The organism is Paraburkholderia sp. AV2 (assembly GCF_054968425.1).
In genome coordinates, this window is sequence record NZ_JBANLK010000003.1 from 1 (window position 1) to 115343 (window position 115343).

Annotated in this window: 100 protein-coding genes and 3 pseudogenes (1 of these 103 running past the window's edge); 70 read left to right on the forward strand and 33 right to left on the reverse strand. The window is 64.1% G+C overall.

What is annotated here, in order from left to right; genetic code table 11:
- Positions 1-216 precede the first annotated feature (216 nt).
- A complete protein-coding gene (locus V8683_RS02940; RefSeq protein WP_411192357.1) occupies positions 217-1227 on the reverse strand; it encodes a LysR family transcriptional regulator in 1011 nt (336 codons plus the stop codon).
- Between the two features lie 161 nt (positions 1228-1388).
- On the opposite strand from V8683_RS02940, the gene V8683_RS02945 reads away from it, so the two are divergent.
- The 3 genes from V8683_RS02945 (at position 1389) to V8683_RS02955 (ending at position 5528) form a co-directional block, all read left to right on the forward strand.
- Positions 1389-3614, forward strand: a complete 2226-nt coding sequence (locus V8683_RS02945; RefSeq protein WP_411192358.1) for an FUSC family protein — start codon at positions 1389-1391, stop codon at positions 3612-3614.
- Positions 3615-3766: 152 nt separating this feature from the next.
- The gene (locus tag V8683_RS02950) at positions 3767-3970 is read left to right on the forward strand and encodes a hypothetical protein (RefSeq protein WP_411192359.1); all 204 of its coding nucleotides are present in this window, start codon (positions 3767-3769) and stop codon (positions 3968-3970) included.
- Positions 3971-4001: 31 nt separating this feature from the next.
- Positions 4002-5528, forward strand: a complete 1527-nt coding sequence (locus tag V8683_RS02955) for an acetyl-CoA hydrolase/transferase family protein (protein ID WP_411192360.1) — start codon at positions 4002-4004, stop codon at positions 5526-5528.
- 75 nt (positions 5529-5603) lie between these two features.
- Here V8683_RS02955 and V8683_RS02960 read toward each other — a convergent pair whose 3' ends face one another.
- Both V8683_RS02960 and V8683_RS02965 read right to left on the reverse strand, forming a co-directional pair.
- Positions 5604-5855 (reverse strand): GlsB/YeaQ/YmgE family stress response membrane protein, encoded by a 252-nt coding sequence (locus tag V8683_RS02960; protein ID WP_411192361.1) that lies wholly within the window; start codon positions 5853-5855, stop codon positions 5604-5606.
- 176 nt (positions 5856-6031) lie between these two features.
- The gene (locus V8683_RS02965) at positions 6032-6739 is read right to left on the reverse strand and encodes an MgtC/SapB family protein (RefSeq protein WP_411192362.1); all 708 of its coding nucleotides are present in this window, start codon (positions 6737-6739) and stop codon (positions 6032-6034) included.
- Positions 6740-6959: 220 nt separating this feature from the next.
- On the opposite strand from V8683_RS02965, the gene V8683_RS02970 reads away from it, so the two are divergent.
- The 6 genes from V8683_RS02970 to V8683_RS02995 all read left to right on the forward strand — a co-directional run bounded on the left by V8683_RS02970 (position 6960) and on the right by V8683_RS02995 (position 16436).
- Positions 6960-7967 (forward strand): LysR family transcriptional regulator, encoded by a 1008-nt coding sequence (locus V8683_RS02970; protein WP_411192363.1) that lies wholly within the window; start codon positions 6960-6962, stop codon positions 7965-7967.
- A gap of 296 nt (positions 7968-8263) precedes the next feature.
- Positions 8264-11455 carry an efflux RND transporter permease subunit gene (locus V8683_RS02975; protein WP_411192364.1) on the forward strand — a complete coding sequence of 1064 codons (3192 nt, stop codon included), beginning with the start codon at positions 8264-8266 and terminating at the stop codon, positions 11453-11455.
- Between the two features lie 44 nt (positions 11456-11499).
- Positions 11500-12759: an efflux RND transporter periplasmic adaptor subunit gene (locus tag V8683_RS02980; protein WP_411192365.1), complete on the forward strand. Its 1260-nt coding sequence runs from the start codon at positions 11500-11502 to the stop codon at positions 12757-12759.
- Between the two features lie 2 nt (positions 12760-12761).
- Positions 12762-14267 (forward strand): efflux transporter outer membrane subunit, encoded by a 1506-nt coding sequence (locus tag V8683_RS02985; RefSeq protein WP_411192548.1) that lies wholly within the window; start codon positions 12762-12764, stop codon positions 14265-14267.
- Positions 14268-14310: 43 nt separating this feature from the next.
- Positions 14311-15000 (forward strand): heavy metal response regulator transcription factor, encoded by a 690-nt coding sequence (locus V8683_RS02990; RefSeq protein WP_411192366.1) that lies wholly within the window; start codon positions 14311-14313, stop codon positions 14998-15000.
- Positions 14997-16436, forward strand: coding sequence for a heavy metal sensor histidine kinase (locus tag V8683_RS02995; protein WP_411192367.1), 1440 nt, complete (start codon positions 14997-14999; stop codon positions 16434-16436). The genes V8683_RS02990 and V8683_RS02995 overlap by 4 nt, the downstream gene beginning before the upstream one ends.
- On the opposite strand, the gene V8683_RS03000 is transcribed toward V8683_RS02995, so the two are convergent.
- Together V8683_RS03000 and V8683_RS03005 are read right to left on the reverse strand one after the other, a co-directional pair.
- Positions 16431-17528: an AI-2E family transporter gene (locus tag V8683_RS03000; protein WP_411192368.1), complete on the reverse strand. Its 1098-nt coding sequence runs from the start codon at positions 17526-17528 to the stop codon at positions 16431-16433. The genes V8683_RS02995 and V8683_RS03000 overlap by 6 nt on opposite strands.
- A gap of 6 nt (positions 17529-17534) precedes the next feature.
- Positions 17535-18692 (reverse strand): metallophosphoesterase, encoded by a 1158-nt coding sequence (locus V8683_RS03005; protein ID WP_411192369.1) that lies wholly within the window; start codon positions 18690-18692, stop codon positions 17535-17537.
- Positions 18693-19005: 313 nt separating this feature from the next.
- Here V8683_RS03005 and V8683_RS03010 point away from each other — a divergent pair, with 313 nt between their 5' ends.
- From V8683_RS03010 to V8683_RS03025, 4 genes are all read left to right on the forward strand, one after another.
- Positions 19006-20556, forward strand: a complete 1551-nt coding sequence (locus tag V8683_RS03010) for a sensor domain-containing diguanylate cyclase (RefSeq protein WP_411192370.1) — start codon at positions 19006-19008, stop codon at positions 20554-20556.
- Positions 20557-20768: 212 nt separating this feature from the next.
- Positions 20769-21791 (forward strand): tryptophan--tRNA ligase, encoded by a 1023-nt coding sequence (gene trpS / locus V8683_RS03015; RefSeq protein WP_411192371.1) that lies wholly within the window; start codon positions 20769-20771, stop codon positions 21789-21791.
- Between the two features lie 55 nt (positions 21792-21846).
- Positions 21847-22452, forward strand: a complete 606-nt coding sequence (locus V8683_RS03020) for a DUF1007 family protein (RefSeq protein WP_411192372.1) — start codon at positions 21847-21849, stop codon at positions 22450-22452.
- Positions 22446-23615, forward strand: coding sequence for a nickel/cobalt transporter (locus tag V8683_RS03025; RefSeq protein ID WP_411192373.1), 1170 nt, complete (start codon positions 22446-22448; stop codon positions 23613-23615). Before V8683_RS03020 ends, V8683_RS03025 begins: the two co-directional genes overlap by 7 nt.
- A gap of 81 nt (positions 23616-23696) precedes the next feature.
- Here the strand turns inward: V8683_RS03025 and V8683_RS03030 are convergent, their stop codons facing one another.
- The 3 genes from V8683_RS03030 to V8683_RS03040 all read right to left on the reverse strand — a co-directional run bounded on the left by V8683_RS03030 (position 23697) and on the right by V8683_RS03040 (position 26689).
- Positions 23697-24692 (reverse strand): sugar-binding protein, encoded by a 996-nt coding sequence (locus tag V8683_RS03030; protein ID WP_411192374.1) that lies wholly within the window; start codon positions 24690-24692, stop codon positions 23697-23699.
- Positions 24693-24897: 205 nt separating this feature from the next.
- Positions 24898-25923, reverse strand: coding sequence for an ABC transporter permease (locus tag V8683_RS03035; protein WP_411192375.1), 1026 nt, complete (start codon positions 25921-25923; stop codon positions 24898-24900).
- A 25-nt stretch (positions 25924-25948) separates the two neighbouring features.
- Positions 25949-26689: an ATP-binding cassette domain-containing protein gene (locus tag V8683_RS03040; RefSeq protein WP_411192376.1), complete on the reverse strand. Its 741-nt coding sequence runs from the start codon at positions 26687-26689 to the stop codon at positions 25949-25951.
- Between the two features lie 307 nt (positions 26690-26996).
- On the opposite strand from V8683_RS03040, the gene V8683_RS03045 reads away from it, so the two are divergent.
- Positions 26997-27452 carry a MarR family winged helix-turn-helix transcriptional regulator gene (locus tag V8683_RS03045; RefSeq protein WP_411192549.1) on the forward strand — a complete coding sequence of 152 codons (456 nt, stop codon included), beginning with the start codon at positions 26997-26999 and terminating at the stop codon, positions 27450-27452.
- 9 nt (positions 27453-27461) lie between these two features.
- On the opposite strand, the gene pal is transcribed toward V8683_RS03045, so the two are convergent.
- Complete coding sequence (pal, locus tag V8683_RS03050) at positions 27462-27983, reverse strand: peptidoglycan-associated lipoprotein Pal (RefSeq protein WP_411192377.1); 522 nt, start codon at positions 27981-27983, stop codon at positions 27462-27464.
- Between the two features lie 323 nt (positions 27984-28306).
- Here pal and V8683_RS03055 point away from each other — a divergent pair, with 323 nt between their 5' ends.
- Positions 28307-28996, forward strand: a complete 690-nt coding sequence (locus V8683_RS03055) for a hypothetical protein (protein ID WP_462847651.1) — start codon at positions 28307-28309, stop codon at positions 28994-28996.
- Between the two features lies 1 nt (position 28997).
- Here the strand turns inward: V8683_RS03055 and V8683_RS03060 are convergent, their stop codons facing one another.
- Together V8683_RS03060 and V8683_RS03065 are read right to left on the reverse strand one after the other, a co-directional pair.
- Positions 28998-30092, reverse strand: a complete 1095-nt coding sequence (locus V8683_RS03060) for an adenosine deaminase family protein (protein WP_411192379.1) — start codon at positions 30090-30092, stop codon at positions 28998-29000.
- 55 nt (positions 30093-30147) lie between these two features.
- Entirely contained in the window at positions 30148-31575 is a 1428-nt protein-coding gene (locus V8683_RS03065; RefSeq protein ID WP_411192380.1) for an NCS2 family permease, read from the reverse strand.
- Between the two features lie 67 nt (positions 31576-31642).
- On the opposite strand from V8683_RS03065, the gene V8683_RS03070 reads away from it, so the two are divergent.
- From V8683_RS03070 to V8683_RS03100, 7 genes are all read left to right on the forward strand, one after another.
- On the forward strand, positions 31643-32557 hold the full coding sequence (locus V8683_RS03070) for a LysR family transcriptional regulator (RefSeq protein WP_411192381.1): 915 nt from the start codon (positions 31643-31645) through the stop codon (positions 32555-32557).
- Between the two features lie 471 nt (positions 32558-33028).
- Complete coding sequence (locus tag V8683_RS03075) at positions 33029-34204, forward strand: porin (RefSeq protein WP_411192382.1); 1176 nt, start codon at positions 33029-33031, stop codon at positions 34202-34204.
- A gap of 292 nt (positions 34205-34496) precedes the next feature.
- The gene (locus tag V8683_RS03080) at positions 34497-35684 is read left to right on the forward strand and encodes a substrate-binding domain-containing protein (protein WP_411192383.1); all 1188 of its coding nucleotides are present in this window, start codon (positions 34497-34499) and stop codon (positions 35682-35684) included.
- On the forward strand, positions 35681-36454 hold the full coding sequence (locus V8683_RS03085; RefSeq protein WP_411192384.1) for an ABC transporter ATP-binding protein: 774 nt from the start codon (positions 35681-35683) through the stop codon (positions 36452-36454). Before V8683_RS03080 ends, V8683_RS03085 begins: the two co-directional genes overlap by 4 nt.
- A 14-nt stretch (positions 36455-36468) precedes the next feature.
- On the forward strand, positions 36469-37197 hold the full coding sequence (locus V8683_RS03090; RefSeq protein ID WP_411192385.1) for an ABC transporter ATP-binding protein: 729 nt from the start codon (positions 36469-36471) through the stop codon (positions 37195-37197).
- Between the two features lie 46 nt (positions 37198-37243).
- Entirely contained in the window at positions 37244-38281 is a 1038-nt protein-coding gene (locus tag V8683_RS03095) for a branched-chain amino acid ABC transporter permease (RefSeq protein ID WP_411192386.1), read from the forward strand.
- Between the two features lie 18 nt (positions 38282-38299).
- Positions 38300-39373, forward strand: a complete 1074-nt coding sequence (locus V8683_RS03100) for a branched-chain amino acid ABC transporter permease (protein ID WP_411192387.1) — start codon at positions 38300-38302, stop codon at positions 39371-39373.
- Positions 39374-39925: 552 nt separating this feature from the next.
- On the opposite strand, the gene V8683_RS03105 is transcribed toward V8683_RS03100, so the two are convergent.
- From V8683_RS03105 to V8683_RS03125, 5 genes are read right to left on the reverse strand one after another with little or no spacing between them, the layout of a single operon-like run.
- On the reverse strand, positions 39926-41506 hold the full coding sequence (locus V8683_RS03105; RefSeq protein ID WP_411192388.1) for a carboxylesterase/lipase family protein: 1581 nt from the start codon (positions 41504-41506) through the stop codon (positions 39926-39928).
- 18 nt (positions 41507-41524) lie between these two features.
- The gene (locus V8683_RS03110; RefSeq protein ID WP_411192389.1) at positions 41525-43063 is read right to left on the reverse strand and encodes a carboxylesterase/lipase family protein; all 1539 of its coding nucleotides are present in this window, start codon (positions 43061-43063) and stop codon (positions 41525-41527) included.
- Complete coding sequence (locus tag V8683_RS03115) at positions 43060-43767, reverse strand: MmgE/PrpD family protein (protein ID WP_411192390.1); 708 nt, start codon at positions 43765-43767, stop codon at positions 43060-43062. Before V8683_RS03115 ends, V8683_RS03110 begins: the two co-directional genes overlap by 4 nt.
- Complete coding sequence (locus V8683_RS03120) at positions 43760-45115, reverse strand: MmgE/PrpD family protein (protein WP_411192391.1); 1356 nt, start codon at positions 45113-45115, stop codon at positions 43760-43762. The genes V8683_RS03115 and V8683_RS03120 overlap by 8 nt, the downstream gene beginning before the upstream one ends.
- The gene (locus V8683_RS03125; protein ID WP_411192392.1) at positions 45112-46524 is read right to left on the reverse strand and encodes an MFS transporter; all 1413 of its coding nucleotides are present in this window, start codon (positions 46522-46524) and stop codon (positions 45112-45114) included. The genes V8683_RS03120 and V8683_RS03125 overlap by 4 nt, the downstream gene beginning before the upstream one ends.
- A gap of 178 nt (positions 46525-46702) precedes the next feature.
- Between V8683_RS03125 and V8683_RS03130 the strand changes: the two genes are divergently transcribed.
- The gene (locus tag V8683_RS03130; protein ID WP_411192393.1) at positions 46703-47398 is read left to right on the forward strand and encodes a GntR family transcriptional regulator; all 696 of its coding nucleotides are present in this window, start codon (positions 46703-46705) and stop codon (positions 47396-47398) included.
- Between the two features lie 441 nt (positions 47399-47839).
- Here the strand turns inward: V8683_RS03130 and V8683_RS03135 are convergent, their stop codons facing one another.
- Positions 47840-48103 carry a hypothetical protein gene (locus V8683_RS03135; protein ID WP_411192394.1) on the reverse strand — a complete coding sequence of 88 codons (264 nt, stop codon included), beginning with the start codon at positions 48101-48103 and terminating at the stop codon, positions 47840-47842.
- Between V8683_RS03135 and V8683_RS03140 the strand changes: the two are divergent.
- The 28 genes and pseudogenes from V8683_RS03140 to V8683_RS03275 form a co-directional block, all read left to right on the forward strand.
- Positions 48000-48272 (forward strand): annotated as a pseudogene (locus V8683_RS03140) (ESPR-type extended signal peptide-containing protein); the annotation flags it as partial. The gene V8683_RS03135 and the pseudogene V8683_RS03140 overlap by 104 nt on opposite strands.
- 186 nt (positions 48273-48458) lie before the next feature.
- A pseudogene (locus V8683_RS03145) lies at positions 48459-53447 on the forward strand (YadA-like family protein); the annotation flags it as partial.
- Between the two features lie 57 nt (positions 53448-53504).
- Complete coding sequence (locus V8683_RS03150; protein WP_411192395.1) at positions 53505-54665, forward strand: DUF2827 domain-containing protein; 1161 nt, start codon at positions 53505-53507, stop codon at positions 54663-54665.
- Positions 54662-55810: a DUF2827 domain-containing protein gene (locus tag V8683_RS03155; protein ID WP_411192396.1), complete on the forward strand. Its 1149-nt coding sequence runs from the start codon at positions 54662-54664 to the stop codon at positions 55808-55810. Before V8683_RS03150 ends, V8683_RS03155 begins: the two co-directional genes overlap by 4 nt.
- Before the next feature lie 23 nt (positions 55811-55833).
- On the forward strand, positions 55834-56385 hold the full coding sequence (locus V8683_RS03160; protein ID WP_411192397.1) for a hypothetical protein: 552 nt from the start codon (positions 55834-55836) through the stop codon (positions 56383-56385).
- A 93-nt stretch (positions 56386-56478) separates the two neighbouring features.
- Positions 56479-57606 carry a DUF2827 domain-containing protein gene (locus V8683_RS03165; RefSeq protein ID WP_411192398.1) on the forward strand — a complete coding sequence of 376 codons (1128 nt, stop codon included), beginning with the start codon at positions 56479-56481 and terminating at the stop codon, positions 57604-57606.
- Between the two features lie 3 nt (positions 57607-57609).
- A complete protein-coding gene (locus V8683_RS03170) occupies positions 57610-59397 on the forward strand; it encodes a tetratricopeptide repeat protein (protein WP_462880605.1) in 1788 nt (595 codons plus the stop codon).
- A gap of 16 nt (positions 59398-59413) precedes the next feature.
- On the forward strand, positions 59414-60733 hold the full coding sequence (locus V8683_RS03175) for a galactosyl transferase GMA12/MNN10 domain protein (RefSeq protein WP_411192400.1): 1320 nt from the start codon (positions 59414-59416) through the stop codon (positions 60731-60733).
- 45 nt (positions 60734-60778) lie between these two features.
- On the forward strand, positions 60779-62164 hold the full coding sequence (locus tag V8683_RS03180; RefSeq protein WP_411192401.1) for a sigma-54 dependent transcriptional regulator: 1386 nt from the start codon (positions 60779-60781) through the stop codon (positions 62162-62164).
- A gap of 277 nt (positions 62165-62441) precedes the next feature.
- Positions 62442-63656, forward strand: a complete 1215-nt coding sequence (locus tag V8683_RS03185) for an ABC transporter substrate-binding protein (protein WP_411192551.1) — start codon at positions 62442-62444, stop codon at positions 63654-63656.
- Between the two features lie 56 nt (positions 63657-63712).
- Positions 63713-64591, forward strand: a complete 879-nt coding sequence (locus V8683_RS03190) for a carbohydrate ABC transporter permease (protein ID WP_411192402.1) — start codon at positions 63713-63715, stop codon at positions 64589-64591.
- Entirely contained in the window at positions 64579-65391 is an 813-nt protein-coding gene (locus tag V8683_RS03195) for a carbohydrate ABC transporter permease (protein WP_411192403.1), read from the forward strand. The genes V8683_RS03190 and V8683_RS03195 overlap by 13 nt, the downstream gene beginning before the upstream one ends.
- A gap of 10 nt (positions 65392-65401) precedes the next feature.
- Positions 65402-66436, forward strand: coding sequence for an NAD(P)-dependent alcohol dehydrogenase (locus V8683_RS03200; protein ID WP_411192404.1), 1035 nt, complete (start codon positions 65402-65404; stop codon positions 66434-66436).
- Between the two features lie 3 nt (positions 66437-66439).
- A complete protein-coding gene (locus V8683_RS03205) occupies positions 66440-67612 on the forward strand; it encodes an ABC transporter ATP-binding protein (RefSeq protein WP_411192405.1) in 1173 nt (390 codons plus the stop codon).
- Between the two features lie 49 nt (positions 67613-67661).
- Positions 67662-68555, forward strand: coding sequence for an AraC family transcriptional regulator (locus V8683_RS03210; protein ID WP_411192406.1), 894 nt, complete (start codon positions 67662-67664; stop codon positions 68553-68555).
- Between the two features lie 47 nt (positions 68556-68602).
- A complete protein-coding gene (xylB, locus tag V8683_RS03215; protein WP_411192407.1) occupies positions 68603-70063 on the forward strand; it encodes a xylulokinase in 1461 nt (486 codons plus the stop codon).
- A 594-nt stretch (positions 70064-70657) separates the two neighbouring features.
- Positions 70658-71803 carry a porin gene (locus tag V8683_RS03220; protein ID WP_411192408.1) on the forward strand — a complete coding sequence of 382 codons (1146 nt, stop codon included), beginning with the start codon at positions 70658-70660 and terminating at the stop codon, positions 71801-71803.
- A gap of 164 nt (positions 71804-71967) precedes the next feature.
- Complete coding sequence (locus tag V8683_RS03225) at positions 71968-72654, forward strand: GntR family transcriptional regulator (protein WP_411192409.1); 687 nt, start codon at positions 71968-71970, stop codon at positions 72652-72654.
- A 431-nt stretch (positions 72655-73085) separates the two neighbouring features.
- Positions 73086-73967: an alpha/beta fold hydrolase gene (locus V8683_RS03230; RefSeq protein ID WP_411192410.1), complete on the forward strand. Its 882-nt coding sequence runs from the start codon at positions 73086-73088 to the stop codon at positions 73965-73967.
- A complete protein-coding gene (locus V8683_RS03235) occupies positions 73960-74916 on the forward strand; it encodes a flavin reductase family protein (RefSeq protein ID WP_411192411.1) in 957 nt (318 codons plus the stop codon). Before V8683_RS03230 ends, V8683_RS03235 begins: the two co-directional genes overlap by 8 nt.
- Positions 74917-74961: 45 nt before the next feature.
- Complete coding sequence (locus V8683_RS03240; RefSeq protein ID WP_411192412.1) at positions 74962-75276, forward strand: NIPSNAP family protein; 315 nt, start codon at positions 74962-74964, stop codon at positions 75274-75276.
- A gap of 75 nt (positions 75277-75351) precedes the next feature.
- Positions 75352-76383 (forward strand): ABC transporter substrate-binding protein, encoded by a 1032-nt coding sequence (locus V8683_RS03245; RefSeq protein ID WP_411192413.1) that lies wholly within the window; start codon positions 75352-75354, stop codon positions 76381-76383.
- Positions 76384-76464: 81 nt separating this feature from the next.
- Positions 76465-77349, forward strand: coding sequence for an ABC transporter permease (locus tag V8683_RS03250; RefSeq protein ID WP_411192414.1), 885 nt, complete (start codon positions 76465-76467; stop codon positions 77347-77349).
- Between the two features lies 1 nt (position 77350).
- The gene (locus V8683_RS03255) at positions 77351-78145 is read left to right on the forward strand and encodes an ABC transporter permease (protein ID WP_411192415.1); all 795 of its coding nucleotides are present in this window, start codon (positions 77351-77353) and stop codon (positions 78143-78145) included.
- A gap of 15 nt (positions 78146-78160) precedes the next feature.
- Positions 78161-79249, forward strand: a complete 1089-nt coding sequence (locus tag V8683_RS03260) for an ABC transporter ATP-binding protein (protein ID WP_411192416.1) — start codon at positions 78161-78163, stop codon at positions 79247-79249.
- A gap of 11 nt (positions 79250-79260) precedes the next feature.
- On the forward strand, positions 79261-79968 hold the full coding sequence (locus V8683_RS03265; protein ID WP_411192417.1) for a GntR family transcriptional regulator: 708 nt from the start codon (positions 79261-79263) through the stop codon (positions 79966-79968).
- Between the two features lie 82 nt (positions 79969-80050).
- Positions 80051-81511, forward strand: coding sequence for an NAD-dependent succinate-semialdehyde dehydrogenase (locus V8683_RS03270; RefSeq protein ID WP_411192418.1), 1461 nt, complete (start codon positions 80051-80053; stop codon positions 81509-81511).
- 43 nt (positions 81512-81554) lie between these two features.
- Positions 81555-83138 (forward strand): methyl-accepting chemotaxis protein, encoded by a 1584-nt coding sequence (locus V8683_RS03275; RefSeq protein ID WP_411192419.1) that lies wholly within the window; start codon positions 81555-81557, stop codon positions 83136-83138.
- Between the two features lie 54 nt (positions 83139-83192).
- Here the strand turns inward: V8683_RS03275 and V8683_RS03280 are convergent, their stop codons facing one another.
- The 6 genes from V8683_RS03280 to V8683_RS03305 all read right to left on the reverse strand — a co-directional run bounded on the left by V8683_RS03280 (position 83193) and on the right by V8683_RS03305 (position 89553).
- Positions 83193-84608 carry a purine-cytosine permease family protein gene (locus V8683_RS03280; protein WP_411192420.1) on the reverse strand — a complete coding sequence of 472 codons (1416 nt, stop codon included), beginning with the start codon at positions 84606-84608 and terminating at the stop codon, positions 83193-83195.
- 102 nt (positions 84609-84710) lie between these two features.
- Positions 84711-86180 carry an aldehyde dehydrogenase gene (locus V8683_RS03285; protein ID WP_411192421.1) on the reverse strand — a complete coding sequence of 490 codons (1470 nt, stop codon included), beginning with the start codon at positions 86178-86180 and terminating at the stop codon, positions 84711-84713.
- Between the two features lie 12 nt (positions 86181-86192).
- Entirely contained in the window at positions 86193-87230 is a 1038-nt protein-coding gene (locus V8683_RS03290) for an LLM class flavin-dependent oxidoreductase (protein WP_411192422.1), read from the reverse strand.
- Between the two features lie 11 nt (positions 87231-87241).
- Entirely contained in the window at positions 87242-88162 is a 921-nt protein-coding gene (locus tag V8683_RS03295) for a flavin reductase (protein ID WP_411192423.1), read from the reverse strand.
- A 1-nt stretch (position 88163) separates the two neighbouring features.
- Positions 88164-88982: an alpha/beta fold hydrolase gene (locus V8683_RS03300; RefSeq protein WP_411192424.1), complete on the reverse strand. Its 819-nt coding sequence runs from the start codon at positions 88980-88982 to the stop codon at positions 88164-88166.
- Entirely contained in the window at positions 88951-89553 is a 603-nt protein-coding gene (locus V8683_RS03305; protein ID WP_411192425.1) for an amino acid synthesis family protein, read from the reverse strand. Before V8683_RS03305 ends, V8683_RS03300 begins: the two co-directional genes overlap by 32 nt.
- Before the next feature lie 206 nt (positions 89554-89759).
- Between V8683_RS03305 and V8683_RS03310 the strand changes: the two genes are divergently transcribed.
- Positions 89760-90515: a glutamine amidotransferase gene (locus V8683_RS03310; protein ID WP_411192426.1), complete on the forward strand. Its 756-nt coding sequence runs from the start codon at positions 89760-89762 to the stop codon at positions 90513-90515.
- A gap of 65 nt (positions 90516-90580) precedes the next feature.
- On the opposite strand, the gene V8683_RS03315 is transcribed toward V8683_RS03310, so the two are convergent.
- From V8683_RS03315 to V8683_RS03335, 5 genes and pseudogenes are all read right to left on the reverse strand, one after another.
- The gene (locus tag V8683_RS03315; RefSeq protein WP_411192427.1) at positions 90581-90760 is read right to left on the reverse strand and encodes a hypothetical protein; all 180 of its coding nucleotides are present in this window, start codon (positions 90758-90760) and stop codon (positions 90581-90583) included.
- A 49-nt stretch (positions 90761-90809) separates the two neighbouring features.
- The gene (locus V8683_RS03320; protein WP_411192428.1) at positions 90810-91358 is read right to left on the reverse strand and encodes a carboxymuconolactone decarboxylase family protein; all 549 of its coding nucleotides are present in this window, start codon (positions 91356-91358) and stop codon (positions 90810-90812) included.
- A gap of 110 nt (positions 91359-91468) precedes the next feature.
- Positions 91469-91638, reverse strand: a pseudogene (locus V8683_RS03325) (transcriptional regulator); the annotation flags it as partial.
- A 31-nt stretch (positions 91639-91669) separates the two neighbouring features.
- Entirely contained in the window at positions 91670-93520 is a 1851-nt protein-coding gene (locus V8683_RS03330) for a sensor histidine kinase (protein ID WP_411192429.1), read from the reverse strand.
- Complete coding sequence (locus tag V8683_RS03335; protein WP_411192430.1) at positions 93517-94638, reverse strand: ABC transporter substrate-binding protein; 1122 nt, start codon at positions 94636-94638, stop codon at positions 93517-93519. The genes V8683_RS03330 and V8683_RS03335 overlap by 4 nt, the downstream gene beginning before the upstream one ends.
- Before the next feature lie 393 nt (positions 94639-95031).
- Between V8683_RS03335 and V8683_RS03340 the strand changes: the two genes are divergently transcribed.
- From V8683_RS03340 to V8683_RS03375, 8 genes are all read left to right on the forward strand, one after another.
- Positions 95032-95346, forward strand: coding sequence for a hypothetical protein (locus tag V8683_RS03340; RefSeq protein WP_411192431.1), 315 nt, complete (start codon positions 95032-95034; stop codon positions 95344-95346).
- Between the two features lie 102 nt (positions 95347-95448).
- Positions 95449-96081, forward strand: coding sequence for a response regulator (locus V8683_RS03345; RefSeq protein ID WP_411192432.1), 633 nt, complete (start codon positions 95449-95451; stop codon positions 96079-96081).
- Positions 96082-96242: 161 nt separating this feature from the next.
- Positions 96243-96464, forward strand: coding sequence for a hypothetical protein (locus V8683_RS03350; protein ID WP_411192433.1), 222 nt, complete (start codon positions 96243-96245; stop codon positions 96462-96464).
- Between the two features lie 48 nt (positions 96465-96512).
- A complete protein-coding gene (locus V8683_RS03355; protein ID WP_411192564.1) occupies positions 96513-96725 on the forward strand; it encodes a hypothetical protein in 213 nt (70 codons plus the stop codon).
- A gap of 219 nt (positions 96726-96944) precedes the next feature.
- Complete coding sequence (locus tag V8683_RS03360; protein ID WP_411192434.1) at positions 96945-97712, forward strand: coniferyl-alcohol dehydrogenase; 768 nt, start codon at positions 96945-96947, stop codon at positions 97710-97712.
- 35 nt (positions 97713-97747) lie between these two features.
- Positions 97748-99220 carry a benzaldehyde dehydrogenase gene (locus V8683_RS03365; RefSeq protein ID WP_411192435.1) on the forward strand — a complete coding sequence of 491 codons (1473 nt, stop codon included), beginning with the start codon at positions 97748-97750 and terminating at the stop codon, positions 99218-99220.
- Between the two features lie 69 nt (positions 99221-99289).
- Positions 99290-100126, forward strand: coding sequence for a p-hydroxycinnamoyl CoA hydratase/lyase (locus tag V8683_RS03370; RefSeq protein WP_411192436.1), 837 nt, complete (start codon positions 99290-99292; stop codon positions 100124-100126).
- Positions 100127-100144: 18 nt separating this feature from the next.
- Entirely contained in the window at positions 100145-102322 is a 2178-nt protein-coding gene (locus tag V8683_RS03375) for an acetate--CoA ligase family protein (RefSeq protein WP_411192437.1), read from the forward strand.
- A gap of 44 nt (positions 102323-102366) precedes the next feature.
- Here the strand turns inward: V8683_RS03375 and V8683_RS03380 are convergent, their stop codons facing one another.
- A complete protein-coding gene (locus V8683_RS03380) occupies positions 102367-102840 on the reverse strand; it encodes a MarR family winged helix-turn-helix transcriptional regulator (RefSeq protein ID WP_411192438.1) in 474 nt (157 codons plus the stop codon).
- 246 nt (positions 102841-103086) lie between these two features.
- Here V8683_RS03380 and V8683_RS03385 point away from each other — a divergent pair, with 246 nt between their 5' ends.
- The 4 genes from V8683_RS03385 to V8683_RS03400 all read left to right on the forward strand — a co-directional run bounded on the left by V8683_RS03385 (position 103087) and on the right by V8683_RS03400 (position 108135).
- A complete protein-coding gene (locus V8683_RS03385) occupies positions 103087-104373 on the forward strand; it encodes an MFS transporter (RefSeq protein WP_411192439.1) in 1287 nt (428 codons plus the stop codon).
- 199 nt (positions 104374-104572) lie between these two features.
- Complete coding sequence (locus V8683_RS03390; RefSeq protein WP_411192440.1) at positions 104573-105643, forward strand: porin; 1071 nt, start codon at positions 104573-104575, stop codon at positions 105641-105643.
- A 77-nt stretch (positions 105644-105720) separates the two neighbouring features.
- Complete coding sequence (locus V8683_RS03395) at positions 105721-106686, forward strand: alpha/beta hydrolase (protein WP_411192441.1); 966 nt, start codon at positions 105721-105723, stop codon at positions 106684-106686.
- Positions 106687-106848: 162 nt separating this feature from the next.
- Positions 106849-108135 (forward strand): type 1 periplasmic-binding domain-containing protein, encoded by a 1287-nt coding sequence (locus V8683_RS03400; RefSeq protein ID WP_411192442.1) that lies wholly within the window; start codon positions 106849-106851, stop codon positions 108133-108135.
- A gap of 177 nt (positions 108136-108312) precedes the next feature.
- Here the strand turns inward: V8683_RS03400 and V8683_RS03405 are convergent, their stop codons facing one another.
- On the reverse strand, positions 108313-108711 hold the full coding sequence (locus V8683_RS03405; protein WP_411192443.1) for a hypothetical protein: 399 nt from the start codon (positions 108709-108711) through the stop codon (positions 108313-108315).
- Positions 108712-109158: 447 nt separating this feature from the next.
- On the opposite strand from V8683_RS03405, the gene V8683_RS03410 reads away from it, so the two are divergent.
- Positions 109159-109602, forward strand: a complete 444-nt coding sequence (locus V8683_RS03410) for a hypothetical protein (protein ID WP_411192444.1) — start codon at positions 109159-109161, stop codon at positions 109600-109602.
- Positions 109603-109679: 77 nt separating this feature from the next.
- Here V8683_RS03410 and V8683_RS03415 read toward each other — a convergent pair whose 3' ends face one another.
- Positions 109680-110399, reverse strand: a complete 720-nt coding sequence (locus tag V8683_RS03415; protein ID WP_411192445.1) for a hypothetical protein — start codon at positions 110397-110399, stop codon at positions 109680-109682.
- Positions 110400-110626: 227 nt separating this feature from the next.
- Here V8683_RS03415 and V8683_RS03420 point away from each other — a divergent pair, with 227 nt between their 5' ends.
- The gene (locus V8683_RS03420) at positions 110627-110773 is read left to right on the forward strand and encodes a hexameric tyrosine-coordinated heme protein (protein WP_411192446.1); all 147 of its coding nucleotides are present in this window, start codon (positions 110627-110629) and stop codon (positions 110771-110773) included.
- On the opposite strand, the gene V8683_RS03425 is transcribed toward V8683_RS03420, so the two are convergent.
- A complete protein-coding gene (locus V8683_RS03425) occupies positions 110770-111660 on the reverse strand; it encodes an alpha/beta fold hydrolase (RefSeq protein WP_411192447.1) in 891 nt (296 codons plus the stop codon). The genes V8683_RS03420 and V8683_RS03425 overlap by 4 nt on opposite strands.
- A gap of 166 nt (positions 111661-111826) precedes the next feature.
- Between V8683_RS03425 and V8683_RS03430 the strand changes: the two genes are divergently transcribed.
- From V8683_RS03430 to V8683_RS03440, 3 genes are all read left to right on the forward strand, one after another.
- Positions 111827-112249 (forward strand): DUF485 domain-containing protein, encoded by a 423-nt coding sequence (locus V8683_RS03430; RefSeq protein ID WP_411192552.1) that lies wholly within the window; start codon positions 111827-111829, stop codon positions 112247-112249.
- 143 nt (positions 112250-112392) lie between these two features.
- Complete coding sequence (locus V8683_RS03435) at positions 112393-112947, forward strand: cytochrome b (RefSeq protein WP_411192448.1); 555 nt, start codon at positions 112393-112395, stop codon at positions 112945-112947.
- A gap of 4 nt (positions 112948-112951) precedes the next feature.
- A complete protein-coding gene (locus V8683_RS03440) occupies positions 112952-114022 on the forward strand; it encodes an NAD(P)H-dependent flavin oxidoreductase (RefSeq protein WP_411192449.1) in 1071 nt (356 codons plus the stop codon).
- A gap of 11 nt (positions 114023-114033) precedes the next feature.
- Here V8683_RS03440 and V8683_RS03445 read toward each other — a convergent pair whose 3' ends face one another.
- Positions 114034-114993 carry a LysR family transcriptional regulator gene (locus V8683_RS03445; protein WP_411192450.1) on the reverse strand — a complete coding sequence of 320 codons (960 nt, stop codon included), beginning with the start codon at positions 114991-114993 and terminating at the stop codon, positions 114034-114036.
- A gap of 112 nt (positions 114994-115105) precedes the next feature.
- On the opposite strand from V8683_RS03445, the gene V8683_RS03450 reads away from it, so the two are divergent.
- Positions 115106-115343: the 5' end (the start) of an MOSC domain-containing protein gene (locus V8683_RS03450; RefSeq protein ID WP_411192451.1), read on the forward strand. The gene runs 440 nt beyond the window's last position; 238 of the gene's 678 nt are visible here — the first part of the coding sequence; the start codon lies at positions 115106-115108; its stop codon lies beyond the right edge, outside the window.

Sequence of the window (115343 nt, forward strand, 5' to 3'; positions counted from 1 at the left end):
CACGCCGATGATAGTGCGGATTGCCCGTGTGAAAGTAGGTAATCGTCAGGCTCCTCATGCTGTAACCCGGAACCCCGGCCTCTCCCACAGAGCGCCGGGGTTTCGGCGTTTACGGCCCGCATCCCGCATCCGGGACCCCGGCGTCCGGTGCAAATCCCGCGCACAAAAAAACCGCCCCGAAGGACGGCTTCGTCATCCTGGCTGGCGCGAAACGATTCAATGCGCGCTGTTCTGCAACCGGCCAGCCGCCGCCGGCACCATCGCCGCGTCGGCCAGCGCTTCTTCGGCGAGTTGTTCCTGCGTCAGCTCTTCAAGTAGCGCCATGTCGCGGGCAATGACTTCGGGAAGATGCGCGCGCAGGAACTCGACCCACGTCTTCGTCTTGGCGTCGACGAATTTGCGCGACGGATACAGCGCGTAGACATTCGTCTTCTGCAACTTGTGCTGCGGCAGCACGCGCACGAGCGTCCCGTTGCGCAGTCCTTCGATTGCCGTATAGACCGGCAGCACGCCTATCCCCATGCCTTCGCGTATCGCCACGGCCAGCGACTCCGCAATATTGACCTGCACCGGCCCGTCGACATGCATCTCGATGCTGCCCTCGGGGCCTTCGAGCGTCCATTCTTGCGCCGGCAGCGCGGGCGTCTTCAGGATCAGGCATTCGTGATGCGACAGGTCGGCAGGCGTACGCGGTGATCCATGCATATGCACATAAGCCGGCGACGCACACAGGATGCTGTAGGTCGTCCCAAGCTGGTGCGAAACGAGGTCCGAATTCGGCAGCGACGACGCCGTGACCACCGATACATCGCTGCTGCCTTCGAACAGATCGGGCATGCGCTGCGAGAGCGTCAGCTCGACCGTGACCTCGGGATGCAGCGCCCGATAGCGCGAGATCGCCGGCAGTACGTATTGTTGCCCGATACTCGCGAAGCTATGCATGCGCAGTGCGCCCGCGGGCCGCTCGTGCGCGCAGCTCGCTTCTTCTTCGGCGCTATCGACGTCGGCGAGGATCTGCATGCAACGTTTCAGATAAAGCTCGCCCGCCGGCGTCAGCGCGAGACGGCGCGTCGAACGGTTGAGCAGCCGGGTGCGCAGATGCGCCTCCAGCTCCGACACGGCGCGCGACATGGCGCCCGTTGTCGAATCGAGCGACTGGGCCGCCGCGGTAAAACTGCCCGCTTCTACGACGCGGACAAATACCCGCATATTTTGTAACGTATCCATCTAATCTTCTTGTTCGGCACGGAAACGATATTGTCCGCCTCGCAAGCCTCGTGATTGTTGAGTGATCTGGAACGGACGTTCCCCGTCCGTCCCGTTAATCCGCTGCGGTGACGCTCCTACAATCGGCGGCCTGGTAACAGACCGAGCGTAGTGCCATTCCCATGACCCGCCAGCACGCGATTCATCGAGCGTTCGACTCGCGTCGGCGCAAGGAAGCGCTTGGGCGTGCGAAAAAGCAGGCGACCCGGCGCGCGCTGCGCGACTGGTCCGCCACCGACGGCGCGATCTGGCTGCATCTCTTCAAGACGGTCGCGGCAGGCCTGCTCGCGATGGGCATGGCGATGCTGCTCGATCTGCCGCAGCCACGCATTGCGATGACCACCGTGTTCGTGCTGATGCAGCCGCTCTCGGGCATGGTTTTCGCGAAGAGCGTGTACCGGATCGTCGGGACGGTTGTCGGCATGATCGCCGCGGTTGTGCTGGGTGGCGTGTTCATCCAGCAACCCGAACTCTACATCGCCGGGATAGCGGGGTGGATGGCCGCCTGTACGGCGGCTGCCATGAGGAATCGGCATTTTCGCTGGTATGCATTCGTGCTGGCCGGCTACACCGCTGCGCTGATCGGCATTCCGCTCGTGCAGCAACCCAACGGACTCTTCCTCGCCGCACTCGGGCGCGGTGCCGAAGTAGCGGTTGGCATACTCTGTTCGGGCATGGTGAGCGCCGTAATCGTGCCCCGGCAGACCGGCTTGCTGCTAGAGCAGACCTTACGCACACGCTTCGTCGATTTTACTGCGTTCGCCTCCGATGTGCTGTCAGGCCGGCTGGAGCGGGGCGCGTTCGAGGGCCGCTTTGCGCATCTTGTCGACGATGTGGTGGGTTTCGAGACGACGCGCGCCTTTGCCTTCTTCGAAGATCCGGCGATGCGTTCGCGCAGTCCTCTGCTAGCGCGCCTGAACAGCGAATTCATGGACGTTTGCGCGCGTCTGCACGCACTGCGTCAACTGCTCAAGCGCCTGCGCGGGAGCGATTCGGCGATCGCCCCCCTGGCACCGTATTTCAGCGAGCTTGCCGCACGGCTCGCGCAACGGCCGCGGCGCGGCGAATCCGATCGCGAATACGCGCTGCGTCTCGCCGATGCCCTGGAGGCGTGGCAGCGCACGCTGCCGCGCCACGTGCGCGAGACCCGGCGACCGCTCGAAGCCGCCACACCGGATTGGCTTCAGGACTTCGATACGTCCGCCGAACTCGTCTGGCGCTTCACATCGGAGATCGTTCGATACAGCCGTACCTATGCGTCCGTGACGCAGCCGCAGCTCGCACAGGCGCGGCGTACGGCGCGCTACGAGCCACGCACGAGCGGGTATGTCGTGGCTTTCACGTTCGTGCGCACGGCAGTCGTGGTGTCGGCGCTGGGCGCGTTCTGGATCGAAACCGACTGGCCGAGCGGCGGCATGGCGGTGATTGCGGCGGCGCTGACCTGTGCGCTGACATCGTCGACGCCGGGCGCCACGCGCATGGCGGCCCAGATGGCTGCCGGCGCGGCGTGCGCTGCGCTCGCGGGCTATCTCTTCACGTGCTACGTCTACCCGAACGTCGACGGGTTCCCGCTGCTCTGCGCCGTTCTCGCGCCGGTGCTGGCGCTGGGCGCCTTTCTCGCGACGCGTCCGCGCATTTCGGGTGTGGGCGTGGGCTTTTCGGTGTTCTTCTGCCTGCTGGCCGGCCCCGACAACGTGATCGCCTATGCGCCCGACCTCCTGATCAACAACGGCATCGCAGTCGTCGCGACGCTGCTGGTCGCCGCGCTCGCCTTCGCGGTGGTGTTCCCCCCGCGCATGAAATGGCTCATCGCACATCTGTGCGCCGCGTTGCGCTACCAGGTCGCGATTGCGTGCCGCGGCGAACTGGCGGGACTGGGCGAACGCTTCCAGTCCGGCACGCACGATTTGATGCATCAGTTGCGCCTGCTGCTCAACGGGGACGCGCGGGCGCACCGGCGCGCACTACGCTGGATGCTCGTCACACTCGAAGTGGGCCATGCGGTCGTGGATCTGCGTCACGAGGCGCAGGCGGCCGCCTGGCTGGCCGATCTCGACGCACGCTGGCGACCGTCGCTCGCTCGCGTGCAGGCCGACATTGCGCGGCTATTCGAGCGGCCCGACGCGCAGAGGCTTGAACGGGCGCTCGCCTCGGTGCGCGCGGCCACCTGGGTGGCGCAGGCGGCGCGCGATGCGGTTCACGAGGTGCGCGAGCGCCGCCACGAGGTCCAGCGGCTCCTTTCCCATCTGCATTTCATCCGCAGCGCACTGCTGGATCGCGACGCGCCGCTCGGCACGTTTGCGCGCCGCCGGGCGCGCGGTTCGGCGCGCTCTTCCGGCGCCCGCTGAAAAGCACGCGCTGCCGGGGCCACGGCAGACCGGAAGGGCGATCTTGCCGCGCGCTGGAAAGATGCCTTCTACCGGACCGCATTAATCAAATCGGGCCCGAGCCCTATAGTGAGGTCACTGCCCGGCAGTACCCGTTAGCCATGGAGAGTGAAATGAAAGCCGTGAAGATCGCTGTTGTTGCCTGCTCGCTGTTTGCTGCCGCCGCTGCCTGGGCGCAGAGCGAGGCACCGGCCGTGACCGTCTCGCAGGTCTCCCAGGCTGCCGGGGCGAACGCTCAACAGCCCGCTGCGAAGCCGGGAGCGCCGGTCGAATGCGTCGGTCCCGTCAGCTTCTGCAACATCTACTTCGGTAGCTGAGCCACGACAGAATATTTCTGGAGACGTTGTGATGTACGAAGACCGTATTCGTTGTGCCGCCCTGCGCGGCAAGATCACCACGGCCGCCGAGGCGGCGCAGCTCGTGCGCAACGGCATGCGTGTCGGCGCGAGCGGCTTCACGCGAGCGGGCGACACGAAGGCCGTGCCGATCGCGCTGGCCCGCCGCGCACGCGAGGAGAAGGAGCCGCTGCGCATCACGCTGATGACGGGAGCTTCGCTCGGTCACGACGTCGATCGCGCGCTGACCGAAGCGGGCGTGCTCGAACGCCGCCTGCCGTTCCAGGTCGATACCACGTTGCGCCGTGCCATCAACCGCGGCGAGGTGATGTTCGTCGACCAGCATCTCTCCGAAACCGTCGAGATGCTGCGCGCCAACCTGCTCGGCAAGCTGGACCTCGCGATCATCGAGGCGGCCGCGATCACGGAGACGGGCGGCATCGTGCCCACCACGTCGGTCGGCAACTCCGCGAGCTTCGCGATCCTCGCCGAGAAGGTGATCGTCGAAATCAATCTCGCGCAGCCGCTCGCGCTCGAAGGCCTGCACGACGTCTGGATTCCGGGCCGCCGTCCGCATCGCGATCCGCTGCCTGTCGTGCGCCCGCAGGATCGCGTCGGCACGACGATCATCGACATTGCGCCCGAGAAGATCGCGGCCATCGTGATCACCAACGAAGCGGACAGCCCATCCACCGTCCTGCCCGCCGACGACGAAACCGCGCGCATTGCCGGCCACCTGATCGAGTTCCTCCAGCACGAAGTCGCGCATGGCCGCATGAGCGCGCAACTGCCGCCGCTGCAGGCCGGCATTGGCACGATTGCGAACGCGGTGCTTTCGGGTTTCGTGAACTCGCCGTTCGAGGCGCTGACGATGTACTCCGAAGTCCTCCAGGACTCGACCTTCGATCTCATCGACGCGGGCAAGATGGTGTTCGCGTCGGGCGCTTCGATGACGCTCTCCGCGCAGCGCCAGGCCCAGGTGCTGGCCGAACTCGACCGCTACCGCGACAAGCTCGTGCTGCGCCCGCAGGAGGTGAGCAACCACCCGGAAGTGATCCGGCGCCTCGGTCTGATTGCGCTGAACACGGCGCTCGAATGCGATATCTACGGCAACGTGAATTCGACCCACGTGGGCGGCACGCACATGATGAACGGCATTGGCGGATCGGGCGATTTCGCGCGCAACGCCGCGTGCGCGATCTTCGCGACGAAGGCCATCGCGAAGGATGGCTGCATTTCGAGCATCGTGCCGATGGTGCCGCACGTGGACCATAACGAGCATGACGTGGACGTGATCGTGACGGAGCAGGGTCTCGCCGATCTGCGCGGCCTCGCGCCTCGCGAGCGCGCCACGCTCGTCATCGAACGCTGCGCGCATCCGCTCTATCGCGACCTGCTGCGCGACTACTACCAGGACGCGCTGAAGCACGGCGGCCAGACGCCGCACGATCTCGCGAAGGCGTATGCGATGCATCTGCGTTTCAGCGAGACCGGTTCGATGCTGCCCGAAGGCACGGGGGGCCTCGTCGCCAACGCTTGACCTACCCGCGGACATGAAAAAACGGGAGTGCCGGTCACGGCACTCCCGTTTTGTTCGTGTGGGACGCTCAGCCGGCTACGCGCGTTTGAATAGCCGGATGACGAATAGCAGGATGACTGCGCCCACGACGGCCGTAATGATCGAGCTGATCCAGCCGCCGCCCACCGAGATGTGGAGGATCCCGGCCAGCCAGCCGCCGATGAACGCGCCCACGATCCCGACGATGATATCGACGATCAACCCGAAGCCGCCGCCCTTGACGAGCACGCCGGCAAGCCAGCCCGCGACTGCGCCGATGATGAGCCAGGCGATGATGCCGTGTTCCATATTGAGCACTCCCCTTGTTGGTGTGAAAAATCCACGGTGATGTGCAGCTTAGACCAAGGGCGGGATCGCGTCCATGTTGCGTGGCCAGAATTGACACTTATTAAAAAGTGTCAGGCATCGTTTGAAATTACGCAACAAAATTGAAATGAAAATGAAAGACTGAGCGTTGCGGCGCGTCATTCAGGGGCGACCTCGGTATCCACGGCCGTCCAGCTCACGCTCGAAACACCTTTTTCCATGCTGAGGCGGCTCGCCATCAGTTCGAGCTTGGACTGGAATTTCGGGTGCGTGCGCAGCGTGGCCGTGACCCGCAGGCGCTGGGGCTGGTCGGGAACGTCTTCGCTCGTGAGGCTCTGGAACGAGAGCGGCGTCGAGTACATGGAATTGGAGAGCACGGTGCGAATGTGGATCTCGTCCTCTTCGCGGCAGACCACCGTGAGCACGTATTCGCGCACGAGATCGGCGGCTCCCACCGGCGTGGCGTTGATGATGCGGCTCACCTCGCGCAGCACGGTATTGATGAGCAGCACGGCCACCGTGCCCGCCGCCGCCGGGCCATAGTGGCCCGCGCCCGAGAGCACCCCGACGGCCGCCGAGCACCAGAGCGTCGCCGCCGTGTTGATGCCCTGGATGGAGCCCTTGTCCCGCATGATCACGCCGCCGCCCAGGAAGCCGACGCCCGAGACCACATACGCCGCGATCTGCGTGATGCCGGACGTGCCGTTGCCGGTCAGCACGCCGAGCGTGACGAAGAGGCACGCGCCGGTCGCGACGAGGACGATTGTGCGCAGGCCAGCCGTGCGTTGACGAATCTGGCGTTCCAGCCCGATGGCGACACCGCAGGAAAACGCCATGAGAAGGCGCAGAACGAATTCGAGAGTCATCGTTTTGTCATGTAAGCGCCGTGGCCGATGCCAGAAGCGTCGCGCGGCAATGCAATGCGCGACGCCGGCAGCGCCCTGGATCATACGCGGCGCGGCATGCCTCGCCAAGCTGTCCGCGCCGTCATTTGCAGGTCAGCATCGGGCCACGGCCTCTCCTGCACACTGGCGCCATTGGCGTTTTTGCAATCGGGCAGGACGGCAGGACGAACAGGAGTCTGGGATGGATACGCTGCGCAATATGCGGATCTTCGTAAGGGTCGTGGAGTCGGGTAGCTTCACACGAGCGGCCGCGAGCGAAGCGATGACGACGGCGCAGGTCTCGCGCGCCGTCACCGACCTCGAAGCGCGCCTGCGCGCGCGGCTTTTGAACCGCACCACGCGGCGCATGGCGTTGACCGAGGCCGGAGAGCGCTACCTCGAGAACTGCAAGCGCATTCTCGCCGATATCGAGCAGGCCGAAGCCGAGGCCGCCGCGGCCCAGGCGAACCCGTCGGGCAAGCTGCGCGTCTACGGCGGCACGAGCTTCGGCCAGCACTACGTGATGCCGCTGATCGCGCGCTACCAGCAGCATCAGCCCGAGGTCGCGGTCGATCTGACCATCGCCCAGCAGATGCCCGACATCATCGAGGAGGGCTTCGACGTGGCCGTGGTGGTGGCCGCCGAGCTCGAGGACTCCGCGCTGATTTCCCAGCATCTCGGCAGCACGGTGGCGATCCTGTGCGCCTCGCCCGAGTATCTTCATGCGCGCGGCGTGCCGCAGTCGCTCGACGAACTCGAAGGCCACACCTGCCTGCATCTCACCGATGCGAGCCTGCCGGCGGGCCAGTGGGCTTCCGTGGGGTCGCACGGCGCGACGCCGCTCCAGGTGAACAATCCCGAGGCGCTCGCCCTCGCGATCCGCGAGGGCATGGGCATCGGTCCGCTGCCGGTGCCGGTGGCGCTGCCGGGCCTCGCCGACGGGTCGCTCGTGCGCGTGCTGCCCAAGCACTGGCTGGAGGGCTTGAACATCTACGCCCTTTACGCCTCGCGCCGCTATCTGGACGCCAAGATCCGGACCTTCGTCGACTTCCTGCGCGAAAAGGTGCCGCGTATGCTCGCCGAGCAGGAAGCCGCGCTCGCGGCCTACGGCGGGCTGCGGCCGCGCCGTGGCGCATCGCCGCCGCTGCGTGCCCACGACCGCGACCCGGCGCTCGCTCGCGACGCCGACCGGCTGCGGCTTGTCAACTGAGGCAGCGAGGTAGCGAAGTAGCGGCCAGACCTGGTTCGATCGATGCGCCAGGGGTTTCCGCCGCGCGGAGCCCGGAAGATCGCCTGTTTGCTGCGGTGCAACTTTGGACCGTGCGCAGGGCGATTCTTGCGTGTTCCGAAAACCGTTGCCGCGGATTATTTCCAGCCTGACAATTTCGCCATTTTGGCGCCAGCAAAGCGCCACCGCCGTTGCCTATCATGCGGCACCGTCCCAAAAATGCGTTTCGGGTAAGCCACGCCTGCCCGTCAGCCCTAATGCCTGCCTGAAACAGTCACATGTGGATTGTCAATCTCGCACTGAAGCGGCCTTACACGTTCATCGTGATGGCCATCCTGATCGTGCTGGCCACGCCGTTCGCCCTCATGAGGATGGCGACCGACGTGCTGCCGAACATCAATATCCCCGTGATCAGCATCATCTGGTCGTACACGGGGCTTTCCGCCAAGGACGTGGCTGACCGCATCACGTCGGTCAACGAGCGCGGCCTGACCACGACCGTCAGCAACATCGAACATATCGAGTCGCAGTCGCTGCCGGGCATCGCCGTCATCAAGCTGTTCCTGCAGCCGGGCGCGAACCAGCAGTCGGCGATCGCGCAGGCCGTGGCCTTCGAACAGGCCACGCTCAAGCAGATGCCGCCCGGCGCCACGCCGCCCCTCGTCATCAGCTACTCGGCATCGAGCATCCCGGTGATTCAGCTCGGCCTGTCGAGCAACACGATGAGCGAGCAGTCGATCGCGGACATCGCGATGAACTTCCTGCGCCCGCAGATCATCACGATTCCGGGCGCCCAGGTTCCGTATCCGTACGGCGGCAAGACGCGCGTGATCGCCGTCGACATCGACACGCGCGCGATCATCGCGAAGGGCCTCACGCCCTCCGACATCGTCAACGCCGTCAATGCGCAGAACCTGATCTTGCCGACCGGCACCGCGAAGCTGGGGCAGACCGAGTACGAGGTGGACACCAATGCCTCGCCCGAGACGATCGCGGGCCTGAACCACATTCCCGTGCAGACGGTCAACGGCGCGACGACCTACCTCGGCGACGTGGCCCACGTGCGCGACGGCTTTTCGCCGCAAACCAACGTCGTGCGCCAGGACGGCGTGCGCGGCGTGCTGGTTTCGGTGCTCAAGAATGGCGACGCCTCCACGCTGCAGGTGGTGAGCAGCCTGAAGGCGCTGCTGCCGCAGGTGCGCGAGACGCTTCCCCCCGCGCTCGTCGTCAAGCCGCTGTTCGACCAGTCGATCTTCGTGTCGGCGGCGGTGCAGGGCGTGTTGCGCGAGGCGCTGATCGCCGCCGCGCTCACGGCCGTGATGATCCTGGTCTTTCTCGGCAACTGGCGCAGCACGCTGATCATCGCGGTGTCGATTCCGCTGTCGATTCTCGCGTCGATCCTCGCGCTCTTCGCGCTCGGCGAGACCATCAACATCATGACGCTCGGCGGCCTCGCGCTGGCGGTGGGGATTCTCGTCGACGACGCGACCGTGACGATCGAGAACATCGAGCGTCACCTGCATCTCGGCGCGGACCTTCACGATGGCATCCTGGAGGGCGCGGGCGAGATCGCGGTGCCGGCGCTCGTCTCCACGATGTGTATCTGCATCGTGTTCGTGCCGATGTTTTTCCTCACCGGCGTGGCGCGCTTCCTGTTCGTGCCGCTCGCGGAGGCGGTGGTGTTCGCGATGATCGCGTCGTATATCCTCTCGCGTACGCTGGTGCCGACGCTCGCAATGCTGCTCTTCACGCACGGCGGCCCCGATGCGGGCCACGCGCACGCGGGCGCCTCGCGCTCGTGGTTCGCGCGCTTTCATGAGCGCTTCAATTACGGCTTCGAGCGCGTGCGCGCCAACTACATCGCACTGCTGAGCTTGCTGCTCGCGAGGCGGCGCGTGTTCGGCACGACGTTTCTCGCGTTCTGCCTCGTTTCGCTCGGTCTGGTGTTCTTCCTCGGCCGCGACTTTTTCCCCAGCGTCGATGCGGGCAACATCCGCCTGCACATGCGTGCGCCGACGGGGTACCGGATCGAGGAGACGGCGCGTCTCGCGGACGAAGTGGAGAAGACCATCCGCGAGGTCGTGCCGCCGGACCAGCTCGAAACGATCGTCGATAATCTCGGCCTGCCGTACAGCGGCATCAACCTCTCGTACAGCAATGCGGGGACCATGGGCACGCTCGACGGCGAAATCCAGATTGCGCTCAAGCCCGACCACGACCCCTCGCGCCTCTATATCGACAAGCTGCGCCAGTTGCTGCCGCAGCGCTTTCCGGGCGTGGAATTCTTCTTTCAGCCCGCGGACATCATCACGCAGATCCTGAACTTCGGTCAGCCCGCGGCGATCGACGTGCAGGTGGTGGGCACGAATCTCGGCCAGAACATGGCGCTCGCGAGCGAACTGCTCAAAGCGGTGCGCCAGATGCCGGGCGCCGTCGACTCGCGCATCGAGCAGCGCAACGACGAGCCGGCGCTCACGCTCGCGATGGACCGCACGCGCATGCAGCAGTTGAGCCTGAGCCCGCAGAACGTCGCGCAGGACGTGCTGGTCGCGCTGGCCGGCAGCACGCAAACGGCGCCGGCGTTCTGGGTGAGCCCGCAGAACGGTGTGGAGTATCCGCTTACCGTGCAGACGCCGCAGTATCGCGAAGCATCGGTGAATGAACTGATGGGCACGCCGGTCTCGGTGCGCCCGGGCGAGCCGCTGCAGCTCGTGAGCAACCTCGTGCGGTTGCAGCCGCACGTCGGTCCCGCCATCGTCACGCACTACAACATCCGCCCCGTGATCGACCTGCTCGTGAGCGTGGAAGGCAGCGACCTCGGCAGCGTGGGCTCGCATATCGACGATCTCATCAAGACCGTGCAGGCGCACGCGCCGCGCGGCACGACCATCACGATGCGCGGCCAGATCACCACCATGCGTACCTCGTACGTGGGGTTGGGCGTAGGCATTGCGATGGCCATCGTGCTCGTCTATCTGCTGATCGTCGTGAATTTCCAGTCGTGGGCCGACCCGCTCATCATCATCAGCGCGCTGCCGGCGGCTCTCGCGGGCATTGCCTGGATGCTGTTCATCACCGGTACGCACCTGAGCGTGCCGGCGCTCACCGGGGCTATCATGACCGTGGGCGTGGCGACGGCCAACAGTATTCTCGTCGTGGCGTTCGCGCGTCAGCGGCTCGCCGCGGGCGTGACGCCGCTCGCGGCCGCGCTCGAAGCCGGCGCGACGCGGATTCGCCCCGTGCTGATGACGGCGTTCGCGATGATGATCGGCATGGTGCCGATGGCGCTCGGTCTCGGCGAAGGCGCGGAGCAGAACGCGCCGCTGGGCCGCGCCGTGATCGGCGGCCTGCTCTTTGCTACGGTATCCACATTACTGTTCGTGCCGCTGATGTTTGCGACGGTGCATGGCCGGCTTGCGCAGCGCGCAGAGCAAAAGCGCGAACGTGAAGCACGGCGCGGCAGACATTGATTCGGACAACATGCAATCCGGTTACGCTCAATCTGGTCGATGACATGAACGAACCCCATCATCACTCATCCCTCGACATTGCCGTCGGCGGCGCCCAGCACGGCATGGATCTGCCCGCGCGCCATCAGGCGGGCCGGCGGGCGCGGCTCGCCGCGATCATCGTCGCGCTGCTGCTCGCGGCAGGCGCCGTGCGCACGATCGTCTCGAACATCGAGAACTCGCATCGTCTCGCGGAGGTCACGAAGCAGAACGCGAAGCAGTATGTGAGCGTCGTGAATCCGGTGCCTGCCGGTGCGAGCGGCAGCATCGTCCTGCCGGGCACGCTGCGCGGCTTCATCGAGTCGCCGATCTACTCGCGCGCGAACGGCTATGTGTCGCATTGGTATGTCGATATCGGCGCCCACGTGCAGCAGGGCCAGTTGCTGGCCGAGATCGACACGCCCGAGATCGATCAGGAATTCCAGCAGGCGCAGGCGCAGCGCACCCAGGCCGAAGCGACGCTCGCGCTCGCGAAGACCTCGCTCGACCGCGCGCAGGGGCTGCGCCAGCGCGATGCGGTTTCGCAGCAGGAGCTGGACGACCGCCAGGGCGCGTACAACCAGGACGTGGCGAACCTCGCGGCCGCCGAAGCGAACATGCGCAGGCTCACCGAAACGAAGGGCTTCCAGCGCATCGTCGCGCCCTTCACGGGCGTCATTACGCAGCGCAATATCGATATCGGCGACCTCGTGAATGCGGGCAACGGCGGCACGGGCCGCGCGCTCTTTGCGATCGCGCAGTCGGATCCGCTGCGGCTCTATGTGGACGTGCCGCAGACCTACGCGCAGCAGATCGTGGTGGGCGAGCCCGTGAGCGTGACGCAACAGGAAATGCCGGGCGTGACGTTCGAGGGCAAGGTGACGAATACCTCGGGCGCGATCAACACGGGCACGCGCACGCTGCAGGTGGAGATCATGATGCCGAACCACGACGGCAGGCTGCTGCCCGGCACCTACGTGCAGGCTTCGCTGAACACCGACGCGGCCGGCATGCTCACGGTGCCCGGCAATACGCTGCTGTTCCGCGCCGAGGGGCCGCGCCTTGCCGTGGTGGGTGCGGACAACAAGGTGCGACTGAAGCCCGTCGAGATCACCCAGGATCTCGGGCAGACACTCTTGATCGGTCACGGGCTCGAGCGCTCGGATCGCGTCGTGCTGAACCCGAGCGATTCGATTGCCAACGGCGACGACGTGACGGTCGTGACCCCGGGCGCGGGCGGAGCCCATGGCGCGAGCGGCGCGGGCACGAAGCGGAGCGCGACGTGAGCATGAGGCGCAATGCGCAGCCGCGCCATGCCGCAGTGGTGCTGGCGGTGCTCGGAACCGCGTGCCTGGCGGCCTGCACGGTCGGCCCGGACTACCATGCGCCGCAAACGGCCAGCCCGGCTGCCTGGACCATGGACCCGGCCGATTCGTACTGGCACGCCGCGCAGCCCTCGCATGCAGCGCTCGATCCGCAATGGTGGAAGGTGTTCGACAACGCCGAGCTGAACGGGCTGGAAGAACAGGCGCTGGCGGAAAACCAGACGCTGCGCGTGGCCGTGGCGCACTACGAGCAGGCAAGCGCGACACTGGCTTCGGTGTCCTCGCAACAGGCGCCGCAGGTCACGCTCGACGCGAGCGCGGCGCGCGAGCGCATTTCGGCGAACCGGCCGCTGACCAACTATACGGTGCCGAACACCTCGACGGTGCAGAACGATCTCGGGATCGGCCCCGCCATCAGCTACGAGCTGGACCTGTTCGGCCGCATCCGCCGCATGGTCGAGTCGGCGCAAGCCTCGACGGAGCAGGCCGGCGACGATCTCGCGAACGCGCGCCTCGTGCTCACGGCCCAGCTCGCGACGAGCTATTTCTCGCTGCGCGAGCTGGACGACGAGATCGACGTCGTGAACCAGTCGGTCGTGCTGCAGCAGAAGGCGCTCGACTTCGTCAATTCGCAGCACGATCTCGGCGCGGTTTCGGGGCTCAACGTGGCGCAGCAGAAAGCGCAGCTCGACGCGACGCAGACCCAGGCGCAGTTGCTCGTGAACCAGCGTCAGCAGATCCAGAATGCGATCGCGGTGCTGGTGGGCAAGCCCGCGCCCGAGTTTTCGATCGCTTCCGCCGTCACGCCGCTGCCGGTGCCGGCGCTCCCCACGGGCCTGCCGAGCGAACTGATGCAGCGCCGGCCCGACGTCGCATCGGCCGAGCGCGCGATGGCCGCCGCCAACGCGCAGATCGGCGTGGCGCGCTCGGCGTACTACCCGGACATCACGCTTTCGCCCACGCTGGGCTGGGAGTCCACGCGCTTCAGCACGCTCTTCACGGCGCCCAGCCTCATGTGGTCGCTCGGCGCGAGCGCGAGCGAGATACTGTTCGACGGCGGCAAGCGCGCCGCGGGCGTGAATTACGCGCAGGCGGGCTACGAGTCGGCGGAAGCCTCCTACCGGCAGACGGTGCTGACCGCATTCCAGGAGGTGCAGAATGCGGTGACGGGCCTCTCCGTCCTGGAGCGCGCGTCGGACGAGGGCCAGGCGGCCGTGGACGACGCGCGCAACGCGTACGATCTCGCGAATGACCGCTATCAGGGCGGCCTCGTGGCGTTCCTCGACGTGCTTACCGCCGAGCAGCAGCTACTTGCCAGCGAGCGCACGGAGGTGCAGATTCATGGTCAGCAGGTGGCGACCGTGGTCTATCTGGCGAAGGCGCTGGGCGGCGGCTGGAGCACCGACGAGCGCGAGCTGGCCTGCAGCGCAGGCACGTGCCGCGAAATGCCGGCGGCGGGCAAGGGTTAGAATCCCGCTCGCGCAAAGGGGAGAGAAGGAGGGAGAAGCGGGTATGAAGGTCCTGGTGATCGAAGACGAACGCAAGGTCGTGGACTACCTGCGCAGCGGGTTGACCGAACAGGGGTGGATCGTCGATGTTGCGATGGACGGCGAAGAAGGCGCGTGGATGGCCACGGAGTACGACTTCGACGTGATCGTGCTCGACGTGATGCTGCCCAAGCTCGACGGCTTCGGCGTACTGCGCGCGGTGCGCGCGAAGAAGGGCACGCCCGTCATCATGCTGACCGCGCGCGACCGCGTGGACGACCGCGTGCACGGTTTGCGCGACGGCGCCGACGACTATCTGACGAAGCCCTTCTCGTTCCTCGAACTGGTCGAGCGGCTGCGCGCGCTCACGCGCCGCGCCCGCGCGCAGGAGTCGACGCTGATCACGGTGGGCGACCTGCAGGTAGACCTCATCAGCCGCCGCGCGACGCGCGACGGCGTGCGGCTCGATCTCACGGCCAAGGAGTTCCAGTTGCTTTCCGTGCTCGCACGGCGGCGCGGCGAGATTCTTTCGAAGACGCTCATCACCGAGCTCGTCTGGGACGTGAACTTCGAAAGCAACGCGAACGTCGTCGAGACGGCCATCAAGCGCCTGCGCGCCAAGCTCGACGGCCCGCACCCGGCCAAGCTGCTGCACACCATCCGCGGCATGGGCTACGTGCTCGAAGTGCGCGAGGATGGGGGCCAGCCGTCATGAAACACTCGATCTCGCTGCGGCTTTCGGCCATGTTCGCGGCGGTATCGCTCGTGGTGTTCACGCTCACCGGCACGGGGCTCTTCCTGCTGATGAAGACCCAGCTCCTCGACGATCTGCGCGCGACGGTCGACGCGCGCGCGCACATCGCCCTGCTGATCGTCTCGCACGCGTCCGACGCGCAGAAGTGGGCCCTCGTCCAGGAGAAGCTGCGCGACCTCTCGCCGGCGGACAGCAGCATGCACTACTACGTGGAAGGCCCCGACCCGCGCTTTCGCTTCGGCACGCCCATCGCGGGCACGGTCACCGACACGCTCGATGCGCATCATCGGCTCGTGCGGCCGCCCGGCGGCGACTACGACGTCGCCATCACCACGCTTCTCGTGCCCGCGAGCGGCGACCGCCCGGAGGTGACGCTCGTCGTCGCGAGCGACTGCAAACGCACCGAGCAGTTGCTGCAACGTTTCGGCATCGTCATTGCCGTGCTGGTTGCGGCCTCCACCATCGCGGTCGCGCTCTTGAGCCGCGCCGTGACGCGCTTCGGTCTCGCTCCGCTCACGCGCCTGTCGCGCCAGGCGGCGCAACTGAGTCCGTCGAATCGCCGGCAGCGTCTGCACGACGACGAACTGCCCGAAGAACTGCACGAGCTGGCCACGTCGTTCAACGGCGCGCTCGAACGGCTCGACAAGGCCTACGAACGGCTCGAATCGTTCAACGCCGATGTCGCGCACGAACTGCGCACGCCGGTCAGCATCCTGATCGGCCAGACCCAGGTGGCGCTCACGCGCGATCGTTCGGTGGAGCAATTGCGGCTGACGCTGCAATCGAATCTGGAGGAGTTCGAACGTCTGCGCGTGATCGTCAACGACATGCTGTTCCTCTCGCGCAGCGACCGCGGCGAGCGGGCGACAGATCTGGCCGAGGTCTCGCTGCGTGCCGAGCTCGAACGCATGCTGGAGTTCCTGGAAATGCCGCTGGAAGACGCGCAACTGCGCGTCGCGGTGCAGGGCGAGGCGCGGGCGTGGGTCAACACGTCGCTGATCGGCCGGGCCGTGAGCAATCTCTTCGTCAACGCGATCCAGCATTCGACGGCCGGCACCACGCTGCGGGCGACGATCGCGCCGCAGGACGGCCACGTCGAGATCGCCGTCTCGAATCCGGGCGAGCCGCTCGACCCCGTCGTGCGCGAGCACATCTTCGACCGCTTCTATCGTCTCCAGGAGGCGCGCTCGAACAGCCACGAGAATCACGGCCTCGGGCTCTCGATCGTCAAGGCGGTGGCGGAGATGCACGGCGGCACGGTGTTCGTGCGCAGCGCCGGGGGCGTCAATACGTTCGGCTTTTCGGTGGCGGTCGACGGCGAGCGGGCCGGCGACCCGGTCGTGACGGAGGCCATGCACAACGGCCGCGCGGGCTTGCCGCTGCACGTCTCTTCATAAGCCGCTGTCGCCGCCTTCCTTTTTCTCTGCGGTGGCGGCGCGGTCCATCTGGTCGCGCCGCAGCAGGTCCCAGCAACTGATGAACAGCGCGGCGACGAGCGGCCCGATCACGAAGCCGTTGATGCCGATAAGCGAGATGCCGCCCAGCGTCGAAATCAGCACGACCCAGTCGGGCAGCCGCGTGTCCTTGCCGACCAGCACGGGGCGCAGCACGTTGTCCACGGTGCCGATCACGACGGAGCCGAACACCGCGAGCCCGATGCCCTTGGCGATCGCGCCGGTCGAGAGGAAGTAGATGGCGACGGGCCCCCAGACGAGCGCGGCGCCCACGGCGGGCAGGAGCGAGAGCAGCATCATCACGAAGCCCCACAGCAGCGCGCCCTGGATGCCCAGCACCGCGAGCGCGATGCCGCCGAGCGTCCCCTGAACGAAGGCCACGGCCAGATTGCCCTTGACGGTCGCACGGATCACGGTCGTGAACTTGCGCACGAGGTGCTGCTTGTGCGCTTCGTCGAGCGGGATCGCGCTGCGGATCAGCGCCGAGATTTCGCGGCCGTCGCGCACGAGGAAGTACAGCAGGTAAAGCATCACGCAGAAGCTGATGGCGAGCTGCATGGTGATCTGGCCGAGGCTCAGCGCGCGTGTCGCAATGAACTGGCTGATCTGCGCGGCGCCCGCCGAGAGGCGCGCCTGGAGCCCGCTGAGGTCCATGAGGTCGTAGCGCGCGAGCAGGTTCTGCAGCGAGGCGGGCAGCGCATGGACGATCCGGCTGAAGAATGCGCCAATGTCGAGACTGCCCGACTTGATCTGGCTATAGGCGTAGGCGACCTGCTGGATCAGCGTGCCCGCCACGAGCGTGAGCGGCAGGATCACGATCACGACGCAGATCGCCAGCGTGATGAGCGCGGCGAGATTGCGGCGGCGGCCAAGCCGCGCGACGAAGTAGCGCTGCACGGGCTGGAAGATCAGCGCGAGGATGGCGGCCCACATCACGGTGCTGAAAAACGGCGCGAGGATGAAGCAGAGCGCGATGGAAACCGCGAGCAGCAGCAGGTAGAACGCGGTCTGGTGAAGCGTCTTGTTGCCTGCCATGCCGCCTCACTCCGCGCCCACGAGGCGCACGCGCGTGATTTCCGAGGGCGCGCCAAGGCGCTTGGGCGGCCCCCAGTAGCCCGTGCCGCGGCTCGTGTAGACCCACAGGCTGCCGAGCCGGGCCAGCCCCGCCGTGAACGGCTGCTGCAGCCGCACGAGGAAATTCCACGGAAAGATCTGGCCGCCGTGCGTGTGGCCCGAGAGCTGCAGCGTGTAGCCCGCGTCGGCGGCGGCGTGCGCCGTGCGCGGCTGGTGCGCGAGCAGCACGCGCGTTTCGACGTCCGCGGGCGCGCCCGCCAGCGCCGCCGCCGGGTCGCTGCGCTGGGCGGGGTCGAAATGGCCCGCGGTGTAGTCGGTGACGCCCGCGAGCACGAGGCGCGCCTCGCGATGCTCGATCACCACGTGCTGGTTCATCAGCACCGTGAGGCCGATGCGGCGGAACTCGGCCACCCAGGCGTCGGCGCCCGAGTAGTACTCGTGGTTGCCCGTCACCGCGTACACGCCGTGGCGCGCCGCCAGCGTGCCGAGCGGCGCCGTGTGGCGCGCGAGCTGCGCGACGCTGCCGTCCACCACGTCGCCCGTGATCGCCACGACGTCGGGTTCGAGCCGGTTCACGGCGCGCACGATCGCCTCGACATAGTCGTGCTTGATCGTCGGCCCGACGTGAATGTCGCTGAGCTGGACGATCGTGAAGCCTTCGAGGGCGTCGGGCAGGCCGCGGATCGGCACGTCCACTGTGCGCACGGGCGCGCGCCGCCGGGCATTGAAGAAGCCGATGGCGCTAGAGAGCAGCGCGAGCGCGATCACGGCCGCCGCGCTGCCGGTGCGCCAGTCCGCCAGGTTCACGGCGCGCGGCCAGATCGCCTCGACGGTCATCAGCGAGGCCAGCACGAGATCGCGCGCAATCGTGAGCATCAGGAGCGACGAGAAGAAGCCCATGGCGAGCATCCCCACCCACGCCAGGCGGTCGGCGAGCGGCTGGCGCCGGATGGTGCGCGCGAGCATGCCGGGCGGGATCACGAGGCACGAGAGCACGAGCCACAGCGCCGCGAGCCATTTGCCGGCGGCCGGCGCCGGCAGGTCGGGGATCAGCCGGAAGCCGACATAGACGTGCAGCAGCACGCCGATGATGATGAAGCGCACGAAGAAGGACAGTCGGGGCATGGCGGGCCAATGGAGGCGAAGAGGGGCGAAGGGCGGGAGCGGAGGGCAAGCCGGCAGGGAGCGCGGGCGCGCTGGGCGCTTCGGTTGCGAAGCATTCTACCGGCAAGCGCAGGCGGCGTGCCGGGGCGGTCGATGCATCCCTTTTTGAAGGGCGGCACAGCTGCACGCGGGTTGTGCGCCTCCGTGCGCGATCCCCCTCAAGTTTTCTGCCAGGAAGCCGTAATGCACCAGGTTGTTGCGTACTGGCGACGCATCCTTTTCAAGCGACATCCGGACATGCCGAATACCACGCCCGGTTCCGAACGGACCACAGATGCATAAAAAAGGCCTGGCCGGATTCGTGCAACGGCTGCGCGGCTCGTTGCACGCAGGCCCGAACGCGATCGTCGTGGGGGGCGTGGTCGCCGCGTTCACGCTTGCCGTGCTGTGCGCCGTCGCCCTCTACCAGAGCCGCACGGACGCGCTGGAGCACGCCCAGGAAAGCTCGCACAGCATCGCGCTCGCGGCCCAGCGCGATATCGAGCGCAATTTCGAAATCTACGCCATGTCGCTGCGGGCGGTTGCCGACGGCATGACCCAGCCCGACGTCATGGCGCTGCCGCCGCATCTGCGCCGCATGGTGCTGTTCGATCGCGCCGCCACCGCCGACTATCAGGGCGGCATGTACGTGCTCGATGCGTCCGGCAATATCGTCGTCGATTCGGAAAGCGACGTGCCCCGCAAGGGCAACTTTGCGGACCGCCCCTGGTTCACGGTGCATCGCGACCATGCCGATGCCGGGCTGTTCATCAGCGATCCTTACGTTCCGCGCCTGGGCGGGGGCTTGCGCATGGCGCTCAGCGTGCGTCTGTCGCATCCCGACGGCTCTTTTGCGGGCGTCGCCGTCATGGCGATCCGGCTCGAATACTTCCAGCGGCTCTTCGAGGGGCTCGCGGTGGGTCCGCATGGGGCGATGTCGCTCGTCGGCACGGACGGCGTCATGATCATGCGCGAGCCGTTCGAGCCGGGCATTCCGGGGCGCAGCGTCGTCGCGGCCAGCACGTTCCGCCACCTCGCCAACGCGCCCGAAGGGTACTTCCCGGCCACCTCGGTCGTCGACGGCGTGCGGCGGTATTGCTACTTCCGCCGGTTTGCGCACCTGCCGTTCATTATCGTGGTGGCCGAAGCGGAGCCCGACATCTTCGGACCTTGGCGGCGCCGGGCCGGCAAGCTCGCCTCGGTGATGGCGCTCTTCGCGCTCGTGCTCATCGGCCTGTCCGTTCAACTCAGCGCGCAGTTGCGCCGGCGCATGCGCGCGGAGTCGGAGTTGAGGCTGCTCGCGAGAACCGACGGGCTCACGGGACTCGCGAACCGGCGCCGGCTCGACGAAACGCTCGAGCACGAGTGGCGCCGGGCGCGGCGAACCCGGCGCAGCCTCGCGATTCTTTTCATCGACGTCGACTGCTTCAAGGCGTTCAACGACCGCTACGGTCATCAGGCCGGGGACGACGCGCTCGCCGCCGTCGCCCGCTGCATGGCATCGTGTCTGCGGGCCGCCGACACGGCTGCGCGCTACGGCGGCGAGGAATTCCTCACGGTATTGCCGGAGACTTCGGAGTCCGATGCAGTGGCGCTGGCTGGGCGCATTCGCGAGGCGGTCTGGGAGCTCGCCATCGAACATGCGGCCAGCACGTTCGGGCGTATCACGGTGAGCATCGGCATCGCCAGTTCGCAGTCCGGGGAGATCGCGAGTCTCGACGAACTCATCCGCGTGGCCGACGAAGCCTTGTACCGGGCCAAGGCCGCGGGGCGCAACGGGATCGTCGCCGGACCGCGCGGCGCCCGCCGCGAGGCGCGCGCGGCGGCGCATTCCACGGTGGCCTGAAGGGCCGGCGGAGCAACGATGCGCCGCGTTCGGCTATACTCGCCCAATGGATACGAAACCGACCTCGCTGAACCTGCGTCGCTGGTGGCTCGCCTGAACCAGGCGGCCCGTTTCTCCATGCACTTTCAAAACGTGATGCCGCCAGTCCTGGCGGCATTTTCGTATCTGCGCTCGTGGCTGGCGGCATCGAACCGATGGGACGACAGCACACCATGACATCCGCGAATTCCCCCGTTATCCTCACCGGTGACCGGCCCACCGGCCCGCTTCATCTTGGCCACTACGTCGGCTCGCTGCGCGCGCGTGTTCAATTGCAGCACGAGGCCCGGCAGTTCCTGCTGCTGGCGGATACCCAGGCGCTGACCGACAACGTGGGGCGGCACCAGCGCGTCACCGCGAACGTCGTCGAGGTCGCGCTCGACTACCTGGCGGTCGGCATCGATCCGGAGAAGTCGACGCTCTGCATCCAGTCGCAGGTGCCGGAGTTGGCCGAACTCTCGCAGTACCTGCTCAACCTCGTGACGGTCGCGCGCCTCGAACGCAATCCCACCATCAAGGAGGAGATTCGCCTGCGCGGCTTCGAGCGCGACATCCCGGCGGGCTTCCTCACCTATCCCGTGAGCCAGGCGGCCGATATCGCGGCGTTCAAGGCCACGCACGTGCCGGTGGGCGCCGACCAGTTGCCGATGATCGAGCAGACCAACGAACTCGTGCGCCGCTTCAATCTCACGGTGGAGCGGCCGGTTCTGGTCGAGTGCGAGGCCGTGCTGTCGACCGTTCCGCGGCTGCCGGGTATCGACGGCAAGGCCAAGATGAGCAAGTCGCTCGGCAACGCGATCGCGCTGGGCGCCACGCCCGACGAGATCACGCAGGCGGTCAACGACATGTATACCGATCCGGGCCACCTCCGCGTGAGCGACCCCGGCCAGGTCGAGGGCAATGTCGTTTTCGCGTTTCTCGATGCGTTCGAGCCCGACGCCGGCAAGGTGGCCGAACTGAAGGCCCGGTATCGCCGGGGCGGGCTAGGCGATGCCGTGGTCAAGCGGATGCTGAACGAGCGGCTGCAGGCGCTGCTCGCGCCGATACGCGCGCGGCGCCGCGAGCTCGAAGCGGACCGGGCCGAGGTGCTGGCGCTTCTGCGGCGCGGCACGATGCGCGCGCGCGAGGAGGCGGGCGAGACCTTGTCCGAGGCGAAGCGCGCGCTGGGCCTCGATTACTTCGCGGGTCCGGCATGAGCGTATCTGGTGTAATAATGGCCGCCACTTTTCCCCGTCGTTGAGCGCACACCCGATGTCCCGCTACGATCGCCTTTCCGCCGCGTTGCTGCGAGGCTTGCTTTGGTGCCTGGTCTGGCCGGCAAGCCTTGCCTCGGCGCACCCGCACGTGTGGATCGCGTACACGGCGAGCATCCGGATGGAAAACACGTCGATCGTCGCGCTCGACGAAACCTGGCGCTTTACGGAAGGCTTTCCCGTGCAGCTCGCCGGTATCGATCAGTTGCCCGCGAACGGTCTGCTGAGTGCGGCGCAAACGCAGCAGTTTCACGATCAGGCGTTCGTCTCGCTGGCCCATGCGTTCTTTTTCACGCACCTTTTCGTCGACGGTAATCCTCAGACCTTCGGCGAGCCGACCGGCTTCAAGGTGTCGGTCGCGGACGGCAAGATCACGTACGCGTTCCGGCTACCGCTCGCCGCGCCCGTGGACATACGCGGCAAGCAGGTCGAGCTTGGCGTGTGGGACCCTTCGTACTATGTGGACTACGAAGCGCAGTCCGACGGCGCCGTGGCGTTCGCGCCCGGCGCGCCCGCGAGCTGTTCGGTGCATACGGTCGTCGACAAGGCGCACCCGATCTTCAACGGATTCGTCTTGCCGCATGCGAGTGCGTTGACATGCTAGCTCGCGGGCTCATGCGCTGCCGCCGCGCGTTCGCTTGCTGGTTCGCCGCGTGGTTGACGCTCGCGCTCGTCACGATGTGTGCCGGCGCGCAAGCCCAGACGGTGGACGTGTTCGGCCAGCCGGTGGCCGCATCGGGGGCCGCGGCAGCGGCTGCCGCAGCTTCCGCGCCGGCCAGCGTGGCCACGCCGCCGGCCTGGTGGATACGCGACATGCCGGATTTCGTCCGGACCGGCGTGGGCGCCTGGCTGCGCGTGCAGGCGGACTGGAACGCACGGATCGAGGGTTTCCTCGCGCAGTGGCCGCATGGCGCGTCGCTGGCCGCATGGGCGACGTTGATCGCCGTGTCGTTCGGTTATGGCGTCCTTCACGCGTTCGGCCCCGGTCATGGCAAGGTCGTGGTCGGAACGTGGCTGGCGTCTCGCCGCGCGCGCGTGGCGGATGCCGTGCTGCTGGGTAGCTGGACCGCTATCGTCCAGGCGCTCAGCGCGATCGGGCTCGTGCTCGGCGCCGCCGGGTTCGCGCACGCGGGCCTCATGAGCGTGATGCCGCGTGCGGCATCCATGGAAACCATCAGCTACCTGCTGCTTTGCGTCACGAGTGCCTGGGCGATCCGGTCGAGGCGGGCGCGCGATCAATGCTGCGAGGAACCGCCGGTAGTGAGGTTTCCGCGCGCCGCAGAGGAGGCAAGCGGCGGCCGGCCGGCCCAGGGCGCGTATCTGCGCGAACGTCTCGCGAGCGCGTCGCAAGCGGCTGGAGGCAAGACGAATTCCGCGTTCCGTGCGACAGCGGACGTTCGCTCGACGCCGAAGGCGCCGGCACGCTCGCGACTGAGGCAGATCGGTCCACTCGGGCTTGCCGCCGGCGTGCGGCCCTGCATCGGCGCCATCTTCGCGCTGGTCACGTCCATGGCGGTCGGGGCGCTCGTGGCCGGCGTCGTCGCGACGTTCGCGATGGCCGCGGGCGTGGCGACGACGGTCGTGCTGACGGGGCTCGGCAGCATCGGCGCGAATCGCACGCTGGCGCGCCTCGCACTGCGGCTGCGCCTGCGCCCGGCTCGTGTGGGACGCATCGTTTCGATCGGCGCGATTGTCGTGATCCTGCTGATCTCCGCGCTGCAACTCGCGCTGCTGCTCGGCGGAGTGACGACGGCGTCCTTGTCGTAGACCGCGGATCTTCGCCATGCCGTAAACGGAACGCGGCGGCCGGGGCAGGGCGCCCCGGCCGCCGCGTCGACTGCGGACTGATTAGTGCTTCAGGCAGGTATCCGCGTTCTTCCAGGTGCAGGTGTCGAGCCCGGTATGGATGAGCGGCTTCACCGTCTTGCCCTGGGCGAGGTCGCGCATGATCATCGCGGCCTGGTAGCCCATCTCCTCAGGCCGCTGACCCACGAGGATGTTGACCTTGTGGTCCTTCAGGGCCTGCAGCTCCGGTCCGAGCGTATCCGCCGAGACGATGACGAACTGGCCGCTCTTGATCTTGTCCATGATCGGCCCGACCACCTGCGAATAGGCTTCCGGCGCGAAGAGCGGCCAGCCGCCCTCCAGCACGAAGGCGTCGAGGCCGGTGGGATTCGCCGTGAGCGTGTCCTGCATCATCTGGTTCGCCTTGGCGGCGTCGTCGTTCACATAGAGCGGGCAGGCGCTGATTTCATGCCAGCCGTTCTCGCCCGCGAGCTTTTCGATCCCCTTCTTGCCGGAGAGCGCATCGCGCGTGCCCTGGGCGCGCTGGTTGATGTTCTCGGCCGCGGGATTGCCCATCACGAGGCAGATATTGCCGCCCTTCGGCATCAGCAACTTGAGCTGCTCGCCGAGCTTGAAGCCCAGCTCGTAGTTGTCGGTGCCGACATAGCTCTTGCGCAGCGAAGCATCCTTCGGCAGCAGGTCGGCGTCCGTCGTGATGACTGGGACCGAGCCGTTGTGGTGCCGCAGGACTTCCGCCACGGCCGGCGCGTTCGAGGGCGAAATCGCCATCGCCGCGACACCCTTGGTCAGCAGGTCGTCGATGATCTGCACTTCCGCGCTTTCGTCAGCCGCTGTCGCGGGTCCCGTGTAGTAGCAGTTGAACCCTTGCTTGTGGAGTTCCTTGTTCGCCCGTTCGCATCCCTGGCGCATGAGGTCGAAGTAGGGGTTGTCGAGCCCCTTCACCACCAGCGCCAGCGTTTTGTCTGCCGAGAAGGCGGGACTACTCAGCATTGCCAGCCCGCCGATTGCAGCAAGACACCACATCCATGCCTTTCTCATTGTCGCCTCCTGTGTTGCGCCGGGTCTACGGCGCCTGTGTCTCATCACACACCTCGTCAACATCGTATGAAAAGCCCGCTTTCACCTGCCTGCGCATCCGGGCTCACCCGCAGCATCGCGCGATGCGGCCGGATGGCGTCCGGTCGTCGCGCGCGGTGTCCTGCGTCCTCCGTACCCCGGCGCCGTTCGCGGCACCCGGATACCCTCAATTGCGTTGCCGGTCTCCGCTGAACCGGTTGAGCAGCACCGCGACGATGATGAAGCTGCCGACCACCGTGCCCTGCCAGAACGAATCGACGCCGAGCAGGATCAGGCTGTTGCGGATGACTTCGATGAGCGCCGCGCCCACGACCGTGCCGAAGGCGCTGCCGACGCCGCCCGCAAGATTGCTGCCGCCGATCACGGTCGCCGCGATGACGCGCAGTTCGTCGCCGGTGCCGAGGCCGGTCGTCACCGCGCCGAGCCAGCCGACTTCGAGGATGGCCGCGACGCCCGCCATGAGGCCGCCGAGCACGTAGACGGAACAGATGATGCGGCGCACCGGCACGCCCGCGAGGTTGGCCGCGTGGCGGTTGCCGCCGACGGCGAAGACGTAGCGGCCCCAGCGCGTCCAGCGGAAGGCGAACCAGAAGGCGACGGCGAGCACGACGAGGAACCACACGGGATTGGCGACGCCGAGGGTCTTGCCGCCGCCGAGCGCAAGCAGCTGGCTGCCGTCCGGCCCGAACTCGAAAATGGTGCGGCTGCGCGAGATCACGAGCGCGAGACTGCGGCCGATGCTCAGCATGCCGAGCGTGACGACGAAGGGCTGCATGTCGAGGTAAGCGATGAGCACGCCGTTCACGAGCCCGACAAGCCCGGCGGTCAACAGCGCCATGCCGATGCCGGCCCAGATGGGGTAGCCGGCGTTCATGACCACCGAGAGCACGATGCCGGAGACGCCGATCGTCGAACCGACGGAAATGTCGATGCCGCCCGTAATGATCACGGCCATCATGCCGAGCGCGACAATGGCGACGAAAGCGAAGTTGCGCGTTACGTTGAAGAGGTTTTGCGAGGTCGCGAAGCTCGACGTCACGAACGACAGTACGATGCAGCCGATGATGGTGGCGAGCACCACCCAGAATACCTGGCTCGCGACGAGCCCGCTCCACGGCGTATGGGTCTTCGTTGCCTGCGGGTCGTCGAGCAGTGTCGGCGTGGGGGTCGGCCTTCCAGGCGGCTCGTTCAATTCTTGGCTCCCGTGCATGTCCGGCTCAGGCGGCGGCGATGGCGCCGGTAATGAGGCCCGTCACTTCTTCCGGCGAGGACGCCTCCGTGCTCTTGTCCGCGACCTTGCGCCCGCGCCGCATGACGATCACGCGGTGGGCGACGGAGAAGACGTCGGGCATGCGGTGGCTGATCAGAATGACGGCGATGCCGTGATCGGACAGCCGCTTGATGAGTTCGAGCACCTCCGCCACCTGGCGCACGCTGATCGCGGCCGTCGGCTCGTCCATGATGACGAGGCGCGCTTCGGAAAGGCGCGTGCGGGCGATCGCCACCGCCTGCCGTTGGCCGCCCGACATCTGCCGCACGAGGTCGTGCGGGCGCGTTTCGGATTTGAGTTCCTTGAAGAGTTCGCCGGCGCGCCGGAACATGGTCGCGTGATCGAGCACGCGAAAAGGCCAGAACCCGATCCGCGGTTCGCGGCCGAGAAAGACATTGGCGGCTGCCGTGAGGTTGTCGCAGAGCGCGAGGTCCTGATAGACGACCTCGATCCCGCGGGCGCGCGCATCGATCGGTTTGCTGAAATGGACCGGCTTGCCGTCGATGAGCATTTCGCCATGCGAAGGCGGGAAGTTGCCGGCGATCACCTTGGCCAGCGTGGACTTTCCGGCTCCATTGTCGCCCATGAGCCCGACCACCTGGCCCGGCTCCAGACTGAGCGTCACGTCGGTCAGGGCGTGAATGGCGCCGAAGTACCTTGAAACGCCTCTGAGCTCCAATAGACTCATGGACTGTCGCGCTCGCTCCGATAGAGATCCGCCGCCCCCGCAGAGCGACGAGTAGATAGTCAAACTAAATGATTTTTAGAGCACGATCGCCATTTTTGCAAGGCCGTTTAGGCAGTCATTTTCATGGCCACTTTTACAGCCGGTTTATCGGGCGCACGGGAGGAAAGGGGCCTCGGATGGGCGTCATCCGAAGCGGACGCTCCATTACAATGGCCTTTTGAACGCCCTCCGCGCTACGCCTGTATTTTATGTCGCAAAGTGACCTTGTTTTCGCCCCGAGCCTTACTGCATCGAGAGGCCCATGCCTATGACGCGCCGCAAAACGACTGGAAAAGTGACGAAAGCGGATCTGCGGGAGCTTTCGGAGTTTCGCTATCGACTGCGTCGATTCTTGCGGTATTCGGAAGAAATCGTCCATGCCGAGGGCGTCACGCCGCTGCAATACATGCTGATGCTGCACACGCGTGCTTTCCCCGACCGCGACTGGGCCACGGTGGGCGAACTGGCGGAGCGTCTGCAGGCGTCCTCGCATGGGACCGTCGCGCTCGTCACGCGCTGCGAGGCGGCCGGGCTCGTCCGCCGGGTGCCGGGTTCGCATGACCGGCGGCAGGTTCAGGTGCACCTCACGCCGGAGGGCGAGCGTTGCCTCGCGAAACTGGCTGCACTGCACAAGTCGGAGGTTCAGGCCTTCGGCTGGGCGTTTCGCGAGGAACACGACGACCGGCGACGGCAATCCGCGGGCCAGGAGTCAGGCGGGTTCTGAGGGCTTGCGCTACGGCTGCGGTTGATAAACGAGGTCGGCGCGCCGGTTCTGGGCCCACGATGCTTCGTCGTGCCCGAGGGCGACGGGCTTTTCCTTCCCAAGGCTGACCGCTTCGATCTGCGAATCGGGCACGCCGAGCGTTTCGAGTTCATGCAGCACGGCCTGCGAGCGGCGCTCGCCGAGCGCAAGGTTGTACTCGTCCGAGCCGCGCTCGTCGGTGTTGCCCTGGATGAGCACGTGCTGGCCCGGATGGCGTCGCAGGTAGTCGGCGAGCGCGCGCAACAGCGGCTGGTAGTCGCCCTTCACCGTGTCGCTGTCGAAATCGAAATAGAGGTTGCGCTTCGCGAGCGGGCCGTTGGGATTGTTGAGCTCGTCGGTCGCTGCGGTCGCTGCCATCGGTTCGGAGACCGGTTGCGAGGCCGCTGGGTTCGTGTTTGCCGTGCCGGTGGCCTGGGGCGCCGATGCCGGGTGATGGCATCCGGCAAGGAGCGCGGCCAGCAGCATGGCGGCGCAGGATCGATGCAAATTCATTCGGTTTCCGGGAAAGAGGCCGGGCGCGGGCACCCCGGTCGCACGTTGCAGTCTAGCGAGCAATGGTACACGACGCCTCGGTAATTTCCCGCGCCGCGAAAGTCCGTGAATTTAAGTTTCGTTTAAGCCTGCCCGCCTAAATTGCCATACATGTCACGTCGTGATCGTTCTTTGCAATGGGCTTTCGATCATTGCAGGAAACGATGGCGCGTGACCGTTGTGCCTCAGCTTTGACGGACAGGACGTCCGGTTGCCGTTGGCAGCGACGGCGGCAACTTCCCCTCACCCAGCGTCGCCGCTGGGTTTTTTTTCGGGTGTTCGAGATGCGCCGGGAAGCCGAGGTAGAGGTCTACGGGGTCGAAATGAGTCTTGCAGACAAGGTGGAACGCCGCTTGCTGGGCACGGCACGCATTCTGTGTATCGTCGCGCTGGTCGCTGCTGTGATGGGCATGATCGCCGTTGTCTTCGCGCTTGCCGCGCCCGCAGGTACGGGTGTGATCGCCGACCCGCCCGTCGCGGCCAGCGACGTGCTGGGCACGATCCCGGGCACCGAGGCGGCCAACGACGCGTTGTCGAACGGCGCGGCGCCCACGCTCGACGTGGCGGGCGCCGCGGGCCTCGTGGTGCCGGCTGCGCTTCGCGCGGTGCTGAATCAGGACGACGCGAGCCAGACGGTGCTCGATGGCTGGCTGGGAAGCGTGCCGCCCCCGGACCGGCAGCCGTTCCTGGACGAACTTTCCGACGTGATCGCGCGCGCCAGCCAGCACGCGGCGACCTGGGAATGGGACGATCGGGAACGCTATGTGGCGGCGGCGATGAGCCAGTACGCGCATATGAAGATCGAGCGTGTTACGTTGGCCGCCAACGCCATCGAGGCCGAGAACAATCGAAGCGGGCAATTCCGGTCGTCGCTCGGAATACTGCTGGCGCTCGCGGGCTTTCTCACGGTGCTGATCCTGCTCATGGCGATCGAGCGCAATACGCGGTCCTTGCGCGGGCAGCGGCAGGGCTGAGTCAACGCAACGTAGCCGCGCCCGCATCGAACTCCCGCACCCAGCTCGCGCGCCAGCCATCGCGCGTGGCTTCATCGACCCACGCACCGTCGATGCCGTTGAGCATGAACGCGCGCAGATCGTCGATGCCGAAGCCGAAGTGGCTGAACATCAGTTCCCACGCCTCGCTGGGTGTGACCTTGTGCAGCGTCGGGTCGTCGGTATTCGGATGGATCTTGAGGCCGAGGCCCGGCATCCGGCGGATCGGATGGCGTTCCGCCCATTGGTCGGCGGGCAGCGTGCGCAGATACCAGGAGTTGGTCGGGACCACGGTGAACACGATTCCTGCTGCCGCATAACGCGTGGCCAGCGCGGGATTGTCCACGATCGTATAGCCGTGGTCCACGCGGTCCACCTTCAGCAGGTCCACGGCGGTCTCCACGTTGCGCCAGGGCATGCCGAATTCCCCCGCGTGCGCGGTGGTCCGGAACCCTGCTTCGCGCGCGTGACGATAAGCTTTCCAGAACAATTCGGGTGGCCGGTCGTTCTCGCGATAGTCGATGCCAAGCCCGGCCACCTCCTCGACGCGGTGCTGCTTCATCCATTCCACCAGCGCCACGGCTTCGTCCGGATCGGCTTCGCGGTCGATGCTCGGGATCAGCCGCGCCGAGATGGCGAAATCGCGCGCCGCGTCGCGAATCGCCATGACGATCGCGGCCTGCGCGTCGCCGTATGCAATCTTCGATACGCGCACGGTGCCGGTGGGGTTCCAAAAGAATTCGGCGTGACGCACGTTGTGCGCCGAGGCGTCCTCGAGATATTCGTAAGCAATGCGATGCAGGTCGTCGGGCTCGGCCAGCAGGTGTTCGTCGAGCGCGCGCAGGACGCGCAACACGCCAACCGGCTTCTCGCCGCGCGTGTAGAACGCGTCGATCTCCTCGCGCGTGATCGGCGCCCGACGCTTTTCGGCGAGATCGACAAAGGTCTGGTGGCGGACCGCGCCGAGCAGATGGCAATGCAGTTCGACTTTTGGAATCGCCCGGAAGAATGCCCGATGGGCCGGCGTCACCACGATGCCGGTGCGGGAGGCGGGTACGTTGCCTGGTGTCTCGTTCATGTTTTCTATGGTGTTGCGATCAGACGGATTTACTGCGCGGATTCACCGTGCGGCTTCAATGCGGCTTGACGACGGTCCAGAAATAGTAGCCGAGCGGAACGGCCAGCACGGCAAGGCCCCACGGCACCTCGCTCAGGCGCCCGGCGAGCAGTTTCACGAGCACGTAGACGAGGAGGCCGCCGGCAATGCCGGTGCCGAAGCTGTTGGACATCAGCGTGAGCAGCACCATGAACAGCACCGGCACGGCGTCGGTGAAATCGCTGAGCTGCGCGTGGCGGATCGTGCTGAACATCGAAAGGCCGATCAGGATCAGCGCGGGTGCGGTGGCTTCCTTCGGAATGCTTAGCGCCACCGGAACGAACAGGAGTGTCAGCGCGAACATCGCGGCGGCGGCGAGCGACGAGAGGCCGCTGCGGCCGCCCGCTTCGGCGCCCGCGGCCGATTCGACGAGCGCCGTCATCGCCGGAATGCCGAGCACGGGACCAAGCATCGCGGCGATGGAGTCGACGAGGAAGGGCCGGTTGATGTTCGGCAGGTTGCCGTGTTCATCGAGCAGATTGGCCTTGGCGCCGACGGCGAGCGTCGTGCCGAGCGTGGAGAAGAACTCGGCGGCGAAGAACGCGAACAGGTACGGCAAGGCGGCGATGGTCAGCGCGCTGCGAATGTCGAGCTTGAAGGATACCGGCATGATGTCGTGCGGCAGCGCGATCGGCGCAGCGGGCAGGTGCGTGACGCCGAGCGGCACCCCCACGGCCGCGGCAATCAGGATGGCCCAGAGTATCGCGCCCGGCACGCGGCGGCCCTGCAGCAGCACGGCGGCCGCGAGACCGGTCAACGCGACGAGCGTGCCCGGCCGCGAGAAGTCGCCGAGGGCGAGGGCATTGGTCTTCGCATTGGCGACGACCATGCCCGCATTGCGAAAGCCGAGCACGGCGATGAATAGGCCGATCGAAGCGCCGAGACTGAGCTTGATCTGCGCGGGGATCAGCCGCACCACGAGGCTGCGCGCGCCGAGCAGCGTGAGGACGAGAAAGAGGGCGCCGGAGACGAAGGCGATGCCAAGCCCGGTCTGCCAGGCGACGTGCTCCGTTGCCGCGAGCGTGACGCCGACGATCACCGATCCGCCGATACCCGGCCCCACCATGAACGGCAGATTGGTATAGAGCCCCATGAAAAGGGTGCCCGCGACGAACAGGATGATGGTCGAAGTCGTGGCCGCGCCGCGATCCATGCCGCCCGTCGCGAGCAGCGAGGGGATCACGACGAGCAGATAGGCGGCGGCAAGAAACGACGTGATGCCGGCGAGCGCCTCGATTCTCGGCGTCGTATTGCGCGCACGCAGGGCGAAATGCCGGTCCAGCCAGCCCGTAGTTGCGGTAGTTACGGTAGCCGCGGTGGTCGCGACGGCGCCGCGATCGCCGTCTGAGGGCGGCGCGCCGATTGCTCCCGGAGTTGCGGAATCGGCGGAAGAGTCCTTACTCATCGAACATTTTCTCCTCTTGAGGTTCAACCTTATACTGCTGCGCATCGCGTCTTTCCAGCGCCCCGCCATGTCCAGCCGCTCATCCCTGCTTCCCGCGCTCACGCTCAAACAGATCCAGTACTTCGTGGTGCTCGCGCATGCCGGCAGCTTCACGCAGGCCGCCCGCGAACTGGCGCTGACTCAGCCGGCCCTGACCGCGGCGATTCGCCAGATCGAGAACCTGCTGGGAGGCGCGCTGTTCGCCCGCTCGGCCCATCGCCTCACGCTGACCGATGCGGGCGCCAGCGTGCTTCCGCTCGCCGAACGCCTGCTCAATAGCGCGCGCGGCACGTTCGACGACATGGCCAGCACCTTCGCCGAACGCGCGCGAACCGTGCGCATCGGCCTGATTCCCTCGGTGGCCGGCCGCCTGATGCAGGCGCTGACGGCGCTCGGCGAACGGGAGCCGTCGCTGCGCTTCGTCGTGCAGGATCTGCCCAACAGCGCGTTGCTCGAAGCGATCCGCGAAGGGCGCGTCGATCTGGGTATTGGCGTGCACGAACCCGAAGTCGCGGACACCGACGCCGTGCTGCACTACCAGCCGCTCATCGAAGACGAGATCGTGGTGGTCACGCGGCGCGACGATCCGCTCGCGAAGCGCCGCACGGTGAACTGGAGCCGGCTGACCGATCGCCCGCTCGCGGTATTCGTGCGCGGCAGCGTGAGCGACGCGCTGCAACGTACCGGGATGGCCGAGAATTTGCGCCTGAGCGTCAGCTATCGCATGGAATACACCGAGTCGCTCTACGCACTCGTGCGCAACGGTCTTGCGCTTGCGGTGCTGCCCAGCCTCTACACGATGCATCTGCACGATCCGGAGCTCATCGCGATACGGCTCGACAAGCCGTGCGTCACGCGCTCCATTGCGCTTATTTCGCTGGCCGACGACGACCGGGGGCCGCATGTGCGCATCTGCAGGGAATGGATCGCCGCGAAGCTTTAACGCCATGTCCTCTCCGGTATGTCAGTGCCGCGCGGGCGGCTCGCCTTGCCTGCGCGCTGGAAACTGGCCACCACTATACGGATCCGCAGAATAAAAAATAATTTTGTTTTTTTATAGGATCGAAGATTGAATTTATGGCCACCGATTCGACGGGCGCAACGCCTGCGGGGGCCGCACACGACGCCGGCTAGAATAAATTGAATTTATAGACAGATAACAATAATAAGTTTTTGTTTTCTACGCGACCTGCATACACTGCGGGCAATCAAGCGGATGGCGGCCGTGAACGGGTTGACCCGCGCCGGCCCGCGCCGCTCACGTGACCGCATGACCCGCAAACAGGCAGACGATCCCTGCATCGCAACGGATTCATCAAGGACTCCTGCTTAAACGGCCGGCCATGAAATCCCGGAACGCGTGCAAGCCGATTCATTTCAAAGCTGTGCTCACACCAAAATGGGGATCCGTTCCATGAAAAAGTGGCTTCTTTTCGCTTCCGTACTGGGCGTGTCCGGCGCCGCGCATGCGCAAAGCAGCGTGACGCTCTATGGTCGCATCGATACGGGCCTGCAGTATCAGACCGGCATGCCGCAAGGCAACGCATTCACGATGGAAAGCGGAAACTGGGACGTGCCGCGTTTCGGCGTGAAAGGCTCGGAGGAGATTGGCGGCGGAACCAAGATCATCTTCACGCTGGAGGCCGGCTTCAATTCGCTGAACGGCCAGCTCGGCGGCACGCTGTTCAGCCGGCAGGCGATCGTCGGCGCGACCAATGACGCCTGGGGCACGTTCAAGGTCGGCAACATGGGCGAGTACGAACTTCAGCAGGACAGCTTCGAACTCGACCCGCAGTTGATGATGCTCTATGGCATCCAGACGCTGGTGCGTGGCCGCAACTGGTCGACGGCTTCGAACGGGTTCGAATATACGTCGCCGACGCTGGGCGGCCTGCGGGTGAAGGGGCAGTACGATCTGACCAATAGCGCCACATGGAACGCGGGCAATCCGGGCAGCGGCCCGGGGCAGCTTGGCGGTCCGCAGGGGCGCTCGGACGGCATCGAGTTTCTCTACGACATCGGCAGTGCGCGCCTGATGGCGATTTACGACGAGATTCGTGACAGCAATGGCCAGTTCGACAACGTCTACGTGAACTCGCGCTCGATCATGGCCGGCGGCACGTACACGATCGGCGGGGTGACGTTCTACGGCGGCTATCAGTTGCTCGACGCGCCGCAGGCGTCCAATGTCGGCTACTTCGGCGACGGCGCGCCGACCGCGCAGCCTTCGGGTACGTCGCTGCCAACCCAGGCCGAGCAGGAATGGCTTGGCGCACGCTGGAACGTGACGGCCTTTACGTCGTTCGGCGCGGCCGTCTATCACACGAACGCGAACCACGGCAACGGCAACGCCACGCTCTACACGTTGACGGCAACGTACGCGCTCTCGAAGCGCACCACGTTCTATTCGGAAGTGGCGACCGTGCGCAACAGCTCGACTTCCAATATCGGGCTGGGCGACGGCTATAGCGATCCCTATGGCGCGAACGAGGTCAACGACCCAGCGAGCGGCGCGGCGAACACCCGCACCGATCCGAATTTTGGCGGCTCACAAACGGGCGTGTTCGCGGGCATTCTGACGCGGTTCTGATCCGGGTCTGCCGCGCGCGGCGCGCAAGCAGCGCCGCCGCAGGCTAGCCGAAATCGTGCGGTTCTCCTATTGGTGGAAGTCACAAGTCTTCGACGGTGAGAGGAAAGTTGCGTCGGCACCGTTTGCCTTCGCGTGGCAACGCGTTTCCTCTCCACCTGGCGTTGCGTTTCGCGGTCTCGAGAACGTTGACGACAATGCATTCGTCGCCCATATTGTTGCGATTGCCGAACGCGCCGGTTTCGCGGCGCCTTGAATGCACAGAACGACAACAAACTCAACCCAGGAGACACAGATGCACGGCAGGCAACTGGCGGTATGCGCGCTGTTCGCGGTGGCGGGATTGGCGTCAGGCAGCGCGGGCGCCGCGACGGACATCACGATCGCACACGTCTACGACGACAGCGGCCCGCTGTCGGTATACGGCAAGCAAACCGACACGGGGCTCATGCTGGGCATCGAGTACGAGACGCAGGGCACGATGAGCGTGGACGGTCACAAGCTCGTCGTCATTCACAAGGATACCCAGGGAAAGCCCGATGTCGCCCGCGCGCAGCTCGAAGCGGCGTATAACGACGACCACGCCGACGTTGCCGTCGGGGCGACCGGCTCCGGCGAGGCGCTGGCGATGGAGCCGATCGCGCAGCAGTACCAGAAGGTCCTGCTCGTCGACTCGGCCGTGGCCGATTCGGTCACCGGCAAGAACTGGAACCGCTATGTGTTCCGCTCGGCGCGCAATTCCTCGCAGGACGCGATTGCGAATGCACGGGCGCTCGACCAGCCGGGCGTGGAAATCGCCACGCTGGCACAGGACTATGCGTTCGGGCGTGACGGCATCAAGGCCTTCAAGGGCGCGCTGAAGAACGCCAAGGTCGTGCACGAAGAGTACCTGCCGCTGAATACGACCGACTTCACGGCCGCGGCCCAACACCTGTTCGATTCGCTGAAGGATCAACCCGGCCGCAAGGTCATCTTCATTCTGTGGGCCGGGCAGGGCAATCCGTTCAAGATCGCCGATCTCGATCCGCAGCGCTACGGCATCCAGATCGCGACGGGCGGCAACATCCTGCCGGCGCTTGCTGCATACAAGCGTTTCCCGGGCATGGAAGGCGCAACGTATTACTACTACGGCATCCCGAAGAACAAGGCCAACGACTGGCTGGTCTCCACCTATGAAGCGCGCTACAAGGAACCGCCCGACTTCTTTACCGTCTGCGGCGTGGCGGCCGGCATCGCGCTCGTCGACGCGCTGAAGAAGACCGGCGGCGACCCGAATGCCGACAAGCTGATCGGCGCGATGGAAGGCATGTCGTTCGAGACGCCGAAGGGGGCGATGACGTTCCGCAAGCAGGACCACCAGGCCATGCAGTCCATGTATCACTTCAAGATCGCGGTCGATCCGAAGCTGACGTGGGCCGTGCCGGAGCTGGTCAACGAGATCAAGGCCTCCGACATGGACGTGCCCATCGAGAACCATCAGTGAGCACGCCCGGGAGCACACCCGGCAGGACGCTCGAAACGCGCGAACTGACGATCCGCTTTGGCGGCCATGTGGCCGTCAATGCGGTGTCGTGCACGTTCCGGGCGGGCGAACTGACGTGCATCGTCGGCCCCAACGGGGCCGGCAAGACGACCTTTTTCAACCTGATCTCGGGGCAGTTGCCGCCGAGCGCCGGCCACGTGCTGCTTGACGGTCAAGACGTCACGCGCCTCCCGGTGCCGGCGAAGACGCGACGCGGCATCGGCCGCGCCTTTCAGCTCACCAACCTGTTTCCGCGCCTCTCAGTGTTCGAGAACGTGCGGCTCGCCGTGCAGGCGCGCCGGCACAAGGCGTTCGATCTGCTCTCGGTGTGGAGTGCGCATCGCGCGCTGCGCGAGCAGGCCGAAGCCTGCCTCGAGCGGGTGGCGCTGGCGGAAAAGCGGCATCTCCCGGCGGCTTCGCTGCCGCATGGCGATCAGCGCAAGCTGGAGGTGGCGATGATGCTCGCGCTCGAACCCCGCGTCTTCATGTTCGACGAACCCACGGCCGGCATGAGCGTCGACGAGGTGCCGGTGATCCTCGACCTGATTCACGAAATCAAGCGCGACAGCAGCAAGATCGTGCTGCTCGTCGAGCACAAGATGGACGTGGTGCGTTCGCTCGCCGACCGCATTATCGTGCTGCACAACGGCACGCTCGTGGCCGACGGCGATCCGGCCGAGGCGATGGCCTCGCCGATCGTGCAGCAGGCCTATCTGGGCGTCGCGTCCTGACCCGAAGGCCTGCCATGACCGAGAACCCCATCCTGAGGCTGCATGACGTCGAGACCCACATCGGCCCGTATCACATCCTGCACGGCGTGAGCTTCGAGGTGCCGCGCGGCGGCGTGACGATGCTGCTGGGCCGCAACGGCGCCGGCAAGACCACGACGCTGCGCACCATCATGGGCATGTGGCGGCCGAGCGCGGGCACCATCGAGTTCGACGGCGTACCGATCGCGAAACAGCGCACGGCGGATATCGCGCGTGCCGGCATTGCCTATGTGCCCGAAAACATGGGCGTGTTCGCGGACCTGACCGTTGCCGAGAACATGCGGCTCGCGGCGCGCAGCGGCGATCTGGACTCCGAACGGCTCGACTGGGTGTTCCGCATGTTTCCGGCGCTCAAGACGTTCTGGCGCCAGCGCGCGGGCGTGCTGTCGGGCGGCCAGAAGCAGATGCTCTCGGTGGCGCGCGCCATCATCGAGCCGCGCCAGTTGCTGATCGTCGACGAACCGACCAAGGGGCTCGCGCCCGCGATCATCCAGAACATGATCGAAGTGTTCCTCGAACTGCGGCAGACCGCGATCTCGATCCTGCTGGTCGAACAGAACTTCCATATGGCGCGCTCGGTGGGCGACACGGTCGCGGTGATGGACGACGGGCGCGTCGTTCATCGCGGAACGATGGCCGGCCTTGCCGCGGACGAAGCGCTGCAGCAACGTTTGTTGGGATTGTCGCTCGCGGCGCACCAGTGATCCGCGGTGAGCCGCTGCGATCCGGATAAAGAGGAGACCCAAACACGTGAGCACCGTTACCCCGAAGTCTCAGGCAGGCGCAGCGGCTGCGCCTGCTGCCTTGCCCCAAGCGCGGCTCGACTGGATCCCGCTCGCGCTGGTGCCGCTCGTGATCGTGCTCGCGTACCCGCTCGTCGGCAGCGGATCGACCTGGTTCACGCTGAGCGTGGCGGGACTGGCGATGGGCATGATCATCTTCGTCGTCGCGTCGGGCCTGACACTCGTGTTCGGCCTCATGGACGTCCTCAACTTCGGCCATGGGGCTTTCGTGGCGCTCGGGGCCTATGTGGGCGCATCGGTCATGCTGCCGCTGGCCGCATGGAGCTCCGCGGACAGCATGGGCCTGAATCTCGGCGTGCTCGGTCTCGCGGCCTTCGCCGCGATGGCGGCGGGGGCCGCCATCGGTTTCGTGTTCGAGCGCCTGGCCGTGCGGCCGGTCTACGGCCAGCACCTCAAGCAGATCCTCGTCACGATGGGCGGCATGATCGTTGCGCAGGAAGCGATCAAGGTGATCTGGGGCGGCCAGGACATTGCGCTGGCGGTGCCGGCTCACCTCGAAGGCGCTGTCCTGCTGGGCGGCGCGGCGATCGAGAAGTATCGTCTGCTCGCCATGGCGCTGGGACTGGCCGTGTTCGTGGCGATGCTGCTCGTGCTGAGCCGCACGCGCATCGGCTTGCTGATCCGCGCCGGCGTGGAAAGCCGCGAAATGGTCGAAGCGCTCGGCTACCGGATCAATCGCGTGTTCATCGGCGTATTCGTGGTTGGCGCGGCGCTCGCCGGACTCGGCGGCGCGCTCTGGGGACTCTACCAGCAGAACGTTTCGGTCACGATCGGCGCCCAGCTCAACGTGCTGATCTTCATGGTCGTCATTATCGGCGGGCTCGGCTCGACCACCGGCTGTTTCATCGGCGCCTTGCTGATCGGGCTGATGGAAAACTACACGAGCTTCCTCTTCCCCCAGGTGGCGATGTTCTCCGATATCGCCCTGATGATGCTGGTCCTGCTCTGGCGCCCGCAGGGGCTCTATCCCGTGGCCCGGCGCTGAATGCGGAGCGTAACGTTGATGAATCGACTGCTTTCTGCCGACCTGCCCGGCAGCCGCACGCTCTCCGGTCTCGTGGCGGCGCTGCTGTTTGCGCTGGCCTTTGCGCCGTTTCTGTTCACGGGCGCGCGCGCCATCGACACTGCGGCGAAGATCTGCATCTTCGTCGTGCTCGCGGCGAGCTACGATCTGTTGCTCGGCTACACCGGCATTGTTTCGTTCGCCCACACGATGTTCTTCGGCATCGGCAGCTATGGGGTGGCGATTGCGATGTCGCGCTTCGAGCCCGGTTGGGCGTCGCTCCTCCTTGGCACGTGCGCCGCGCTTGCCGTCTCCCTGGTGCTGGCGGCGCTGATCGGGGTGTTTTCGCTGCGGGTGCGCGCGATCTTCTTCGCGATGATCACGCTCGCGGTGGCCACGGCTTTTGGCGGGCTGGTCTCGCGCCTGTCCGACTGGACCGGCGGCGAGGATGGTCTGACCTTCAGCGTGCCGAGGTGGCTCAGCCCAGCCTTCTCGCTCGGCGAGCGGCGCTGGTTCGGCGTGCATCCCGATGGCCGGCTGCTTGCGTATTACTTCGTCTTTGCCATCGCGCTGGTGCTGTTCCTCGTGTTGCTGCGCATCGTCAATTCGCCGTTCGGGCGCGTTCTGCAGGCGATACGTGAAAACGCGTTCCGCGCCGAGGCGATCGGCTACCGCACCTTCGTCTATCGCACCGTCGCCACCGTGCTCTCGGCCCTGTTCGCCACGCTGGCCGGAGCCCTGATGGCGCTCTGGCTCGGCTATAACGGTCCCGACACGTCGCTATCGCTCAACGTCATGGTCAATATCCTGCTCATGGTGGTGATAGGCGGGATGGGCACACTGTATGGCGCGGCCGTCGGTGCAGCGTTGTTCGTCGTCACGCAGACCTATCTGCAAGACCTGATGCGCTTCGCCAGCCACGCCGTATCGGCAGTGCCGGTCCTGTCGCGCCTCTTCGATCCGGAGCGCTGGCTTTTGTGGCTCGGGTTGCTGTTCATTCTCTGCGTTTATTACTTTCCACAGGGTATCGTAGGGCGCTTGCGCGAGACCCGTCGCCGGTCGGGTGGCGCATAGTCCGTATCCGTAGCATATCGACGGCCCGCTCTCGACTCATCAGACGCTCGACGAGATGGGAGCCGATCCGCTGTACGCGCCGGCATTGAGCCAGGACGCCTCCAGGGCGGTCCGGCACCGCGTGCTATAGTGCGTGGACCCTCCACCGCCAGATCAATGCCCATGACCTGCGACGCGTGCACCGGAATGCAGGAGAGTCCAGATCCGACCGGCCATGACGGGCTGGTCGAGACGCGCAACCCGGTGCGCATGCGCCGGCTTCGGCGGCCCGCCATCATGGTGCGGTATTACCGGTGCGGCCACTGCGGCACCCGTTGGCTATCTGAAAGTGATCCGATTTGTCCCAGTAAGGTGGAGTGGGTCTGCCTGCATTACTCCTCCAACGTTCTCTTTCCCGTGTCGGCTTTGGATCCGGGCGCAGCCGGCGGTGTCCCTGTGCTGAAGCCTGACCCCACAGCGGGTAGCTCGACGGCGTCGAACACGTCGCCGCAGCACAAGTTCAGCTAACGGCTTGCCGGGCAATGCCCAATTTCGGGGCAACCCAGGGTCCATTCAGGGCCAACTGCGCGTAACCAGACCGGCGTCCTCGGCTGCGGGGCAATGATGACGGCTCGCAAAATCGGCTGTGACCCCGCCGGAAGTCGAGAGCCTGCGAATCAGCGGACGGCTGGCCGCAAACTGCGGCCACCTGGGCAGACCGGAACCATTGGGATTGCCATCGCGTACGAAATTGATCCAGTACGCGCGCATCTGCCGCCCGAGCATCGCGTCCTTGCCCTGCAGCGGGCCATTGGCATTGTCGAACAGATAGCCCAGATCGGTGGTGTGGTACGACGTGTTTGCCAGCGACCAGGTTTTGCGCGGCTGCTGCTGAGGCGGATCCGGCTGGTCGAGTTCGTAGCCGAATACCGTTGTGTAGCGGGACATGTCTTGACGCGCCATGTCGATATAGCAGGAAAATCGCAGATCGCCCACGGCATCGCCCAGCGCGGCAGCCGGCGATGCCGACTTGTCGAGCGGATAAAGCGTCTCTGCTGCTTTGGCGAGCGGCCCGAAGGTGGATTCCAGGCCTGCTGCGTAGTCTTTGGCGTTGAGCTTGCGGTTCAACTGCGCTTCCTGTCCTGAGGCGAACAGGTAGTCTTCATGCAGATTGGTGCCCACAAGCACAGGCATCCGGTTGAACGTTCCTTGCTGGAACGCGGCATAGGGATCGACTGGCAGCAGTTCAGGATCCTGTACCAGATGCATCTTGCGCCAGCCCTTGAGAATCGAGGTGACCGGCAGGGCCCGCAGGCAGGTGGCCTGCTCTGCGCCAGCAGGACACCCCAGGTCGCTCGCGAGCTTTTCGCCCGCAGCGTAGGCCGTCTTTCGCGAATTGACGTGAGCGTCATCGACGCCGCTCTGGACGATCGCACGCTGGAACAACCCTTTCGCCCGGGGCGACGCGAGCAGCGCCAACGCCGAATTCGCACCTGCGGATTCGCCGGCCACCGTGACCCGTGCCGGATCGCCGCCGAACGCGGCGATGTTTCGCTGCACCCATCGCAATGCGGCCAGCTGATCGCGAATCAGCTCGTTGCCGGATAGCGCGTTGCCGCTGTCCAGCGAAGGTAGCGCCAACAGGCCCAATGGACCGAGCCGGTAATCGATGCTGACCACGACAATGCCGCCTTCGTGCACCAACGCCGAAGGATCGTACTGGCTGGCGCTCGCATAGCCTTCCTGCCAGCCTCCGCCGTGAATCCACACCAGCACGGGGCGCGGCGTGTCGTGTGCGGCCGGCGCGAAGACATTAAGGTAGAGGCAGTCTTCGTTGTCGCTCGCCCGTCCGGCGGGGTCTCCGGAGGCGGGTTGCGCACAGGCCGGCGCGTCATGGGTGGCGTCGCGCACGCCTTGCCAGGACGGTACCGGCCGAGGAGGCGCAAAGCGCAATGGGCCCACGGGCGCTGCAGCATAAGGAATGGCCTTGAAAACGGCCATGCCGCTTTCCGCGCTTCCGCGCAGCGTGCCGTCGGCAATCGCGACTTCCACTGGGTCGGCGGCAAAGGCCGATGCGGCGAGGGAACCGGCAACGCACAGGACGAGGGCAGCGCGAAGGCCCGCGGCGCGGGCCCTGTCGAATGTTGTGGACATGATCAGGATTGCTTCGTTTCAGAAGAGGCCAATCTTGCCGCCGGCGTTCAGCCACAGGCGGAAGGCCTCACGCTGGTCGTGCGACAGCAGCGGCGTGACCGCTTGCTTGTTGCCCAGTAGCATGAAATTTCCGCTATCGAGCGGTGGCCATTTCATCAGGCCAGCGCCGTCTGGATTGCCGGTACGAATGAAATTCACCCAGTAGGACTGAACCACACGGGAGATCGCATGGTCCTTTGCCGTGAAGGGGCGGTTGCCCACGTCCATCGTGCCGAAGACGTAGGGAATCTCGGCGCTATGGAAGGTGCCGAAACGAGCGGCAAGCGGTCCGGGTTCGGGATGGTCGAACCGGTAGCCGTAGGCGGGCGCCGCCCGCTCGCCGCGAGCCTGCGACCAGGCAATCACGCCCGCGGTAGCCGAGTCCGCCAGCAGATGCCGTACGGCAGCGGAGACGTCGGCATCGGTCTGCGCCGGATACAGCGCTGCGAAGCGGTCGGCGTAGGGCAGGTAGTGTTCCTGCAACAGTTGCCGATACGCGGTCGTCGTGGCGATTTGCCAGGCAGGACTGAACGCACTGGCTTCGTCGTGATTCGAGCCCAGCAGCACCGGAACGTCGGTTCGCTCGACGGTGCCGGGCGGAATGAAACTGCCGTTGTCGACCGGCCAGAAGTGGGCGTTCTGGCCAAGGCGCGGGTCGGTCTGCAAGGCGATCAACTGATCCGCGGAAACGGCACGCAGCGCGGTCAGGTCCTGCGCGCCCGTCAGGCCGACCAGCTTTTCGCCCAGTGCATCGGCCTCGGCGAGCGGAGCCAGTTCGGTATGAGACCACGAATTGCTTTCGGCGATGGCGCGCGCAAAGAGCCCCTTTGCGGAGGGCGCGGCCAACAGATGATGGACGGAGATCGCGCCCGCGGACTGCCCCTCGATCGTCACTCGCGAGGGATCTCCGCCGAAGCGGGAAATATTGGCCTGGACCCATCGCAGCGCCGCAACCTGGTCCATCATGCCGAACTCGCCCGAACCGTCGTGTTCCGCGTCGAGATCCGGGGTGGAGAGGAATCCGAAGAGGCCAAGCCGGTAGTTGATGGTGACGACGATGATGCCGCGCCGGGCCAACTGTGCGCCATCGTAGACCGGGACCGCGCCCGAGCCCTCGACGTATCCGCCGCCGTGAAGCCAGACGACGACCGGCAAGCGGGCGTCGTGGCGCAGCGAGGGCGTCCAGACGTTCAGGTACAGGCAGTCCTCGCTGAACGGCGGGTCGGACAGATACTCCGCCGTCCAGGGAATCACCTCGCCAGGATTGCGGCGCGACTGCTCGCAGCTTGCGGCAAACTGCGTCGCATCGCGCACGCCGCTCCAGGGTACCGGTGGTTTGGGGGCGCGCCACCGCAGGTCGCCAACGGGCGGCGCCGCGTAGGGGATGCCCTTGAACACCTGTACCGTTCCCTCGGTGCTGCCGCTTAACTTGCCATCGTGGAGTTCGACCTCCGGCGCCGCGGCTGCTGTCCCGATCGACAGCAAGACGAGGAGCATCATCAGGATCAGCCGGGTCACGACAATTCCTCCTTGTTTGCGGTGATCGCATTCGCATCGAATCGCGAGGCCATGAGCGCGGCCAGCCCGCGTCGCCCGTCGATGGAGGCGGGCGCGCTCGTGACGCCATGTTTCGCGAGCAGGCTGGCTTCGACGGCGTCCGCCGCCGCCTTGCCCGTTTCCAGCGCGCCCATTGGTTGGCCGACGTTGCGGGCAAGGCCGGCCGCCTGGGTCGCCGCGATGCCGAGCGCGTGACGCATGCGAAGTTCATCGAGTCCGAGCAGACGGGAGACGGCAAGCGTTGCGCCCAGGATGCCCAATGACGAGGCAACGTTCCAGCGCGCGCGGAAGCCTTCGCTGTCGACGGCGGCCAGCAGTCTTTCCGCAGCCTGCGTGCCGACGGCGACCGCTGCCGCGATGTCGTCTTCCGAAGCCTGGATACGGAGGCCCATCGCCATGGCCGCACCGACTACCGGCGTTGCTACCTGTGGCTCGCTGTGACTGGCCAACGTGGTCCCAATCTCCCAGGCGCTCAAGCGGGCGTCGTTGAGATTGCCTTCGCTCAGTGCCCGTAGTGCGGTATCCGATTCATGTGTGCTACCCACCTGCAACCAGGCTTGTGCAATGGCTGAGCGGGCGGCATCGAGTGCATGGGTGCCGGGCGTCGATACCGCCAGCTTCGTCAGTGCCTCGGATACGTCGGAATGTGCGGCGGGACTATGCATGGTGCGGGTCCTTGTTGGGAGTGCATAACGAAAACAAGGCGTCGAGCCTGGCGGCGCTTTCGATATGACCAATAAAATCCGCGACACGCGCCGCTGCGCCTGTGCCCAGAGCCGGGTCGACAAGCAGCCGAACCTTGTCGAGCAATTCATCGTCGGTCAGCGGCTTTGCGAGGCTGCCGCGCGCGTGCTCGACATGATGCGTAACCGTCGAGCCATCCTTCATGCGTGCCTCGATGAACACCTCGTCGCGATCGACGCCTGGGTCCGGCGCAAGCGTGATGCGAGCACGCAGCGCCTTGACGTCGTCACGAGTCACACGGCTGTCCTCGTATTGGGCCAGTCCCACTTGCCGGTCGCACAGGGCCGCAGCGACGCCATGAATCGCGCTGAAGCGCGCCTGCAGCCCGTCGTTGGGCTGCGCATTGCCCATCAGTTCAGGCACGAGCGGGTGACAGCGCAACTTGATTGCGTCGATCTCCCTGATGTCCGCAATCTGCCGCGAGAGCGTCAGACCGCCGTCGATTGCCGGATGCGCGACGATTCCGCAGGGATACGGCTTGTACGTGTTGAGGAGCAGTTCCCAGCGTTCGCCGAATGCGTCGTTCATCAGCGCGAAGTCCACCTTCGTCGAGAGCGAATGCGAATAGCCGCCAGCCGCTTCGAAGACGCCCGGCGCGACGCGCTGGCCGCTTTGCGCAAGCCGCGCGGCGGCAATGCCATTGGCGGCTGCCTTGCCTGCATGGTAGGGCTTCGTCATCGTGCCGAACGCCTCGCGCTGACCAACGAACATCGATGCTGCGATCGAGATGGCATCGGCGAGCTGGGCTTCGCGCAGCCCGAGCAGCAACGCGGCCGTCACGGCACAGCCTATGACGCCGCAGGTTCCCGTAATGTGCCAGCCGCGATCGTAGTGCTCGGGCGAGATCGACATGCCGACACGCAGTTGCGCCTCGCAGCCAAGGGCGAACGCCCGCAACGCTCGCTCGCCAGTCGGCCGCGTTTGCGGAGCCAGTGCCGTCAGGACGGCCAGCACCGACGCCGCCGGATGAATGACCGTTGCCAGATGCGTGTCGTCGAAATCGTCGACGTGACCCGCAAAGCCGTTGGCGAGCGCCGCGAAGTGCACGTCGGCGCGTTCGGTACGCCCGAGCACGGGCGCAATCGTGCCGCCGCCAAGTTCGCGTGCGGCCGCGAGTATCGCATCGACACCGGGATGGCGAGCCGCACCGACGGTCGTGCCGACCACATTGAGGAACGAACGCTTTGCCTCGTTCGCAACGGCAGACGGCAACGGTCGGCCAGCCAGCATGTCGATGCCTTGCGCGAACACGGCGGCAATGGAACTCATTGCGACAACTCCTCGAGACGGATGCCGTTGGTCCGCGGGCCCAGGGCCCCGACGGCCACGACGATCAGAAACATGGCGAACGAAATCAGCACGAACACGGCAGGGACGCCGTAGCGCTTGAGCAGCGCCGCCACCCAGAATCCCACGAAGATCGAACTGACGCGGCTCCAGCTGAACACGAAGCCGACCGCCCGGGCCCGAATGCGCGTGGGGTAGAGCTCGGCCTGATAGGTGTGGAAGATGCCGATCAGCCAGTTGTTGGCGATCGTCACGAGGCTGCCGAAAACGAGGATCAGGACCGGCTCGCGCGTGAAGCCGAACAGGACGCCGGCACACGCCACCACGATTGCACAGCCCACCAGTTGCCACTTGCGCTGAAATTTTTCCGCGCATGCCATCGCGCCAATTGCGCCGAGCGGCGTCGTGATGGCGATCAGCATCGTATAGAACAGCGAGTGTGTGATCGTAATGCCCTTCGAATAGAGCAGCACCGGCACCCAGGCGCCGAAGCCGTACACACCGAACGTCTGGCAGAAATTGAAAAGCGACAGCATGATGGTGCGGCGCAGATACCGTCCGTGCCACATTTCGGCCCATGAACCGGCGCCTTCCGCCTCGGTCGAAAGGGCGTCCGGGCACGCCGCCGAAAGCGGCCGGCCTGTCTCCTGCACGATCTTGTGCTCGATGGCGTCGACGATTCTGCGAGCCTCGTCCGTGCGCCCGCGGCTTTCGAGCCAGCGCGGCGACTCGGGTAGGCCCCGCCGCATGAACCAGATCAGCACGGCCCCGGCGGAGCCGATGATCATCACCCAGCGCCAGCCGGCAAGTCCGAGCAGGGTGTGCGGAACGAGCGCCCAGGAAATGAGCGCGACGGTAGGGACCGAGGTCAGGATCACCAGAATGCTGAATGCCAGGTACTTGCCGCGCGTGCGGTGAGGCGTCAGTTCGGAAATATAGGTATCCACAGTAATTAGCTGAACGCCGATGCCGACGCCCGCGATGAAGCGCCAGGCGTCCATGGCCACGGGCGAGTTCTGGAACGCGGCGATCAACGTCGCGACCGAGTAGACCAGCATGGCGCAGGTGAAGACGGACCGCCGGCCGATGCGATCCGTGATGCCGCCAAGCGCAACCGTGCCGACGAACATGCCCGCAAAGAACGCGCCGAGAAAGCTCGCGAAGCCGTTGACGTCGAAAACTCCTTTCGTGGTCGCGTGATACAGGCCGCTTGCGATGAGCCCCAGCGAGATGTAGGCGGCCATGAACATGTCGTAGAACTCGAACCACCCGCCAATGGCGATGCGCACGACGAGTCCCCGGAAATAGCGGGTTGGCGGCAAGCGGTCGAGGCGCGCGGAGACGCTGGGCTCGACGCCCGGCGAACCGGCCATCCGCTGCTCCATGTACATGGCGTCTCCTTGCCAGAGCAGGCAATAGCAGCTATTAGTGTCGACAGTCGACTCAGTATAGATCTTAAGTCAATGCTAACAAGGGCTAAGTCGCATTAAGTGTATACACTTACTGCGATGCGGTTTTGCAATCACCCCCGTTTTCGCTTTCTCCCGGGGGCGTTTCGAGGAATGCCTGATGGACAGGGACGACAGCGCGATGCCGCTCACGGAAGACCACGAACTGACGCCCGTTGCCGGGATCGTCGACTGGGTGGCACGGGGAATCATCGAAGGCCGCCTGAAACCAGGCGACGACCTGAATTCCGTCGACCTGGCCAGGCGCTTCGGAGTGAGCCGCACGCCGGTGCGCGAGGCGCTCTTCACGCTGGTTCGAGAGGGGCTCGTGGACTGGCAGGCGAGACGGCGTCCGCGTGTCGCTGTCCTGCAACTGAAGGAAGTCAGGGAGATCTACGAACTGCGCGCGCTGCTTTATGGGCAGGTGTCGCTCGCCATTGCCGAGCATGCGGGCGACGAGGACATCGAGGCACTCTGGCGCGCGCACAGTCGGCTTGCCGATGTTGCGGCGAAGGGTGACGTGGATGGCTACTTTTGGGCCAACGTCGCGTTTCGCGACGAGGAGCTTCGAATCAGCCGCAACGGCACAATCAAGGCCGTGCTTGATTCGATGCGCATGCGTACGAACCGGCTGCGGCATCTGAGCACCTCATTGCCCGGCCGGATGCAACGATCGTGTACCGATCATCAGCGCTTGTGTGAGGCCTACGCGGAGCACGATGGTGTGCTGGCAGCCGCGCTCAACCGGTCGATCGTGATGGGAGCGTTGCGCGCGATTGAACAGGCATGGAGCGAATCTCCCGCAAGCCCGTCATGACCCTCGCGGTGGCCGGTCCCTCCTTCCTGAATCTTTGATTTGCCTGGATGTGCCGGCTGGCATTGCAGGCCGGTCAACTTCGTCCGTATTAAACATCGTCGATGTTTGCGCCGATTTTCTATGTTTTGTGTAAATCGGCTTGAAGAAATTATCCTGGGCGCAGGAATCAGATAATCGGAGAGGATTGGTATTTTTATAGATTGTAATCAATTTGATATTGTCTGATAAATGGATCGGGAGAGTGATGTTTAAAACGAGGGGCTGCTCTGTGGAGATGTTGATATGAGCTTGAACACCAGGTGGAGCGGGCGATGGAGGGGGATTGGGACTCTCAGATGCATTTAATCTGGAGAATAAGGTATTGCCGGCAGTAACAGGGTAATTAACAACATTTGACGTTTTGGGGGTATGTATTTTGCATTGTTTGTAGGTGCGCGAGAATTATTGCCGATAGAATCGCATCTCGAAATTATCAGAAACTTGCTGCCGGCTGTTCGAGTATTCGTTCGCAATTTCGATTGCCTCTTTCCCAAAGTTCGCGTTTTCCAGCGAACAGGGTAAAACTGACTTGGTTAGTAGTATGAACAAATCATATAAATCAATCTGGAACGAAGCACTCGGGGCCTGGGTAGCTGCATCGGAACTCGACTCCGGCCGAGGCAAGCCGAGCAGGTCGGCCGTCGCGAAGGCGGTGGCGGCAGCCATCCTGCTATCGTCCTGCGCGGTCGACGTTGCTCATGCCCAGTACACGGCCGGTAACGGAACGGTGGGCTCGAACAGTTCCTCGTCCATCGCAATCGGATCGAACACCTCATCTGCTGTCGTCTCCGCGAACAGTCCGTACTCCATCGCAATCGGGAACAACGCCACGGCGTCCGCGGCCAGTTCCACGGCAATTGGTTCTGGTGCGAAGTCGAGCGGGATGGGTGCCTTTGCACTGGGTGACGATTCGTCCGCAAGCGGGACCTCTGCTGTTGCCATCGGGGGCGGTCAGGGGACGGGATCCGGTGGATCAACCGCGAGTGGCAGCAACTCCGTTGCAATCGGAAGCGGTTCCGATTCTGCCGGCACGTCCAGTGTCGCCGTCGGCAATCTGGCTACGGCTTCGACTTCGAATGGCGTGGCAATTGGTCTGAACGCCGTTGCGACGAATGCTTCGGATGTCGCGCTTGGGTCAAACTCCGTCACTGCCGCTGCTAGTCCGACCTCCGGCATTACCATTGGCAATACTTCGTACTCGTTTGCGGGGACAAGTCCGGCGAGCGTCGTCAGTGTTGGCGCATCGGGCGCGGAGCGTCAGATCACCAATGTCGCGGCCGGTCAGATCACGGCGACCAGCACCAACGCAATCAACGGATCGCAGTTGTTTGCGACGATTCAATCGATAAATTCGCTGTCGACGTCAACCTCGACGGGGCTCAGCACGACCAACAGCACGGTGGGCAGTCTGTCGAGTTCGACGTCGACAGGTCTGAGCTCGCTTTCCACTTCGACCTCGACGACGGCCAGCTCGCTTTCAACGGGCTTGAGCACGACCAAAAGCACGGTGAGCAGCCTGTCGAGTTCGACATCGACCGGCATCGGCTCGCTGTCTACGGGGCTCGGGTCACTTTCTACATCGACTTCGACGACCGCCAGTTCGTTGTCGACGGGTTTGAGCACGACGAACAGCACGGTGGGTAGCTTGTCGAGTTCGACTTCGACCGGAATTAGCTCGTTGTCGACGGGGCTGAATTCGCTTTCGACTTCGACTTCGACGACGGCCAGTTCATTGTCGACAGGCCTGAGTACGACGAACAGCACGGTGGGCAGCTTGTCGAGCTCGACTTCGACGGGAATTAGCTCGTTATCGACGGGCCTGAGTTCGCTTTCGACGTCGACTTCGACGACGGCCAGCTCACTTTCAACGGGCTTGAGCACGACCAGGAGCACCGTGAGTAGCCTGTCGAGCTCGACGTCGACCGGTATTGGCTCTCTGTCGACGGGCTTGGGCTCGCTTTCTACATCGACTTCAACGGCGGCCAGCTCGCTGTCGACCGGGTTGAGCACGACGAACAGCTCGGTAGTCAGCCTGTCGACTTCGGCTTCGACGGGGATCACTTCACTTTCGACCTCGACATCGACTGCGATTGCCGCTGCAACGACGCACTATTTCAGCGTCAACGACAATGGTATGCAGCAAGGCAACTATAACGACGACGGTGCGACAGGTGTCAACGCGCTTGCGGCCGGCACCAATGCGTCGGCTTCAGGCGCCAGCAGCGTTGCGGTTGGCGATGGTGCCACTGCCGGCGCCAACGGTGCCGTTGCCATGGGTCAGAACGCCAGCGCCGGCGCGACCGGTGCCCTGGCGCTCGGTGCGGGTTCCACGGCCAACGTGGCCGGCTCCGTCGCACTGGGATCGGCTGCTGTTACGACCGGTACCGCCAATTCGGTGACTGGCGGCACCGGAGTAGTCAGTAGTACTACAATTGCTGGAACCACGTTCGGTACCTATGCCGGCACCAGCTCGGCGGCGGGTGTCGTCAGCGTGGGTACGCCTGGCAATGAGCGCCGGATTCAGAACGTGGCGGCTGGCCTCGTGAGCGCGACCAGTACCGACGCGGTTAACGGCAGCCAGCTCTACGCTGTTGCCAGTACGACTTTGTCGGGCATCACCAGCCTGTCGACGTCGACTTCGACAGGGATCAGCTCGTTGTCGACGGGTGTGTCGTCGCTGTCCACGGGACTCTCCACGACCAATAGTTCGGTAACGTCTCTGTCCAGTACGCTTTCGTCTACGTCGGGCGCGATTTCTTCGCTTTCGACGGGGCTTAGCACGACTGACAGCGCGGTGGGCAGCCTGTCGAGTTCGACTTCGACTGGTATTGGCTCGCTGTCAACGGGCTTGAGCACGACCAACAGTTCGGTGGGCAGCCTGTCGACTTCGGCTTCGACTGGACTGAGCTCGCTTTCCACGTCCACGTCGACGATAGCTAGCTCGCTGTCGACCGGTCTGAGCACGACCAACAGCACGGTGGGTAGTCTGTCGACATCGACTTCGACGGGCCTCGGCTCGCTGTCGACGGGCCTCGGCTCGCTGTCGACGGGCGTAAGTTCGCTGTCGACGGGCCTCAGCACGACCAACAGCTCGGTGGGCAGTTTGTCCACTTCGACCTCGACCGGCCTTAACTCGCTGTCGACCTCGGCTTCAACTGGTCTTGCTTCGCTCTCCACGTCAACGTCGACGGGGCTAACCTCACTTTCGACGTCAACTTCGACGACGGCCAGCTCATTGTCGACTGGCTTGAGCACGACCAACAGTTCGGTGGGAAGTCTGTCCACGTCGACCTCGACGGGCCTCGGCTCGCTGTCGACCTCGGCATCGACTGGTCTTGCTTCGCTGTCCACGTCCACGTCTACGACGACGAGCTCGCTGTCGACCGGCTTGAGCACGACGAACAGCACGGTGGGTAGCCTGTCCACGTCGACTTCGACCGGCCTCACCTCGCTGTCGACCTCGGCTTCGACTGGTCTTGCTTCGCTCTCCACGTCAACGTCCACGACGACGAGCTCACTGTCGACCGGCTTGAGCACGACGAACAGCACGGTGGGCAGCCTCTCCACGTCGACTTCGACGGGCTTCAGCTCGCTGTCCACGTCCACGTCCACGACGACGAGCTCACTGTCGACCGGCCTGAGCACGACGAACAGCACGGTGGGCAGCCTCTCCACGTCAACTTCGACGGGCTTCAGCTCGCTGTCCACGTCCACGTCCACGACGACGAGCTCGCTGTCGACCGGCTTGAGCACGACGAACAGCTCTGTGGGTAGCCTGTCCACGTCGACTTCGACGGGCCTCAGCTCGCTGTCCACGACGGCCAGCTCACTGTCGACCGGCCTGAGCACGACGAACAGCACGGTGAGCAGCCTGTCCACGTCAACCTCAACGGGCCTCAACTCACTGTCGACTGGCCTGAGCACAACCGGCAGCGCAGTGAGCAGTCTGTCGACCTCGACTTCGACGACGGCCAGCTCGTTGTCAACCGGTCTTAGCACAACTAACAGTTCGATGAGTAGCCTGTCCACGTCGACTTCGACGGGCTTCAACTCGCTGTCCACGTCCACGTCCACGACGGCCAGCTTGCTGTCGACGGGCCTGAGCACGACGAATAGCACGGTAAGCAGCCTGTCCACGTCGACCTCGACGGGCCTCAGCTCGCTCTCGACCGGTCTGAGCACGACTAACAGTTCGGTGGGAAGCCTGTCCACGTCGACTTCGACAAGCCTCGGCTCGCTGTCGACGGGTCTGAGCACGACCAACAGCACGGTGAGCAGTTTGTCCACCTCGACTTCGGCGGGATTGAGCTCGCTGTCGACCTCGGCATCGACCGGTCTTGCTTCGCTCTCCACGTCCACGTCGACGACGGCCAGCTCATTGTCGACCGGCCTGAGCACAACCGGCAGCGCGGTGAACAGTCTGTCGACCTCGACTTCGACGACGGCCAGCTCGTTGTCGACCGGCCTGAGCACGACCAACAGCACCGTAAGCAGTCTGTCCACTTCGACTTCGACGGGTTTCAACTCGCTGTCCACTGGCGTAAGCTCACTGTCAACCGGCCTGAGCACAACCAACGCCAACGTAACCAGCCTGTCGACCTCGGTCTCGACCGGCCTCACCTCGCTGTCGACGGGCGTGGCCAATTCGGTTCAATACGACAATGCAGCGCACACGAGCGTGACGCTGGGCGGCGTCGGCGCGACCACGCCGGTGACGCTCACCAACGTCGCCGCCGGCGTCAATCCGACCGATGCCGTCAACTTCGGACAACTGACATCGCTGTCGACGTCGACGGTCTCCGGCATCACTTCGTTGTCGACGGGTTTGAGCACGACCAACAGCAACGTCGCCTCCCTGTCCACGGGACTGACCACCACCAACAGCAACGTCGCTTCCTTGTCGACGAGCCTCAATACGACCAACACCAACGTCGCTTCGCTGTCCACGGGCCTGAACACCACGACCAGCAACGTGACGGCACTGTCGACGGGCATTGCCAACGGCACGGTTGGCCTGGTGCAGCAGGTGGGCGGCGCGCCCGGCAACGGCGCGATCACCGTGGGCGCCAGCACGGGCGGCACCGCCGTCGATTTCGCCGGCACCGACGGCAACCGGCAGTTGACCGGCGTTGCCGCCGGCACTGCGGCAACCGATGCGGTGAACGTCAGCCAACTGAATGCCGTTGCCTCGGTGGCCAGCAACGCGGTCCAGTACGACAACGCGGCGCACACGAGTGTCACGCTGGGCGGCGTCGGCGCGACCACCGAGGTCGCGCTGACCAACGTCGCCGCAGGCGCGTTGACGGCAACCAGCACCGATGCCGTCAACGGCAGCCAGTTGTACGCACTCGAATCCGCGCTCGGCGCCATCACCGTTCAGGTGTCGGGAGAATCCGGAACCACGGGCACGGGGAGTTCAACGAGCTCGAAGTACGTCGCGGTGAATTCGACGGCAAGCGCGGCAAGCGCCACGGGAACCGAGGCCGTGGCGGTGGGCGGGGCGTCGAACGCAAGCGGCAACTATGGTGTTGCGATCGGCTCTGCGGCGCAGGCAAGCGGCGCGAACTCGACGGCGATCGGCGCGAATGCGGTAGTGTCGGCCACGAACTCGGTGGCGATCGGAGCCGGTTCGGTGGCGAGCGAGGCCAATACGGTTTCGGTCGGCTCGCCGGGCAACGAGAGAACTATCTCGAACGTCGCGCCGGGCGTGAACCCGACCGATGCGGTAAACGTTGCACAATTGCAAAGCGTTCAGCAAACTATCAACCAGGTTGCGCAGACCGCCTACTCGGGCATCGCAATGGCGGGCGCGCTGGCCGCGCTGCCGCAGGTGGAGCAAGGCAAGTCGTTCCAGCTCGGTGCCGGCGTCGGCAACTACGGGGGATACACGGCACTGGCCATTGGCGGCAGTGCGCGGATCACCGAGAACACGATCGTGAAGATGGGGGTCAGCACCACCAGCGGCGGCAACCATGTGCTGTACAACGCTGGGGTGGGCTACTCCTGGTAATACAGTATCGGCACGACCGGAACGCGGGTAATCGTTTGATCGACGGGTTAAGAAAGCATGCGCATCGGAATTTCTGTCGTGACCCACGAGGACCAGAACATCTGGGAGAATGGTCTCGGACAGAACATCATTTTTCTCGCCGGGCTGTTTCAACGGCTGCCCTTCGTGACGTCGGTCTCGCTGATCGACGTCGGCGATCAGGGTGTGATGCCGCCTCAGGTCAACATGAATTCGCTGGATCTGAGAATCATGAGGACTCCGGAGGCAACGAACGAAGTCGATGTCATTGTCGAGATGGGGGGCGCGCTCGACGTCCAATGGCTGGACCTGATGCGCGCGCGCGGGAAGAAGGTGGTGTTCTACTGCTGCGGCCAGCCGTTTGCCGGACTTGCCGAGCCGGCAGTATTTGGCAAGCCTACACATTTTTCGCGTCCAAACCGCTGCGACGAGATATGGGTGCTGCCCGAGTATCGGGATTTCGCGAGCTTTCAGCGGGTGCTTCATCGCTGCCCGGTGCACGTGGTGCCGTATTTGTGGCATCCGCAATTCGTCGAGCAACGCGCACGGGAGGTGGCAGCGGTGCTGGGCGTTCCGTACGGCTACCAGCCCCGCACGCCGGGGGAGACCGGCGAGTCCCGCGGCCTGCGCGTGGCGATCTTCGAGCCGAACATTTCCGTCGCGAAGACTTCGAGCATTCCGATGCTGGTCTGCGACGAGGCGTACCGTGCCGCACCCGCCACGGTAACGGCGATGCACGTGCTCAACACGCTGCACCTCAAGGATCATCCGACCATGCTCTATTTTGCCAACTCGCTGGATCTGGTTCGCCAGCACAAGGCAACGTTTCATGGGCGGCACGATATCGTCGGCTTCATGACGCAATACGCCGACGCCGTCGTTTCGCATCAATGGCAGAACGACCAGAATTACAGTTATATGGACGCGCTGTACGGCGATTACCCGCTGATCCACAATTCCCCCTGGCTAAAGGATGCGGGCTATTACTATCCCGACTTCGATGCGCTGCAAGGCGCGGAGCAACTGCTGCGCGCGGCGGCCGGGCATGAAAGCGGCCTCGACGACTATCGTGCCCGCTCGCGCCGGGTGTTCGACGCCGTGAATCCCTTCAGCCAGCCCAATCTCGACGAGTACGCGTCGAGATTGTTGCATCTGTGCCGCGACGCGAAATTTACTCGCCAGGCCGTGAGCACATCATGAGCATCGAGCAAAATTCGCTGCTCACGCCGCGCAAATTGCGCGTGGGCGTGTCGATATTCGTGCGCAAAGGCGAGCAGTCCATCTGGGAAAACGGGATCTACCAGAACTGCATTTTCCTGGTGATGCTGCTCATGCGTTCGCCGCTGGTCGAAATGACTTATCTGGTGGCGGGCGGCGGCGACGGCGAACCCGCCGACGCGAAGCATTTCCTGGCCGATTCGCCGGTGCCGCTCATCGACATGAACGAAGCCGCGGCGACGCTCGACGTCATGATCGAAATGAGCGCCCAGCTTGCGCGCGAGTGGGTCGTGGCGTTTCGCGAGCGCGGCGGCAAGATCGTGTCGATGCGGGTTGGCAACGACTATGTCATCGACATCGAGCGCATGGTGTTCGACAAGCCGAATGGCTTGCTGATCACGGGGGCGCCTTATCACGAGGTGTGGACGCTCGCGGAATACGAGAAGACCTGTGTGCCGTATTTCCGCAGCACATTCCGTACGCCGGTGCGGGTGATGCCGCATCTGTGGAGTCCGTTCGTGCTGGAGCGCGAAGCCGCAAAGCTGCCGGAGGGTGTTCGCTTCGGCTACCGCCCCGGCCGCAGGCGCTGGCGGGCGGGCATTTTCGAGCCGAACATCTGTATGGTGAAGACGAGCTTCGTTCCGCTTCTGACCTGCGAGGCCGCGCACCGTGCCAATCCGGACATGCTCGAGCGTGTGTGGGCCTACAACACGTTCCATATGAAGGAGCACACGGGTTTCAACGGCTTCGCACACAGCCTCGATATCGTGAAGCATGGCCTGACCTCGTTCGAAGGGCGCTTTCCGTTCTGCAGGGTAGTGGCTGCCGATGTCGATGCGGTAGTCACCCATCATTGGGAAAACGCGCAGAATTACGTGTATTACGAGGCGCTGTATGGCGGCTATCCGCTCATCCATAACTCGCATCTGATTGGCGATTGCGGGTACCGCTACGACGGATTCGATTGCGAGGAAGGCGGCCGTGCCTTGCAGCGAGCCTATGCGGAACACGACGCGGATCTCGACGCGTACCAGCGAAGCGCGCGTGCGTTTCTCGCGCAACTGGATCCCGTGAGCGAAGCTAATGTGCGAATCTATACGGAAGCCATTGCGGCGCTGTATCCATGAGTTCATTTCGTACAACGATCCGGATGATCCACAAGCTCGTGCTGGCCGCCACGCTGTTGCTGCTGAGCGCCGGGGCATTTGCGCAAGGGGTGCTCGTGCCACAAGGGCAGGCCGGGCCGCGTAATTCGCTGGTCGTCGCGGCGACTTCGGTTGGGGTTCGCAATTGTTTGCCGGCCATGACGGCATTGTCGACGCTCGGTGTGCAGGGAGCCAGCAATAACGACGTGCTGTTCGACTGGGACCGTACCCGCGCGGGGAACAGCACGGTCTTCTCGCTGATCGGGCTGGAGTTTCCCGACAGCAACGCGGCAATGTCGATAACGGGCGTGCCCGAGGCCGACGGTTCGTGCTCGGTCTCGGCAGAGCGCATTTCGGTCGCGCCCCTGGGTTGCCAGGTTGTGGCCAAGAAAGAGCTGGCCGGCTATCGCGCGACGAAATTGCTGCCCCATATGATGGTTTACACCGACACCAAAGATCCGGGCTCGTCGGTGTCGCTGATCGACGAGCAGGTGGGCTGCCTCGTGATCCGCCGGTACGTGAAGTTCTCGGCGGGGGCTCCGGGGCGAGGCGGTTGAGCGGTCAGGCGGTTTGTCACGCCTGGCCCGGATGCCGATACGATCTTCACGACCGGGTTGCAATGACATGAACGCGACGGAAATCATTCGACCATGAACGGGTTACGGATCGGCATCACGATTGGCTTGCATCACGAGGCTGAAACGCTGTGGAATAACGGCATCAAGCAAAACGCCGTTTTTCTGGCGGAAGCTTTGCGGAATTGTTCGCAGGTGGCCAGCGCCGTGCTCGTCAATACGACGCAGGTGCCAATTACTCCGGCCTTGCCTTGGGATCTGGCGCGCTATCCTACGCAGTCCTTCGATGCGGCGAAAGATGACATCGACGTATTGATCGAACTGGGCGGACAGATCGATCCGGCGCAGACCGAATATCTCAAGCAGCGCGGCGCGCGGATCGTGTCCTACTGCTGCGGCTTCGAATATGTTCATGCGATGGAGTCGGTGCTGTTCCGCAAGCCGATGTGGGGCGAGAATCTTTTCGTCAACCAGCGCTATGACGATATCTGGATCATTCCGCAGGTGGCGAATATCAGCCGCTCCTACTTCGAGGTCCTGCGCAGGCAGACCGGGCGGGTTGTGCCATTTATCTGGAGTCCGCAGTTTCTCGACGAACGTGCCGGGAATTTGCCGGATGGGGGAGCGTATCGGCCGGGCAACGGTCCGAAGCGCCTGAGCGTGATGGAGCCGAACATCAATGTCGTGAAGTTTTGCCTGTATCCGGCGTTGATTGCGGAACTGGCGTATCGCCGGCGGCCCGACAGCATCGCCATACTGCAGGTGACGAACGCCGACCAGATCGCGCGTGAGAGCATGGAATTCATCACCCTGATGAATCAACTCGATATCGTGCGTGCGCACAAGGCCGTATTCCTGGGGCGTCATGAAACACCGGTTTTTCTGGCCGAAAATACCGATATCGTCGTTTCGCATCAACTCGAAAATCCGCTCAACTATTTTTATCTCGAAGTTTGCTGGCAGGGCTACGCGTTGGTACACAACGCGCACCTGTGCGCAGACCTCGGTTACTACTACCGCGATAACGACGCGGAAGAGGGCGCGCGCCGCCTGATCGAAGCCATCGAGACGCACGACGCCCACGCTTCGTGGTATCGGGAGCGGCAACGCACGGAGATTGCCCGTTATCTGCCGGACAACCGGCAACTGGTCACCACCTATGCCGCGCTGCTCGACGATTTGATGGCGAGGCCTCTCCGCTAGCCCATGGCAACCCCGGACACACCGTTTTCGCGTATCCAGCAGCGTCTCCTGAAGGGCGATCTGATCCATGCCTCACGCGAAATCGATACCTGGCTGGCGATGGCGCCCGGCGATGCCAGCGCTTTGACGGCGTACGCCTTTCTGATGCGCCTGCGCGGCCGGTTTCAGGTTGCCGCCGAGACGCTGGAACGTTCGCTTGCGCGGGTACCTCGCTATGCGCCAAGCCTGATCGAGATGGCGCGGCTCGCGCGTCACGAAGGGCAACTGGAGCGCGCGCAGACCTGGTACGAGGAGGCGCATCGCTGCGCGCCCGAGGCGACGGAGTGGTTCGACGAATGGCACGATCTGCTGCAGCAAATGCAACGTCATGCTCAGGCGGCCCAGGTGGCCCAGCGCTGGTGCAATGCTCAGCCGGATTCGGCGAAAGCCTGGTTTTCTTTGGGGCTCAGCCATCAGCACAACGAAGATTCTGCCGAGGCAAAGGAAGCGTACCATCGCGCGATGGCGCTCGATGCGCGGTATCCGATGTTGTGCAACAACCTGTCGGCATGGCATAGCTCGATGGGCGACTACGACACCGCCCTCCGCATGTGCGATGAGGCCATCCGTCTCGATCCGGAGAATGCGCTCGCCTGGACCAATGCGGCGAATATCTGGTGCAAGCTGCGCATGCCCGGCAACGCGCTGATCGCCGCGGAGCGGGCCTGCGCGCTGTCGCCGGATTATGCGCTGGCGTTGCTGGCCTTGAGTAATGCGCTAAAAGAGCTGCAGCGCTTCGACGAAGCATTCGATGCCGTGTTGCGGGCCGCGCGCGCAGCGCCTGCCGATCCGAAAATCCAGTGGTCGCTTGCGATGCTGCAATTGCTGCATGGCGACTACGAAAACGGTCTGGTGAACCACGAGGCGCGCTGGCACGGCTCGCCGGAACTGGCGGGGACGCAGCATTTCCATGAGGAGCGGCGCTGGCAAGGCGAAGATCTCGCGGGCAAGACGTTGTTCGTCTGGGGCGAGCAGGGCCTGGGCGACGCCTTGCAGTTCGTGCGCTTTGTGCCGCAGATCGCGCAACGGGTACGCGAAGCGGGCGGGGCGCTCATTTACTGTTGCTTTGCAGGGCTGTTTCCGCTGTTCGAACGCGGCCTCAAGCAGCATGGCGTGACTGTCGTTCCCCACAATGCGATAGACGTACCCGAATTCGACTATCACGTGCCGGTCGGTAGCCTGCCGCTGATGTTAAATGTACGTGCCGAAACGCTGGCCGCGCCGCAACGCTACATCGAGCCCGATCCCGCGAGCGTGGCGCGATGGCGTGCGACGCTGCCGCAAGACGGCAGACTCAAGGTCGGGCTCGTATGGAGCGGCAGCCGGACCCATCAGCGCAATCCGCTTCGTGCGGTTCCGCCCGACTTGTATGCGCGGTCATTGAGCGGCCTGCGTAACGTCGAGTTCTACAGTCTGCAGATCGACGGCAGAGAGGAGGCCGAGGCGATGGCCGCGCAGGGATTGACCGTGGTGGATCGCACGCCGGAACTCACGTCGTTCGACGAGACGGCCGCGTTGATCTCCAACCTCGATCTGGTGATTACCGTTTGCACGAGTATGGCGCATCTTTCGGGTGCGCTCGGCAAGCGGACCTGGCTGCTGCTCGACGTGAATCCCCATTGGGCCTGGATGCTCGAACGCAGCGACAGCCCGTGGTATCCCACATTGACGCTCTACCGCCAGCCAGACTACGAGGACTGGGGCCCGGTGCTGGAGCGCGTGCGGGCCGATCTTCTGGCACTGACTCCGTGAAATCGGGCCCCGGATCATGATCGTTCTCAGCCACTTCCATCGCGTGGCTTCCGCCAGCCTCGCAAACCACCGTCACTATGCAGCGCGATACGGATATCGTCACGAGTGGGTCGACGCATCGAGATTTCCGGAGACCTTGCCGTTGCGCTGTCTATACCGGTACGAGGTGCTGCTCAATGTGCTGAGGCACGCCGCGCCCGACGAACTCGTGCTGTTGCTGAGCGAAGATGCGGCGATCGTCGATCCGATGCCACTCGACGATCTGATGACAGGACGGGACTGGTTGCTGGTGATGACGGCCTCACATGGGCTGCCGCAGGTCGACGTGCAGATCTGGCGCAATACGGCTCGCGTTCGCGAGATCGTGTTCCGGACGATCAAACGATGCCGGCTGGGGGGCGAGCCGCTGGAGTCCGAGGCCGAATTGTTGGCGGGTCTCGACACGCATCCCGGCATGCAAACGATCGGCGGCGTACACGTGGTTATGTCGACCGGTTATAACGTCGATCCCGCGTGGACCCGCGAGCGGACTTTCGCGATCAGTATCGACGACGAATGGGAAAATCCTCGGTGCAAAGGAACCTCGCCACGCTTTCGCGACGTGCTGGTCGAGCATGTGAACCGGCATCAGCGTTCCGGTTTTCCGATGTTTTCCTTCCCGCAATACATGCAATACGCGCAGGACGATTGCGCCGAGCGCAGCGTCTACAACCCGGGGTGTTCCATCGCGTTGATGACGCTCTACACGCCGAATATCGCCGCCTACGCGCGTATTGCAGAGCGCAACTTCCGCCGCTATTGCGACATGCACAGCTATACGCTTTACGTGCATCGCGAGATTCCTTCGGAGATCGGTCTCGATGCGAGCGGCAACTGGTTCAAACCGTGGCTGCTGCACGGCTATATGCAGCATCACGGCTGGGTCGTCTGGCTCGATGCGGATGTGCTGATCGGCGAGATGCAGCAGAAGCTGGAGCCGCTAATGGAGGGGCGCAATTCGCTTCTTGCCCACGACGTGGGGCAGTGGCCGTTCAATTCGGGCGTGATGGGATTTCGCCGCACCGGGCAGAACGATGCGATGTTGCGAGATTTGATGGACCGGATTGCGGCGCTGGCCGATAGATCGCACGTCTATGCCAGCGACGGCGACCAGCTTTATTTTATCCGGGCGCTGGAGCGCGCAGGACTGCTGGACGAAGGAGAAATTCTCGATCTCGTGACCCTCAACACACCGTGGAGCCTGCGGCAGCCCGACAGCTTTATCGTGCACTACTACGGCATGTGGGCGGAGATGCGCACGATGATGATGGCGCACGACGATGCACATCTGAGCTGACCGAAGTCGTCGTCAGGTCACATTGCTGTTCTTTCGGAGATCTGAATGTCTACGAGCGCAGGGCGTATCCCGGGCGATTCTTCGGGCAACCGCCGGCCACTCGTTTATGCAACTCGCTCGCCACTCCAGGGTCTCCTCGGCGAGTTGCGAAAGCGTGCCTGGACCGTCTCCGTTGTTTCAGACGTGAGCGAGATCGGCTCTTCGAACGCGAAGCGGCGCGTCGGCATTCTCGACCTGAGCGACATTTCACACGATGCCGCTGCACGTCTCTCCAACGTTTGCGGCGCGCTGAGCGACAGGGTATGGGTCGCGCTGATCAAGGGCAATCAGATCGACGATCCTTGCATTCGCACGCTGCTCTACGAACATTGCTTCGACTACGTTACGGTGCCGACGGATGTGAGCCGGATTGTCGACGTAGTGGGGCACGCGTACGGCATGGCTAGTCTGCAGGAGTCGAAAGTCGTGACGCCCGTTGCGGACGAGTCCGAAAGCGGCATGGTCGGATCGTGCGAGGCGATGCGCGAACTGTACGACGTCATCCAGCGAGTTGCACGCACGGACGCGCCGGCGCTCGTGACCGGCGAAACCGGATCGGGCAAGGAACTGACTGCTGTCGCGATTCATCGTCAATCGCCGCGCCGTGCCGAACCGTTCGTCGCGATCAACTTTGCCGCCATACCGTCCCATCTCGTTCAGTCGGCATTGTTCGGCCATGAGCGCGGTGCGTTCACGGGCGCCACCCTGCGCAAGATCGGTTACATCGAAGCGGCGAACGGCGGCACCCTGTTTCTCGACGAAATAGGCGATCTCCCGCTCGATAGCCAGGGGAGCCTGCTGCGCTTTCTGCAGGAGCAGACCATCCGGCGGGTAGGGGCAACGAAGCCGATACCGGTGGACGTGCGCATCGTCGCGGCCACGCACGTCGACCTCGAACGCGCGACGGAAGAGGGGCGCTTTCGCGCGGACCTTTACCATCGGCTATGCGTGCTGCACGTCAAGCAGCCGCCGTTGCGCAGCCGGGGCGAGGATATCGGGCTGCTCGCGCAGCACATGTTCGAGCGCTACCGTTCCGATGCGCCACAGCAGGTACGCGGATTTTCGGCGGAGGCGCTAGACGCGCTCTACCTCCACGCCTGGCCCGGTAACGTGCGCGAGCTGATCAACCGCGTGCGTCGATCGCTTGTCATGGCGCGCGGGCGGCTGATTACTGCGGAGGATCTCGATTTGCCGCGGTACGGCGCGCAAGCACCGCTTACCGTGGCGCAGGCCAAAGAGGCGCTCGAACGCGAAGCAATCGAACTCGCGCTCAAACGCAACCGCGGACGTGCGGCTGGCGCCGCCCGCGATCTGCAGATCTCGCGGGCAACGCTCTATCGCCGCATGGAGGCGTTCGGCATCGTCCGCGGCCGCCGTTCCGGCTCCGATTGAGCAACGGGTAGCCGGCGCGTGGCCCGCCCGGCCCGCGCATCGTAGCGATACAAAATCCCGCTTCGCGTACCCATGCTGAGAAAAAAGTATCGATGACGGTGCTGTTTTGGCGTGGCTGACGCGATAACCCCGGTGATAGTCTGCACACGCTATCCGCCGGGGACGCAGGCGATTTCCGGCAGATGACGAAGATTCCAATCAAAATCATCAGGAGACGCTTGTGAACAGATTCCACCATTCCGCGCTGTGCGCACTCATTGGCGCGACGCTGCCCGTCATGTCGTTCGCGCAATCGTGCAACGTGCCCGTCCTGAAGGTGCTGGCGCAAAAAACGCTCGGTCTCGCCGTGATGGAGAAGTCGCTGCCGGACTACGAAAAGAAGAGCGGCACGAAGGTCGAGATCAGCTATTTCGGCGAAAGCGACCGGCGCGCCAAGTCGCGGCTCGATGCATCGACGGGCGCGGGTTCGTACCAGGTCTACTACGTCGACGAAGCCAACGTTTCCGAATTCGCGCAGGCCGGCTGGATCGTGCCGTTGCTCAAGTACTACCCGAAGGAGGCCAACTACGACGATTTCCTGCCGGCACGGCGCGCCGTCGCGAGCTACAAGGGTGTTGCTTATTTCGCACCGCTGATCGGTGGCTCCGACTTCCTGTTCTATCGTCGCGACATCCTGGAGAAGGCGCACATGCCCGTGCCGCGCACGCTCGACGAACTGGTGGCCGACATCAAGAAGCTGAACGCGCCGCCGAATCTGTATGGCTGGGTCGCGCGCGGCCAGCGCGGCTCCGGCATGAACGTCTGGCGCTGGGCGCCGTTCATGCTCGGCGAAGGCGGCACGTGGACCGACAAGTCGGGGCAGCCCGACTTCAATTCGCCCGCTGCCGTGAAGGCCACGCAGCTCTATACCGATCTCTTCCACTATGCGCCGCCGGGCTCGACCACCTATGACTGGAGCAATGCGCTCGAAGCGTTCCGCTCCGGCAAGGTCGCGTTCATGATCGAATCCACGCCGTTTGCCGACTGGATGGAGGATCCGACCAAATCGACGGTCGTCGACAAGGTGGGCTATGCGCGTCCGCCGGCGCCGCTGCCTTCGGCGGCCTACGGTCACGGTCTGGCGATTTCCGCGGTGGGCGCGAAAGACGATTGCACGCGCCAGGCAGCGGGCAAGTTCATTGCATGGGCGACCAGCGAGGAGCAGGAGCAGGCACGGTTGCGCGACAACGTCTTCAGCGACTACAACCGCACGAGCACGATCCAGAGCGACTACTTCCAGAAGCACGTGAAGCCGCAGATCCTGGCCGGTCTGAAAGACACGGGACCGGTTTCGCAGGTTACGTTCTGGCGCACGCCGCAGTGGCCCGACATTGGCGACAACCTCGGCGTCGCTCTCGAAGAGGTCTTCACCGGCACGCAAACGGACCCGCAAAGCGCGTTGAACGACGCGGTGCAGTACGCCCAGGACGCGATGGAACATGCGCGCAAGTAATCCGTGTGCGGGAGCGCGGGTACGCGCTCCCATCCTGTGGGCCGCTGGAGTACGCAATGTTCAATCGCGGTAAAACTAGCCTTCCCTTCGTGTTCCTGGCGCCGCCGCTGGCCGTGATGGCAGTGCTGGGACTCGTGCCGACCGTCGCGGCCATCAATCTCGCGCTGCGCAACCGCGTGCTGACGTACCCGGACAGCGAGTACGTCTGGTTCCGCAACTTCGTTCGCCTCGCGTCGGACCGGCGCTTCGTCAACTCGATCGAGGTCTCCGCAATCTGGGAGTTCGTCACCGTGGTCGGCGCCGTTGCGGTGGGCGTCGTGATCGCGATCTACCTGTTCGAGCACGTGCGCGGGCGGTTGCGCGACCTGATCGGCATCCTGCTGATCGTGCCCGTTCTGTTGCCGCGCGTGTCGGCCGCGTTCATCTGGAAGTTCATGTATTCGCCGCTGAACGGCATCCTGAGCTGGCTGCTCGGCGTGCTCGGCATACCCGACACGGCGTTTCTCTCCGATCCGGGGCTCGCGCTTTATGCCGTCGCGCTCGTCGACATCTGGCAATGGGGGCTGTTCTTCTCGGTGGTGGTGCTGAAGCTGCTCGAAACCTTGCCGCCCGAGCCGCTCGAAGCCGCGCGGCTCGACTATGCGAAAACCTGGCAGGTCTACGCTTATATCGCGTTGCCGATGCTGCGCGCGCCCATCATGAGCCTCGTCTTCATCAAGATGGTCGAGTCGCTGCGTTCGTTCGACCTGATCTACGTGATGACCAAGGGCGGCCCCGGGGTCTCGACCGAAACGCTGGACATGTACGCGTATTCGCAGGGGATCGGTCTTTCGGGAAAGGTTTCGTACGCGTCGAGCATGGCCGTCCTGATGATGGTTGCGACGACCCTGATCTTCACTTTTATCTGGAAGCGGGTGAACAAATGGGAAGACTGATTTCCCGCGGCGCGATTCTGTTGCCGGGCGTTGCACTCGTGTTGCTGGCGGCGTTTCCGATCTTCTGGGCCGTGCTCAATTCGCTCAAGCACCTGCTCGACATCGTCACGCCCACGCCGCGTTTCTTCTTCACGCCGACGCTCGACAACTACCGGCAGGTCATCGCAAGCCCCGAAGTGCTGATCGCGCTGGAAAACAGCGCGGCAATCGTCGGCACGGCGGTCGTGTTGGGCACCGTGCTCGGCGTGCCGGCGGCCTACGTGATCGCGCGCTTTCATGTGCCGGGCAAGCGCGACATCCAGTTCTTCCTGCTCTCGCTGCGCTTTCTGCCGCCCGTTGCGGTGGCGATTCCGCTGATCGCGATCTGGATCGATCTGGGGCTTTACGACACGCGGCTCTCGATGGTCGTCACATATCTGCTGACCACGCTTTCGACCATCACATGGCTGTCGATTCCCGTGTTCCAGCGCATGCCGCGCGAGATCGAGGAAGCGGCCACGCTGGACGGCTACGGTCCTTACGCGGTGTTCTGGCGTATCGCGCTGCCCACCTGCGGCAGCACGCTTATCGGCGGGATCGTGTTCAGCTTCGTGCTGGTGTGGAACGAGCTGATGATCGCGCTCGCCCTGACGTCCTCGCGCAGCGCGACGCTGCCCGTCGTGGCTTCCGCCTTTACGTCGCTGGGCCAGGAGGTGCCGTGGGGCGTCATCAACGCATCGACGGTGCTGCTGGCGATACCGCCTATTATTTTTGTAGGCGTGCTAAGCCGCCTGCTGAACTCAATGCTGAAAGGAAAGTGAGGAGATTGCTGTGAAAGCACTGGTACTCGAAGAAGCACGCCGCCTGAGTCTTCGCGACATCGATCTGCCGCTGACGGTGGGTCCGCGCGACGTCAAGATCCGCATTCATACGGTGGGCGTATGCGGCAGCGACGTTCACTATTTCACGCACGGCCGCATCGGGCCGTTCAAGGTGGAGAAACCGATGGTGCTCGGTCACGAGGCGTCGGGCACGGTGGTGGAGGTGGGCGCCGAGGTCAGCCACCTCGAGGTGGGCGACCGCGTCTGCATGGAGCCGGGCGTTCCGCAATTCGATTCGCCGGCCACGATGCGCGGCCTTTACAACCTCGACCCCGCCGTGCGCTTCTGGGCGACACCGCCGATACACGGTTGCCTGACGCCTTATGTCGTGCATCCGGCGTCGTTCACCTATCGTCTGCCCGACAACGTGACGTTCGCGGAAGGCGCGATCGTCGAGCCGCTTTCGATTGGCCTGCAGGCGGCCAAGAAGGCCGCCATGAAGCCCGGCGACGTGGCGGTCGTGATCGGCGCCGGCACCATCGGTGCGATGACCACGCTCGCGGCGCTCGCGGGCGGCGCCTCGCGCGTGATCCTTGCCGACGTCGTGAAAGAGAAGCTCGCGCACTTCGCCAACCATCCGGCCGTCGTCACCGTGCACGCGGCGGAGCAATCGCTCGTCGATGTCGTTCGTGAGGTCACGCAGGACTGGGGCGCCGATGTGGTTTTCGAGGCGTCGGGCAACGGCGCGGTGTTCGAGACGCTGCTCGACCTCGTCTGCCCAGGTGGCTGTGCGGTGCTCGTGGGCATGCCGGCCGCGCCTGTCGCGCTGGACGTGGTGGCGATGCAGGCGAAGGAAGTGCGGCTCGAATCCGTGTTCCGCTACGCCAATATTTTCCCGCGCGCGCTGGCGCTGATCAGCTCGGGCGCGATCGACGTGAATCCGTTCATCTCCCGCAAGTTCGCGTTCTCGCAGGGTGTGAAGGCGTTCGAAGAGGCTGCCGCGGGGCGTCCCGAGGACGTCAAGATCCAGATCGAGATGGACTGAGCCATGGCCAATATCGTCTGCAAGGGGCTGACCAAGCAATACGACGGCGGGGCGCCCGTGCTGCACCCGCTCGACCTGCATATCGACGAAGGGGAATTCGTCGTGCTGCTGGGGCCCTCGGGCTGCGGAAAGTCCACGATGCTGCGCATGATCGCGGGGCTGGAGGAAATCAGCGGCGGCGATCTGATGATCGGCGGCACGGTCGTCAACGAGGTGCCCGCGCGCGAGCGCAACGTCGCGATGGTGTTCCAGAACTACGCGCTCTATCCGCACATGAGCGTGTACGACAACATCGCGTTCGGCCTGCGCCGCCTGCATACGCCGAAAGACGAGATCGACCGGCGCGTGCGCGAGGTCGCGGCGATGCTCAATCTCGACGCGCTGCTCGAACGCAGGCCGCGGGCGATGTCGGGCGGGCAGCAGCAGCGCGCGGCGATCGCGCGCGCGATGATCAAGACACCTTCAGTATTCCTCTTCGACGAGCCGCTGTCGAATCTCGACGCGAAGCTGCGCGCGCAGCTTCGCACCGACATCAAGCGGCTGCATCAGCGCCTCAAGACGACGACGGTCTACGTGACGCACGATCAGCTCGAAGCGATGACGCTCGCGGACCGCGTGATCCTGATGCGCGGCGGCCGGATCGAGCAGGAAGGCACGCCGGGCGAGCTTTACCGGCACCCGCGCACGTTGTTCGCGGCCGGCTTCATCGGCACGCCCGCCATGAACTTCTTCGACGGCATCGTCGAGCGCGGCGGCGAGGCCGTTGCGGTGCGCGTCAAGGGCGAGCGGTGGCCGCTGCACGGCCCGCGCTTCGCCCGGTTGCTGGACGGACAGCCGGTCAAGCTCGCGATCCGGCCGAACTTCGTCGGCGTGACCGAAGGCGCGCACCCGGCCGAAGCGCTTGCGCTACAGGGTGTCGTGGAGCTCGTCGAGGTGCTGGGCGCGGAGGCGCTCGTGACCGTGGAATATTCGGGCGAACGGGTGGCGGCGCTGGTGTCCTCGGCGCGCGTGCCGGCGCCCGGCGCGAGCGTAACGCTGGCATTCGGCGCGCACGACCTGCACGTCTTCGATGCGGGGACCGAGGAAAATGTCTCGCTCGAACTGCAGTACGATACGGCAGATCCGCAGTCCGGCAACCCGGCCGCGTACGTGGCGCTGAAGGCGGGGGTGCATTAGCAGGACGTCATCAAAAGGACAGCGTAGCGATACGTGAAGGAGACGACGCATGAATCCGGATCTCGAACTGGTTCACACCCGGCAGGACGAATCGTTTCGCGCCTGGGTACACGACTATCCGCACACGGTCGCGAAATGGCATTTCCATCCGGAATACGAAATTCACATCATTCGTGAATCGTCGGGCAAGTATTTCGTCGGCGATTACATTGGCGACTTCGCGCCGGGCAATCTCGTCCTGACGGGGCCGAACCTACCGCACAACTGGGTGAGCGACGGCGGCAATGCGATCGCAGTGCCCTCGCGCGACCTCGTGCTGCAGTTTTCGCGCGAGGCCGTGCAGCGCATGGTTTCGGCATTCGCGGAACTGGGTCCGGTGCTGACGCTGATCGACCAGGCCTCGCGAGGCATCCAGTTTCCCGACCGCCTGGGTCTTTCGATTACGCCGCTCATCGAAGAACTCTGCAGCGCGCACGGGGCGCGCCGCGTCGCGCTGCTGATGGCGATCCTCGACGAACTGACGAACTGCGCACAGAGGAAGATGCTCGCCGGCCCCGCCTACGACGTCAACGCGCGGCGCTACATGTCGTCGACGATCAACCAGGTGCTGTCGTATATCCAGCAGAACCTCGCGGGCAATCTGCGCGAAGTCGACGTGGCGGAGTTGTCCGGCATGAGCGTCAGCGCGTTTACGCGCTTCTTCAAGCGGCATACGGGCTGCACGTTCGTTCAATACCAGAATCGCCTGCGCCTGAACGAGGCCTGCGAACTGCTGATGTGCACGAGCCTTGGCGTGACCGACATCTGCTATCGCGTGGGCTTCAACAACGTGTCGAATTTCAACCGGCAATTTCTGGCGCAGAAGGGCATACCGCCTTCGAAGTTTCGCGCGCTCCATCGCCTGAACGAACCCGCGCCGCACGAGCACAAGGCGGCAGCCTGAGCACGCCTCGAACCGGGCATCTGATTGCCCATCAACAGGATCGTACATTGAGTTATCTCGGCATTGATCTCGGCACTTCGGAAGTCAAGGCAGTCCTGACCGACGACGAATCTCGCGTGGTTGCCAGCGCGGGCGTCGCGCTGCGCGTGGAGAACCCCCATCCTCACTGGTCGGAGCAGAGTCCGCAGGACTGGTGGCGGGCGACCGTCGATGCGATCGGCGCCGTGCGGAGCGCGCAGCCGCGCGCGTTTGCGGGGCTGCGCGGCATCGGCCTGTCCGGCCAGATGCATGGCGCGACGCTGCTGGACCGCGGCGGCAACGTGCTGCGGCCGGCGATCCTCTGGAACGACACGCGCGCCTTCGCGGAGTGTGTCGAGCTCGAAGCGCTCGTGCCCGATTCGCGCGCGATCACCGGTAATCTGGCGATGCCGGGTTTTACGGCGCCGAAGCTGCTGTGGCTTTCCAAATACGAGCCGGCGGTATTCGGTTCCGTGCAAAAAGTGCTGCTGCCGAAGGACTATATTGCCTGGCGTCTGACCGGCGAATTCGTCTCCGACCTGTCCGACGCTTCGGGCACGCTGTGGCTCGACGTCGCCAGGCGCGACTGGTCCGACCGCATGCTGGAGGCAACGGGGCTGACGCGCGAACACATGCCGCGGCTCGTCGAGGGCAGCGAGGCGGCGGCGCCGCTGCGCGACGATCTGCGGCGCGAATGGGGTGTGAACGGCAGCGTGGTGGTTTGCGGCGGCGCCGGAGACAACGCGGCGAGCGCGGTGGGTATCGGCGTGGTCAAGACAGGGGAGGCCTTGCTTTCGCTCGGTACGTCCGGCGTGCTCTTCGCTGCCACCGGACGATATGCGCCGAACCCGGCCCAGGCCGTGCACGCGTTCTGTCATTGCGTGCCGGGGCAGTGGCACCAGATGAGCGTGATTCTTTCCGCGGCCGCGAGCCTGCAATGGCTGTCGCGCGTGCTGAAACTCGATGTCGCCGAACTGGTCGAGATGGCGCCGGCCGGCGAGCGCGCCACGGCGCCGATATTTTTGCCCTATCTGAACGGCGAGCGAACGCCGCATAACGATGCCGAAGCAAAGGGCGTGTTTTACGGCATGAGCGCTTCGCACGGTGCGGCCGAGCTGGCCTATAGCGTGATGGAAGGCGTGGCGTTCGCGATGGCCGACGGCTACGCGGCGCTGCAAGGTGCGGGCACGGTGCTGGAAGCGGCGTCGTTCGTCGGAGGCGGATCGCGAAGCGCATTCTGGGGCCGGCTCTGCGCCACGGCGCTCGGTTTTCCGCTCGATCTTCGCGAAGGCAGCGACGTTGGCGCCGCGCTGGGAGCCGGGCGGCTGGCGCGTCTGGCCCGCACCGGCGAAGCGCTCGACACGGTGTGCGTCGCGCCGCCGGTGGTGCGGCGATACGAACCCTCCGGGACTACGCGTGCCATGCTCGACGAACGGCTGGCGCGCTACCGGCGGCTGTATCGGGCGCTTCGGGAAGAATTTCGGGCGTGAAATCCGTTAGCAATACTCAGGACTGCGGCAAGGGCGGAAGAATGGACTCGACCCGATCGCGCTTGCGGGTGCCGTGCACGAAGCGGCACGGCAAGGAACGCTTTCATCGCCCGTTTTGAGGCGGGAACTTATTGCGCTGGTAGACACATTTCTGAACGCGCCACGGCCCACGGCGATCGCCCGGGATCCAGGCAGGTCGCGGCGTTGGCGATCCATCTGACACTGCCGGAAGCCGCCGATCGCCGGTTGTGCGCCTTCCCTCCCACTCCCGCCCATTGCCTGTCCCCGACGCGGAGCCTTTTGCGCTCCCAGCCCCGGCCGATGCCGATCTTCAAAGCAGATGTCAATATCATGGTATTCCATAGTATCGCCTGGGCGAGGCCATGACTAGTATGGCATACCATAATCTTGTCATCGGATCCCGCATGGCGTGACGCGCGCGGCGGGGCGATTCCGGTTGTGCACGAGATTTCCCATCGGCAGGGCGTTGCGGGGCGATGGGCGACGCCGTTCGGTATTGCCCGGGTTCACGCCCGATTTGGGTCATTTCACGCTTTTCTTTATTAGTTGTACAAAACATGGAAGGAGAATGGCATGCGTTTCGGGAAGTGGAAGATCATGGCTCTTCCTTTGCTGGTGAGTTCTGGCGTGCACGCCCAGAGTACGGTGACGATGTACGGTTTGATCGATGAAGGCCTGAACTTCACGAACAACGCGGGGACCGGCCAAGCGTATCGCCTGCAGAGCGGCGACGTGGTGGGCAGCCGCTGGGGCCTCAAAGGCTCCGAAGATCTGGGCGGGGGGCTGGCCGCGATTTTCAGGCTGGAAAATGGGTTCAACGCAAGCAATGGCGCCTTGCAGCAAGGCGGCCGGCTGTTCGGCCGGCAGGCCTACGTAGGTCTCGCGTCGCAGAATTACGGCACGCTGACCGCCGGTCGCCAGTACGATCCGACCGTCGACCTGTTCAGCGCGATCACCGCCGCGGGCAACTGGGGCGACGTTGGCGCGACACCGTTCGACAACGACAATACGGACTGGGACTTCCGCGTCAACAACTCGCTCAAGTACGTTTCGCCGACCATTGCCGGGCTCACGGGCGAGGCCATGTACGGCTTCAGCAACACGAGCGGCTTTGCCGACAACCGGCTCTTCAGCGTGGCGGGACAGTACCAGTACGGCGGCCTGACGGCGGTGGCGGCCTATATGCGGATCGACAACCCCGGCTCGGGCACGTCGGGCGCCGTCACGAACGATAGCGTTTTCTCCGGCGCCGTCCAGCAGAACATCGACGCCGGGCTTGCCTACAAATTCAAGTCGGTGCAGGTTGCGTTCGCCTGGTCGCATACGAGTATCGACAGTCCGACGGGCAACGCCTATCTGTCGGGTTCGATCGCGCCGGCTAACGGCGGCTCGTGGACCAACTGGAAGTTCGACAACTTTCAGATCAACGGGCAATACTTCTTCACGCCCGCTTTCTGGCTCGGTGCATCGTACACCTACACAATGGGCAAGCTGGATACCACGGCCGGGAACTACAGCCCGAAGTGGCATACGGCCCAGCTCACGCTCGACTACGATCTGAGCGCACGCACGTCGCTTTATCTGCAGGGTGCGTATCAGCACGTGCAAAGCGCCAATACGGGTACGCAGTTCGACAACGCGCAGATCCTGGCGGCGGCGGGCCCGTCCTCCACCGTCAATCAGTTCGTGTACCGGATCGCGATGATTCACCGGTTCTGATCGGGCGCCGACGTTTCGCCGGGCGCGTACGCCGGAGGTGCGCGCCCGGGGCCCGGCATCCAGAGATAGCCAGGTTTTCGAATGGTGGATAATATGGCATTCCAGATCGCCGATTACGACGTCATCGTGCGGCCGCCTTTTTATCCGTCCATCTTTCGTGCCCTATGTCAGACCTTAAAGTTGTCCGCGAGACCAAAACGCTTCGTGAATTAACGCTGGACAAATTGCGCGACGCGATCGTGCAGGGTTACTTCCAGCCGGGTGCGCGCCTCGTCGAACGCACGCTGTGCGATGAGCTGGGGGTTAGCCGCACGATTGTGCGAGAGGTGTTGCGGCACCTCGAGACAGAAGGGCTGGTGGAAGTCATTGCGCGGCAGGGGCCGGTCGTGGCGCAGCTCAATCCCGCCCAGGTCAGCGAGATTTATGAATTGCGCGGCCTGCTGGAGGCGAATGCCGCGCGAGCGTGCGCCGAGCAGTCCACGCCCGCACTCGTGAAAGAACTGCGGGACATCCGCAAGAAAATCGAAGCCGCGTTCAAGGCAGAAGACCTGCCAGCCGTGCTCGCCCATACCGAACGCTTTTACGACGCGCTGTTCGAAGGGGCGCAAAAGACCGTTTCCCTCGCCGTGGTCAAGACGCTGAATGCGCGCATCAATCGCTTGCGCGCGCTGACCATCGCCATGCCGGGCCGCAGCGGAGAGTCGAATCGCGAGATGAACAAAATGCTCGATGCCATCGAGCGGCGCGACGGCGATGCGGCGTTTGCCGCCTCCATCGCCCATATCCAGCGCACTTCGGAACTGGCTCAGTCGGCGCTTGCGCAACGAAGCGAGAGCGTATCCAAAGCCTGATCTGAGCGCGTCATTCCTTCGCTCATCGAGAGGCGCCGTCCGGCGATCTCTCGGCGGACCGACCCGGCTCGCGTCCCTTCCCCGATAAAGCGCTGCTCGTGAGCGGCGTTTTTGATTTCTGCCGTCCCCGCTTCCCTTTTTTCGTCGCGTCCGACTCGCGTTGGCTGGCCGGCGGCGACTCCGCATGCCTTCCAAAACCGGCCTCGCACGGCGCTCCGGCGCGCCGCGGGCGAGATTCATGCCACCCGCCGGCATCGCAAGCATTATGGTATTCCATAATATTCGTGAGCCAAGACCATCCATAGTATGGCATACCATAATCTTCTGTGATGTCGACGCGGCTTTCGGGCTGGTTTGGAGCGCAAAATGAGGTTGGAAGTCCGCAGTCTGGCAAGCAGGTCCGTACCCGGAACGCAGGCAGGGCAAGTCGAATGAAGCCCGATCTGCCGCAGGAGCCTGTCGTCACGCGCGGCGTCACGGCAGGCACGAGCTACAGCGTGTACGCGCCGAAGTCGGACGAAGCGCGGGCGACGGTCGTCCTGATCCACGGCGTGGGCATGAACCAGAGCGTGTGGGCGCCGCAGATCGCTCCGCTGACGGCCGCGAACTATGAGGTCGTGGTCTACGACATGCTCGGCCATGGCGGCAGCGCGCTGCCGCCGGACGAACCCACGCTCGGCGACTATGCGGCCCAGCTCGACCGTCTGTTCGGCGACCTGCATATCGGCCATGCGCATGTCGTCGGGCATTCGATGGGCGCGCTCGTCGCGCTGGAGTTCGCCCTGACGCGCGCGCCGCGCACGCTGAGCGTGGCCGCGCTGAATGCGGTCTACGACCGCACGCCCGCCCAGCGCGAAGCAGTGATGTCGCGCGCTGGGACGCTGGGCGAAGCGCCGCTCGATACGGGCGTCGACGCCACGCTCGAACGCTGGTTCGGCGACCCGGTGCCCGCGCACCTGACCCGGGCCGCGCAAGCGGTGCGCCATCTGCTGCTGTCCGTCAATCCGGTCGGCTATGCGCGGACTTACCGTCTCTTCGCCTGTTCGGACGATGTTCACGTGGGCCGTTTGACGAATCTGTCCGTGCCGGCATTGTTCCTGACCGGCGCCTGCGATCCGAACTCGAGTCCGGACATGTCGCACAAGATGGCTGCGGCCGCGCCGTTCGGTCGTGCCGAGGTCATTGCGAACGCGCGTCACATGATGACCGTTAGCGATCCAGAACAAACGAACGAGCGCCTGCTCGCCTTTTTCGCCGCAGCAACGGAGCCCGGCGCGGCAAACCCACCGAACGCTGGAGGATGCGATGCCTGAGCCGATCATCGAAACGGGTTTCGACACGCTTGAATTTCGCCGTGCGCTGGGCGCATTTGTCACCGGCGTGACGGTCGTTACCACGATCCAGCAGGACGGTTCCCCGCGAGGCTTCACGGCCAACTCGTTTGCCTCGGTGTCGCTCGATCCGCCGCTGATTCTCGTATGCATCGCCAAAACCGCATCGAGCCATGCGGTCTTCTCCCGCACCGATCACTTTGCGGTAAGCGTGCTGGCGGAGGACCAGAAGGCGGTGTCCGGCGTATTCGCCTCGAAGTCGCCCGACAAGTTCGCGCAGGTGGCATGGCGCGCCCGCGCAACGGGAGCGCCGGTGATGGACGGCGCGGCGGCCACGTTCGATTGCAAGACGCACGACGTTGTCGATGCGGGCGATCACATCATCCTGATCGGACGTGTTGTCGATTTCGTTCATACGAACTCGTCGCCGCTGGGCTATTGCCGGGGCGCCTACGTGAATTTCAGCCTCTCGCAGGACGCCCTGGCGGCGACCGGCGCACGCGCCCAGGTGGGGGCGATTCTCGAACACCGCGACGGCCTTGTGCTGCTCGAAACGAAAGACGGCCTGCAACTGCCCACGGGCGTCAAGCTCGAACCCGAAAGCGATGCGGCGAGCCTGCGCGGGGTGCTGGCGAAGCTGGGCCTCGTGGCGCATCTCGACTTCATTTTCGCTGTGTTCGAATCGGGCCATGGGCCGTCGGCGAGTGTCCAGGTCTATTACCGCGGCCGTGTGGTCAACAGCGGCGCGGTGTGGATGGACAACGCGATCCACCTCATCCCGCTTTCCCGGATTCCGTGGAACGAATTGCGCGATGAAGCCGTGCGTTCGATGCTGGAGCGCTATGTGCGCGAGCGCAGCGAAGACGCCTTCGGCATTTACGTCGGCGATACGGAAGCCGGGCAAGTGCAGACGCTTTCAGCCACACGTTGATCGGTAACGTTCGATCACCCGATACTGAAATAAGGAGACCCAATCATGTATTACGAAATCCGTACCTATCGCATCAAGACGGGCGCCGTACCCGCGTATTTGAAGCTCGTGGAAGAAGAGGGCATCGAACTGCAAAAGCAGTACCTGGGCCAGTTGGTCGGCTACTTCTTCTCCGAGATCGGCCCGCAGAACCAGATCGTGCATATCTGGGCCTATCCGGGTCTCGACGAGCGGGAACGCCGTCGTGCGGCACTCGCCGCAGATCCGGCCTGGCAGGCTTTCGCGCCGAAGATTCAGGCACTGATGGAAGAGATGGAAAACAAGATCATGAAGCCGGCGCGCTTTTCGCCGCTGGCCTGAGAGACCACGGTCGAGGCCACCGGCCATCCCCACATTCAACGCAGCGCTACTCAACCGATTCCCACGGACACCGACATGAACAGCACACGCTCTCTGATGATGACGCCGCTGATCGCCCTGTGCGCGGCGGCCTTCACGGCCGCGCCGGCGCTTGCCGCCGATCCCATCGTTTTCACGAGCTGGGGTGGAACGACGCAGTCCTCGCAACAGAAAGACTGGGCGCAGCCCTATACGCAATCCAGCGGCGTCAACGTGCTGATGGACGGTCCGACCGACTACGGCAAGCTCAAGGCGATGGTGGACAGCGGGAACGTGAACTGGGACGTCGTGGACGTGGAGGGCGATTTTGCCTATGCGGCGCAAAAGGCGGGGCTGATCGAGCCGATCGATTATTCCGTGGTCAAAAAGGACGAACTCGATCCGCGTTTCTCGACGACCGACGCCGTGGGCAGCTTCTATTACTCGTTCGTGCTCGGCTACAACAAATCGGCCTTCAAGGGCGCGCAGCCGCAGACATGGGCCGATCTGTTCGATACGAAGAAATTCCCCGGTAAACGCACGTTCTATAAGTGGTCCGCGCCGGGCGTGCTCGAAATCGCGCTGCTGGCCGACGGCGTGCCGCCCAACAAGCTTTATCCGCTCGACCTCGACCGCGCGTTCAAGAAACTCGACACGATCAAGAGCGACATTGTCTGGTGGAGCGGCGGTGCGCAGTCGCAGCAGTTGCTCGCCTCGGGTGAAGCGCCGGTCGGCATGTTCTGGAATGGCCGCCTGCATGCGCTCGAACAGACGGGTGTGCCGGTCGGCATTTCGTGGAACCAGAACCTGACCGCCGCGGACATGCTCGTGATCCCGAAGGGCGCGAAGCATAAGGCCGAGGCGATGAAGTTCCTCGCCGTCGCCACGAGCCCCGAGGCGCAGGCGAAATTCGCAACGGACACGGGCTACGCGCCGATCAACGTGAAGTCGGCCGCGATGATGCCGCCGGCGGTCGCGAAGACGCTGCCGGACCAGTACAAGAGCTCGCAGATCGATCTGGACATGAAGTACTGGGCCGACAATCGCGACGCGATTGCGAAGCGCTGGTACGCGTGGCAATCGAAATAGTCGTCGCAGAGAGAGGCGTGCCCCGTAGCGACGGCGAAGCAGGCGGCGCATAGCAGTAACTGAAGAGATGCAGGAGACACCATGCCCAACGTTCTGAGTACCGTCGCCCATCCGCCGGCGACACCCGCGCGCCGGCGGCGCGACTGGCGCAACATCCGCCTGTTGATACCGGGGATCGTGCTCCTCGTGATCTTTTTCATGCTGCCGGTGCTGTCGCTGCTGTTGCGCAGCGTGCTGGAGCCCACCCCGGGACTGCAGAACTACGCGCAGCTTCTCGGCTCCTCCACCTATCTTCGCGTGTTCGGAAACACGTTTCTGGTGGCGGGCGTCGTCACGGTGGTGACGGTGGCGATCGGCTTTCCGACGGCGTGGCTGCTCGCGATCGCGCCGCGCCGGCTCAGCGCCCTGCTGTTTTCGATCCTGCTGCTCTCGATGTGGACCAACCTGCTGGCGCGCACCTTTGCCTGGATGGTGCTGCTCCAGGCCACGGGCCCGATCAATCGCATGTTGATGGCGATCGGCCTCATTCGCGAGCCGCTGGCGCTCGTGAACAACCTGATTGGCGTGACGATCGGCATGACGTACATCATGCTGCCTTTTCTCGTGATGCCGCTTCACGCCACGCTGCGCAGCATCGATCCCTCGACGCTGCGCGCGGCGGCGGTGTGCGGCGCGAGCCGCTGGCAGGCTTTCTGGAAAATTCTCGTGCCGTTGGCCATGCCTGGCATCGCATCGGGCGCGCTGATGGTGTTCGTGATGGCGCTCGGCTATTTCGTGACGCCGGCGTTGCTTGGCGGCGCGCAATACATGATGCTCGCCGAACTGGTTGCCCAGCTCGTGCAGGAACTGCTGAACTGGGGGCTGGCCGGCGCGGCCGCCTTCGTCCTGCTCGCCGTGACGCTCTCGCTCTATGCGCTGCAACTGCGCTTCACGGGCGGCGCGCGCGCCACTACCGGAGGCCACTGACATGTTGCTCGACTTCGACCGTCTGGGCGCGCTGCGCTGGGCGCTGCTGGCTATCGGCGCTGCCGTCGCCCTGTTTCTTCTGCTTCCCATCGTGTTTATCGTCGCTTTGTCGTTCGGCGATTCGCAGTGGCTGATCTTTCCGCCGCCGGGCTGGACGCTGGAGTGGTATCGCCAGTTGTTCACGGATCCGGGCTGGCTGGATTCGCTGCTGACGAGCGCAAAACTCGCGGTGATCGTGACGGCGCTGTCCGTGCTGATCGGTTTTCTCGCCTCGCTCGCGCTGGTGCGGGGCAAGTTTCGCGGGCGCAACGTCGTGAAGGCGTTCTTCCTCACGCCGATGGTGCTGCCCGTCGTGGTGCTGGCGGTGGCTCTCTATGCATTCTTTCTTCGCATTGGACTGAACGGAACGATGACGGGTTTCGTCATCGGCCATCTGATCATCGCCTTGCCGTTTTCGATCATCTCGATCAGCAATTCGCTGTCGAGCTTCGATACCGCACTGGAAGATGCCGCGTTGATCTGCGGGGCCTCGCCGCTCGAAGTGAAGCTGCGCGTGACGCTGCCCGCGATCCGGCTTGGCCTGTTCGCAGCGGCGATCTTCGCGTTCCTCGCATCGTGGGACGAAGTGGTGGTGTCGATCTTCATGTCGAGCCCGACCTTGCAGACGCTGCCCGTGCGCATCTGGGCCACGCTGCGGCAGGACCTGACGCCGGTGGTCGCCGCGGCGTCTTCGCTGCTGGTCGGACTGACGACTGTTTTGATGCTGGCGGGCGCCGTGCTGCGCCGCGCGCGATAACTGAGGTAATTAGCCATGACTTCCGCATTCCTGCAAATCCAGCGCCTGCGCAAGACCTACGACGACGTCGTCGCCATCGATCAGGTCTCGCTCGATGTGCGCAAGGGCGAGTTCATGACCTTCCTCGGGCCGTCGGGCTCGGGCAAGAGCACGACGCTCTATATCGTCGCGGGCTTTCAGGAGCCGACCGAGGGCCGCGTGCTGCTCGACGGCAAGCCGCTGCTTTCGGTCGCGCCGAACAAGCGCAATATCGGCATGGTGTTCCAGCGCTACACGCTCTTTCCGCATTTGACGGTCGGGCAGAACATCGCCTTCCCGCTGCGGGTTCGCCGTCGCCCCGATGCGGAAATCAAAAAGAAGGTCGAGCAAATGCTGGCGCTCGTCCACCTTTCGGAGTTCCGCGACCGCATGCCGGCCCAGCTCTCGGGCGGCCAGCAGCAGCGCGTGGCGATCGCGCGTGCGCTTGCGTACGATCCGCCCGTGCTGCTGATGGACGAACCGCTCTCTGCGCTGGACAAGAAGCTGCGCGAGGAAATCCAGCTCGAACTGCGCCGCATCCATCAGCAGACCGGCGTGACGATACTCTATGTGACGCACGATCAGGAAGAGGCGTTGCGTCTTTCGGATCGTATCGCCGTGTTCAACAAGGGCTGTATCGAACAATGCGGAACCGGCGAGGAACTCTATGCGAATCCGGCTTCGCGCTTCGTCGCGAACTTCATCGGCAATTCGAACTTCCTGCCTGTGCGCATCACGGCACGCAACGCAGCGCAATCGAGCGCGGTGTTTCCGAGCGGCCATGAAGTCGCCGCCGCGGGCGACGCCACGCTTTCGGTGGGAAACGACGGCACGCTGATGGTCCGCCCCGAACAGATCCGCCTTCGCGCGCTCGATGCGGCGAAAAATGCGGCAGGCTTGCCGGTGACGGTTCGGGACATCACGTATCTGGGCGACGTCATGCACTACTCGGTGAGGACACCCTGGGAACAGGACGTGTCGGTGAGAATGCCGGCCGGCGACCATCGCGATAGCGGCATAGTCATCGGTACCCAGGCCTGGGTCGACTGGGACGCGCGCGACGTTCGGCTGTTCGCGCAAGCTTGATCGGGCACGCGATGAGCGAATCGTTTTTGTCCCTGAAAGTCGAGCGCCGAACCACCACGTTACGAGAGCTGGCGCTAGAGAAAATGCGCGGCGCCATTCTCGACGCCCGTTTCCAGCCGGGCGACCGGCTGGTCGAACGTACGTTATGCGAAGAACTGGGCGTGAGCCGTACGGTCGTGCGCGAGGTCCTGCGCCATCTGGAAACGGAGGGGCTGGTCGAGATCCGGGCGAACCAGGGGCCGATCGTGGCCGTGCTCGATCTCGAACGGGCCACCGAGATCTACGAGATTCGAGCGCTGCTGGAGGGGGAGGCGGCGGCTGCCTGCGCCCAATTCGCCGATCGATCGATCATTGCGGACCTCGAAAAGCGGATCGACCAGATCGAACTCGCTTTCCACGACCAGGATTATGGCGCGGTGCGCTCGCTTACGACCGCCTTTTACGAGCGCATGTTCACGGCGGGGCACAAACATGTCGCCTGGGAGATCGTGCAGTCGTTGACGGCGCGAATCAACCGCCTGCGGGCCTTGACGATCGCGTCCGACGATCGCGGACGCCAGGCCGTTGCGGAAATGCGCCGGATATTGGCGGCGCTACGCGCGGGGGATGCCGCTGCCGCGCGTAGCGCGGCCGTCACGCACGTCAGCCGGGTGGCGGAAATCGCCCGGAAGCTGCTGGTTGAAGGGCAAGAGCACTTGCTGCTGAAACAGGCGGGCTGACGACGGATACGCGCTTTCCTTCTCGCTGGCCCACCGGACGTCGGGTCTCGCGAATCATTTTCAAACACCTTCAGGAAAGTCCATGGAATTGGCAACCCGGTTGAAAGATCCGCTGCTGTTTCGACAGCAGGCGTATGTAAGCGGTGAATGGCGCAGCGCGGCGAATACCGAAACGTTTGAGGTTCGCGATCCCGCGACCGGCTCGCTTGTCGGCAGCGTTCCCTTGATGGGCGCGACGGAAACCCGTGAAGCGATAGCCGCAGCGAATGCCGCCTGGCCCGCGTGGCGCAACAAGACAGCCAGGGAGCGTGCGGCCATTCTGCGCCGATGGTTCGAGCTGATGGCGCAGAATGCCGACGACCTTGCTCTGATCCTGTCGACGGAGCAGGGCAAGTCGCTCAATGAGGCGAAAGGTGAAATTGCGTACGCGGCGTCCTTTCTCGAATGGTTTGCCGAAGAAGGCAAGCGCGTGTACGGCGACACGATTCCGACACCCGCGAGCGACAAGCGCATCGTCGTGGTGAAGGAGCCGGTGGGGGTGTGCGCCGCGATTACGCCGTGGAATTTTCCGGCGGCGATGATTACCCGTAAGGTTGGCCCCGCGCTTGCGGCGGGTTGCACGATCGTCGTCAAGCCAGCCGAGGCGACGCCGTTTTCGGCGCTGGCCATGGCCGTGCTGGCCGAACGTGCGGGCGTGCCCGCGGGCGTGTTCAGCGTCGTGACGGGTGACCCGAAGGCGATTGGCGGCGAGCTGACGTCGAACCCCATCGTGCGCAAGCTCTCGTTCACGGGGTCGACGCCCGTGGGGCGCCTTCTGATGAGCCAGTGCGCAGCGACCGTCAAGAAGGTCTCGCTCGAACTGGGCGGCAACGCGCCGTTCATCGTGTTCGACGACGCCGATATCGATGCGGCCGTGCAAGGTGCCATCGCATCGAAGTATCGCAACAGCGGGCAGACATGTGTTTGCACGAACCGCTTCTACGTTCATGAGGCTGTCTACGATCAGTTCACCGAAAAGCTGGCTTCGGCGGTCGGCCGCTTGAAGGTGGGACGCGGCACGGAGCCCGGCGTCGAACAGGGACCGCTGATCAACGAGGCGGCCGTGCAGAAAGTCGAAGCGCACATCGCGGACGCCGTAGCGAAGGGCGCATCCGTGGTGACGGGCGGAAAACGTCACGCGCTCGGCCACGGTTTCTTCGAACCGACCGTGCTCAGGGACGTCACGCCGGCGATGAAAGTCGCGAAGGAGGAGACGTTCGGACCTCTCGCGCCGCTATTCAGGTTCACGAGCGACGATGAGGTGATCCGGTTCGCAAACGACACCGAATTCGGTCTCGCCGCGTACTTCTATAGTCGCGACATCGGCCGCGTATGGAAAGTCGCGGAAGCGCTCGAGTACGGAATGGTGGGTGTGAACACGGGCCTGATCTCGAACGAAGTCGCGCCGTTTGGCGGCGTGAAGCAGTCGGGCATGGGGCGCGAAGGCTCGCACTATGGCATCGACGACTACGTGATCGTCAAATACCTCTGCATGGCGGTGTGAGCGGGGGCGCGGTAGACCTATCCAATTATCTTGAAGTCTAAAAATGAAAACCATTAAAGACTTGCCCATTGCCAGCAAAATCTCAATCGCGTTTTCGAGCGCGATTTTTGCTTTTATTGTCAGTGCGGGTATTTGCCTTTTCAGCGTTCGCGCTATCGACCAGAAACAGAAGGATATCGAAGCATCGGAGCAGATACTGATTCTGCTAAAGGACGGGTCGGCCGACTATCTCAACATCGTCTGGGCGGTGCTCGCGAACAACCTCAACGGCAAGGCGGCGCACCGGCAGTGGATCGTCGATCACCGGGGCGACTTCGGCGACAAGATGGCGAGACTGCGCGCGATGGACCGAAGCCTCGCAGGGGATGCGCTCAGCCGCGAATGCCAGCAGGAATACGATGCCTGGCTAGGAAAAGTCGTAGATCCGCTCGTGGACATGCGAAAGAAGGTGGACGCCTACAGCGTGAGCGTAAGCGATTTGTCCGGGCTCACCGAAGGTTTCGGATCCTATCTGGGCACCGAAAAGTTGATCGAGGCAATCGGCAAGCTGGACAGTTACGAGCAGACGCGAATGTCGGCCAACCGGGTGGCGCTGGATTCCCTGCGCACGACGATTTACGTGAGCGTAATCGTCGCGTCGCTGATCGCCGTGCTCGCGTCCATCCTCGCGGGGCGGTGGCTTTCGCTTGCGATCTCCCGTCCCCTGAAACAGGCAGTTTCCGTGGCAACGTGCGTCGCCGAAGGCGATCTGACGAATCGCATCCAGGCGACGTCGGAGGACGAAACCGGGCAGTTGATGCTGGCGATGCAGGCGATGAACCAGAGCCTCGGGACGATCGTGGCCGGAGTGCGCTCCGGTGCCGACCGCATTGCTTCCGCCTCCAGTGAGATCGCGGCCGGCAATCTCGATCTTTCTTCGCGCACCGAAGAGCAGGCGAGCTCGCTAGAGGAAACGGCGGCCAGCATGACGCAACTGACCGAAACCGTGCGCCAGAATGCGGACAACGCCCGCGAGGCCAGCCTGCTTGCCACGCGCGCATCCAGTCTGGCGGACGCCGGCAACGAGGCGGTACACGGCATGGTCGAGACGATCGGGCGGATCAGCGGCAGCTCGGACCAGATCTCGGAGATCACGGGGGTGATCGAAGGAATCGCCTTTCAGACCAACATTCTGGCCTTGAACGCGGCGGTGGAAGCCGCGCGGGCAGGGGACCAGGGACGCGGGTTCGCCGTCGTCGCCAATGAGGTGCGTGGGCTCGCGCAACGCTCGGCAACGGCCGCGCGGGAAATCAAGGAGCTCATCGGTTCGTCGGTGGAAACGATTCGCAACGGCGCCAGGCAGGCGCACGACGCAGGCGGCACGATGGCGGAAGTGAAGCTCGCGATCAAACAGGTGGCGGACATCGTGGGCGAGATCGCGGCGGCTTCCGACGAACAGAGCCGGGGCATCGAGCAGGTCAATCAGGCCGTGAACCTGATGGACAAGGTCACGCAGCAAAACGCGGCGCTCGTCGAGCAGGCGGCTGCCGCGGCCCAGTCTCTCGAAGATCAGGCGATGGATCTCAAAGGTGCGGTGTCGGTGTTCGTGCTCGCCGATCACCACGATCACGCTGATCGGCATGCATGAACCGCGGCGCAGCCGGCTCGTGTCTAACAACGATCCGGCTGCAGATCGCAGGGCTTACTCGGAAGCGGTGGCGCCTGCGGGCGCCCGGCTGGGGGAGCGCGAACCGTCGTTCGGCGCGAGCAGGTAGTAGGCAAGTGCTGTTGCGACGAGGCCGACCATCCACGAGACATCGGCGCCGCCCATCATTGAGGCCCAGGGGCCATGAAAGAAGCTCTCTTCCATGAACGGAACCTGAATCGCAATTCCGAAGACGTAAATCGCAATGGCCTTGAAATTGAACGAACCGTACACGCCGCCGTTGTTGCCGATGATCTCGGCGACCCGATAGCGCCGGTGGTTGACGAGATAGAAGTCGACCAGATTGATGGCGATCCAGGGCGCGAGAACGATGCGCAACGCGAAAATCGCATTCAGAAAGAGGGCGATGAAGTTGCTCGACGCCCACAGCGCGGTCACGGTGGACGCAACCAGCAAGACTGTCGATACGACGATACGAACACGCCGGCCAGGCACCCACTCGGGACGGAACGTTTGCGCTGCGGTGATGAACGACAGCACCGCGCCATACAGATTCATGCCGTTATGGCCAATGATGTTGACGAGGAAAAGGAAGATCAGGACGTAGCCGAACAGGCCTGTCTGCGTCCGGATGGCCTGCATCGCGTCGGTGGAGTGACCGGTACTCACGGCGACCACGCCGAAGACGAACGCGAAGATCGTTCCCAGCGACGTGCCGAAGTACGTGAAGGCGAAGGTCTTGCCGAACCCGGTGGACACCGGCAGATAGCGCGAGTAATCGGACGTATAGGGTGCGAAGCTGATTTGCCAGATCGCGCACAGTCCGAACATGGCAAACCAGTTCGAAAGCTCGAAATGGCCTTGCTGGAAGGCGCGGGCGTCGAGGTTAGGCGCCATCAGCAGCATGCCGATCACGAGCGCGCTGCCCATGAACCACGCGCCGATCTTGTTGAAGCGATGGATGAAGTGATAGCCGATCACGCCGACCAGCGTCGCGAGGAGAGCGCCCAGCACGGTCGCCAGCGGTACGGGAACCGGCGGCGCGGCAGCGTGCAGCGTCTTGCCCGCGAGAATGATGTTCGAGACGAAGAAGCCGAGATAAATCAAGGTGGTGAAGCCCACCACGAGCAACGACCCATAGCGGCCGAATTGCGCGCGGCTTTGAATCATCTGCGGCACGCCGACGAGCGGCCCCTGCGCGGAGGTGAGGGCATGAAAGATCGCGCCGAAGAACTGCCCGGCCGCAATGGCGAGAATGGCGCTCACCAGATCCAGGTGGAAGATCAACACCGAGGTGGCGCCGGAAATCACGGCCAATGGCGCGACGTTCGTGCAAAACCACAGGGTGAAGAGGTCGACCGGTTTGCCGTGCCGATTCTCCGGGGCAACATACTCGATCGAATTGCTTTCGATGGTCAGAACGCTGTTATCGTTCGACGGGTTGTTCATCATGTCTCCATCTTTATTGCCAGGCTACGCCGCGCCATGCCCGGTAAGGGCATGGCGCAGGTTTTGAATCGATGCGGCGGGTGAGTGGCGCGCGCCGGTGTGCGCTCAGCGCATCACGAACGGGTCGCTGATCGGATCGTCCGACGTGCGAAGCCATACCGACTTCGTCGTCGTATATTCCAGCGCGGCGCTGAATCCGCCTTCGCGGCCGTGCCCGGAGCGTCCGAAGCCGCCGAACGGCACGAGCGGCGATACGGCCCGATAGGTGTTGATCCAGACGATGCCGGAGCGAACGCGCTTCGAGACGCGGTGCGCGCGCGTGAGATTGGTGGTGAAAATACCCGCAGCGAGACCGTAGGCCGTGCTGTTGGCCTTTTCGATCGCTTCCTGTTCGGAGGCGAACGTGTCCACGGAAAGCACCGGCCCAAAGAGTTCGGTCGTGATGCTGTCCGCGTTCGCAACGCCGCTGCAGTCCAGAATCGTGGGCGCGTAATAGTACCCGGGCCGATCGAGCTTCTCCGCACCGGCGAGCGCCCTGGCGCCCTGCTGCACGGAACGCGCGACGACGGACTCGATGTGGCGCAGTTGCTTTTCGGTACACAGCGGCCCGTATTCCGTCGCCATGTCGTTCGGCAAACCCACGCGAATGCGCGAAACGCGTTCGACCAGCAATGCAAGGAATGTGTCCTTGATGGAGGCCTCGATCAGCAGTCGCGATCCCGCGACGCAGCTTTGACCGCTTGCGGCGAAAATAGCCGCAACCTGCGCATTCACCGCGCTCTGGATATCCGCGTCGGCGAAGACGATGAACGGCGACTTGCCGCCCAGTTCCAGCGAGACCCGGGCGAGATTGTTCGATGTGTTCGCGACGATGTGCTTCGCGGTTTCCGGGCCGCCCGTGAAGGCGACCTTATCCACTTTGGGATGGCCGCTGAGCACCGCGCCGCATTCCGCGCCGAAGCCCGTGATCACGTTGACGACGCCCGGCGGAAAGCCGGCCTCGTGCACGAGCCTCGCGAACTCCAGCAAGGGGCCGGGCGCTTCCTCGGAGGCCTTCAGCACCACCGTGCAACCGGCGGCGAGCGCGGGCCCTACCTTCACCGCGGAAAGGAACAACTGGCTGTTCCACGGCACGATCGCGGCCACCACGCCAACCGGTTGCCGTTCGAGCCAGACCTGCATGTCCGGCTTGTCGACCGGAATGTGGCTGCCCTGGATCTTGTCGGCGATGCCGGCGTAGTAACGGTAGTACTCCGCAACATACGCGATCTGGCTGGACGTCTCGCGGATGATCTTGCCGGTATCGTGGGTTTCAATTTCAGCGAGTCGCGGCGCGGCCTTTTCGACAAGGTCGGCGAGCTTGTAGAGCAGTTTGCCCCGGCTCGACGCGGTGATGCCGGCCCACGCGGGATCGCTCAGCGCGCGGCTGGCGGCTTCCACGGCCCGGTTGACCTCGCCGGTCCGGGCTTCGGGCATCTGCGCCCAGACTTCGCCCGTGGCCGGGTTCAGGCTGCCGAAGGTCGCGGCGCCGGGTTCGAACCGGCCGTCGATATACAGCTGAAATTGAACACTCATGGAATCACGCCCTCACTGAAAGGCAGGCATCACGTCGTTGATCATGCGCTCGAGCGAAGCCTTCTTGCGCTCGAAGCTCATGCCGGTGTCGATCCAGAAGGAGTACTCGTCGAATCCGAGTGCCTCGTAGGCCTTCAGGCGCGCGATCACCTCTTCGGGCGTGCCGATCACGTTGTTCTTGCGCATGGCTTCCGGCGTATAGAACGGGTGCGCGTCGATCTCTTCCTGGCTCAAGGTCTTGATGAGACCGCGGCTGACCGGACGCTCGTTCTTGAACCACGCGCCGAAGTAGTTGTAGAACACGTTCACTTCATTGGCCGCCACTTGCGCGTCGTCTTCGCTGCTCGCCACGTAGGTATGGCGCAGCAACATGATCTGCGGGCGCGGCATGTCGCTGAACTTCTCGCACGCCGCGTTGAAGTGGCCCACGAGCTTTTCGACCTCTTCGTCGCCGAAGTGCAGCGGCGTGACCTGAACGTTGCAGCCATTGGACACGGCGAATTCATGGCTGTTGGGGTCGCGCGCCGCGACCCAGATGGGGGGATGCGGCTGCTGGAGCGGCAGCGGAGACGAGGTCGTCGAAGGGAACGACCAGAACTCGCCTTCGTGCGCATAGTCGCCTTCCCATAGCTTTTTCACTGCCGGAATGAGTTCGCGCATTCTCTGCCCGGCGCCCCATGCGTCGAGGCCGGGGCTCAAGCGTTCGTATTCGAACGAATAAGCGCCCCGCGCGATGCCCAGCTCCAGGCGGCCGTTGGTGATGATGTCGGTCATCGCCGCTTCGCCCGCGAGCTTGATGGGGTGCCAGAACGGCGCGATGACCGTGCCGGTGCCGAGCCTCACGTTCGTCGTCTTGTTGGCGAGGTCCGCGAGGTTGAGGAACGGATTGGGCGCGATCGTGAAGTTCATGCCGTGGTGCTCGCCGGTCCAGACGGCGTGCATGCCGCCCCGGTCCGCGATCTGGCACAACTCGACCATTTCGTCGTACAACTGCTTTTGACTGGTCTGGTCGGAGACGCGCTCCATATGAACGAAAAGCGAAAAACGCATGGGGTAACCTTTCAGGAAAGAAGCGGGCGGACCGTGCCGTTGCTGTGATCGCCGTAATACATGCCGTAGCTCTTCAACTGGCTTTCCTTGCGGTAGCGTTCGAGCATGCTGGCCACTGCGCCGTCCTGGAAGCCGTCTGTCCCGATGTCGTCGAGGCTGACGAATTCGCCCGTGGCGGCGGACTCATCCGGTGCACTGCAGAGAAACGAAATGTACTGGTAATGCGTTTCGGTGTTGTTGTACGCCGAATAGATGAAACTTGCCGAAGCGTGCGGCTGGTAGGTGTTGAAAAGCTCGGCGAGCGCCTTGTCCGCGCCTTCCTTGCCGATTTCCTTCGAAGGCAGGCTCCATTTGTTGTCCGCCGTCTTGGTCAGCAGCACCTTGTCGTCGCGCGCGATGATCGCGCTGACGATGACTTTCGGCCCGGCGATGACCTCGGCGGACACCTTCGCCGGCGTGAAATAGCCGCCGCGGTAATAACCGAGGCCGGCGTAGCCCGCGGAATGGAACGCCTCGACTTTGCCGACGATCAGGGCGTGGTCGCCCGCGTCGATCACCGCGTGCGTGGTGCAGTCGAACCAGGCGCTGACGTCGTCGATGAGCGGGTTGTGATTCGCGCTCAGATGCCAGCCCAGATTGGCGAAGCGATCGTCGCTGGGCCGCGCGAAGGTATTGGACAAATCCTTCTGGCCCTCCGCGAGGATATTGATGGCGAAGTGCCGCGTCGTGGAAAACGTCGGATAGTTGCCCGACGTTTTCGCGATGCTCACCAGCAGCAAGGCGGGGTCCAGCGACACCGACGTGAACGAATTGGCGGTGAAGCCGAGCGGCTTGCCGTCTTCGCGCGCGGTGGTCACGATCGTGACGCCCGTCATGAACGCGCCGAATGCGTCGCGAAGTTCGCGGGTATTGAGTTTTGTCTCGTGGCTCATGTCACGCTTCCGACTTCATGGTTTCGACCCGCGGCTCGGTCTGCAACCAGGCGCGCAAGGCGAGATTGACTTCGTGGGGTGCGGTCAGGTTTGCCATGTGCCGCTCGTTTTCGATCACGACCGCCGTTCCGTTGCTGGCTGCCGCGGCCATCTGTCTTGCCATCTCCGGCGTCGAATTCGGATCGTCGGAGCCGGTGAGAACGAGAGCCGGGCAGGCAATCGTGTGCCAGCCATCGGCATAGATTTCATCGCCCTTTGCGAAAGCCGTATAAGCCGTGGCGTAACCCGCGAGATCGACGGATTTTAGCCAGGACTCGACCTTCTGCGCCGCGGCCTGTTGTGCTTCCTCGGCATTGAACCAGCGCTTGAGCGGCGTATCGATGTCAATGGTTCCGGATCGCAGTTCGGCGGCGCGCTGGAGCACCGCTTCGCGCGCCTCCTCCGTGCGGCGATATACACCGTTCAGGACCGCGACGCGCTGGACCAGATCGGGCCGCGTAACGGCAACGCCTGCCGCAATCAGCGAGCCCATCGAGTGGCCGGCCAGATTGACCGGGCCGAGATCCAGCGCCTCGATGAACTCGATCGCCCAGGCCACGAACTGCTGCAGCCCGGCATTCGCTTCGAGTGCGCCGCTCTTGCCATGCCCCGGCATATCGACCGAAATGACGCGGAATCCGGAAGCGAGCTCGTCGATCTGCGGATACCACGCGAGCGCCTGCATGCCGACACCGTGAATCAGGACCAGCGGCTCGCCGGTGCCCTGTTCGAGATAATGGGCAACGCGATTAGTTGACAGCTGCAGGGTTCTTGACATCATTTCCGAGCTCTGCGAGATCTTTGTAGCGGTCGCCAATGCGGTGATGCGGACGGCCGCCGGTCGCGCCGCCGATAGCGACGACCAGTTCGTCGGCCGCCGGCGCATCGGCAATGGCGAACTGGAGCGTCAGGTAGTGCGAGCGGCGGCCCTCGTCGTTCTTGTCCATCATCGGGATGAGCAGGGGCGCATTCGCCGGGCCGCGCGTGTTGTTGAAGGCCAGATACGACTTCGCGCCAACGGCCGAACGGTAGGTGTTGCCGAAGTGCAGCGTATGGATCAGCGCCGAGGCATGCTCCAGTTCGCCGTCCACGCCGACGATGGCGCTCTTGCCAAACGCCTCGACCGCTTCGCCCGAACCGGCTTCGTCCAGGATGAGCTTCGTCAGGTACTCGCTGAGTTGCGGCGCGAGCGCGCGAATCTCCGGCGAAAGGTCTTCGATGTAGCCGCGGCCCGCCCACGGGTTCTTGATGACCGCTGCCGCGCCAATCATCTTCAGTGGCTTTGCGGCGGCTTTGTCGCCGTCTACATAGACGGTCTCGACGTGGAGGACGGATTTGCGAATCAGGCTCATGGCACGTTCCTTTCGTACGTTGATCACGGGTTTCATTTTGGTATACCATGTTACGGAACACCATAAGCGTTAACCCTGCAAGGGAATTCACAGAGAACGGCCATGGCCTTTCGGCGTGGAGAATGCGATGCTCCTGGCTGGCGCGGATCCGATCAACGTGACGTATCGGGCGCCTGGCTTGTTCTTCTCATGGGTAGGGATTTTTTATGTCTGCGATTGCTTCGCCGACTCGACCGCTGGCCATATTCAAGCTCGATTCGACTTTCCCCGAGCTATCTGCGGCGGCGGGAGATTTCGAGGACTGGTTTCAGCAGGCCGTCATTGATCACGGTATGCCGGTGCAGATCTGGAATGCGCGAGGCGAAGGTGCGCTGCCCGAGCCGGCCGCGCTAGCCGGCGTGATTCTGACCGGCTCCGCGTGTATGGTCACGGCTCGACAGCCGTGGAGCGAGCGTCTGCGACTATGGCTGCGACAGGCGGTGGGCGCCGGGCTTCCCGTGCTGGGTGTCCGCTACGGGCATCAATTGCTGGCCGATGCACTGGGCGGGTGTGTGGCTGCACGGCCCGAGGGGGCCGAGGTTGGAACGATATCGGTGGGACGTCACGCGATTTCCGATAACGACCCGCTGTTTGCCGGATTACCGCAGCAGTTTTTTGCGCAGTCGGTTCATTGGCAGTCTGTCATGCGCTTACCCGAACAAGCCGTCCTGCTGGCGGGATCGGAGGCCGATCCCCATCAGGCTTATCGTGTCGGGGAGAACGCGTGGGGCGTGCAATTTCATCCCGAGTTTCCAATGGCTGCCATGCGCTTCTACATCGAGACCTACGAAGACACGCTGCGAAAAGAAGGACAGGACCCGTTACGGCTTGCCCGGCAGGTTCGGGAGACGCCCGAGGCGGGAGGATTGTTGCCCGCGTTTGCGAAGATATGCAACGCGCGTCTCCTTCGGATGACTGAATAAGAGCAGCGTGATCTCGAAGGGTTAAACGTTGGGGATGCCGGGGTACCGGGCGCCGGAATGGCGCGCTACGGGACGCAGCAATGGCATCGCGTGAACTTGCGATAGAGCTGGAGCGCGAGCCCGCCGGCCACCACGATCAATGCGCCGCCGATACTCGAGTCGACACTCGTCATGACCTCGGCGAGATAGACCGCGGCCGCTGCTATCCGGGGATGAAAGAGCGCCCTGTTGCGAAGGTTATGCACTTGAATTCTCCAATGGATAGATGGCGGCCGGACCCTCAACGCTCCGGCCTCAGGCTTGCCAGGCGTAGGGCTGGAACCTCTCTTCCAGCGGCAACCGGGCGACGCTCGCGGTGTAGTTCGTCATTGTCGAGGCGGCAACCACGAGGATGACGTCGAGCACCCGCGCCGGGTCGAAGCCTGCTTCGGTAAACGAAGCGATGTCGTGATCGTCGACGCGGCCGCGCTTTTCGATCAGCGTGCGGGCGAGGCGTGACAGCGCCGCAAACTTGAGGTCCTGCGGGAAGCGGCGTTCGCGGATCGCCTGCACGTCGGCCTCGCTCAGACCTTCCTTGAGCGCGAGGAACGAGTGGAAGGCGACCGGCCACGCGGAGCCGTTGGTCACCGCGTTGGTGAGCAGCAGCACCTGGACCTGAGCTTCGGTGAAGTTGCCGCCATGCACCTGCTGGAACACGCCGACAAGGCCATTGATCAGCTTCGGCGAGCCGGCGATGGCGCCGGCAATGTTGGGCACCATGCCGAAGGCCTGAGCGAGGCCGTTCATCGCGGGCTTCGATTGTTCGGGTGCGGAGTCGAGCCTATAGATGGGGAAGTGAGCCATGATGTTTCCTTGAGCGTGGAAGGTATCGTTGAGATCGGTCAAGCGACAGGCACAGGTTAGTGAGCGGCGCGAGGTCTGCCAATTACATGGCAGGTAATCAGCAAGTCGAATTATTCGCGGGCCAGATCGAGCAAGGCGAGGTGCCGCGTTTCGGTTTCGTCGTCGGCGGAAACAGGCATTCGATCCGCAGTTCCTGCGCAGCGACAGTCAACGGCGTTCCGACCGTGGTGATCATCGAGAAGTAGTCGAGTACCGCGCCGTCGTTGATGAAGCCCATTGGCTCCCGCGTGCGATAGTCGCTGAACCTGGCGTCAATCGCGGGCAGGCTCGCTCTGGACGACGGGCTGCAGGCTCTCGCCGAATTGCAGACGAACGGTCGATCCCGCGTTGCCGCCGCTGACGATGGACAACTGCGCGCCGATCATTCGCGCGCGCTCTTTCATGCCCTGCAGGCCATAGGAGCCGCCCGCCGCCGCACCTGCCACGTCGAACCCGATGCCGTCGTCGCGGATCTCCAGGGCGAACTGGCCGACGGTGCGTAGCACGACCTCCACGCGCGACGCCTGCGCGTGCCGGCTGACATTGGTGAGCGCTTCCTGGGCGATGCGGAATACCGCCGTGGCCCGGTCGTCGTTCAGAGCGGGTTCGGCGCCGTCCAGCCGGAATGCACAGGTGGTCGAATTATGGCGCGCGAAATCCTGAACCAGCCACTCCAGCGCGGAGAGCAGGCCGAAGTTCAGCGCGGCGGGGCGCAGGTGGCTCGCAATGTTGCGCACGATGTCGATGGTCCGCTCCACGAGCTCGCTCATCTGGGCTGCCTTGTCTTTCCATGCCGAACCGTGGACCGGCAGGCGCTTCAGCAACGATATATCCATCTTGATGGCGGTCAGCAACTGGCCCAGTTCGTCGTGGATTGTCATGGCGATCTGCCGGCGCTCTTCTTCGCGCACCGATTCCTGGTGGGCCGATAGCTGGCGCAGCTTTTCCCGCGAATCGCGCAGTTCGAGCTCCGTTCGTACGCGCTCGCGTACCTCCTGTTCGAGCTGGTCGCGATGACGCGTCAGATCTTCCATGGCCTGTCGGCGCGCGCTGATGTCGGTCAGTTGCCCTTCGAGCCGTAGCGGACCTGCCTCGTCGCAGCCAACCCCGCGCGCGTTGAGCTGACACCATACCGCCGTGCCGTCGGCGCGCGTCAGCGGTATTTCGAGTCCGGCGATCTCGCCCGTCAGGTGCAGCGTCTCGAACAGGCGGCCGACCTGCGTGGCCGTCAGCGGCTGCGCGAGCAAGGCCGGCTGCGTGTCCTCCGCCCGTGTGTCCAGCAGGCGGGAGACATCGCGATAGCCCAGCAACCGGGCCATCGCCCGGTTCGCGTCATGGAGCCTGCCGTCGCGATCGAGCACGAAGATGCCTTCGAGCGAGTTCTCGATGATGCTCCGGTACTTGATCTCGCTCTCCCTCAGCGAGGCAGTGGACGCCTGCAGCCGTTCCGCCATGACGTTGACGCGCGCCGCCAGTCGACCCAGTTCGGCGCGCGACTCGATCGCGCACCGGGCATTGAGGTCGCCGCCGGCAATCCGGTCGACCATTTCCTCGAGGCGTCGTATGGGCTCGCGCACGAGGTGCCTGATGAGCAGGAAGGTCGCGATGTAGAGCAAGGCGAGCACGAGGGCAAGCGTCGCGAGCACGGCTTCGCGCGCGACCACGAGATCGTGTGCCGCCACCGCCCTCGTGAGTTCCACCCGCACCTCGCCGATCGTTTCACGCGGTGCCTCGACGGGAGGCTGGTACTCGATGGGCCGTACCCGCACCACCCTCTCGTCCGGCCGCGGCGCCGGCGCGTTGCTCACGTCGGCGAGCACGCCGTAGCTGGTTGCCGTGACCGTGAGGCGGACGACTTCGGGATTCGGTCTCAGCGTGTTCAACTGGCGCACGATCGCGTCCCGGTCGACGTTCCACAGCGGTTGCGCGAGCGATTGGCTAAAGAGATGGGCGATCCGGCTCGCACGGTCGTCGAGCTCGACGAGCCGGCGTTCCTGTGCCTGTCTGAGCACCACGAACGCCGAGCCGCCCGCCACCAGCGTGATGAGCACCAGCAGCGAGAGCATCAACTGGGCGTGCAGGCTGTGAGGAAAGCGTGGGCGCAAGATGGCTGGCCACATCATGCAGTGGGAGAACGCCTGGTTAGCAGGGGGCCGAGATTGAAGTCGTAGGCTCCCGGATGTCTGCGGGACAAGCGCGAGAAGACGCTGAAGTCCGGGGCGTCGCGACGGTCGAACGCGATTTCGTAGTACCGGGCGGCGGAGTCGCCGTACAGGACTTTCAGATAGTCGAGTCGCTGCCGCGGACCGCCCGCCAGTGCGAAGTCCGCGCCATGATGATAGTCGTAGATCAGCACCATCGCACACGCGCCGATGAACTGGTCCCCTGCGACGATTGCGGCGAGTTCGCCACGAAGCACGGATGCCACCGCGTCGGGCAGCGCGCCCAGACCGCCGACGACCGCGCTGGCGTGTCGCTCCCGTACGGCGCTGAACGCGCCCAGGGTCATCGAATCGTTAGCAGCCCAGATGATGTTCGCATCGGGATAGCGCGACAGCAGCACGAGTGCCTTCTGGCGGGCGTCGGAGAAACTCCAGTCGCCGTACACGAGCTGGCAGGTACGGTCCGCGGGACGCTGCGCCAGCGCGGCCTGTACGCCGGCTGCGCGTTCCTCTGAAACGGGTGTGGCTGGGTCGCCGGTGATGCCGATGACCCTTGCCGGTTGGTTGCCGTTTGCCGAGCACAGGTAATCCATGAGCCGGAAGCTGCCGCGTTCCGCGTCCGCGGTGATCGTGCCGATCCAGTTCGGGATCGCGCCGCGTTCGTTGCCGATCTCGGCGCGTTGGGCATCGGTCAGGTCGTTGTGGATGAGCAATACCCTGGCGGGCGAGCGCGACAGCGTCTGCAGCATTTGCCGGGCGGCCATCTTTTCGTTGACGATCACGACGTAGTCAGGCGCCTCGGCCCGGGCCGCGACCGATTCGGCGAGGCGCTGCATGAGCAGATGATCGCGTTCGGCATACAGCACTTCGAGCTGCATGCCGAAACGCCTGGCGGTCGCGGCCATGAAGCGGGACACGAGTTGCCAGTGCGGGCCGGTATCGCCTTCGGCGGCTTCGCCCGGATTCAGAAACACGATCTTCGCCGGAGCGCTGCGCACGGGCATCGCCCTCAGTGCGGGGGCCGTCGCAAGACACGCGCCGAGGCCCATGCAGCGGGCGAGCATCTGTCGTCTGTTCATGGTGATATCCGGGCGTGCGGCGGCCAGTTTTCCTCTACTGCGCCGCCCGGAGAAGCAAAGGACGATCTGGCACGGCAACCCGTACGGGTGGGTGGATTCAGGAGGCGAGCATGCGCGAAGCATAGCGCGACGTAATGGCGCCGACAATCCGGCAATCGGCTTCCGCTCGCTTTCCGCGGCCCTTGTGCGCGCCTCGCAAAAGTACGACGAATCGCAGGCGCGTGCCACGCGAACAGGGCTGCACGCTTTGGGGCCCGGGTTGCGCGTTCAGGATTTCCTGACACGTAATTCAGGACATCCTTTGATTTTTTGCAGCGAGACCCGACTGTCCGGAACGTCCGCAGGGTTCATGATGGAGCAGGACGAACCATGCATCGGATGAGGCGAGACGAGATGGATTCCTGGCCGCTTGATCGCAAGGAGCGAGTCGACGAGGTAGAGACGCTATGCCTGCGTCTGTTCGATGCCTGGTGCGAATCGCGCAGCCTGGTGCCGCTGACTTACCTGATGCACTGCTGGCCCATGCCGCACCGCTGCGCGGGCGCGATGCGGCGCTTGTACGAAACGGTGACGGACCTGCGCCGCTACCATTCGGACTGGCTGGACATGCAGACATCGGCAACGCTCGGCGAACTTTGCGAATGTCTCGGGCGGCTGGTCGACGATGCGTCGGCGATTTCGCCCGGGATCGGCGCTCCCGCCGCGTGAGCCGGATCCGGGCAACCCGGAGCGACGGAGGCCGGGTGCGAGGTCTGCTGTTCGCTGCGCTACACTGCGTGCATTGCGCTTGCAGGGCAACCACAACAACTTATGATCCGGATACTCATCGCCGACGACCACGCTATCGTGCGCGGGGGGCTCAAGCAGATCATCGCCACGACGACCGACATCGTCGTGGTCGGGGAGACGGGGCAGGGCTCCGAAGTGATCGAGAAGCTGCGCAGTTGCGAGGTCGATCTGCTGCTGCTCGACATGACGATGCCAGGCATCAGCGGTATCGACCTGATCCGCCGCGTGCGATCCGAAAAGCCGGCGCTGCCCGTGCTGGTATTGAGCATTCACAACGAAGCGCAGGTTGCGTCGCGGGCGCTGAAGGCCGGGGCGACCGGCTATCTGACGAAAGACAGCGATCCCGACGTGCTGATTGCCGCAATCCGCAAACTCGCGGACGGCGGGCGTTTCATCGACCCGAAGCTCGTCGACGCGATGGTGTTCGAGAAACATTCCGGCGACGTGGCACCGTACGAGATTTTGTCCGACCGCGAGTTTCAGGTGCTGCAGATGATGGCGGCGGGAAAGAGCATCAACGAAATCGCGGATGCCTGTGCGCTCAGCGCCAAAACCATCAGTACTCACAAGATGCGGCTGATGCAGAAGCTGGGTCTGTCGAACAACGCCGAGGTGATCCGCTACGCGATCCGGCACGGTCTTGTTACCGAGTGAGCGGTTGCCGTGCGCGCCGCGTGAAGGAAATCCTGACGCGTGAACCAGCGTTTCCTTAAGGAACTATCCGCCGGCGCCGATGGAGCCGCACGCGCGCGTCGCCTACGATGGGCTGCACGGACTCTGGGAGAGCGGCGATGGCGGGACGGCAGTCGTTACGAATGGCAGTCGGCAAATGGCTCGGCGCTACGCGCAAACAGACGGTTCGGGTGATCGCGGTGCACCGTTCCCGCTCAGGCCGGATCGTCAGCGTGTGTGTGGAGATGCAGGGGGCGAGTCGTTCCTGCGGGCTGTTTTTCTTTCACCACCCGGAACGCGGGTGGCAGGTCTTTCCGCCGGAAGGCACGCGTCCGGCGATGAGCGTGGCGCGGCACGCCGCCTGAGCGGGGTTCCTGTCGTGACGTACGGAGCGAACTGTGGGGAGATCGCACGTGGATGAAAAGACGATAGAAACGGTACTGCCGCAGTACGAAGTCAAACTGCGTGAATGGATGAGCCAGTGGTACGACCATTCCGTGCTGAAGGGATTCATACAGCCCCCGTTCTTGCTCGACCAGTCGAAGGCCGAACGCCTTGAGGGCTATTTCGTCGTCGGATTGACGCCGGCCGAAGGCGCTCAGGCATTTTTCGGCACGGTACACTGAACCGTCCTGGTTCTCGATTTCTAACGCTCATACCCATCCGGCCGGCCAGGCTCCCGCGCGCATCGCGGGCCGCCCGGACCGCCATTTCTCCTTTCCCCACCCCGGTTCACGATCCGCTTTTCATGCTGCAGTGCATCTCAAAAAAATAGTTATGTGATGTAACTATTATGGTATAAAACTATCAGACGGCATTCGACCGGAACCAAGGAGACAACTGCAATGAACCTGAACGGCAAGACCCTGATCGTCACTGGCGTGGCGTCCGGCATTGGCGCAGAGACGGCGCGCCTCGCCCGGTTTCACGGCGCTCGCGTGATCGGCGTGGATCGTCAGCCGGTGAACATGACGCTCGACGCGTTTCACCAGGCCGATCTGGGGGACCCGGCCGCGATCGATGCGCTGGTCGCGCGCCTGCCGGACCGCATCGATGCCCTGGCCAATATCGCGGGGGTGCCCGGCACGGCGCCGGTGGATCTCGTGGCGCGCGTGAACTACCTGGGTCTACGCCATCTCAGCGAGGCGCTGATGCCGCGCATCGTGCCGGGAGGCAGCGTGATCAACGTCGCGTCGATCCTGGGCGCGGAGTGGCCGCAGCGGCTCGAACTGCACCGCGAGCTGGCCGATACGGCCGGTTTCGAGGCGGGCGCTCAGTGGCTTGGCGCGCATCCCGTACCGCAGGCCACCTGCTACCAGTACTTCAAGGAAGCCCTGATCGTGTGGAGCGCACGCCGCTCGCAGGACTGGTTCGCAAAGCATTCGGTGCGCGTCAACAGCGTCGCGCCGGGCCCGGTCTTTACGCCGATTCTGGGCGATTTCGTGACGATGCTCGGACCCGAGCGCGTGGAAGCCGACGCCGCGAAGATGAAGCGCCCCGCCTACGCGGACGAAGTTGCCGAAGCCATCGTGTTTCTTGCCTCCGGCGCTGCACGCTGGATCAACGGCATCAATCTGCCCGTCGACGGCGGCCTGGCCGCCACGGCAATCTAAGCATACCTGATCAATACCTACTGGAGACATGCGTCATGAGCAATCCGTCAGGCTTTCCGCTTGCCAACGCGGACACGTGGCAGGGCAAGATTTTTAACGGCGACTGGGTTGGCGTTCCCGGCGTGCTGGACGTCATCGAACCGGCTTCCGGCCGGCCGTTGCATCAGGTCGGCAAGGCCACGCCGGAGGACGTCGCAGTCGCCGTGAAGTCGGCCCGCGCGGCGCAGCGCGCGTGGGCCGCCACGCCGCCGCGCGAGCGGGCAGCGGTGTTCCATCGCGCCGCGGCGCTGTTGCAGGAGCGGGCAGGCGCTGCGGCGGCGCTCATCGCGCGCGAGACCGGCGCCATCCTGGCGAAGGGCGAGCATGAGGTGCGCGAAGCGATCGTGTTGCTGCAGCGCGCGGCGGCAATGCCGCTGGAAGCCAACGGACGGGTGCTGCCGGGCCAGCCGGGGCGCCTGAGCATCGCGCGCCAGTTGCCGCTGGGCGTGATCGGCGTGATCTCGCCGTTCAATTTCCCCCTCGTGCTGTCGCTGCGCTCGGTCGCGCCCGCGCTGGCGGTCGGCAATGCGGTGGTGATCAAGCCGGATCCGCGCACGCCCTATGCGGGCGGATTCGTGATCGCCGAGGTGCTGGCGGCCGCGGGCTTGCCCAAAGGACTGCTGCACGTGCTGCCGGGCGGCGCGGACGTCGGGCAGGCGCTGGTCGAAGCCCCCGGCGTGCCGATGCTCGCGTTTACCGGTTCGACGGCAGCCGGCCGCAAGATCGGCGAGCTGGCGGGGCGCCATTTGAAGAAGGTTTCGCTGGAGCTCGGCGGCAAGAATTCGCTGATCGTGCTGGAGGATGCCGATCTCGACAAGGCGGCCTCGGCCATTGCATTCGGCGCCTGGTTCCACCAGGGTCAAATCTGCATGGCGACGGGCCGCGTGCTCGCCCATCGCAGCATTGCGGGCGAACTCACGCGCCGTCTTGCCGACAAGGCACGCCATCTGCCGGTGGGCGATCCCGCCGTGGCGCAGGTCGCGCTCGGGCCCATCATCGACCAGCGGCAACTGCAGAACGTGGTCGATATCGTGGGCGCGTCGGTCGCGGCCGGCGCCGTCGTGGAGGCGGGCGGGACGCACGAGGGGCTGTTCTACTCGCCGACCGTGCTGTCCAACGTGAAGCCGGGCATGCGCGCGTTCGACGAAGAAATTTTCGGGCCTGTCGCGAGCGTGATTCCGTTCGACACCGACGAGGAGGCAATCGAACTTGCCAATCGCACCGAATACGGCCTGTCGGCGGGCGTGATCTCGGCCTCGGTGGGGCGCGCCATGGCAATTGGCGAGCGGCTGCATACGGGCCTGCTGCACATCAACGACCAGACCGTGGCCGACGAGGTCATCAATCCCTTCGGCGGAACCGGCGCTTCGGGCAACGGCACCAGCGTCGGCGGCCCTGCCGACTGGGAGCAATACACGCACTGGCAGTGGGTAACGATCAAGGACGCGGTGCCGCAGTATCCGTTCTGAGCCGCGGCGAGGGCGCCCCCTGGGAGGGCGCCGCGGCCAATGTCTTCAATTATCAATAAGGTATACGAAATGAGCAGTCAGGCAGAAGAGCAAACCGTGACTTTCAGCATCGAGGACGGTATCGCGTGGGTGAAGTTCAACCGTCCGGAAAAACGCAATGCCATGAGCCCGGCGCTGAACCGGCGCATGATGCAGGTGCTCGACGAGCTGGAGTTCCATCCGGACGTGGGCGTGCTCGTGCTGACCGGCGAGGGGACGGCGTGGACGGCCGGCATGGACCTCCAGGAGTATTTCCGCGACACGGAAGCGCAAGGTCTGCGAGGCACGCGCAAGGCTCAGCGTGAGAGCTACGGCTGGTGGCGGCGCCTGCGCTGGTATCAGAAGCCCACCGTCGCGATGATCAACGGCTGGTGCTTCGGCGGCGGCTATGGTCCGCTCTTTGCCTGCGATCTCGCCTTCTGTGCCGAAGAGGCACGTTTCGGCCTGTCGGAAATCAATTGGGGCATTCTGCCGGGCGGCGGTGCGTCGAAGGTCGCCGCAGAACTGCTGTCGTTCCGCCGCGCGATGTATCACGCGATGCTGGGCGAGAACATCGACGGCCGCAAAGCCGAGGAATGGGGGCTCGTCAACGAGGCAGTGCCCGCCGCGCAGTTGCGGGCACGCGTCGTCGAAGTGGCGCAGGCGCTGCTCCAGAAGAATCCGGTCGCCCTGAAGGCTACCAAGGATGCGATTCGCCGGGTGCGCGAGATGACTTACGATAATGCCGAGGACTTCCTCGTGCGTGCCCAGGAGGCGGCCAACAGCTTCGACGACGATGGCCGCAAGGAGGGCCTCCGGCAGTTCCTCGACGACAAAATCTACAAGCCCGGCCTTGGCGCCTATGATGTGACCCGGAAGCGTGCCTGACCGCAGGAGCCCGTTAACATGAACAGGATCCAATCCGCGACCCATGCCGGTGTGCGGCCCGGAGTGCGTGGCGAAACCGTGACACGTCTGCTGCGGCCGGCGTCGATCGCCATCGTCGGCGCTTCGCCGACACCGGGCGCGCTCGGCGCGTCGGTGCTGGCCAATCTCGAACGCAACGAATACGGCGGGCAAATCTACCTCGTCAATCCAAAGCGCGACGAGATCCATGGCCGGCCATGCGTGAAATCGATCGAGCAGTTGCCGTCGGGCGTGGACGTCGCTGTGCTGGCGATCCCGCAGCCGGCGGTGCTCGACGCCGTGCGGCAGCTCGCCTCGCGTAACGTGGGGGCCGTGGTGATCTTTTCGGCTGGCTTTGCGGAGGCGGGCCCGGAGGGCATCGCGCAGCAGCGCGAGATCGCGAGGATCGCCGCCGAAACCGGCATGATTGTCGAAGGGCCGAATTGCCTCGGTTGCATCAATTATCGCGACCGCGTGCCGCTGACCTTCATCGAAACCAGCGTGAGCGAGGTTCAGGCGCAGCGCAGCCGCGCCCAGCCGGCCATCGGCATTCTGTCGCAGAGCGGGGCGATGATGGCCGTGCTCAACACCACGCTGACGAGCCGCCATCTCCCGCTCTCGTACGCGGTATCGACAGGCAACGAGGCAGCCAGCCATCTTGAGGATTACCTGGAGTTTCTGCTCGACGATCCCGGCACGCGCGTCGTTGCGATGATCGCCGAGCAGTTCCGGCAGCCGCGCCGGCTGCTGGATGCCGCGCGGCGTGCGCGCCGCGCGGGCAAGCTGCTGGTGCTGCTGCATCCCGGCAAGAGCGCTGCGGCGCGCGCTTCGGCGGCGACGCACACGGGCGCGATGGCGGGCGATTACGCGGTGATGCGCACCAAGGTCGAACGGGCCGGCGTCGTGATGGCGCAGAGCCTGGAAGAGCTGGGCGATATCGCCGAGATCGGCCTGCGCTGCGCGCGCCTGCCCGCACGCGGAACCGCGATCCTCGGCGAGTCCGGCGCGTTCAAGGCGCTGTGCCTCGATATCTGCGAGGAGCTCGGTCTGGAACTGCCCGCCGTCGACGACGGCAATGCGTCCGCGCTACGCGCAGCCATGCCGCCGTTCGTCGCGGTTTCCAATCCGCTCGATCTGACCGCCCAGGGGCTCGTCGATCCTGAGTTGTACTACCGTACGCTGTCCGCGCTATTCGACGACGAACGGTTTTCGGCCATTGTCGTCGGCCTGATCCAGACGGATCCGGTCACGTGCGCGATCAAGATGCCGCCGGTGCTGCGCGCGGTTCGGGAACTGCATCCGCAAAAGCCGGTGATCTGCGCGGGGCTCGATGAAGGTGCCATCGTGCCGCCCGAGTACATCGAGCAAATGCGCGAGCTGGGCATTCCGTATTTTCCGGGCACGGAACGCGCCCTGCGGGCCATCGCGCGGCTCAGCGATTCTCGTACCCGGGACTTTTCCGAAGCCGCGTTCGAGCCGGTTGCCGCCGATGTGCCGCGCCAAAGCGGCGTCGTGCCCGAATACCGCGCGAAGCGCGTGCTCGCGCCGCTCGGTATTCCGTTCGCTCGCGGCGAGCTTGCCACCGGTCTCGATTCGGCGCTGAAGATCGCGGAGCGCCTGGGTTATCCGGTTGCGCTCAAGGCGCAGGCGGCCGAATTGAGCCACAAGAGCGACGTGGGCGGCGTGATGCTCGGCGTCGACGGGCCCGGGTCGCTACAGGCCGCGTGGACGCAGCTAGACCGCAACATCCAGCGGCACGCGCCGGCAACGATGCTCGACGGCGTACTGATCGAGGCGATGGGCGCGCGCGGTCTGGAGATGATCGTTGGTGCGCGCCACGATCCCCAGTGGGGACCCGTCATCCTCGTTGGTTTTGGTGGCGTGACAGCCGAGGTGACGCGCGATGTCCGGTTGCTGCCTCACGATCTTTCCAGAGACGCGGTGGTGCGCGAGATCGGCCGGCTCAAAGGCGCGCCGCTGTTGCACGGCTATCGCGGTACGCCCGCGCTGGATGTCGAAGCGCTCGCGGAGGTGGTCGTGCGTCTAGGTGCGTTGCTGCAGTCGGAACCGGACATTCGGGAGATCGACCTGAATCCGGTCGTCGTCTACCCCAGCGGGCAGGGAGTGCTGGCGCTCGACGCGCTGATGCTGATCGAGGCGCCACGGCAGGTCGGCTGACCGTTCTGATCCGGCGGGGCGGAACACCGTCCCCGCCGGACCGCTCAGCCGGCGAAGATTCTTGAAAGAAGGTGCCGCAGTTGTTCCCGCTCGGCCCCGGAGAGCCGATGAACCGCGGCTTCATCGGCTTTCTGCGCGGCCTTCAAGGCTTGCGTGTGGAGTTTGATGCCTTGCGGCGTGAGCGAGACCAGCTGGATGCGTTTGTCGTCCGTGCTGCGCTGTCGCGTGAGCAGCCCGTTCGACTCCAGCCGGTCCAGCAACGTCGCCAGATTGGGCGGCGCGATGGCCAGGGCTTCGGCCAGTGCCTTCTGGTTCGTTCCCGGGTTGTGCCGCAGCATCGACAGGACCGCAAAATCGGCCTGCCGCAAGTCGAGTTTCTCTATCTGGGCGTCGAAATGTGTCTGGACTACGAGATAGGCTCGCCGAACGTTGTATCCGAGAAGACCCAGCAGCTCCGACTGATCGACCAGACCGGAGGCTTCGTCATTGATGTTATGGGTAGCGGGCTTGGTCGGCATGTCAGGAGAGCAAAGCGGTAAGGCGGTTCCGGGAAATCATAGCATGTGACGATCGATAGCCGTCCTCAAGGCGGCGAGAGGTTTGACGTGGGTTGTGCCGGCGCTGCCGCGCATTCAGCGTTTTCCCCTAAACCGGGATTCTTGCGTTTCCGCGTAAACAACTTATCATATATAACAAATATACAAGATAATTAAAATTCCGAGACCCATCACCAGAAATCGCCAGGAACCGCCAGGAGACAACACATGCATGCTTCGTCGCCCCACGATTCAGGAAGTAACGGGAAACATGATTCGGTATACGAAATAAAAACACTGATTCTGCTGGGGCTGGGCTTCGGCCTGGTCGGGCTGGACCGCTGGATCGTCGCCCCCTTGTTTCCGCACATGATGCGCGACCTGAACCTGAATTTTCAGCAGCTCGGCAGCCTGATCGGTATCCTGAGCGTCGCCTGGGGAGTGTGGGCGATGGCGATGGGGCCGGTGTCCGACCGGATCGGCCGCAAGCGCATTCTAGTGGTCACGATGGTCGCGTTTTCGCTGCTGTCCAGCCTGTCCGGCCTTGCCACCGGCTTCGCGAGCCTGATGCTGATCCGGGCGGTGATGGGGGTGGCGGAAGGGGCATTTACGCCGGCCAGCGTCGCCGCGACCGGCGAGGCCTCGCTGCCGTCCCGGCGCGGGTTCAACCAGGGGTTGCAACTGAGCATGTTCTCGCTGCTGGGTCTCGGGTTTGCGCCGATTCTGGCGACGCAACTGCTGCGCGTCCTGCCGTCCTGGCATTGGGTGTTTACCGTTTCCGCCGTGCCGGGCCTGATCGTCGCGTGGCTGATTGCCCGTACGCTGCGCGACAAGCCGCGCAGCGAGTTGCCCGCTTCACCGGCGACCGCAGGGCGTCCGCGCTGGAGCGCGCTGTTTGGCAGCCGCAACGTGTGGCTTGCGACACTCGCGATACTGTGCGCGATGACAGGCATTTTCGTGGTCAGCGCGATGGTGCCGACCTATCTCGTCGAGGTGCTGCATCTCGATACCCAGGAAATGGGGTTCGTCGTCTCGGCGATCGGCTTTGGCGGTTTCGTGGGCTCGTTCGGTGTGGCCGGCGTGTCGGATTTCATCGGCCGGCGCAATGCCGCACTGATCGCGTTCGCCGGCGCAGCGGCGCTGCTGTATCTGTTCGCCGGTACGGGAGCGGATCCGCAACGGCTGTTCGTGTTGCTGTTCGGCGTTGCGGTGTTCGCGCTGGGTCTGCTCGGCGTCCTGAGCGGTCCGATCGCGACCGAAGCGGCGCCCGCGGGCCTCGTGGCGTCTTCCGTCGGCTTCGTGTCGGGCGCCGGAGAAATCTTCGGCGGCGGCCTGGCGCCTGCGGTAGCCGGCTTCGTCGCCCAGCACTTCGGTCTGGCCTCCACGCTGACTTTCGCGCTCGGCGGCCTGGTCGCCGGCGGCGTCGTCTCGCTGTTCCTCGTCGAGACCTCCCCGCGCCGTCGCGGCGCCGCCGCGTCGCCCGCCTCGATGGGCATCCCCGAGGACATTGCCTGAGGCGTTGCCCGCCGAGTCGCTTCCTCTGCATGCATTGCCCGCCGCGCGGGCAGATTGCCGATACCTGAACCCCTTGTCAGCCCGGCTGGCCGTTGCGCCAGCGGGCGGCGCTCGTCCCGTGCCTTCGTGCTGGCCTGCCAGTCGCGCGCCGGTGACGGCGTCATGTAGCGAAACACCTATTCGATCCTGGAGATAGTCAATGAGAAGTCAAGCCATTTGCGTTGCCGCGAGTCTGTTGTTTGCGTGCCACGCCTATGCACAAAGCAGCGTTACGGTCAGCGGCCTGCTGGATGCCGGTGTGTCTTATGTCAGCAATGAGGCCGGTGGTCACGTCTTCAAGTTCGACGACGGCGTCGCCGTGCCGAACCTGCTGACCTTCAGCGGCAAGGAAGATCTGGGCGGCGGCGTGCATGCGGTCTTCGAACTCACGGACCAGTTCGAGATGGCCACGGGCTCGTTCATGCCGGACGAGAGCCTCTTCAGCCGCACCGCGCTCGTCGGTCTCGACGATGATCGCTGGGGCCGCCTGACGTTCGGCAACCAGTTCGATTTCATGTTCGACTCGCTGTTCCTGGACGACGGCTCCATCTACGCGCTGGGTATCTACGACTTTCCGAATGGACCGTTTGCGAAGCTTGCGCTCCCGGACAACCCCACGGGCGCATTCGACTGGGACCGCATGGCGGGCGTCGCCGTCAGCAACTCGGTGAAGTACCTCAGCTCCAACTTTTACGGCTTTTCCGCAGGGGCGATGTACGGCTTTGGCGGCGTGCCGGGATCGTTTGGTTCGGATAGCTCAATGAGCGCGGGCATCAACTACCTGAACGGCGGGTTCGGGGCAAATGCGGCTTATACCGAAGTGAAAACCGACGTGGGCGGCGTACAGGACAGCGTGCGCAACTGGGGTGTCGGCGCCCGTTATCGCATGGGCTTCGTGACCGCGACGGCGCTCTACACGGCCGTGCGCAACGAGCTGAATGGCGCCGAGGTCTGGCAGACCGAACTGGGCGGCTTGTGGCAGATGGCGCCGCAGTGGGCGTTGAGCGGCGCGTATATGTACATGAAGGGCAACGACGTCGTCGACAACAACCATGCGCATCAACTGACCGCCATGCTGACTTATACGCTCTCGAAGCGAACCAGCGTTTATGTGGCAGGTGTCTATCAACGCACGAACGAGGGTGCGACGGCGCTGATCGACGACGTCATGGTTGCGTCGAGCAGCGCATCGCAATTCGTCGGCCGGATTGGCATGCAGACGCGTTTCTGAACGACAGGACAAAAAAATTCGCATTGCCAGGGAAATTATTTTTTACAGATCGAAATTTCGACGACAGGAGACAGTCCATGCGGAGCGCACCCTTCAATCCACTCCGTTTAGCGCCCGACGTGCGCGAGTTGCTGGCGGCAATTGCCGCCAGCGGCGCGCCGCCCCTCGAATCGCTGCCTCTCGCGCAGCGCCGTCTGGCCTACCAGCAGATCGGCGCCGGACTGGGCGGCGAATCCTTGCCGCTGCGAGAAGTCCGCGAGCTGCAGGCGGAAGGACCGGCGGGGCCGATCCCGTTACGCTTGTACCTGCCGGATCAGACGGGGGCCGGGCCGCATGGCGTAACCGTTTATCTGCACGGTGGCGGCTGGACCCTGGGTGATCTGGACAGCCACGACAAGATTTGCCGGCGCCTCGTCCACGCGGCCGGCTGCGCGGTGGTCGGTGTCGGGTATCGCCTGGCGCCGGAACATCCCGCGCCGGCCGGACCGGAAGACGTACTGGCGGCGATTCGCTGGGTGGCGAACCATGCGCAGGCGCTTGGGCTCGACCCTGCGCGGATTGCCGTGGCCGGCGACAGTGCGGGAGGCAGCATGGCGGCGGTGGCGTGCCAGCGACTGCGCGGCGAGGTGCTCCTGCGGGCGCAGGTGATGTTTTACCCGTCCACGGATTTGTCACCGGCGGCGCAAGACTTTCCTTCGCGGTTTGAGAACGGGTCGGTACCGCCGCTGACACTGGAATTGATGCAGGTGCTATCCAGTCCGTTCGCCGACGGATTCGATACCTGTGACACGCGGTTGTCGCCGTTGCGGGAGCCGGATCTGCACGATTTGCCGCCGGCGCTCATCGTCACGGCGGAATGCGACGTGTTGCGCGACGACGGCCGGCTCTATTGCGACGCATTGCGGGCGGCCGGCGTTCGGGTGAATTACATCGAAGTGCCTGGCATGGTGCACGGCTTCGTCGAGATGGCGGGTGTGCTGCCCGCCGCGATCGAGGTGATCGAAGGAGCCGGAGCGTATCTGAACCGGATCCTCGCGAGCTGATATGAGAAGCACTGCTTATGTTATGAGGTCGTAGTGCAACATCTTCGGCGAGCTGTCGGTCGTTCGTACGGTTCCTGGCATCACATCGTAGCGGACTATCTTGCTGCAACAGAGTCTCCGGGAGGATATCATCCGTGTCGACAGGACGGATGAGGAGCTATCGTGCAAAAGGGCGTCAGTCGATACCTCGCTGCTGCCATCATTTCGGCAACCCTGTGCCTGGCTCTTGCTGGCCCGGCGACCGCAGCGAAGGTATCTCCCGAACCGGTTATCCCCGCCGGCGATCTGTGCGGGCACGTGCAGAGCCGCGACGTATATGCGCTGATTGCGTCCCCCGGCGACGGTATCTTCTCGGTCGATTCGAGCAATGTCGAAGCCGGCAAGCTCACCTGTGTCTGGTCCGCCCTGAAAGCCGGTGCGTCGGACGGCTCGGCACCCGATGCGGCGCTTACGCTCGATCTCTATCATTTTGCGAGCGTGGCACGGGCTCGGACCGAGTTGCGCGGCTTCGGCATCGCTGCGCACGCACCCCATGCCCAAACCGGTAATGCCGACGACGAAGTCATCCAACTCTCGCCCGGTGCGATGGCGGCACGCCATGGCCTGGAAATTGCTGTCGCCCGCGCGACGGTGCCGCAGTCCCTTGTGCGGGATCCGGACTGGAATGCGCGGTTCGAAGCGTTGACGCTGGCCGGTGCCGGCGCGCGATTGCTGGCGCCGCCGGAACCGCCAGGGGCCGTCGCCTCAACTCCGTCACCGGCCATTGCAGCCAATGCCTGGCGTCCCCCGGAGCGCCACCTTCCGGCAAACAGTGCGATCTTCGTGCCGGTCGTGCACGTGATGTGGCAACTCACGCACTGGCGTTTCGAATTCGTGCCGGTCGCCATCGTGGTTTCGATCCTCATAGGCGTCGTCGCGATCCGCCTGCGTCGTCTTGCGATCCTGTGGCTGGTGCCCCTCATCTTCGGCTACGCGATTCTGAACGTGATCTTTGGCCCGGATTGGGGGGTGGCGCTCATTTATCGCTTCGGCAATCAGGCGCCGGCGACCGTCACCGGGACATTCCCGACCAACGACATCTACAACGATCAGGCGGTCGTCGGCTATCACGTTCTGATTCGACCCGCAGACGGCGCCGTCGTCGAGGGCAGTTTCCGGAGCGATGACTTCAACGTCTATCCACCGCACAACGCCACGCGCTATCCCGATAGCGGCGACGTCTTCTCGGTCCGATATCTGCGCGGCTATCCGGCTGATTTCGTGATCGTCAGCGACGACGGGAGCCCATGGAGCAACCGGCTGCGTTGCGAAGCACTCGCCGTTGCGGCTGACCAGGCCGACCAGAAAGCCGGCTTTGCGCCGGATAATCCGCCTTTCCGGCAGGCGGCGCAAGCCGCCCACGCAGCGTTGCAATCGGCAGGATGTCAGGTGGACGACAGTACGAACTGAGGCAGACCGGTTTTGAAAAAGGAGCCGCGTTTGCGATCTCGGGCTCCATCTGCGTCGTCGTGACTCGCTTCGCCCTGGCGCCGTTGAGAGATTCTTCAACAGTACCCGTTCGCGGTGCGACGACCCGGTCGGGCCGACCGTTTGATGCGGCCAACGCCGCAGCCGCATTCCAACAAGCTAACGCAGGAGAAACCGAAAGAAGTCCATCAGAAGCATAACGACTCCCCCGATCAGGAGCAGCGCGGACAACGCATGGCCTTGATAGATACGGCTGCTCTGCCACCGGCGCAATAATCCCGGTGCCGGTTGTGGCTGGTCCTCTCGCCTCGTCCAGCCACTATCGCACCTGAAGGCATCGGGCAGCGTGTCGAGCAATTCGGCTGGTCCCTCGATGTCCCAGCTCAGAACGCAGCAGCCACATCCTTTCTGCTCCGAAACGAAAAACAGGCGATCGGCCGCAGCTTCAAGCCACGCTTCGGCCTCCGTAACGTCAGCCGGATTGTCTACCTCGACGAGAATAGTCTCGCGTCGGTAAATCGGCTCAGGACGATCGTCGATCGCGGATCCGTTGTCCATACACTCGCTTTTGCTTTCAAGTGTCCGGGTAGCGGAATGGCAGACGGTTGCCTGCCGGCCCATCAGCCCTCCCGCCATGTCGAGACTTCAAAACCGGTGCGCTCGCACACTGCGCTCCGCTACGATTATAGGCACCAGTGAGAAGTCGGGCGGAGGTTGCCAGAGTGGTCTTTCGCGCTTGCCACCCACCAGGATGACTGCGGGCGGGATTCGCGGGAACGACCGAAAGTCAGCAGCCCCAGACGTCATTTTATTAAGGCTTTTTAGTGACAGTGTGGGGTTATATCCGTTACCGACGGATTCGACTGCGTTAATCTCAAGTGTGTAGAATGATTCCCCGGAGCATCCGCCCGCAATGTCATTTTGCTGGCCGGCAATGTAATCGACGATGCTTCAATACGGTTGTAGCCTGCACTCTATCAAGGACCACTGGAAGAGGAGCACAACATGTTCGGCATTGGTAAGAAAATCCAGGACGCAATAAAGAAAGCGGAGACAGACCCCGTAGGTGCGATAGAAGATCACAAGAAGTCTCTGAACTCCGGATTAACAGGCCTCGTGACAAAGACTTTTATGGGCAAAGGATTTGTCGACAAAATGAACGATGTCATGGATATGGGCCAGAAGGCCATGGCGGGACACCAGGAGCGACTGAAACTGATTCAGACCGGACTGGATGGGACTGCCGATATCCTCTCCGTGCAGGATACCGGGGCCACGGTCAACGATAATCCCGTAGTCCTGATTCATATGACCGTCAGTCCTGCGAACGGCACGCCTTACGATGTCAACATCCAGACTTTGGTCTCCCGCATTGCCGTGCCGCGGGTTGGCGATAAGGTAAAGATCAAGTATGCCCCCGAGGATCCCCAGCACGTAGCCATTCTGTAGTGGGCTGTAGCGGGCCGGCATGGGTTGGTTTGGAAGGCGAAAGCAGATTGAAATATCGGATCCGAAATCCGGCACGACTACCAGGTTTCGTTCGAGAAAATTCCCGCATTTTCCATTCTGGCCTTGATACTGAGGAGCCTGTCGATATCCATGAATCGCGCCACGCCGGTCTGGTCACGGTAGGGAAGGTCCATGGCCTGAGCGACGGCATTCGCGCGAGGCACAACATCGTCCGACGCTTTGTATTTTCGCCGGGTCTCGAATCGCGTTGGCGGCGCCAGACGATGGCCGTTCCAACGCCACCGGCTGACGATATAGGGATGGGCCTCTGCCTCGGATTCCGCACCTGGGTCGGCTGCCCAGACCACGATTCCCGCGCCAGGCGCCGTTATGAATGGCCCGAGATAAAACCCGTCTTTGCCGGTGGTCTCGATTGTCTGGATCGGTCCTTGAACACGGCCGTTGTGCAATAGAAAAAGACGGTGGACATAGTTCGTTCCATCACCCGCCATTTGCATCGTCACGAACTGAAGGATCGGTGCTTGACCCAACTTGTCGATCTCGAACCGGGATTCGAGGCCATTCGCCTTCTCGTTCAGCAGCACGTGGCATTGGTCGTCGAATACCACCAGACGGGACCCATCGTCGTTCAAGGTGGTAAGAGAGGCTGCGACCACCTCCAGCCGGTGCCCGTCCTGATCTATCCAGGCCGATTGCGTGACCACGACATCATGAGGTATCGGGCATGCTGCAGCGGGCAGAATGCCCCCCAGGGCGCTGACGAAGAGGGCCGCCACGCCACGAAGAATTCTCGCGGCAATGCGCTGTGCCCTTGGATGAGGGGCATGACTGATATCCCGATGAGGCATTGATTGGCTGTTTTCCCTCTTGCCGATGTTGTCTTGGCCTGTTCCTGCAGATCTGTTAGACCGCCATCCTGAGGCCAGGCAGCCGGATAGATTTTGGCAAAAGCATATCGGATAGCTACTACGTTCTCCGAAGGTAACGCGGTGCTGCAAACAGCATGGATACTACCCTCATACCTGGAAATTCGCTCACCACTGCTACGCCGGAAGAAGGGCGGAAACTGGCAATCAGGATGGTCCGATTGATCATAAAGACGACGCAACCGGACGATACCGTTCGGGCACGCCCGCCGGGTACGTGCTAACCAACGCGTCGCTCCATAAATGAGCGGGCCAACCGCGCAATTTCGTCTGCCGCTTCGTCTAGTGCGAAATGGCCGCCTTCCACTTCATGGACCTCCGCATCGGGCACATCGCGTGCGTAGGCGTGAGCCGCGGCTACCTCGAAGGAGGGGTCGTAGCGTCCCCAGACTACCAGCGTCGCGGGCTTGTGCTGACGAAGCCATGCCTGCCACTTCGGATAGGACGCGACATTGGTCTGGTAGTCATAGAAAAGATCCGTCTGAATTTCTTGCTGACCGGGCCTCGCCAGGAAGGCGAGTTCGTCTGTCCATAGGTCCGGGTCGTAGCGCTCCGGATTCGGACTCTTTCCGACGTGCCGCAGCCGTGTGGCATTGAACGAGAAGAAATTCGCCCGCAGCGCTGCTTCATGAGTGGCACGATCCCGCCAGAAGGCCCGTCGCGTGTCCCATAACGGACCGAGTCCTTCCTCGTGCGCCACCGCATTCTGAACGATCAACGCTCCGATCCGATCGGGGAGCGCCTCGGCAACACGGAACCCGACCGGCCCCCCATAGTCCTGAACGAACAAGGCATAGCGTCGGAGTCCAAATTGTTCGATAAAACTCACGATCACTTCGGCGAGGTGATCGAACGTGTAGTGGAACTGCTTCGGATCCGGCGCGCCGGAATGCCCGAACCCCGGCAGATCCGGCGCGATGAGCCGGTATCGATCCGACAGGCGTTGGATCAGCGGTTCGTACATGCGCGAAGACGAGGGAAAGCCGTGCAGCAGCAGGATGACCGGCGCGTCGCGAGGTCCTGCGTCGCGGTAGAAAACGGGCAGACCGTTGACATCGGCCGTGCTGTAGGTCGTTGGCACGCGGAGTGGGGTGTTGGCGTGTGGGGTCATGAGTTAACTCCCGGGTGGAGATTTCATTCGTAAGGGGGCCGCGATTGCTTCACGGGAAATGAAATAAATCGTGAGTCATCCAAGGCAGCGAGCACGCCATCTTTTTCCGTCCGGTGCCATGCGTAGTTCACTGAAAACGATTATATCCATCACCAATCATCACTTGATGCGATCTATTGGCCGTCCTATCGTCCAGATCAGAGGAAGGCCGCGCGACCCCGGTCGTCGACATGACCTGGGGCGGAATTCAAGAAGATTTTCGTGGACGGAGACAATCGAATGGAGACGACCGAACTCTCGGCGGTTCGAGACACCCGCGTTATTTGCGGCGCTGGTCCAGCGACGCAGGCGATTTGTGGTTGGGCCGACGGCCGCAATCCTGATTCCCTGCTACGCCGTTATTCTCGTCGCCGCGTTTGCGCCTGATTGGCTGGCCGGCAGATTTCCGGGCTGCGAGGCGGTGAGTATCGGCTGGCCAGTCGGCGTGGGGCCGATTATTGGCACAGGGCTGTCGACGGGCCTGTCCGTTCGCCGGGCCAACGCTGGTGATGACCTGGTGGGCCGCCAACCGAACCCGGTCGATGAGTGACTTCTATACGGCATGCCGATGACCATTGCCTTCGTCTTTCGCTGGTCGGGCCCGGTGACGGATAACGGCGAAGAGGCCGCGCGCGAGCGCAACCAGTTTGACGATCGGCAGGGTGCCGTGCTACTTACACAAAGGAACGACGTATGCAGCTAAGAGATAACGGCCTGAAATTTTCGCCGGTCACCATCGTTATGCACTGGGCCGTGGTGATACTTCTACTTTCGATCATGGGTCTGGGCGTTGTGCTATCGCAGTCCGGCGATGATGCGCAAAAGCAGGGGTATCTGCACTTGCAGAACCTGCTGGGTGCGATGCTCTTCTTTATCTCGGTCTATCGGTTTTGGGCGCGGATCACCTCGTATCATCCGTTGCCTCTTGGTGCTCCCAATCCCGTTGAAGTGATCGCGAGCCGGTCAGTCGCGGCGGCGCTTGCGCTGGCCATGGTGTTGCTGCCGCTCGCCGCGTGGCTGACGAAGTGTGCTGCCGGAGAAACAATCGGTCTGCCCGGTGGCTGGGCGATTCCTGCACCGTTCGGACCGAGTGCAGAGGCGCATCGTATTTTCGGAGTCCTGTTCAAGATTGGTGCGACGGCATTCCTGGCAGGTCTTGCGCTGCATATCTTTGGCGCACTCAAAAATCATCTCGTCCTGAAGAACGACGCTCTCAAACGGATGCTGGGCAAACAAGTGGAGCTTTGACACCATGAACCGCTACGAAACGAATTACCCTGGGAACGCGCTCGCCCGGCTGTGTGGTGTGCGCTATCCCATCTTCCTCGCGGGCATGGCCGCGATCTCCGGTCCGAAGCTGGTTGCCGCGGTGGGCGAGGCGGGAGGGATGGGTACGCTTGGCGGGTTGCGACTTGCTCCGCTCGCGTTGCGCAAGTGGATCAGGGAGACCCGCGCGCTGACGGACCACCCGTTCGGTGTGAATCTGGTTCCTTCCTTCGGCGGTCCCGAGGTCTTCGAGGCCCAGTTTCAGGTGCTTCTGCAGGAAAGGCCCAGAATGCTGTCGCTCTTTTACGCCGAGGATTACAGCGCCGATATGATTCCGCGCGCGAAGGACGCCGGCATGATTGTCATGGTACAGGTGGGCACGGTCGCCTTGGCGCGACAGGCGCTCGAGCGAGGGGCGGACATCATCGTTGCACAAGGCAGCGAATGCGGCGGGCACCTCAACCGCGGTACCATCGGACTGCTGTCGTTGCTTCCGGCACTATGCGATGTTGCTCGGGACCGGCCCGTGCTGGCGGCGGGAGGCATCACGACTCGCGACGATGTGCGCGTCGCGATGGAGCTGGGCGCCTCGGGCGTGCTGGTGGGTACGGCTTTCGTCGCCAGTGAGGAGTCCAATGCACATCCGCTGTACAAACAGAAGATCGTGGATGCAACGGTGGACGATACGGAATACCGAACGGGCTACTCGTTCGGCTGGAAATATGGCACACCGCATCGCGTGATTCCCAACCGCGACCGCTGGAACCTTCTACGGTTCATTGGCGGAGGTGCCCGCATCATCGACAAGCCGCGCATGGCGCAAAAGCTCTCGCTGTATGCCGGACAAGGTGTGGGGAAGATTCATCGCGTCACGCCGGCGGGGGAACGGATTGCGGAGCTGGTAGCTGGGCTTCCCGAGCACGCGGTCGCCCAGGAAGCCGGGGAGATCGAACGCGCAGGTAGCCGGGGGAGCCCTTGCACGTCGCAGTCGGTTGAACCTTTGACCCACGAGATACGATGTGTTCCGGCGCCTTGTTACGCGCAAACTCTTATTTAAAGCCCGACAGGTCAGTCATTCGACTCCACAAGCGAGTGACGCACTTCTGCAAAGGAGGACTTCGGTGATATTGGACTCCCAGTCATCTCGCTGCCGATTCGGCCTGGCTGATCGCGAACCACATCGATAAACGCGCTGAGTGCCGGCGTGGTCAGCGTATCGGCACGGCGAATGAATACGGTCTTGACGTTGGAGAAGGCTTCCGGCAACCGATGAAAGCGTATCGCGTGTCGTGTGCCGTAACTCTCGGCGATACATTCAGGCAACAGGGTGACGCCCATTCCGGCGGATACGCACGACAGGATGCCATCGAGCGTGCCCAGTTCCATGACCTGACCTGGCACCAGACCCACCTCGTGAAACCAGTGCTCAAGCGTGGACCGGTAGAAACAGCCGGTACGAAAAACGAGGACGGTCTGCTGCGGCATCGTCTGGATCAGCGCGTCAAGTGAATCGAAATCGCTGCTGCTCACCAGAACCAGCTCTTCCTGAAAAATCTCGTCCTGCAGCAACGCCGAATTCTGGTGCAGCCCTCCGACAAGGGCACCATCGAGACGGTGGTTTTCAACGGCCTTGATCAACTCCACGGTTGTGCCCGTGACAAGGGATAGTTGGACCTGAGGGTATTTTTCCCGGTATCGGGTCAGCACCTGAGGCAGCCGTGTCGCCGCAGTCGTCTCCATCGAACCGAGGCGTAGATGCCCGCCAGGCGTTGCCGTATCAAGCAGCGCATTGCGGCTCTCGTCGGCGAGTTGCAGTATCCGCCGCGCGTAGCCGAGAAAGGTCTGTCCTGCCGAGGTGAGAACGACGCCAGTCTTTTGCCGGATGAAAAGTTGCTGGCCCAACTCGGATTCGAGTTCTTTCACCCGCATGGTGATGTTCGACTGGACGGTATGCACTTTGTCCGAGGCGGCCGTGAAGCTGCCATATTCGGCTACCGCGCAGAAAATCTTCAAATGACGTAATTCCATGGCTGCACCCTTTCATCATCAAGAGTGATGGTCAACATCGCTCACAATCGCTTTACGGGGTCGAGGCGGCACGGCACAGTAGCGCAAATACGTAGCGGGACATAATTTGGCGATGCTGACGATTTCAAACATTGAGCAACTCTTCGCAGGTGGTCTGGAAAACCTGGAGCCGGAAGGTCAGCTCACCGGTATCTATAAACGCCGCGTTCCTGGGGTTGTACGGGTCGGGAAGCTGGGTATTGTGGGGGACGAACACGGAGATCCCCGGGTGCACGGTGGGCCAGAAAAGGCCGTGCATCAGTACGCCGCAGAGAACTACGGGCGGCTGGCGGAAGCGTTTCCGCAATGCG

Coding starts and splice junctions, on each gene's coding strand:
- V8683_RS03040 (WP_411192376.1), bottom strand. CDS start 26,689: ATGAGTCTATTGGAGCTCAGAGGCGTTTCAAGGTACTTCGGCGCCATT.
- V8683_RS03395 (WP_411192441.1), top strand. CDS start 105,721: ATGCGGAGCGCACCCTTCAATCCACTCCGTTTAGCGCCCGACGTGCGC.
- V8683_RS03310 (WP_411192426.1), top strand. CDS start 89,760: ATGTCTGCGATTGCTTCGCCGACTCGACCGCTGGCCATATTCAAGCTC.
- V8683_RS03020 (WP_411192372.1), top strand. CDS start 21,847: ATGTCCCGCTACGATCGCCTTTCCGCCGCGTTGCTGCGAGGCTTGCTT.
- V8683_RS03190 (WP_411192402.1), top strand. CDS start 63,713: ATGTTCAATCGCGGTAAAACTAGCCTTCCCTTCGTGTTCCTGGCGCCG.
- V8683_RS02950 (WP_411192359.1), top strand. CDS start 3,767: ATGAAAGCCGTGAAGATCGCTGTTGTTGCCTGCTCGCTGTTTGCTGCC.
- V8683_RS03420 (WP_411192446.1), top strand. CDS start 110,627: ATGGATACTACCCTCATACCTGGAAATTCGCTCACCACTGCTACGCCG.
- V8683_RS03220 (WP_411192408.1), top strand. CDS start 70,658: ATGCGTTTCGGGAAGTGGAAGATCATGGCTCTTCCTTTGCTGGTGAGT.
- V8683_RS03435 (WP_411192448.1), top strand. CDS start 112,393: ATGCAGCTAAGAGATAACGGCCTGAAATTTTCGCCGGTCACCATCGTT.
- V8683_RS03070 (WP_411192381.1), top strand. CDS start 31,643: ATGTCCAGCCGCTCATCCCTGCTTCCCGCGCTCACGCTCAAACAGATC.
- V8683_RS03290 (WP_411192422.1), bottom strand. CDS start 87,230: ATGCGTTTTTCGCTTTTCGTTCATATGGAGCGCGTCTCCGACCAGACC.
- V8683_RS03155 (WP_411192396.1), top strand. CDS start 54,662: ATGAGCATCGAGCAAAATTCGCTGCTCACGCCGCGCAAATTGCGCGTG.
- V8683_RS03390 (WP_411192440.1), top strand. CDS start 104,573: ATGAGAAGTCAAGCCATTTGCGTTGCCGCGAGTCTGTTGTTTGCGTGC.
- V8683_RS03445 (WP_411192450.1), bottom strand. CDS start 114,993: ATGGAATTACGTCATTTGAAGATTTTCTGCGCGGTAGCCGAATATGGC.
- trpS (WP_411192371.1), top strand. CDS start 20,769: ATGACATCCGCGAATTCCCCCGTTATCCTCACCGGTGACCGGCCCACC.
- V8683_RS03305 (WP_411192425.1), bottom strand. CDS start 89,553: ATGAGCCTGATTCGCAAATCCGTCCTCCACGTCGAGACCGTCTATGTA.
- V8683_RS03170 (WP_462880605.1), top strand. CDS start 57,610: ATGGCAACCCCGGACACACCGTTTTCGCGTATCCAGCAGCGTCTCCTG.
- V8683_RS03185 (WP_411192551.1), top strand. CDS start 62,442: ATGTCGTTCGCGCAATCGTGCAACGTGCCCGTCCTGAAGGTGCTGGCG.
- V8683_RS02955 (WP_411192360.1), top strand. CDS start 4,002: ATGTACGAAGACCGTATTCGTTGTGCCGCCCTGCGCGGCAAGATCACC.
- V8683_RS03350 (WP_411192433.1), top strand. CDS start 96,243: ATGGCAGTCGGCAAATGGCTCGGCGCTACGCGCAAACAGACGGTTCGG.
- V8683_RS02940 (WP_411192357.1), bottom strand. CDS start 1,227: ATGGATACGTTACAAAATATGCGGGTATTTGTCCGCGTCGTAGAAGCG.
- V8683_RS02980 (WP_411192365.1), top strand. CDS start 11,500: ATGAACGAACCCCATCATCACTCATCCCTCGACATTGCCGTCGGCGGC.
- V8683_RS03370 (WP_411192436.1), top strand. CDS start 99,290: ATGAGCAGTCAGGCAGAAGAGCAAACCGTGACTTTCAGCATCGAGGAC.
- V8683_RS03405 (WP_411192443.1), bottom strand. CDS start 108,711: ATGGACAACGGATCCGCGATCGACGATCGTCCTGAGCCGATTTACCGA.
- V8683_RS02970 (WP_411192363.1), top strand. CDS start 6,960: ATGGATACGCTGCGCAATATGCGGATCTTCGTAAGGGTCGTGGAGTCG.
- V8683_RS03195 (WP_411192403.1), top strand. CDS start 64,579: ATGGGAAGACTGATTTCCCGCGGCGCGATTCTGTTGCCGGGCGTTGCA.
- V8683_RS03240 (WP_411192412.1), top strand. CDS start 74,962: ATGTATTACGAAATCCGTACCTATCGCATCAAGACGGGCGCCGTACCC.
- V8683_RS03100 (WP_411192387.1), top strand. CDS start 38,300: ATGAATCGACTGCTTTCTGCCGACCTGCCCGGCAGCCGCACGCTCTCC.
- V8683_RS03120 (WP_411192391.1), bottom strand. CDS start 45,115: ATGAGTTCCATTGCCGCCGTGTTCGCGCAAGGCATCGACATGCTGGCT.
- V8683_RS03340 (WP_411192431.1), top strand. CDS start 95,032: ATGGATTCCTGGCCGCTTGATCGCAAGGAGCGAGTCGACGAGGTAGAG.
- V8683_RS03335 (WP_411192430.1), bottom strand. CDS start 94,638: ATGAACAGACGACAGATGCTCGCCCGCTGCATGGGCCTCGGCGCGTGT.
- V8683_RS03005 (WP_411192369.1), bottom strand. CDS start 18,692: ATGCCCCGACTGTCCTTCTTCGTGCGCTTCATCATCATCGGCGTGCTG.
- V8683_RS03030 (WP_411192374.1), bottom strand. CDS start 24,692: ATGAGAAAGGCATGGATGTGGTGTCTTGCTGCAATCGGCGGGCTGGCA.
- pal (WP_411192377.1), bottom strand. CDS start 27,983: ATGAATTTGCATCGATCCTGCGCCGCCATGCTGCTGGCCGCGCTCCTT.
- V8683_RS03410 (WP_411192444.1), top strand. CDS start 109,159: ATGTTCGGCATTGGTAAGAAAATCCAGGACGCAATAAAGAAAGCGGAG.
- V8683_RS02975 (WP_411192364.1), top strand. CDS start 8,264: ATGTGGATTGTCAATCTCGCACTGAAGCGGCCTTACACGTTCATCGTG.
- V8683_RS03205 (WP_411192405.1), top strand. CDS start 66,440: ATGGCCAATATCGTCTGCAAGGGGCTGACCAAGCAATACGACGGCGGG.
- V8683_RS03255 (WP_411192415.1), top strand. CDS start 77,351: ATGTTGCTCGACTTCGACCGTCTGGGCGCGCTGCGCTGGGCGCTGCTG.
- V8683_RS03065 (WP_411192380.1), bottom strand. CDS start 31,575: ATGAGTAAGGACTCTTCCGCCGATTCCGCAACTCCGGGAGCAATCGGC.
- V8683_RS03000 (WP_411192368.1), bottom strand. CDS start 17,528: ATGGCAGGCAACAAGACGCTTCACCAGACCGCGTTCTACCTGCTGCTG.
- V8683_RS03225 (WP_411192409.1), top strand. CDS start 71,968: ATGTCAGACCTTAAAGTTGTCCGCGAGACCAAAACGCTTCGTGAATTA.
- V8683_RS03130 (WP_411192393.1), top strand. CDS start 46,703: ATGGACAGGGACGACAGCGCGATGCCGCTCACGGAAGACCACGAACTG.
- V8683_RS03175 (WP_411192400.1), top strand. CDS start 59,414: ATGATCGTTCTCAGCCACTTCCATCGCGTGGCTTCCGCCAGCCTCGCA.
- V8683_RS03360 (WP_411192434.1), top strand. CDS start 96,945: ATGAACCTGAACGGCAAGACCCTGATCGTCACTGGCGTGGCGTCCGGC.
- V8683_RS03330 (WP_411192429.1), bottom strand. CDS start 93,520: ATGATGTGGCCAGCCATCTTGCGCCCACGCTTTCCTCACAGCCTGCAC.
- V8683_RS03135 (WP_411192394.1), bottom strand. CDS start 48,103: ATGGCTGCCGCCACCGCCTTCGCGACGGCCGACCTGCTCGGCTTGCCT.
- V8683_RS03275 (WP_411192419.1), top strand. CDS start 81,555: ATGAAAACCATTAAAGACTTGCCCATTGCCAGCAAAATCTCAATCGCG.
- V8683_RS03285 (WP_411192421.1), bottom strand. CDS start 86,180: ATGAGTGTTCAATTTCAGCTGTATATCGACGGCCGGTTCGAACCCGGC.
- V8683_RS02945 (WP_411192358.1), top strand. CDS start 1,389: ATGACCCGCCAGCACGCGATTCATCGAGCGTTCGACTCGCGTCGGCGC.
- V8683_RS03270 (WP_411192418.1), top strand. CDS start 80,051: ATGGAATTGGCAACCCGGTTGAAAGATCCGCTGCTGTTTCGACAGCAG.
- V8683_RS03300 (WP_411192424.1), bottom strand. CDS start 88,982: ATGATGTCAAGAACCCTGCAGCTGTCAACTAATCGCGTTGCCCATTAT.
- V8683_RS03165 (WP_411192398.1), top strand. CDS start 56,479: ATGAACGGGTTACGGATCGGCATCACGATTGGCTTGCATCACGAGGCT.
- V8683_RS02965 (WP_411192362.1), bottom strand. CDS start 6,739: ATGACTCTCGAATTCGTTCTGCGCCTTCTCATGGCGTTTTCCTGCGGT.
- V8683_RS02995 (WP_411192367.1), top strand. CDS start 14,997: ATGAAACACTCGATCTCGCTGCGGCTTTCGGCCATGTTCGCGGCGGTA.
- V8683_RS03010 (WP_411192370.1), top strand. CDS start 19,006: ATGCATAAAAAAGGCCTGGCCGGATTCGTGCAACGGCTGCGCGGCTCG.
- V8683_RS03230 (WP_411192410.1), top strand. CDS start 73,086: ATGAAGCCCGATCTGCCGCAGGAGCCTGTCGTCACGCGCGGCGTCACG.
- V8683_RS03280 (WP_411192420.1), bottom strand. CDS start 84,608: ATGATGAACAACCCGTCGAACGATAACAGCGTTCTGACCATCGAAAGC.
- V8683_RS03295 (WP_411192423.1), bottom strand. CDS start 88,162: ATGAGCCACGAGACAAAACTCAATACCCGCGAACTTCGCGACGCATTC.
- V8683_RS03025 (WP_411192373.1), top strand. CDS start 22,446: ATGCTAGCTCGCGGGCTCATGCGCTGCCGCCGCGCGTTCGCTTGCTGG.
- V8683_RS03105 (WP_411192388.1), bottom strand. CDS start 41,506: ATGTCCACAACATTCGACAGGGCCCGCGCCGCGGGCCTTCGCGCTGCC.
- V8683_RS03260 (WP_411192416.1), top strand. CDS start 78,161: ATGACTTCCGCATTCCTGCAAATCCAGCGCCTGCGCAAGACCTACGAC.
- V8683_RS03375 (WP_411192437.1), top strand. CDS start 100,145: ATGAACAGGATCCAATCCGCGACCCATGCCGGTGTGCGGCCCGGAGTG.
- V8683_RS03150 (WP_411192395.1), top strand. CDS start 53,505: ATGCGCATCGGAATTTCTGTCGTGACCCACGAGGACCAGAACATCTGG.
- V8683_RS03380 (WP_411192438.1), bottom strand. CDS start 102,840: ATGCCGACCAAGCCCGCTACCCATAACATCAATGACGAAGCCTCCGGT.
- V8683_RS03385 (WP_411192439.1), top strand. CDS start 103,087: ATGCATGCTTCGTCGCCCCACGATTCAGGAAGTAACGGGAAACATGAT.
- V8683_RS03125 (WP_411192392.1), bottom strand. CDS start 46,524: ATGTACATGGAGCAGCGGATGGCCGGTTCGCCGGGCGTCGAGCCCAGC.
- V8683_RS03245 (WP_411192413.1), top strand. CDS start 75,352: ATGAACAGCACACGCTCTCTGATGATGACGCCGCTGATCGCCCTGTGC.
- V8683_RS03440 (WP_411192449.1), top strand. CDS start 112,952: ATGAACCGCTACGAAACGAATTACCCTGGGAACGCGCTCGCCCGGCTG.
- V8683_RS02960 (WP_411192361.1), bottom strand. CDS start 5,855: ATGGAACACGGCATCATCGCCTGGCTCATCATCGGCGCAGTCGCGGGC.
- V8683_RS03235 (WP_411192411.1), top strand. CDS start 73,960: ATGCCTGAGCCGATCATCGAAACGGGTTTCGACACGCTTGAATTTCGC.
- V8683_RS03365 (WP_411192435.1), top strand. CDS start 97,748: ATGAGCAATCCGTCAGGCTTTCCGCTTGCCAACGCGGACACGTGGCAG.
- V8683_RS03060 (WP_411192379.1), bottom strand. CDS start 30,092: ATGAACGAGACACCAGGCAACGTACCCGCCTCCCGCACCGGCATCGTG.
- V8683_RS03430 (WP_411192552.1), top strand. CDS start 111,827: ATGCGATCTATTGGCCGTCCTATCGTCCAGATCAGAGGAAGGCCGCGC.
- V8683_RS03265 (WP_411192417.1), top strand. CDS start 79,261: ATGAGCGAATCGTTTTTGTCCCTGAAAGTCGAGCGCCGAACCACCACG.
- V8683_RS03075 (WP_411192382.1), top strand. CDS start 33,029: ATGAAAAAGTGGCTTCTTTTCGCTTCCGTACTGGGCGTGTCCGGCGCC.
- V8683_RS03425 (WP_411192447.1), bottom strand. CDS start 111,660: ATGACCCCACACGCCAACACCCCACTCCGCGTGCCAACGACCTACAGC.
- V8683_RS03055 (WP_462847651.1), top strand. CDS start 28,307: ATGCGCCGGGAAGCCGAGGTAGAGGTCTACGGGGTCGAAATGAGTCTT.
- V8683_RS03160 (WP_411192397.1), top strand. CDS start 55,834: ATGATCCACAAGCTCGTGCTGGCCGCCACGCTGTTGCTGCTGAGCGCC.
- V8683_RS03080 (WP_411192383.1), top strand. CDS start 34,497: ATGCACGGCAGGCAACTGGCGGTATGCGCGCTGTTCGCGGTGGCGGGA.
- V8683_RS03250 (WP_411192414.1), top strand. CDS start 76,465: ATGCCCAACGTTCTGAGTACCGTCGCCCATCCGCCGGCGACACCCGCG.
- V8683_RS03180 (WP_411192401.1), top strand. CDS start 60,779: ATGTCTACGAGCGCAGGGCGTATCCCGGGCGATTCTTCGGGCAACCGC.
- V8683_RS03210 (WP_411192406.1), top strand. CDS start 67,662: ATGAATCCGGATCTCGAACTGGTTCACACCCGGCAGGACGAATCGTTT.
- V8683_RS02990 (WP_411192366.1), top strand. CDS start 14,311: ATGAAGGTCCTGGTGATCGAAGACGAACGCAAGGTCGTGGACTACCTG.
- V8683_RS03115 (WP_411192390.1), bottom strand. CDS start 43,767: ATGCATAGTCCCGCCGCACATTCCGACGTATCCGAGGCACTGACGAAG.
- V8683_RS03045 (WP_411192549.1), top strand. CDS start 26,997: ATGACGCGCCGCAAAACGACTGGAAAAGTGACGAAAGCGGATCTGCGG.
- V8683_RS03320 (WP_411192428.1), bottom strand. CDS start 91,358: ATGGCTCACTTCCCCATCTATAGGCTCGACTCCGCACCCGAACAATCG.
- V8683_RS03345 (WP_411192432.1), top strand. CDS start 95,449: ATGATCCGGATACTCATCGCCGACGACCACGCTATCGTGCGCGGGGGG.
- V8683_RS03090 (WP_411192385.1), top strand. CDS start 36,469: ATGACCGAGAACCCCATCCTGAGGCTGCATGACGTCGAGACCCACATC.
- V8683_RS02985 (WP_411192548.1), top strand. CDS start 12,762: ATGAGGCGCAATGCGCAGCCGCGCCATGCCGCAGTGGTGCTGGCGGTG.